The sequence below is a fragment of the Paraburkholderia sp. BL25I1N1 genome, assembly GCF_003002025.1.
In the GTDB taxonomy this organism is placed as follows: domain Bacteria; phylum Pseudomonadota; class Gammaproteobacteria; order Burkholderiales; family Burkholderiaceae; genus Paraburkholderia.
This window is the reverse complement of record NZ_PVZB01000009.1, coordinates 115344-230175: the sequence shown is the minus strand read 5'-3', so window position 1 is coordinate 230175 and position 114832 is coordinate 115344. Positions and strand designations below refer to the sequence as shown.

Below are 114832 nucleotides of genomic sequence, written 5' to 3'. Positions count from 1 at the left end.
CGCCGCCTTGAGCCGCGCCGCCGCGCGCCGTTCCGCATGCCATGGCGAAAGCGCCGCGCATCGGTCTGAGCGCACCAGTCAGCGACAGTTCTCCCGCGAATTCACGATGCAGCAAGGACTCGGCAGGAATCTGGCCGCTCGCCGCCAGAATGCCCAAAGCGATGGGCAGATCGAAGCGGCCGGATTCCTTCGGCAGATCGGCCGGCGCGAGATTGACGGTGATGCGTCGGACGGGGAAGTCGAAGTTGCAGTTTTGCAGCGCCGCGCGCACGCGCTCGCGGCTTTCGCGCACTTCCAGATCAGGCAGGCCGACGATCGACAAGGTGGGTCAGTAAAAGTACCTACACAGAGCGACAAACTTGTGTCCACGCTGGCGCACATTTAAGAAAACGGGTCGGACGTCGTAAACCTCAATGGACGCCTTGCCAGAAAAAAGACGAATTCGAGATTTCAAACACGCGAGAGATACGGACACTTTTAAACCGAACCGGGAGGTGCTGCGCGCCGTGTCCTACTGGACACGGTGTAGCCCGCTGTAATCTGATGGCCGTTCGGTTCGCTGATTGCAGGCTGAACGGCCGTTACTGCCGCGGCCATCCCAAGTGCCATTAGACCCAAGTGTCGCAAATTGCGACGCTTGGGACCTCGAGAGTCTGTACGGGTCATTGAAAACTAGAACCTGTGCGTGCTGTACCTGTTAAAAGGAGTGGTTGGATGTTGAAGTTGGTTGCCGGCACCGAGTTCAAAAGCGCCGACGGCGGTGGGAGCGGCGAGACCGAAATGGTTGCAGTGGCCCCTGCCGCCGAGCCGAAAAAGGCAAAGGTGAAACCGCCCGTGACGCTTTCCGCGGAGCAAAAGGACGAGGCTCGGAAGCTCATCTTGAACTTCGTGGTGTGTGATACGCACTCTGAACTCGAGTTCACGGTGCAGGGCTGGATTGAAGCGGTGAATCGGGCGCTGGAAACTGGCGATAGCGGCCTAACATCGCCCGTCACCTTGGTTATGGCAGGCATCAGGACCATGAACAACATGGGCGTTAAGCTCAGCACCGCAGGGAGTGAATTCGGCATGTCGACTTCCGCTTTTGCGACGGTGGTTGAGCCGAAAAAGCTTGCTCGCTACATACCCGAACTCAAGAAGGGCGCCGCGGATTTGCTCGGTTTGGCTCTCTACTGACCAACGTTCGCGACCGTGAAGTCGAAGGATGTGATGCGTCGTGTCCTAGTAGGACACGGCGAGATTCGCTCGCGCGGAAATCCCAGCTGGCCCATCGTGTCCTTAAAGGACACGGCGTCGGCCCGACACGGTTATCGGATAGCCGTTCGATTTGTTGATTGAAGGCTGTACAGAGTGGAGCGGGACACCCCGAAACGTCGCGCGATTTCGGCGACAGAAAGCTCCCTGTTTTTCATCATCACCAGCGCGGCACGTGTGTCTTTCGCGCCTAATAGTCGCGGTCGACCTCCTTTCCGACCCCGTGCACGGGCGGCGTCCAGACCGGCGACGGTTCGCTCCCTGACAAGTTCGCGCTCAAACTCGGCTAATGCGGCAAACAAATGGAAGACGAGTTTCCCTGCTGGGCCGGCTGTGTCGATGGACTCCTTTACCGATTTGAACTTGATGCCGCTTTGCTCCAAGTCGTTGACGATTCGAATCAGGTCTTGGAGGTTCCGCCCGAGTCGGTCCAACCGCCATACAACTAAAGTGTCGCCTTCGCGCAGCGCCTTCAAACAATGTGTCAGTTCTGGCCTATCGGCCGATTTGCCGCTCGCCGTGTCTTGATAGACGCAGGTAGCACCTGCTTCCTCTAGCGCGTCCCGCTGCATGTCGAGCGTCTGCTCAACGGTGCTGACCCGCGCGTATCCAATAACCGCCATGTATACCCCTTTGTTGAACGTTGAATGTTGGACGGAATGTCGAACACTCAAATGGGTATAGCCCGGCTAGTTGTCGTCACTTCGACGCGTGTCCGGGAAACCATCGTTTTTTGGACAGGTAATAGCGTTGCCCAGGTAGTACTGTTTCCGCTAGCTTCAAGGACACCATTCTCAAACCGAAAAAGACGCAACGGTCGAGCTTCTCATAAATGGTTAGTGATTGCCCGGCACGAAACCGGCGTATGCCGCCGTCCGGGAGGACGCCAGGCGCCTAGAGTTCGGACTACTGCTGCCCATCCTCGAACCGAAGTGATGTGTCCAACCTTGGACACTGCCTACGCCGCTGGTCGCGTCGGCCCAAGATGTGTCCAACCGCGGACACTCATCCGTTCGAGACCGAACGCGCACGGCCCCGCGCGCAGCGAGCCGATGCCGGGCCTTCATTCGGAAACGCCACCATTAACGTCGCAAAGTTGCCATTCTGGGCGGCCCCGCAGGCTCATTTTTCTGCGAAACGGCTTATCGAGGTAGCGAAATACATGGATTCGTCTTACGCGTCCGGTTCACAGAGGGCTGCCGTGCAACGATGTCGCAACGTTGCAAATGATATGTGAAACGTTGTTGCAACCATTCGAAGTCCGCTACACTGAATTCTCCATACGAAAACGGGGAGCGAGTATGACTGGACAAATCTTGACATCAATGGCCCTCGGCCATCATCTGGCTCGTCTCCGAGACCAGGTAGGCCTGAAGCAGGCGGAGCTCGCCCGTAAGGTCACGTGGAGTCCCGCGGTCCTCTCGAGAGTCGAAAGCGGCGAACGTGACCTGAGCGCCGAAGAACTCGAAGAAGTGCTGCGAGCCATTGGGTCGGAAGAAGCCCTCAAGCTTCGAGAGCGCATCCAACGGCAGTGGCAGGTGCTGCCGCAGCCACCTCTTGACCACCCGGAGCAGGAGCTTCTATGGGAAGCGGAACTCGCTGCTCAGCAGTTGCGAAATCTCGCGGCATCCGACGATGTATCGGGCTCGTTCCAACGACGGCTCGACGAATATCAGGAAGAGTTGCAGTATTTGGCGAGCCTGGTGCAGAAACGGGAGCATACGGTTGCGTTCATCGGCAGCATTGGCATTGGTAAATCGACGGCAATCTGCCGAATGACGGGGCTCGAAGTGCAGGAGGAGGGCGCCCCGGCGCAACCAGTGCTTGAGGCTGGTGCCGGCGGTATTACCGTGTGCGAAGTGCATCTTCAAACCGGTCCTCAGTACGGCATCACCGTGGAACCATGCTCCGATGAAGAAATTCGTCAGCATGTTGCCGACTTCGCTGACCATGTCAGTCATGCGGGCGCGCACGGCGCAGGTGACGATGTTGACGCCTCCGAGGCTGACGGCCAGGGTATTTCGCGCGAAATCGAGCGCGCTATCCGGAACATGGCTGGACTGAGGCTTCGGAAAGAAAAAATAGACGGAAAAACGGTTCGGCGTGACGACGCGAAGGAGATGGCTCAGCGTTACGAGTCGACGCGGGAGGTAGTGGTCGAAGTTCTCTCTCGCATGGAGCTACACCGTCGTGATACGAGACACATTTGGTACGACCCGTCTACGGGGAAGGCTCCGCTCACGTGGCTGAAGGAGACGTTTGAAGCTATCAACAACGGGCGGCTGGCCGAATTCACCCTGCCGAAGCGGATTGAAGTGGTCGTGCCAGTAAAGCTGCTCGAGACAACCGACCTCACTACCCGCCTTATCGATACCAAAGGCATCGACAGAACGGCCGCACGTGCCGACCTAGAGATGCACCTTCACGACCCTCATACTTTGGCGGTCCTTTGCTCCAGCTTCAATAACGCGCCCGGCGCCGAAGCCCGCCTACTGCTTACGCGCGCTCGCGAGGCAGGCATTCGAAACTTGGCGCTCAAGGCTGCGGTGGTCGCCCTGCCGCGCCCGGAAGAGGCTTTGGCGGTGAAAGACGATGGTGGCGAAAGGGTTGAGTCCGCAGAGGAGGGTTATGAACTGAAGGGCGACCAAGTCGCGACGGCGCTTGAGCCGCTGGGGCTGGCCGATTTGCCGGTCGGTTTCTTTAACGCCCGGGAGGACGCGCCTTCCACCCTTCAGGACTTTGTTGCCAAGCAACTCCGGCGAGTCCGAGATGAGTTCTCGCGGCGGCTTGAGCAGGCTACCGAGAATATCCGGGAAGTCATCCGAAACCAGGAACGTGAGCAAACGCAGGCCGTCATCCGGGAAGCCGCTGCCCAATTGAAGAATTGGTTGACGCAAAATGCTAAGTGCCCGCCCGTAAAACAACAATTGCAAGCAAGTTTGATGAGCGAACTGGTCAAGGCACATGCAAGTACGATTCATGCGGCAGTGCGGCGTGGTGGTGATTGGCCAAATCTGAACTACAGCAATGAGCTTGGGCACGGCGCCCGTGTACTGGCAGCCAATTCACTTGGTCGCAGCCTAAAGGCATTTCAAGCCGTCGCCGAAAATCTGCGGACGAACCCTGATTTCGCTATGGCGGTACCCTTGGTTTCTCAGGCGGAAAAGGTGATGTTCGCTGCTTTCGACGGTGTACTCGTCAAGATGCGACTGCTTGGTGAGACGCTGTTCGAAGAGGAAATGCGACGAGACGCCACCTTCTGGCGAAACTGCGAAAACGAATGGGGCAAGGGGCCTGGATACAGAGACCGCGTGGTGACCCAAAGCAAACAGTGGTTTGATGATGAGCGCAAGGACGAGCTTAATCGCGCGATTCAGACCTTGTTGTCTTCGGAATGGGCCGACAGCGTATCGCGAGTTTCCGCACTTCTGGACGAGTAATGCCGGGCGGCTTGTGCATGCTGTTCTCGAACGACTCAAGTTGATGAACGCGCCGTGTCCTAATAGGACACGGCGAGATTCGCTCAGGAGGTCTAGCAGGCTAGCGACGCGATGGTCCCTTAATGCAAGACGTTTAAGGTCGCTGCATCCCCCACCTCCGGAACGCGCCATCATCGGAGCGAGGCTTCGGCGAAGCATCAGGCGCTCGCAGCATCGTCGGCATAGCGATGCTTCCGCCGAAGACGATGGCGGTCTGTCGCGCAAGGCCGGCTATGCGCCTGACTTCCCTTCTGTCCGCCCACTCGCTTGCTGACTGGACTGCTGCGAGGTCTTTTTCTGACGTCAGCCGGAACGTGACCCAGTTATTGCACTGCGAAAGCACCGTAGGAGAAATTTCGGATGGCCGTTGCGTGCTGAGCCACAATGCCAAGCCGAATTTCCGTCCTTCCTTCGCCAGACGCTCGTAAGCCAGCGAGTTCTCGTTTGCGTCTTCGCCCGAGCCAATCGGACGCATATAGTGATGGGCTTCCTCCAAAACCAGCAGAGTTGGGACCGCCTGATGCTGGCCACGTCGGAAAAGCTCATATGCGTAGAGTTCCAAAAGTGAGCCGAGGACGAATGGCGTAAGGTCATGAGAGACGCGGCGCAGGTTGATGATATGCACGCGCCAGTCCACCTCCTGGCCGCCAAAGATGCGTTCCACCAGATTGGCCGACTCATCCGTCCACGAGAGTTGCGCGCCGTGGCCTGCGCCGCCATTGACGTCGACAACGTCTGTGAACATCGGGTCTTCTGCAAAGCGATGGATTCGAGTAACCAAGGGCGAGACATTCGAATAGTGGAAGCTCGAACGCTCGGGTCCATTTCTGCCAGGCTGTATTCCGTGGCTCTCCGCAACAAGCGCGGCCAGCGCAGCGATATGTGGCCACTGTGCAACCACGGGCGCCGTGCCGTTCCGAATGCGTTGCATCCGCGCTTCGGCGTCGGCGGCGCCGGCCTGCCGACAGTCGTCAAATAATGTTGCCGCCGCGTCAGCTGCCAGCCCAGCCCCGTTCGCTGCGGCAAACCATCTGACCTTGTTCAGGTGCTCCAGCGCAAATGAAAGCGCTGGACGTTGGGTTCTTTCACTGGGTATTAGCAATCGATGAAGCCCGAACCGACCAAGGGCGTAATACGGAATTTTGAAAGAGTTGGCCTCGTTGCCGCCAAGCGTCGTGACTTTCACCGCGCCAGCGGGAAGGTCAGCGAGCTGGAACGCATCCTCATACTCACCGTTGATGTCAAACACGACTATGCGAGCCCGGGGGAACCGAACTACCTGCTGGAGCACTGACGCCGTAAAGCAACTCTTGCCTTGGCCAGAGCTTCCCAACACCGCAACGTGTCGCGACAGAAAACTCTCAAGCCCCACTCGGAGCGTGCCACCGCCACGTAAATCCTCGCCAAGCGCAATCGGCAAGTCTTCGTCGTCAGCTCGGCCGAGAGATGCTTCCAACTCTTCGCGCGTCAGTGGAAAAGCTTCAGCCCCCAATGGTGGTGTTGGAAGTGAGTCGCTGATAAACCGGGTTGCGCCGCCGTCTCGGAAAAGTCGTCCGACGACCACGCCGGTTAGATTGCGCAGCGGCTCCGATTGGTGGGTGCTCGAGCCGACCCCTAAGCGATGCGCTTCTTTCGGCTCGGCGAAACTGAGCGTAAGGACCTTCATCACCAAGATACGGCTGCCAGCGTCCAGCGCCAGAAGGCTGCCCACTTCTGTGACGGTCGAAACCCCTTGCAGATGGGACGCGACCTGACCACGATGCATATCGAGCAAGTTAAGCGTGACTTCCGCTCCGTCAATCTGGACTACGTAGCCGACTGGCTGGCGACTTCTCATAGTCCCTCCGCCGGGTCGTACAAGTGAGCTTCTGGCACGAGGGGCTCGCGAAGGGCCTTTGCCAAACGGCGCATTTCGTCGTCGTACAGAAGAGGGTCAGGCAACTGCGCAGCCAGCTTGTCCAAGTACGCTTCGGCGCCGCCACCGACAACTGTAACCCTCGGGTTCTTCAGCGACAGCAACTTCCTTAGCGCTGCCGGCAGCGCCGGGTCCAGCACATTGCCTGAAAACTCCGGAGAGTAGACGACTAGCTGGAGTGTCGGGTTGAGCAGCGCAGAAGTAAGCAACCGGTTGATATGTTCATCGCCAAAGCCGTAGCCGCAAACCAGCAAGCTTGTCTGTGGACGTGACAGAAATTCGGAGAACCGCCTGAACAGTTCGCCGAGAACATAGCCGACGGTCTGCATGTATTTTGCCGCTCGCGGCATCACCATGAACCCGAGCTCAGTCTTGGTCAGGTCGTCCAAGAAAGATTGAATGCCGGCTCCTGCAAGGGCCGCCTGCATTTCATAAACCTGCCCGGCGTCTTCGCGCCAGGTCAGTGAACCGTGCAGCTTGGCGAGGTAAATGTTGTAGACGCCAAAACGTGCCTCACCTCGCGCTTGGGTGTTGCGGAATCCGAGGTCGAAGCTTTGAGGCGAAAAGCGTCGGCCATGGACGCCCAAGAATCCGTCGACCACCTGCAGGTCGATACTTTCTGCCGACCACTCCACCGCAAGGTCGTAGTTGGTCGTGAACACCCATGGTGCCGCCTGTCCAGGCTGGCGGGCTGCGACGAGCTTTTGCAGGACTGTGCGATGGTGCTGAAGCTGCACAGCATCCGATTCAGCACCGCCCGGGGATTGCCACCACGCAGGTTGCAATTGAGCTGCTCGAACCACGGCGCGGGTCAAATGCGCACGCGCTCGTTCAAGATGCGGCACGTCGGCACTTGCTTGCCGTCTCCACTCCACCAGCGCAATCTCCAGTGAATCGTTCAGCTGCTCCACGTTGGGAACAACTCTAGCATCTGGTGCCGCGAGCGCTTCTGGCTGAATGAACCCACTGCCTCTGAGCCACTGGGCTTCGTTGGGAGAGGTTGCAACGAAATCGGACCACAAACTCCACATTGTTTTACCGCCGACGGCAACCGATGCTCCGGCGCCCAACATCAAACCGACATTTTCCAAACGCAAAAGCGTTGCGAGCTGCGCCTGGAGTTCGACCTCGTCCGTCAGCGGGGTGGCCCCCCGTATTCCCACGATTGCCATCGCTGTCCCTCAGATTTATTTGGTGTGCCCCTCCCCGTGGACGAGCACTGTCTCGCTGGCCGGGTTTGAGCGCCAGTCGAGCGCTCGGAATGATATAGCCAAATTTTGATGCCACGGCTGTTGACGTCAGCAACGTATGCCAATAAATCTCTTCTGATAACAACCCACGCCGAATGAAAGTCATTGTTTTATACGAAACCGCCATGTGTGGAGCGCCGACCTTATTCCAAAACGCCACCATTCAACTGCCAACGCATGGCGTTTTATGCCGCAATCGGCTCGTCGGCGAACTTTACACGGCAGTCGAGGTATGGTTCATCACTGTGATGCGGGTAAAATTAGAAATATTTTTCTTAAGCAGACGATTGTTTGGGAAAATTGTTATCTTCGCTCCCGCGAAGGTGGCGGTTTGGAATAAAGATTGAGTCGAGACGGTGGCAGTTTCCCGCCCCGAGCTGCCATGGTCAGGTTGGAACGATGGCAGTTTCCCGCTCCGAGCTGCCATGCATTCCGAAACGTAGCATTGCCATATGCGGCGTCCTGGGAAGTGAGCGCACTCGCGAACCGAGGCAAGGTCACCGGAATTGTCCGGGCGAACTTGTCTGCGATGACAAGGTCACCAAAAATGTGCCTAGCGTTCTCTATCGAAGGAGCGAAAAAATAAAAATTTGTGCATGAGGCCGGTTTAACGCGATGCCTTATCGAAAATTCAGGCCCTGACGCCATCTGCGCCCGAATTCCGGACAATCTCGGTGACTTTGCTGTCTCGTTCATCTCAGTCGCGCTGGGAGGCGGAGATTTTTTGTGACCTTGCTGCCTCTCGTTTTCATACCGCTGGATAGTCGCACCACGAGCCTTCGTGACCAAATCTACCGGCGCTTCGGTTACAAGGTCACCGGAATTGTTCTTGAGTCTGTAGAGGCGACAAAATGCTACAGATTTCTTCAGTGCGTCCAGCACAACGCGTGGTATCGCGTCTTCGCAACAGTGAAAACTGCCTTCGTATAGCGTTAAATGAGCAATTTGCCAAGCAGTGCGAATTATTTGTTGACTGCAATCAGTCGAGCTTGCTAGTTTGTTTTTTCGTTTACGAACTGATGCCATCGCTGAGGGCTCGGCCGTTGACCTGTACTTGCCTGAAATCAGACGCGTATTCACATGTCAAAACGAGGAATCACAATGTTACGGCCCGCTCGTCAAACAGAGGAAACCACGGCGCTCGAAGACGCACGCGTGGACTATGCGATTGGACGCGCTGTGGCCGCTGCTATTCTGGTCGACCCGGCAGGTGTCGAGGCACTGCTGGACATTCCAGATGCGGAACTTGGGAGACTATTTAAAAACCGCTTATGGAAAATCATCGGCGTTGCTACGGTGTACAACCTCGACCTGCGCGCGATGCGCGAAGAAGACGAGCGCCTGCGCAAGCGCTCCAGCCACCTCTCGAAAGTTCGAGCATCGGAACTAGAGGGGAAGACTCAAGGTGCGTTGGCAGCGCGCTACGCCCTTGTGCAGGACGGAAAGCTGCTACGCGAGAAGGACTTTTGCCTCGCTGCACATATTACGGTGAAGAAGCTGGGAAAAGACCTCACTTCGGGACGAATCTTCAGCGCCAACGCTGGACGCGCAAGGTATTACCCTGCCTTCTTTCTTTCGCACATGATTGGCCGCAACGACCTCGCGAGGGTCATACGCCGCTTGCGCGATACACCGGGATGGAGCAAATGGGATTTTTTCACCACTGCGACGAAGGAGCTTGGTGGCTGGACGCCGCTTCAACTTCTTAAGAATGGAGAGGTCAAAACCGTACTGATGGCCGCCGCAGAATTCGCGAAAGGCCATGCTTCACAACTCCCAAAATCGTGAAGGACATTCTAAACCATCGTTCTTCAGAACCTGCCGCTTCTGTAGGTGCCGCCAGTCGGATTCCTTCTCAGCTTGCTCGTATTGCGCATCAAAAAAAGCTATGGGAAGACGGGGTCTTCCTCAGGCGCTCCCCCGTTTCTTTGAACGAGCACCAACCCTCTCTTATCCGAGGCCGAGACGCGACTTCCGAAAATCAAATTGACCTGGACACCGACCAGCAGGCGACATGCAAGCGGAGATAGATGCGCCCAAGAAAGACTGGGAGCGGTGTCGCGCGACGCACCGCACGAGGGATTGAAACCCTCCCTCTTCACAATTGACGCAAGGTGTATATCTACATGAACGCGGGTACAGATTCGCATATCCCGGACGATTACGTCGCGGTCAGCCGACTTCTCTCGAAGATTTTGCGCCATGCGCCCGAGATAGTTGGCATATCCCTCGACGACCAGGGCTGGGTATCAGTCGATGAATTGATTCGCGCAATCGAGCGTGCCGCTCGTGATGTGCGGGCGTCGAAGCGGCTGAGGACGCTGCCCATACTAACAAGAGACGTCATTCTGGCGGTCGTCGAGACGAGCGATAAAAAGCGCTTCTCACTTTCAACAGACGGCAGGCGAATACGCGCGGCGCAGGGCCACTCGATAGAAGTGAACCTGGGATATGCATCAATGGAGCCGCCAGCTGTTCTTTATCACGGCACGGCCCGGAGCAACTGGACGAGTATCTCGGGTGAAGGTTTGACGTCTCGAGCTAGGCACGCCGTTCATCTGAGCACCGACATTGACACGGCAACGCGAGTAGGTGCTCGTCACGGTCAACCATTGGTACTGGTCGTGGATGCCGCACAAATGCATGCCGACGGGTACGCTTTTACTCGCTCGGATAATGGTGTGTGGCTTACCGCGGTGGTGCCGCCGGCGTACCTATCCCAATTCGAACCCGACGGACGCAGGCGGTAGTCGTGAACGTTCGCTCAAACTAGCGCATCCGTTGATGCGAATAAGAACATGCGACGCTGCATTTAAAGCGGAAGCGGCACATGAACCTCAAGATGTTCCGGGTAAACTTTGCCATTTTGAGATAGCCGAATCGCAATACGTTTTTTTGTAGCGCGTTCGTTAAGTATCACGGTAAACGGAGGTAACGCGCGCTTATACTATATGCAGTCATGTGACTGCTTACAGAAACGTGACCCATGCAACAGCTCATGTCGCCCCATGCATTGGCAGCCTTCCTCGGCTTGTCGGTGCGGACCATCTATAACCGCCACTCCACCGGCGGAGACCTCCCCAAATCTATCAAATTGGGCAACCGGCTTCGCTTCCGGTCTGGAGACGTCGACGCTTGGCTTGATGCCAAACAACAGTCGCTCGCCACGCAGACCCTGATGCCAACGCCTGGTTGGCCGTTTCATCCGCATGAGCGTCGGCGGCCGTTTGTGAGAATACATGCCGTGGCCCAGCTTTCGCGGTAACTCGCAGTTCTTCGCACCCAAAGGAAACGCCCTGGCTGGAACCAAGGCGGGGTGCGCCCAAGGCGCGTCGCTACTCGCTGACAATCGAGTATAGGCGCGGAATCTCATCCGCCGCACTCAGCACGCGGAGGACAAATTTCGTAGCAGCGCAAAGGCAAACATAGTTAGTTGCTGGTGTGGCACACCCTCAATGGTGTGTCATGTCCTCGTCTTCCCTCCGAGACCTAATAGAAGAATATGCGCCGCACAAACCGTGGTGCGGCATCGAGAAAAACGCGGCAAAAGTCCGGCCATTGTCCGCAGCGCTGACTCTGCCGTACTTGCAAATGAGCAACCCGGCGCTCGCTTGCTGGCTCATCTTTGACATCGACCGTCCAGACGCAGCAAGCGCGTGGACCGACGCTGATTTGCCGCCACCGACCTATGTCGCAACGAATCCAGCAAACGGGCATGCGCACATCGGCTACGCACTTGCTGCACCTGTGTGTGTGACCGACGCAGCCAGAAAACATCCCCAGCGCTATCTGGCCGCGATTGAGCACGCTTACATGACACGCATGCGTGCCGACGCGGCCTTCAATGGCCCTCTTGCGAAAAACCCCCTGAATGAACGCTGGAAGCTGTGGGAGCCAGCAAACTGCCCGCAGTACGAACTAGGGCTGCTCGCCGATTATGTTGATTTGCCGTCGTCGCTGCCCCGCCGCCCGCAGCCGGAAGGTTTTAGCCGCAATTGCGACTTGTTCGAGGTGCTGTCGGCGTGGGCTGTCCGAGCCATCCGAGCTTACTGGGGGCCCGGTGGAGAGAATCGGTGGCGTGAAGCCTGCATCCAGCAGGCATTGTCGCTCAATACGTTCGGCGACCCCTTAGGGCTGAACGAAGTGGCGGGTATCGGCCGTAGTGTCAGTCGCTGGACATGGAAGAATACGACGCCCGCAGGTTTTCGAGCCGTTCAGGCAGAACGAGGTCGGCGTGGTGGCATTGCTTCGGGCCCAACGCGCCGTGCAGCGACGGAAGAACAGCGGTCCGCAGCCATTGTTCTCGCGTTGCAAGGACTGTCAAATCGCGCCATCGCCGTACAGCTTGGCGTGTCTCATCCGACAGTCGCAGCGTGGCTGCACGCGGGCGGCGAGTGAGGCACCGAGTGGTAAGTGAAGCCTTATCAGGTATCAGCGCCAATAGGTGCACATCTGCGAACCGTGGCGAAGGCGAACTGGTTAAGCCGCGTCGGCATTTGGCTTAGCCTCTATTCTGATATCCGGAGACCGATGACCGCTTCGCGATGAAACGCTATTATCGCAAGATTGCCCATTCCAAATGAAAGTCCAGCAATAACCGTGAGCGAGATGAAACAAATTACAAAAGCCGAGGCGTTCATTGAGCGCTGGCACGGAGTGACGGCAAGCGAGTTGGCAACCGCGCAGTCGTTCGTGATGGAGTTGTGTGAGCTACTTGAGGTCCCGAAGCCGCATCCGACCGCAGCGCAGGATTACATGTTTGAGCGTCCCGTGACCTTTATGCACGGAAATGGCTCCAGTAGCTCTGGGCGCATCGACTGCTATCGACGAGGTCACTTCGTACTCGAAGCTAAAAAGCTGAAGGCCGGTGCGCATACCAAGGGGTTTGACGACGGCCTCTTGCGGGCGCGTAGCCAAGGTGAAGCCTACGCCCGAGCGTTGCCAGTCGCCGACGGCCGACCGCCGTTCGTGCTGGTGGTCGACGTCGGTACGGTTATCGAGATGTACGCCGAGTTCAGCCGCACAGGCGGGACATACATTCCGTTCCCAGACCCCCGCAGCCATCGCATCGCACTCAGCGATTTGAAAGACCCGGCCAAGCTCGAGCGTCTGCGCTTGATTTGGACGAATCCGGACGCGCTTGACCCTGCGCGCATCAGCGCCAAGGTTACGCGCGAGGTATCGGAGCGATTGGCGACGCTGGCGCGTTCGCTGGAACAGGCTGGGCACGCATCGCACGACGTCGCAGCCTACCTCTCCCGTTGTTTGTTCAGCATGTTCGCCGAGGACGTCGGGCTGTTGCCCGAAGATTCCTTTCACGAAGTTCTGAAGCAGCATCGTGATGACCCGGCAACCCTCCAGCAAATGCTGCGCATCCTCTGGGCCGACATGGACAAGGGCGGCTTCTCGGCTGCCTTGGTCAAACAAGTGTTACGGTTCAACGGCAAGCTGTTCAAGGGAGCCAGCGCCGACACCTACAGTCTGCCCTTGACCAGCGAACAGATTGACCTGCTCATTCTCGCGGCGCGGGCCAACTGGCGTGAGGTGGAGCCCGCAATCTTCGGCACGCTTCTGGAGCGAGCACTGGACCCGACCGAGCGACATGCACTCGGGGCCCACTACACGCCGCGAGCGTATGTCGAAAGGCTAGTCGTGCCTACCGTGATTGGGCCGCTGCGCGCTGAATGGGCTGATGCGCAGGCTGCTGCTCTATTGCTAGCGCACGAGGCGGCGGAGTTGGAGGCGCACCCGCCCGAAGTGAAGACCAAAAAGGACTTCAGCGCGCTGAACAAGCACAACGCGACCGTGCGAGCCAAGTGGAACGACGCCCGGCAGCAGGTGAAAGATTTCCTGCACAGGTTGTGCACATTGCGCGTGCTGGACCCCGCTTGTGGTAGCGGCAACTTCCTTTACGTCACATTGGAGCACCTTAAGCGCCTGGAAGGCGAGGTCCTCATCCAGCTTGCTGCGCTTGGCGACACCCAAACCGCGCTCGACCTTGGCCGCGAGACCGTAACGCTACGGCAACTGCTGGGCATCGAACTGAACGAGCGTGCGGCGACTCTCGCCGAACTCGTGCTGTGGATTGGCTACTTGCAATGGCACATTCGCACAAACGGCAATAGCGCTGTCGCTGAACCTGTGGTGCACGATTACGGGAATATCGAACACCGTGACGCCGTCTTGGAGTACGACCGGCGCGAGCATGTTGTCGATGCCGCTGGGCAGGTGATGACACGCTGGAACGGCGTGACGATGAAGTCCCACCCCGTGACTGGGCAGGAAGTCCCGGACGAGTCAGCACAAGTCGTGCGGTGGCGTTACCTAAGCCCACGAAAAGCCTCGTGGCCTACCGCCGATTTCATTGTCGGCAACCCGCCTTTTATTGGCAACAAGCGTATGCGGACGATGCTCGGCGATGGCTATGTTGATGCGCTTCGCTCAGCCTGGCCAGAGGTGCCCGAAAGCGCTGATTTCGTCATGTTCTGGTGGCAGCAGGCAGCGGAAACCGTGCGCAAGGGCAACGCCGAGCGTTTTGGCCTTATCACGACCAACAGTCTGACCATGATTTTTAACCGCCGGGTTATCGAAGCTCACCAAATCGCCATGCCGCCGCTCAGTTTGGCCTTTGCCGTGCCCGACCATCCTTGGGTTGACGGCGCTAACGGTGCGGCGGTGCGCATTGCCATGTCAGTCGGTGTTTCTGGAACCGTTGAAGGTCAGCTTTCTACTGTTACAAGAGAGGTCGAGGCCGAGAACGACGAAGTCGCGGTACAGCTCGCATCCCGGCAAGGGGTCATTCGAGCGGACTTGACGGTTGGCGCCAATGTGGCCGGAGCAAAACGATTGATGGCAAATAGTCTGCTATCTAACCGGGGCGTAATTCCACACGGAGCTGGTTTCATCGTCACTCCGGTTGAGGCTGCGGCTTTGGGGTTGGGCTCGGTGCCGGGGCTCGAGCAACACATTCGTCCCTATCGCAACGGACGGGACCTGACCGGCTCTCCGAGAGGTGTATATGTCATCGATTTGTATGGACTGTCTGCCGACGAGGTACGCTCGCACTTTCCATCGGTCTACCAGCGTCTATTGGAAAGGGTGAAGCCGGAACGCGACCATAATCCCAGACCGAAGCGCCGTGATTTCTGGTGGCGATTTGCAGAGGACCAGCCTCGTATGCGGGCCTCGGTGGATAAGCTTCCGCGCTACATCGTGACAGGTCAGGTAGCGAAGCACCGGGTATTTCAGTTTGTGGATGCGAGCATCCTGCCCGACGACAAGCTCATTGTCATCGCCAGCGCAGATGCCTTGCATTTGGGCGTGCTGTCCAGCGCCGTGCACGTCCAATGGGCGCTTACCGCCGGAGGCCGACTTGGTGTAGGCAATGACCCTGTGTACAGCAAATCCATTTGCTTCGAAGCATTTCCGTTTCCAAGTATTGATACTGGGTTGTCCCCTGAACTAGCAGAGCATATTCGACATCTTGCTGTGCAGATTGACTCTCATCGCAAGGCGCAGCAAGCCGCAGATGCGAATGTCACGGTGACGGCGTCATATAACGTGCTCGAAAAGCTTCGCTTAAATGAGGCGTTAACCGCCAAAGAAAAGGTCATATACGAACGGGGTCTTGTCGGAGTTCTAAAAAGTCTGCATGACGAGCTGGATAGCGCTGTGCTGCAAGCGTACGGCTGGAGTGACCTGCACTTGCCCGCCAACACCGATATGCTTCTCGAACGTCTCGTGACGCTCAATAGCGCGCGCGTCGTAGAAGAAGCAGCTGGTACGGTTCGCTGGTTGCGACCAGAATTCCAGAGGAGCCAAGGTCAAGACGACCAGATAGCCATTGAAGTTGACACCGAGAAGGAGGTCGATGAAGAGATTGATGATGCTGTGCTCGTTAGCGCCAAAGCAGTTGTAACGCGCGCTTGGCCTGCCGGGGTGACCGAACAAATCAAGGCAGTCGCTGATGTACTGGCGCAATCGGGCGCAGGTCTCGACCGCGATGCCGTAGCAGCCCATTTCAGCGGTCGCGGTCGGTGGCGTGACCGCCTTCCGACGTTGCTAGAGACTTTGGCGGCGCTCGGGCGAGCTCGGGTAAGTCCTGACGGACGCTGGACAGATGCCGGTCATTGAATCTGACCGCTGACACGGCTAGGGCGATAAAGTCAGTCGCTCGCCGTGATTGAGTTTTTGAACATGATAAAGATACGGCAGGTCGTTATCGTATCCACGCCGTCGTGCTTCCTGAAATAGACTCCACGATTGTGCTCGAATGCCGTGAAATCCCGGTTGCCGCGCGATACGTATCAGCGTCTCAGACAGTGCTGCGTAACGTCGCTGACCAGCTTGAAGCGCAACGAGAGCATGCAAATTTGTCATTTCCTCCTTGGTGCGCCGCCAGGTCCAAACGGCCCGAGCACGCGCAGGATGGCGAACCAGTTCGTATCCCAACCACGTCAGGCGCGGTGAGTCGGATACCAGGCGCAGGGCCTCACCATCTAGGCCATTGCCGTCCGTCGCCAGCAGCAACCATTCGACGCTGTCGGTCATCTCCGGCCAGTACATCACGAAAACGGCATTTGCGATGCCTTTGCTCTTCCGCGTAAGCCGCTGGGAAGGGGTACAGCCGATACCGTATCGGGCGTGAAACTTCTGCGCCAGCGCTTTTGCTTTTGCGGCCGAAACGATGCCGCTGATGTAACGATGATATCCGCGCGGCACCATGTCGAGTACTCGTGACATTGCAGCTGTTTTGCTCTGGGCGATGGGAGTTGAGGCTGGCATGCGGGTTCGATGCGAAACGTGATGCTTCGTATAGCGCGAACCGCGCCGAATAAGTGTGATTGGGTTTGGCGGTGATGAGACGTAGTGATGTTCCGTGCGCAGCACGGCAAAACCGCTATACCCAAATAGGACATACGTGTTTGCAAGGGAAGCGTCCAGGTGAAAGCTTGGGTGAATCGCACGCACGGCGGCCTGCTCGATGAACCTTTGGCAGAGACAGAGGGTTCGGCGAGCAGACCGCCAGACTGCAAACACACACGCCCGAAAGGGCATGCCGGGGCGCCACCCCGGCAGGTTTCAGGTCGCCAACCTGGAACCGAGCAAACGCTGTAGCCGCATGCCTCTAATAGGGCTGGTGCGGCTGCGAAGGGCGCTGGAGGGTGTGACTCCCTCCTTCGACCCAATCCGGCCGACCACGACGTCGGCAGAGGTTGGGCGACGCGGAAACGGCGTCAGGCAGGCAATGGCCTGACGACCTGTTATCGGGTGAAAGCCGGTGCAAGACCGGCTCGGGGGACGTACCGCAAGGGCGTAACCCGTACCGCACACGACGGCTGATGAGCGTGCAGCGATGCACGAGGGCTGCAAGGGGAAACCTGGCGCAGCTGGCACCTCGGGAAACCGGGGGTCTTTGGATAGCTCAAGCGTGTAACGGCGCCTCTCGAAAGGCGCTGTGCGGAGCAACGTGGAGCCATAGGCATTAAGCCGTGGTTCGTAGTCGATGAAGCATGACCTGAGTACCTGAGCCGCTATGGAACATCGGGCTGGGGAAACCTGCGGGGAGCCGAAAGGCTAGGCGATTGTGGAGACAGTGGCGCTGCGTTGCGCAGTAGCTGGTAACTAACGTGGGAACCTCTCTCCGTACCGTGTCGGATGGCACCGCGCGGGTTGATGGCAGAGAGGGGGAGACTGACTGAGTAGGGATTGACTTATTGGGCGATACGACCGAAGCCCCAGAGGAGCCACGAGAGTGGCAACACGGCTGGCACCGTGTTCCGAAAGGTTGGAGCGTTTGCGGAAGTGCGTGGTTGGGCCTGGCGGCCTGTTGCAGTGAAGTGCCGTACATCCCGCTTGGCGGCGGGATGTACGACTTCCGACCTTGGCCGGTCGGATAGCGAGAAAGGGACAACGATAATAGGTACTTTTAACTTTCACGACCGGGCGTCAAGCTCGACGCCCGGTCTCTTCAAGCACAAAACTAAGCCGTCAGTCGCTCTGGCGGCCTCTCCGCCGCGGTTAAGTCAGGTAGAACGCCGTCCGGTCGAAGTATGTGGACGAACGTGTACGCAAGACCCTTAGCGAAAACCCGGATGAAACCTTCGTCTTGATGGACGACGATTTTATCCAGCGCACGTGCAAGTTCTTCCCTTAGCGCTGCATATTCGTTCGGGTTGTCATGAGCGTAAGCCATATCCGCAAGCTTCTTAAGTACAACCTCATCGTCGAATGACGCGTCCGCTAGTTCGGCGCGAGCGACTGACAGTTGACGCTCGTACTCGTGGAGTGTCGTGGTAGCCGTTTTCAGCTTCTCTACCAGTGTGACGAGTTCATCCGCCATTCCTATCGCTTCAGCGTACCTCTCCTGTGCCCTTTTGGTCGTCACGACTTGGCTCTCCAAAAGTTCGATACGAACTTTCAGCTCGTCAAGCGAAGCCGACCCGAACCGACTGGGAAAGTAGAAGCTGACGACATACAGGACGGACTCTTCCAATTCTTTCGCGCTGACGCCTGGACATTTCGAAGCGCCGCGAACACGCGCTGTACAGTAGTAGCGGGCATAGCCCGGCTGCGATTTCGATTGTTTGTTTTTGCGTACCAGCGAATGTCCGCACGAGCATTGCACGAGCCCCTGAAGCCAATTCCGCATGTTCACGTCCCGTCGGCCAGGAAATCTACCTCGGCGCTCAACTGTCGCTTGCGCTCGCAAGAACGTTGACTCATCGAGCACGGCGGGGTAATAGTTCTTGATGGGCTCTCCGAAAGTAACCCGTTTGGCTTCGTCTGTCGGGTGCAGCGAGCGAGGCTGATACTCGCCGAGCAACGCGCGGTTCTTCAGCAATCTCCCGACCGTGGAGGTATGCCATGTCGCACCCGCTGTCTTGCGTCGCTCGAAGTCGTCGGCGGATTCGCCTTGCTTGCGCACCGACATCTTGCCGGGAGCCGGCCAGCGTTCTTGGTTCGCCCTCTTGACAATCGCCACGATGCCAAATCCGTTGATGCGCATGTCGAACACTTTTCGAATGCTTTCTACGCGGTCTTGGAGTATCTCGAAGCCAGTTTTGCCCGCGTTTGCACGCAACCACCGCGGACATTCACTCGTGACGATGCGGGGAGCCGTGCCGTCCGCCGCGCGCAGCTTCTTTTGCTTCCAGACTGTCGAAAGGCGCAGCGCTTTCGCCTCGCTCTCGTTGTTTGCCCGGGCCATGTACATTACTGCGAGCATTAGATTGCTGGCGTCTTTGATTGACTCGCGGTCCCAGATTTTCCTGTCTACGAGCGTAACTACGTTTATGCCTGCTTCGACAATGTCCATCAGCAGTCGCAACGCTACGTTTGTATAGGCCCGGCTCAAACGGTCGAACTGCTCGACGATAAGGAAGCTGCCCTCAGCCACCTTGCCGTTCTTGACTGCGCCGATGAATGCCGCGAGCGCCCCTTTCTCGAAATTGCGGCGCTTAAAAGCGGATACACCCAAGTCTCGATAACTGACCGGTGCAAGCTGCAAGCCATGTTCGCGACAGTAATCTTCCGCGCTCTCGACTTGGCGGCGAAGGCTGTCTCCTAATTCCTGCTTGGCCGTACTGAAGCGGACGTAACTGTATGCCACCGGGACAGGTGGTTGCACGGTGCCGGGTGTGACGGACATTGGTCTGTTTACATAGTTGTAATATCGGGGCAATTGTAGCCCAACGTTTAACAAGGGTGTCACGCCACGAAACGGTTCCCGTCATCGCGGAGGTACGGACGCCCCTGAGCAGCGCCTCCTCCTTTGTGCGGATTCGCCGCCGTTTCTCGTAACTTCGTAGGCACCAACGCGAGTCATGCGTTCAAAATGGGTCGAGGACGTACCCCGCAGGATTGACGCCGGCGACTAGGCAAAGAATCCGATGACACGAGGTGACTGTGTCCTGCGATGTTTCGACTGCGGGCGAAAATATCGCATCGACATCCGCAGTCTCCACGCTCGCGTTATTGCCGCGGATGTGCGTGCTGTTAATGCTCGCTCGAAGGAATGCCCGCCACGCGTCGCAATTGCTGCATGCCCAGGACAGATACCATGCGCGACAGAATTGCGGTTTCTGCATGAGCGCGCTCGGTGTCCTCCCGGTCGTCCATGACGACTAGGATGCGACTCGCGTTTTCATCGTCCACAAGGTCCATCGCTTTGCGAAGAATGGAGCCAGTGCTGTTGGAGTTTGGCCTGATAGCATCAACGAGCTGGTGCCCATATTCGAAATCGAATGTGTGCAGGCGGCCCGACATACCTACGATTTGAGGGTGAGGTACAACGTTGCGGTCAGCGTGCCACGCTCGCAAGTAAAACTCGACCTCGGCGAGATACTGCTCCGCTTCGTCAGACATACCTCGTTGCTCGCGCTCGTAGTCGACCACTTTGAGAAGCGTTCCTACGTAGCGCCTGACCAAATCTGGCAATTCGGTCGACTGTGACCGCCCCGTGAGTTCGCCACTATCTTCGAGCTGTAAGCCATGCGCCTCAGCTAATTGTCGAAGGAAACGCCATTTCTTGCGGTCCGATATATCGAGCCCGACTGTCGACAGATGGAAGAGGGTGTCCGAGTTATCGCGAATCCGGACGGTGGAGTCAAAGTCGTCGAGGTAGAAGTGGATGACGTCGCCGTCCGCAAAGCAAAAAGGCGTGCTGACCGCCAGTGTTCCAGTAGGAAACCGGTGGCAGGCAAATCCCAGTGCTCCGAGAAGGTTGGCGCAATTCATGATTAAAACAAAGAACCCTCAGTTGGCGAACGATATTCCGCTCCAAAGCCAATATTAGCGTTTCGGAGGAAGAGGCGGAACCATTGCTCATGGTCAGCGCAACTTAAATGAGATGGCGGTTCGATTGGCTCGGCTCGGTCACCAAAGTGCTGATGTGGGCCAATGAGCAGCTTACCCGGTTCGCGATGGCTAATTCGGTCTGGACGAAAGACCTCAATTTGGTAGACGCGGCTCTTATTGGTTAGGCGGCGCATATAGAGGGTGAACGAGTACCTGCAATCCTCTGGGGTAACGCCCAAGCGGAACCCCATCTCACAGGACATGCCTGCGAGTGCTACACCCTCTTCGGAAAACACGGGGGCCCGCCACCACCGAAAGTTTGAATTATTCGGTTGATGGTCCCAACGGACGTCCTCAGCGACGAGCTTAGGCTGGTCGATGATTGCCGCAATTTGAGCGTCGGAAAGCGCGGGCGTCTGCGAATTGGCCACTTATCTTCATACACGAAGTGAAGTTGCGATGCTGACCTAAAAATTTGGCTTGCGCAACTCGGCTAGTGCATTCGGCCACCACCGAGGCAAAGAAAGCATATGTCCGCAGTAAATCCGGCAAATTAAGCGGCCCTGTCAGCTAGGGCGCCTTCCAGTGCTCGATGACTGGAGACCGTGACGCGGCATGCGCCAACGTCTGCGAGTACGAACCGGCCGGTTGGTTCACTAATCGCCCAACGATGGAAAAAGAGGGTAATCCGTTCGCGAGGTGGACCTCGACGGTTACTTCGGGCGCGCGGCCAGAGGCCGGCGCGCGACTGCGCACCACGGCAAGCGACATGTTTTCTCCCGTCGGACGGCGCGCCGAAGGCGCGCGCAAGTCCCCTAAAACGCTGATGACGTCACGGCTCGCTTGCCTGTGATGTGCAGCACTGCGCGGCGATCACGCCGCGAGCAAAGCGTTACGGCGTTTGCGTGACCGGCAGCTTCTGTTCGAGTTCGGCGACGCGGCGCTCCAATTCTTCAAGGCGAGCGCGCGTGCGCACCAGCACCTGGGTTTGCGTGTCGAATTCCTCGCGCGTCACCAGGTCGAGCTTCGAAAAGCCCTGCGACAGCATGGCCTTCACGTTCCGCTCGACATCCTTGGCCGGCGAGTTCTTGAAGAGCTCGCTCATGCGGGCCTGAAAGTCGTTAAAAACATCGTTCGGTTGTTTCATGGTGTTCCCCTTGGTGCACAAAAAATGTGCATGTTTCGTTACGCCTGTGCTTTGCAGCGGCAAATGGGCGGTGTTGGTGCATGCCCCATTGCGTGACGTTGCGGCATGAGCCCCTTTGGTGCGCGCCCTTGCGTTCCAGACCTGCGAACACTCTAGCAACGATCCATACGCTGCGCCAGCTTGCCCCGGTCAACGTTGGCCGTCCGGCCAGGGCGGCTTGCGCCCCTTTTGCGACGTCCACGGGGCGGAGTCTGACACAACATGGCATGCGAGTTGCTGTTACTGCCCCGCGCGCACTGCCGGCGCCTTTTTACCGGCAGCGGAACGAGACCACGCGAACGGTTTTAGGGATACGCAACGAGAGTTAGCAAACGGGTTACGCAAACGGGTTACGCAACTAAGCGAGGGATGTCATGAAACTCATTACCGCAATCATCAAGCCGTTCAAGCTCGATGAGGCGCGCGAAGCCTTGTCGGCCATCGGCGTCTCGGGCATCACGGTGACGGAAGTCAAAGGTTTCGGTCGCCAGAAAGGCCACACGGAACTGTATCGCGGCGCCGAATACGTCGTCGATTTCCTGCCGAAGGTGAAGATCGAGGCCGCTGTCTCGGACGACATCGTCGACCAGGCGATCGAGGCGCTCGAGCGTGCGGCTCGCACGGGCAAGATCGGCGACGGCAAGATTTTCGTCACGCCGATCGAACAGGTGATTCGGATCCGCACCGGGGAGACCGGCGCGGACGCTCTGTAATACCAAAAGATAGCGACACAGATAGCGACAAGAGGAAACGAAAGATGCGCAAATTAATGATGTCCTTGCTGATGGCCGGTTCGCTGCTCGCGGGCGGTATCGGCGCCGCCCTCGCGGACGACGCTTCCGCCCCCGCGGCCGCTTCGGCCGCTGCTCCCGATACGACGGCGAGCGCGCCGGCACCGGACGCTTCGGCCGCACCTGCTGCCGCCGCAGCTTCGGCACCGGCCGCTGACGCGTCCGCCGCACCGGCTGCCAGCGCGGCCGCCGCCGCACCCGCAGCATCGGACGCTGCGCCGGCTGCCCCGACCGCGCCGTTCTCGGTCGATTCGTCGAAGATCAATTCGGGCGACACCGCCTGGATGCTGACCTCCACCGCGCTCGTGCTGTTCATGACGATCCCGGGTCTGGCGCTGTTCTACGGCGGCATGGTCCGCAAGAAGAGCGTGCTCGCGATCCTGATGCAGAGCTTCGCGATCACCTGCCTCGTGTCGATTATCTGGGTCGTGGTGGGCTACAGCCTGGCCTTCACGCCGGGTGGATCGTTCATTGGCGGCTTCTCGCGCTTCTTCATGTCGGGCATGAACTACATCAAGGGCGACAAGGCCACGACGCTGACCGTCAGCCACCTCGCGCCGACGATCCCGGAAACGGTCTACGTCGTCTATCAGATGACGTTCGCGATCATTACCCCGGCGCTGATCACGGGTGCGTTTGCCGACCGTATGAAGTTCTCGGCGATGCTGGTGTTCATGACGCTGTGGTCGATCATCGTCTACTCGCCGATCGCGCACATGGTCTGGGAACCGACCGGCTGGCTGGCTAGCGCGGGCATCCTCGACTTCGCGGGCGGCACGGTGGTGCACATCAACGCTGGTATCGCGGCGCTGGTCTGCGCACTGGTGCTCGGCAAGCGTGTCGGCTACGGCAAGGAAGCGATGGCGCCGCACAACCTGACGCTCACGCTGATCGGTGGCGCCATGCTGTGGGTAGGCTGGTTCGGCTTCAATGCGGGTTCGGCGGTGGCAGCAGACGGCCGTGCCGGTTTCGCGATGTTCGCAACGCAAGTGGCGACCGCAGCAGCCGCACTCGCATGGATGTTCGCCGAATGGGCGACCAAGGGTAAGCCGTCGGTACTCGGTATCGTGTCGGGCGCCGTGGCGGGTCTGGTGGCGATTACGCCGGCTTCGGGCTTCGTCGGCATGGCGGGTTCGCTGGTGATCGGTATCGCAGCGGGCGTGATCTGCTTCTGGTCGGCAACGTGGCTCAAGCACAAGCTCGGTTACGACGACTCGCTCGACGCGTTCGGCGTGCACTGCATCGGCGGTATCGTGGGTGCGCTGCTGACCGGCGTGTTCGCGGTGAAGGACATCGGCGGCGCGGATGGCAGCGTGATCCTGCAAGCCAAGGGCGTGCTGACGACGCTGATCTACAGCGGCGTGGTGAGTTACATCCTGCTGAAGATCATCGACATGGTGATGGGCCTGCGCGTGACCGAAGAACAGGAACGCGAAGGTCTGGACGTGACGCTGCACGGCGAACACGTCGAATAAGCAACACACCGCGCGCCCGCGCTCCCGGGCTCGTGGGGATGACGGATAAGCGCAGCGATTTTGGCCCGCCTTCATGGCGGGCTTTTTTCTTGCGCGCTATCTTGTAAACGGTAGTTTTCCCCGCCTATGATGGCAATAGCGAGAATGCATTCGCGTCCGCTTGCGAATGGAGAAACCGTCCCCAAATGGACAAAGCATTTGCTCTACAATCTTTTTTCTCCAGTCTGCGAGTGATCAATGGTTCCGCACCTAGTTACGGCGTTAAACGGCCCGCTGCTCGATCTTGAGCGGAAGATCCTCGACGCTACTCCCGCCATCGAACGTTGGTTCCGGCTCGAATGGCAGGAGCACACGCCGCCGTTCTACTGTTCCGTCGATCTGCGCAACGCGGGCTTCAAGCTCGCGCCGGTCGACACCAATCTGTTTCCTGGCGCATTCAACAATCTGCCGCAGGAAGTGTTGCCGCTCGCCGTCCAGGCCGCGATGGCGTCGATCGAGAAGATCTGTCCGGACGCAAAGAATCTGCTGGTGATTCCGGAGCGCCACACGCGCAACGCGTTCTATCTCGAGAATGTCGCCCGTCTGGCCGCGATCATGCGCCAGGCCGGCCTGAACGTGCGTTTCGGCACGCTCGACGAAACCATCAATGGGCCCGTCACGATCGCGCTCTCCGACGGCCAGAAACTCGTGCTCGAACCGCTCGAGCGTTCGCAGCGGCGCCTCGGCCTGAAGAATTTCGACCCGTGCTCGATTCTGCTGAATAACGACCTGTCGGGCGGCATCCCGCCCGTGCTCGAAAATCTGCACGAGCAGTATTTACTGCCGCCGCTGCATGCCGGCTGGGCCGTGCGCCGCAAATCCACGCATTTTTCCTGTTACGACGACGTCGCGAAGAAATTCGCGAAGATGGTCGAGATCGACCCGTGGATGATCAACCCGTACTTCGCGCACGTTGAAGGCGTCGACTTCCAGGAACGCACCGGCGAGGAAGCGCTGACGGACGCGATCGACGGCGTGCTGAAGAAGATCGCCAAGAAGTATCGTGAGTACGGCATCTCCGAAAAACCGTATGTCGTCATCAAGTCGGACGCGGGCACGTACGGTATGGGCGTGATGACCGTGCACGACGCGTCGGAAGTCGCCGCGCTCACCAAGCGCGAACGCGCCAAGATGGCCGCGACCAAAGACGGCCTGGAAGTGCATGACGTGATCGTGCAGGAAGGCGTGTATACGTTCGAGCGCATCGGCGAAGAAGTGGCCGAGCCGGTGGTGTACATGATCGACCGCTACGTGGTGGGCGGCTTCTACCGCGTGCATGGCAGCCGCGAGCGCGATCAGAACCTGAACGCGCCCGGCATGCACTTCGTGCCGCTCGGCTTCGAGCATACGGCGCTGCCCGACGCGCACGCCAAACCGGGCGCGGCGCCGCCCAACCGCTTCTATATGTACGGCGTGGTGGCGCGGCTCGGGCTGCTGGCCGCATCGGTGGAACTGGAAAAGACCGATCCGGAAGCGATCCAGGTCTAAGCCACCTCGGGTGGCCGATGGCGGCATGCGTGCCGCCATCGCCATTTTCAACGACTATATTTACGATCAATGCCAAGCCCGTCAGGGCGCACCGGGACCTTCATGGACATTCTTTTCATCGCCGATCCGCTCACGCAATTCAAGATCTACAAAGACTCGACCTACGCGATGATGGCCGAAGCCGCGCGCCGCGGTCACGTGGTGTACACGTGCGAGCCGAAGCATCTGGCGTGGACGGGCGGCGACGTCGAGGCGAACGTGCAGCGCTTTGCGATTGTCGGCGACGTCACCGATCTGCATCGCGAGGTCTGGTACGACGCCGAAGCAGCCGCGCCGCGCTCGCTCAAGAGCTTCAGCGCGGTGGTAATGCGCAAAGACCCGCCGTTCGACATGGAATACGTCACGTCGACGTGGCTGCTCGAAATGGCCGAACGCGGCGGCGCGCGCATCTTCAACAAACCGCAGGCGATTCGCGATCATTCGGAAAAGCTCGCGATCGGCGAGTTCGCGCAGTTCGTCACGCCCACGCTGGTCACGCGCGACGCGACCCGCTTGCGCGCGTTCCACGAAGAACATGGCGACGTGATCCTGAAGCCGCTCGACGGCATGGGCGGCATGGGCGTGTTCCGCGTGAAGGCCGACGGCATGAACCTCGGATCGATCATCGAAATGCTGAGCCACGACGGCGCGCGTTCGGTGATGGCGCAGAAATTCATCCCCGAGATCAAAGAGGGCGACAAGCGTATTTTGCTGATCGGCGGTGAAGCGGTCCCGTATTCGCTCGCGCGTATTCCTCAGGGTAATGAAGTGCGCGGCAATCTCGCGGCCGGCGGGCTGGGCGTGGCACGCCCGCTGACCGACCACGACCGCAAGATCGCCGATACGCTGGCGCCCGTGCTTGCCGCGCGCGGTTTGCTGCTGGTCGGGCTGGATGCGATCGGCGACTGGCTGACCGAAGTGAACGTGACGAGCCCGACGTGTTTCCGCGAGATCATGGATCAAACCGGCTTCGACGTGGCCGCCATGTTCATCGACGCATTGGAGCGCGCGGCGGGGTGATGGCGCGGCCTGCTGGCGGCACTTGAATGCCCGCCATGCCCCCCAAACTGTGTAGTAAGTCCGCCTCACGCAGCACGCCGGAATTGGCGCGAAAATGAGCCTGATACAATGCCCGCTCTTCCGCGCCAAGGTGAATCGAGGGACCCCGACGGGTGTCACGGGCAGCGGACTGTAAGCGAGCAGTGTTTCGCCGGCGCAGGCACGACGCCATGCGCGGCAAGCCGCTCGTCAATCGATGCGTTCCGGCCCTCATGGCCCACGGCCGGCAGAGGGCGCTGACGAACCGGGCTTCGTCCCGGTTCACGGTTCGGGCCGTTCTTTTGCAGTAAGGCTGACATGGCAGGCATTCTGATCATTGCGCACGCTCCGTTCGCCACCGCGTTGCGCGATTGCATTTCGCACATTTATGGTGGCTTGCCGGCTCGTATCGGCGTGATCGACGTGTCGCCGGATTGCGATCCGGTACAGCAGGTTGCGTTTGCGAACTCGGAGATCGAGCGTCTCAAGGAAGAAAACGGCGCGCTCGTCCTCACGGATATGTTCGGCGCCACGCCGGCGAATATCGCCGGACGGCTCGCTTCGCTGCCGGACGTGCGCGTGCTGTGCGGCGTCAATTTGCCGATGCTGGTGCGCGCGGTCTGTTATCGCGCCACGCCGCTCGACACGCTGGTCGACAAGGCACTCGCCGGCGCCACCAAGGGCGTACATGCGATCGGACCGGCCACCCCGGCGGCCATTGCACCCACGGCGGAATCCGGCGACTGTTTGCCGGCTCTGCCGCCGGAGGCGGCATCGGCTGACTGTATCCCCGCGTTGCCCCCTGAGGCCGACCTGACACAGAAAGCCGATTCGGCCGGCCTATAAGTTGTTGCGCCGGCTCGCTGTGGGGGCCAGGCGCATTGCATTCGCTTTGCAGTTTCACCTTTCACAACAACACTTACCCGCGCTTCGGACCATCACATGCTGCAACAGGAAACGACTATTGTGAACAAGCTGGGGCTGCACGCGCGCGCGTCGGCCAAGTTGACCCAACTCGCGGGCAACTATCAGGCGGAAATCTGGATGAGCCGCAATGGCCGCCGTATCAATGCCAAGAGCATCATGGGCGTGATGATGCTGGCCGCGGGCATCGGCAGCACGGTGCTGATCGAAACGGAAGGCTCCGACGAAAAAGAAGCGATGGACGCATTGTTGAAACTGATTGCCGATAAATTCGGCGAGGGGCAGTGAACTGGCGCGTCCACGTTGCGATGAGCAAGAACGCCGCGGTTGTCCGCGGCGTTTTTTTTAGCGCATGACAATGGGCAGAAGAAACGCGCGTGAGGGCGCGCGCGTCGACATGCGGTTGCGAGACTTTCGTCGAGCGATGCGCGAAGCGCGAGGCCGATGAAGGCGCATTGCCACGGCTGCTTACGGTTTTTCGTGCTGCACTGCACACACCCCCGTCGCATCTACAGAGGGCGTGGAATTTATAATGACGGACAGTGTCTGAGAGCATTGCAGCGGTTTGCCGCGGCATCACACAACTAGAGGAGGTGCGCGTGTCCTTCACGCTGCATGGAATTCCCGTGTCACGCGGTATCGCCATCGGGCGGGCTTATCTGATCGCCCCGGCTGCACTTGACGTAGACCACTATCTGATCGAACCCGCCCAGATCGAGAGCGAGATCGAGCGCTTTCGCACGGCCCAGCAACACGTGCATTACGAGCTCGAAACGCTGCGTGCCGATCTTGCCGCGGACGCACCTAGCGAAATGGGCGCGTTCATCAACGTCCATTCAATGATCCTGAACGATGCGATGCTCGTGCAGGAAACCTTCGACCTGATCCGCACGCGCCGCTACAACGTGGAGTGGGCGCTGACTGAGCAGCTCGAGCGCCTCTCGCGCCATTTCGACGATATCGAAGACGAGTACCTGCGCGAGCGCAAAGCCGATATCGAACAGGTGGTGGAGCGCGTGCTGAAGGCGCTCGCCGGCGCGTCGGTGGCGCTGGGCGACGGCGTGCACGGTGCATGCGACGAAATGATCGTGGTCGCGCACGACATCGCACCGGCCGACATGATGCAGTTCAAGACCCAGACATTTCAGGGTTTCGTCACGGACCTGGGCGGCCGCACGTCGCACACGGCGATCGTCGCGCGCAGCCTGGGTATTCCGGCGGCGGTCGGCGTGCAGCACGCGAGCGCGCTGATTCGCCAGGACGACCTGATTATCGTCGACGGCGATCATGGCATTGTGATCGTCGATCCCGCGCCGATCGTGCTGGAAGAGTACTCGTATCGGCAGAGCGAGAAGGCGCTCGAGCAGCGCAAGCTGCAGCGGCTGAAGTTTTCGCCCACGCAAACGCTGTGCGGCACCCGCATCGAACTGTGCGCGAACATCGAGTTGCCGGACGACGCGCGCGCCGCGGTCGATGCGGGCGCGACCGGCGTCGGCCTGTTCCGCACCGAGTTCCTGTTCATGAATCACAAGGACCGCCTGCCGGAAGAGGAGGAGCAGTTCGGCGCGTATCGTCGTGCGGTCGAGTTGATGAACGGGCTGCCGGTCACGATCCGCACGATCGACGTGGGCGCCGACAAGCCGCTCGATTCGATGAGCGGGGGCGATGCTTACGAAACCGCCGCGAACCCGGCCTTGGGGCTGAGAGCGATTCGCTGGAGTCTTTCCGAGCCGCAGATGTTCCTCACGCAGTTGCGCGCTATTTTGCGCGCGTCGGCGTTCGGCTCGGTGAAGATTCTGATTCCGATGCTCGCGCACGCCCAGGAAATCGACCAGACGCTCGATCTGATTCGTGAAGCCAAGCGTCAGCTCGACGACGCGGGTATGGCCTACGATCCGAACGTGCAGGTCGGCGCAATGATCGAGATTCCGGCTGCCGCCATCGCTTTGCCACTGTTCCTCAAGCGGCTCGATTTTCTGTCGATCGGCACCAACGATCTGATCCAGTACACACTCGCAATCGATCGCGCGGACAACTCGGTCGCGCATCTGTATGACCCGCTGCATCCGGCGGTGCTGCATCTGATCGCGTTCACGCTGCGCGAAGCAAAGCGGGCGGGCGTGCCGGTCTCGGTGTGCGGTGAGATGGCGGGGGATCCGACGTTGACGCGCCTGTTGCTCGGCATGGGCCTCACCGAGTTTTCGATGCATCCGAGCCAGTTGCTGGTGGTCAAGCAGGAAGTGCTGCGCTCGCATCTGAAGACGCTGGAAAAGCCGGTGGCCGATGTGCTGGCTTCGTTCGAACCCGAAGAAGTGCAGGCTGCGCTTAAGCGCGTGATGCTGGCTTGAGTCGCCACGGTCACTTCGTACTCCGGTGAAGACGCCGCCCATTGGGCGGCGTTTCTGTTTCAGCGTGCGGTTGAGGAGGCTAGCTAGCGTCAGGCGAGGTGCGTCTGTCCGCACACCGGGCAATCCGGCTGGCGCGCGATGCGCATCGTGGTCCACTCCATCCGCAGTGAATCGAGCATCATCAGGCGGCCGAGCAAGGGCGTGCCGATTGCGCCGATCACCTTGAGCGCTTCGGCCGCCTGCATCGAACCGACAATGCCGACCGTCGGCGCGAACACACCCATGGTCGAACACGCGACTTCCTCGAACGGCTGGTCTTCGGGAAACACGCAGGCGTAGCAGGGCGACGCTTCGTCGCGGAAATCGAAGGTGCTGATCTGGCCGTCGAAGCGCAACGCCGCGCCCGACACCAGCGGCACGCCGTGCTTCACGCAGGCGCGGTTGATCGCATGGCGCGTGGCGAAGTTATCGGTGCAATCGAGCACGACGCTCGCATGCGGCACGTGCGCGTCGAGCCACGCGTCGTCGACGCGCTCGGCCACCGCGTCCACCACGACCTCGGGATTGATCCGCGCGATCGCGTCACGCCCGGACTCGACCTTCTTGCGTCCAACCGATGCGGTCACATGCAGGATTTGCCGCTGCAGATTGGTCAGGTCGACCGTGTCGGCATCGACCAAAGTCAAACGACCGACGCCCGCCGCAGCCAGATACATTGCCGCGGGCGAGCCCAGGCCGCCCGCGCCGACGATGATCGCGTGCGCATCGATAAAGCGCTGTTGCGCCTCGATGCCGATTTCATCGACGAGGATGTGGCGGGAATAGCGAAGGAGTTGATCGTCGTTCATGGCGGGGCGCGTGAATGTGTCGCGCGATGAGATGCAGGACCGACGGGCCTGCCGTGCGCGTTGTGGATATTTTAATCGCGCCGGGAGCGGGTGTTCTTGCTGATGCTGGGTATGGCAGCGTGTCTTCGCAGCACGTTTCGCTGCGAAGACACGTCAGACTGGCTGCTTAGTTGCTTTGCGAAGCAGGCGCGGGGGCCGCTGCACCCGGCACCGGTTGCGTCGGCTTCACCGCGACCGGCGCGGACGCCGACGCGGCCGGCTTGTTCTGCGCGAGACGGCGCTCGGTCAGCGACTTCGATTCCTGCACCGGCTTGCCTTCCAGCTTGTTCAGCGCCTGTTGCAGCATGAAGTCGTCGGCCGAACCGAATTCCACCGGCTTGCGCTCACGATCCTTCTGACGCTGTTCCGGCGTCTTCTTGTCGTTCTGCTCTTCAAGCTGGCGCAACTGGTCCATGCGTTCCTGTTCGCGCTGTTCCGCTTCCTTCTTCTCGTTCGGATCTTGCGTGTTCGCAAGGTGATTCGTGTAGTCGACTTCGCGGGTGACGAGTGCGTCGTCCGGATCGCCTTCCGCGTATTGATCGACCGCGACGTCAGGACGGATGCCCTTGTTCTGGATCGACCGGCCGCTCGGCGTGTAGTAGTACGCCGTGGTCAGACGCAGTGCGGTGTCAGCCGTCATGGGACGCACGGTCTGCACCGAACCCTTGCCGAAGGTCGTCTTGCCGACGATCAGCGCGCGATGCTGATCCTGCAGCGCGCCCGCGACGATTTCCGACGCCGACGCGGAGTACGCGTTGGTCAGCACGATCATCGGCACGGTCTTGAAGATCGGCGCTTCGTCCTTCAGCGGATCGCTGTCGAAGGATTGCAGGCGGTAGTTGTCGTAAGTGTCGCGATAGACCTGCTTCGAATCCGGAATCTGGCCGTTGGTGGACACCACAACCGAATTCGGCGGCAGGAACGCGCCGGCCACGCCGACCGCGCTTTGCAGCAGACCGCCGCCGTTATTGCGCAGGTCGAGCACGAGACCCTTCAGATTCGGCTGCTGACGCGCGATGTCTTGCAGCTTCGCGGCCAGGTCAGGCACGGTACGCTCCTGGAAGCTCGTGATCCGCACATAGGCGTAGCCGGGCGCAAGGATTTTCATCTTGACCGACTGGACCTTGATGATCGCGCGCGTGACCGTGAGCGGGAACGTGCGGTCGTCGGTCTTGCGGAAGATGGTGAGCGTAACCTTGGTGCCCGGGTCGCCGCGCATCTGCTTGACCGCCTGGTCGAGCGTCATGCCGCGCACGGGTTTGTCGTTGATACGCGTGATCAGGTCGCCCGGACGAATGCCGGCGCGGAACGCGGGCGTGTCTTCGATCGGCGAAATCACCTTGATCAGGCCGTCTTCCGACGAAATTTCGATGCCGAGGCCGGCGAAGCGACCTTTGGTCTGCTCCTGCAGCTCTTCGTAATCGGTCTTGTCGAGATAGGACGAGTGCGGGTCGAGGCTCGACACCATGCCCTTGATGGCGGCGGTGAGAAGCTTTTTATCGTCGACCGGTTCGACGTATTCGTGCTTGATTTGCCCGAATACTTCGGCAAAGAGCCTGAGCTGGTCCAGCGGCAGCGGTGCAACGGCGTTCGACGCTGCGCCGGCGGGTTGCTGGGCCGAAGCCGAGAGCTGCAGGGTGGCAAATACGCCGGTAGCAAGGCCCGCGGCAATCAGGCCGATATTTTTCAGGTTCTTTCGCATAGAGTCTGTTGCGGTCGGAAGCGCGTGGCAGCGTCGATAGAGATGGGGACGGACAAGTATAACTGCACACCCGCCAAGTCAGGGTGCGGCGCAGGCAATCGTGATTCGACAGCACGCGCCGGGCCTGGTTCGTTGGATTGCGCGCACAACGATGAAGTAATGTGCCGTAACGGATGGATGGCGGCCAGACCGGCGCGCTCGAATCAAGCGAGCCGCGCTGACTGGCTCGTCTTGCCCGTCGGCGCGACCCGTGAGCCGCCATTCACTGCGTTTCTGACGGCAACATGGCGGCAAGATGGCAGATCAGCCCGCCTTGCCTTGCTTGGCAACAGCGGCCTGTGCCTTGGCGATCGCTTCCTGGTCGCCCAGATAGTAGTGCTTGATGGGCTTCAGATCTTCGTCGAGTTCATAGACGAGCGGCACGCCGTTCGGAATATTCAGGCCGACGATGTCGTCGTCCGAAATGTTGTCGAGGTACTTCACCAGTGCGCGGATCGAGTTGCCGTGGGCGGCGATCACGACCTTGCGGCCCGACTTGATGGCCGGCGCAATCGACTCGTTCCACAGGGGCAGAACGCGCGCGACGGTGTCTTTCAGGCATTCGGTGAGCGGCAGTTGCTCGCGCGGCACTTTGGCGTAGCGCGGGTCGTTATAGGGCGCGCGTTCGTCCGTCGGCTCGAGCGCCGGCGGCGGCGTGTCGTAGCTGCGGCGCCAGACCAGCACCTGTTCGTCGCCGAACTTGGCAGCCGTTTCCGCCTTGTTCAGACCCGACAGCGCGCCGTAGTGGCGCTCATTCAGACGCCACGAATGCACCACCGGCAGGTACATCAGATCCATTTTGTCCTGCACGTGCCACAAGGTGCGGATCGCGCGCTTGAGCACCGACGTGTAGGCGATGTCGAACGTGTAGCCCGAGTCCTTCAGCAGCACGCCCGCCTGTTGCGCCTCATTGTTGCCCTGTTCGGTGAGGTCGACGTCGACCCAGCCCGTGAAGCGGTTTTCCTTGTTCCACGTCGATTCGCCGTGGCGGATGAGAACGAGTTTGTACATGAGATTGCCGGTCGGTAGTGAGGAAGCGGGAAAGCGCTGCGCGCGGTCCTCTGAAGGAGCGCCGCCATCGCGTCAGACGGTTATTTTATAATGGCTGGATTGCCCTTTTCGATTTCTCTCTTTTTCGGCGGATTTTCCGTGAAGTTTTTCACTGATTACACAAACCTTGTACTGATCGCGATCGTCCTCATCTCCGGTGGGTTGCTGCTGTGGCCGACGATCAGCCGGCGCGGGCGCGGCGGCCTGTCGGCCGCTGAAGCCACGCAACTGATCAACCGGCGCAATGCGGCGGTCATCGATCTGCGTCCGTCCGCCGACTACGCCAAAGGGCATTTGCCCGCGGCGCGGCACCTTGAATTTGCAGAGTTGCAGGCGAAGGTCGCGCAACTCGTGAAGAACAAGAGCAACCCGGTGCTGCTGGTATGCCAGACCGGCCAGCAGTCGAACAAGGCAGCGCGTATCGTGCAGGATGCAGGTTACGCGGAAGTCCATGTTCTCGAAGGCGGTGTCGACGCCTGGCAGAAAGCCGGTATGCCGGTTGTGAAACAAGGAGCAGCCAAGTGAACAAAGTGATCATGTACAGCACCCAGGTGTGCCCGTATTGCCAGATGGCCGAACGTCTTTTAAAGTCGCGCGGCGTCGAGCACGTTGAAAAGGTACTGATCGACAAAGACCCGGCCCGTCGTGAGGAAATGATGACCCGGACCGGTCGCCGCACGGTGCCGCAAGTGTTCATCGGCGAGACGCATGTGGGCGGGTACGATGACCTCTCCGCGCTCGATCGCGCGGGCGGTCTGATGCCGCTGCTCGAAGCAACCGCCTGACTTCGCGCGCCCGCGGGCGCGTGAGAAGGGCGGGTGAACACCAAGCCGGCGCGGCCTCGCCTCATCAGGGCGGGCGGCGCGCCGCAATGATCTGGCGGCCCATGCTTGCATGGGCCGCCACTATGCATATCTATCAGGGAATCACTTCATCATGTCCGACGAGAATAACCAGCCGTTCTTCAACATCCAGCGTATCTATCTGAAGGACATGTCGCTCGAGCAGCCGAATTCGCCGGGCATCTTCCTCGAACAGGAAATGCCCTCGGTCGAAGTCGAAGTCGACGTGAAGGCTGAGCGCCTCGCCGACACCGTGTTCGAAATCCTCGTCACGGGCACGGTCACGGCCAAGGTTGCGGACAAGGTGGCGTTCCTGATCGAAGCCAAGCAGGCCGGCATTTTCGACATCCGCAACATTCCGGCTGAGCAGATCGATCCGCTGGTCGGCATTGCCTGCCCGACCATCCTGTTCCCGTACCTGCGCTCGAACATCGCCGACGCGATCACCCGCGCCGGTTTCCCGCCGATCCACCTCGCCGAGATCAACTTCCAGGCGCTGTACGAGCAACGTCTCGCGCAGATGGGTGGCCAGGACGGCGCGGCGCAGAACGGCGTCACGCACTAAGGTGTCGCAGGCAGTGCCGGCTATGAAGGTTGCTGTCCTCGGCGCCGGCGCATGGGGCACAGCCCTCGCCGGCCATCTGGCCGTCAGGCACGACACGGTGTTGTGGGGGCGCGAGCCCGCGCTCATGGCCGAGCTCTCCGCTTCGCACGAAAACGCCCGCTATCTGGCGGGCGTTGCTTTGCCGCCTTCGCTTCGCTATGAAGCCGATCTGAACACAGCGCTCGACCACGCGCTCGCCGACGACGCGTTATGCGTCGTGGCGACGCCCGTGGCCGGACTGCGCGGTCTGTTTCAGGCGATGCGCGACGCGGGCAAGGTGCCGGCCCATCTCGTGTGGTTGTGCAAGGGCTTTGAAGCCGATTCGCAGCTGATGCCGCATCAGGTGGTCGCGGCCGAACTGCCGGAACACCAGAGCAACGGTGTGCTCTCCGGGCCGAGCTTCGCGCGCGAAGTCGGGCAGGGCTTGCCGGTCGCGCTGACCATCGCGAGCGGGTCGGCGGCGTGCCGCGAGCGCACGGTCGCCGCGTTTCATCACGGCGCCATGCGCATCTATACCGGCGACGACGTCGTCGGTGTGGAAGTGGGCGGTGCGGTGAAAAACGTGCTGGCCATTGCAACGGGCATCGCCGACGGCCTCGGCCTCGGTCTGAATGCGCGCGCGGCGCTGATCACGCGCGGTCTCGCCGAAATGTCGCGCCTCGGCGTGACGCTGGGCGGACGCGCGGAAACGTTCACCGGTTTGACCGGCCTGGGCGATCTGATCCTGACCGCAACCGGCGATCTGTCGCGCAATCGCACCGTTGGCGTGCAACTCGCCGCGGGCCGCACGCTCGAGGATATTCTCGGCGCCCTCGGTCACGTGGCCGAAGGCGTGCGTTGCGCGCAAGCGGTCCTCGCGATTGCTCGCGCGCACGGCATCGAGATGCCGATCACGCAGGCGGTCTGCGCCGTGCTGTTCGACGGCGTGGCGCCGCGCGACGCCGTCAGCGCCCTGCTGCGGCGCGACTCCAAAGCCGAATAAGCCTTGTCTTTCAGCCGTTTAGCGCGCCAAAGCGCTGAACGGCTGCCGGCCTCTCGCTGTCCACGTTTTATCGACGCTTCGGATCAGCGAGGTTCCCATGCTCAGATTCAATCGTTGCACGCTGGAGGCACGCGTGGCCGACATCACCACGCTCGCCGTGGATGCGATCGTCAACGCCGCGAATACGTCGTTATTGGGCGGAGGCGGCGTGGATGGCGCGATTCATCGCGCGGCCGGCAAAGAGTTGCTGCGCGAGTGCGAGGCGCTCGGCGGCTGCGCGACCGGTGACGCGAAGCTGACCGCCGGCTACCGCCTGCCCGCCAGACATGTGATTCACGCAGTCGGCCCGGTCTGGCGTGGCGGAACGCATGGCGAAGCCGACCTGCTGGCGTCCTGCTATCAGCGCTCGCTCGAGGTGGCACGCGAGGCGCAGTGCAAGAGCATTGCGTTTCCCGCGATCAGTTGCGGTATCTACCATTTCCCCGCTGATCAGGCGGTGCGGATCGCGCTCGGCACGGTGCTGGACACGTTGCCGCGCACGCCGCAAATCGAACAGGTGGTGTTCGCCTGTTTCGACGACGCCATGTTCGCGCGCTACGAAGCCGAATTGAAACGCCGTCAGGCGCCGCCTTCGAAGCCGGTCTGACGCCACGCTTCGAACACAACAATCGCAACAGTATTCGACAGATTCAGGCTGCGGTTGCCTGGCCGCATGGGCAGGCGCACGCGTTGCTCATTGGCGAACTGGTCGAGCACCGAGTCGGGCAGGCCGCGCGTTTCGGCGCCGAACACGAACCAGTCGCCGGATTGAAAGGCGTGCTCGTGAAAGCGGCCCGAGCCGCGCGTGGTGAAGGCGAACATGCGCGCCGGGTCCGGCGCTTCCCTGGCGATGAACGCCGCCCAATCCGCATGCACGTTCATTTGCGCGTACTCGTGATAGTCGAGGCCGGCGCGGCGCAACTTGGCGTCGTCGAGCGGAAAGCCGAGCGGTTCGATCAGATGCAGCCGAGCGCCGGTGTTGGCGCACAGGCGGATCACGTTGCCGGTGTTCGGCGGAATTTCCGGTTCTACGAGAACGACATTGAACATGGTGAACTCAGGTGGAGACTAGTTTTTCGGCGTGCGCAGCGCGACGAAGTTGGTGACCCGCCGAGCGCCGGCGGCCTTTAGCGTGCGCGCCAGCGCTTCGAGTGTGGCGCCGGTCGTCATCACATCGTCGACGATGCCGACATGCAGGCCTCGGACAGATCCAGCGACCTTGAAGGCGCGGCCTACATTCAGGCGGCGGGCGTCGAGGTCGAGCCTTGACTGCGGCGCGGTGTGGATCACGCGATCCAGCAAGGTGGCGTCGCTGCGTAACTTCAGCGCGCGGGCCAGCGGCCTGGCGATCTGCCAAGCCTGGTTATAACCGCGCTCGGTGAGCCGTTTTCTGGCAAGCGGCACGGGCGCGATCACGTCAGGCCATTCGGCGCAGTCCTGCCAGGAATCCTGCGCAAGACGCGCGAGCCGTTGTGCGAACTCGCCCGCCAGCATCAGCCGCGCGCGAAATTTCAGGCCGACCGCGAGCGTATCCAGCGGCGCCCGATAGTCGGCGAGGGCGAAGGTCGCGTCGAACGGTGGCGGCTCGCCGATGCAATCCGCGCAGCGATATTGCGCGTAAGCCGCCCATCGCGAACGGGATAACGGCACTGCGCAGACGGTGCAGCGCAAGCGGCTTTCGTTCCAGTAGGCGGCGTCGCAACCGGGACACAGCGTCGTCTGCGACAAATTGCCGCATAACGCGCAGAGGTTCGGCAACGCCGCGTGCATCACGCGCGGCCAGGCTGAACGAAAGCCATTCGCGAAACGCGTGAATCTGCCGCCGGAAAATGATGAAATGGGTCGGAATGACACGGTGGAACCGCCCGCGAAGGCCCTTCACGCTGAATGGAAAGAAGCGAGCGAGTATACTTCGTGCTCCACGCCAGCACGACACCCATGTCCCCAACTTCCGCTCAAACTGGCCGTCCGGCCTATGATTCCCGGCGCCTCCGGCGGATCTTCGACCGTCGCGCAGCGACTTTCAATGAGGTCGCGTTCCTGCCGCGCGAGATCGCGCAACGTATGCGCGAGCGCCTCGACTTCATCAAGGTGATGCCGGCGAGCGTGCTTGACGCCGGCTGCGGCGCGGGCGAAGACATTCCCGCTCTGCGCGAGCGATTTCCCGAAGCGCCGGTGTTCGGCTCCGACCTCTCGCACGGCATGCTCATGCGCGCGCTCCAGCACGATTCCGGCGACACGAGTTGGCGGCGTTTTTTGCCGGCATCGCTCGGCAAGGCGCTCGGCGCCCGCGGTCCGCGCTTCGCGCAAGCCGATTTTTCGGCGCTGCCGTTCGCGGCCGGCGCGTTCGAATTCATCTGGTCCAATCTGGCGCTCCACTGGCACTCGCGGCCCGATCTCGTGTTTCCCGAGTGGCAGCGCGTGCTGAAAGTCAACGGCCTGTTGATGTTCAGCACGCTCGGTCCCGACTCGCTCAAGGAATTGCGCGGCGCCTATGCCGAAGTCGAGGCGGCGCATGGCGTCCCCTCGCGCAAGCATGTGATCGACTTCGTCGACATGCACGATCTAGGCGACATGTTGGTCGAAAGCGGCTTCGAGATCCCAGTGATGGATCAGGAAGTCCTCACCATTACCTATAAGTCGCCGCAGTCGCTGCTCGCCGACGTGCGCCGCTGGGGCGCCTATCCGTTCGAGCGCGAAGCGTCGTCGAGCGCCGCGGTGCGCCGTGTGCACAAGGCTTTGCTCGCGGCCCTCGAAGCCCGCCGGCGCGCCGACGGCACGATCGCGCTGACCTTCGAAGTGATCTACGGACACGCATGGAAAGCCGTGCCGCGCACCACGGCCGAGGGTCACGGCATCGTGCGAATCGAGGACATTGGACGAGGTTCGTCGAGGAATCGTTGAAGAATTGCCGGGGCGGTAAAGACGACATCTGTTATGTCTGAAATTACCGCTTCAAAAGACGCGCAAAAGGTGCGTCAAAACGGCGCGGAGGCTTGTCGCGCATGGCTTGTGGGCCAATGGGGGCTTGCTTGTGGATGCTATGGATCGCGCCTATAATGCGTCAGTTTGTCGCCCGGAGTTCCCACATTTGGGGCGGCAGGCCCGAGGCACAGGGCAGCAAGATAAGATAGCGCGGCGGTGATCGAACGGCCGGAATAATGGCTGCGAAGATTGGCGCTGGCGGCGATTGGAGACAATCGGCGGGAGGCAGCGATGGAAGCATCAGATCTGCTGGCGGATTCAGAACAGGTTCTGAAAGACTGGACGATGAAACGCAACTGTTCGATATCACCGCGTCAGTTCGTGTATTTCTACGTGTCGCTAGCGTTGTTCTCGTTGGCAATTGCTTTCATGCTGGTTCTGGTCGGCGCCTGGCTGGTGTTGCCGTTCACCGGTATCGAATTGCTGGCGGTGGGCATCGCGTTTGCCATATATGCGCGTCATGCAGTGGATTACGAGCGCATCCGGTTGTTTCAGAACCGGCTCGTCATCGAGCAGGTCAACGCCGAGCAACTCACGCAGTTCGAGTTCAATCCGCGCTGGGTGCGGATCGAGGCGGGCGCAACACCGCGTGACCAGATCAAACTGGTCTCGCGCGGGCAGACGATCATGATCGGGCAACATCTCGCGCAGTATCGGCGCGCGCAGTTCGCAGGCGAACTGCGTATGTGGCTCACGCGTTGTTAATGCGATGAGTCGCGCGGCGTTCACGGGGAGCGCGAGGCAACCTGCCAGCGGGGTCGAGGGTTTGAATGGAAAATTTGGGTAAGGAAGCTATGAAAACAATCAAGCGAGCCCTCATGGGCGTGCTGGCGATGAGCGGACTGCTTTTCGCCGGTGCGGCCCTGGCAGTGGGCGATGTTCCGGGCGGCCCTGCCGTCAACGAGATCAATCTCCAGCCGCCTGCGACCAAGATCGCTGAGGAGCTCTTCAGCCTCCACATGTTCATGCTGGTTCTTTGCCTGGTCATCTTCGTCGGCGTGTTCGGCGTGATGTTCTATTCGATCTTTGCTCACCGCAAATCGAAAGGCCACAAAGCTTCCAACTTCCACGAAAGCACTACCGTCGAAATCATCTGGACGATCGTGCCGTTCATCATCGTCGTGCTGATGGCGCTGCCCGCCACCAAGACGGTGGTCGCGATGAAAGACACCACCAACGCCGACGTCACCATCAAGGTCACCGGCTACCAGTGGAAATGGAGCTACGACTACGTGAAGGGCCCGGGCGAAGGCATCAACTTTCTGTCCACGCTGGCTACGCCCCGTGCGCAAACCGATGGCCGCGAGCCGATTTCCACCACGTATCTGCAGGAAGTCGACAATCCGCTGGTCGTCCCGGTCGACAAGAAAATCCGCATCATCACCACCGCGAACGACGTGGTCCACTCCTGGTACGTGCCCGCTTTTGGCGTGAAGCAGGACGCGATCCCGGGCTTCGTGCGCGACACGTGGTTCAAGGCTGACAAGGTCGGCACGTTCCGCGGCTTCTGTACCGAGTTGTGCGGCAAGGAACACGCGTTCATGCCGGTGGTGGTTGAAGTGCTCTCCGCCGACGACTACGCGAAGTGGGTCGACACGCAGAAGAAGAAAATGGCCGCCGGCCAGGACGATCCGAACGAGACCTACACCATGGCCGAGTTGATGGAACGCGGCGGCAAGGTCTACACAGCGAACTGCGCGGTCTGCCACCAGCCGACCGGCAAGGGTGCAGGCGCATTCCCGGCGCTCGACGGCAGCAAGATCGCCAACGGCGCGATCGCCGAGCACGTCAGCCTGGTGCTGAAGGGCAAGAATGCGATGCCGTCGTGGGCGCCTACGCTGAACGACGTCGAGATCGCCTCGGTGGTCACGTACGAACGTAACTCGTGGGGCAACCACACCGGCGACATTCTCCAGCCGAAGCAGGTGGCCGACGCCCGCAACGGCAAGCTGCCGGAAGGCGGCAACCATCTGGCCGACGCGGCAGCGAGCGGCGCAGCGGCGGCATCCGGCGCCTCGGGCGCGGACGCGGCAACAGCGTCGGCACCGGCAGCGGCCGGTTCGGACAGCGCGGCAACACAAGCGGCACTGCCGGCCAGCATCTACTTCGACACCGGCAAGAGCACGCTGCCGGCCGACGCGAAAGCGGCAGTCGACGCAGCCGCAGCCTACGCAAAAGCGCATCCGGATGCGAAATTCACGCTGTCGGGCTTCACCGACGCCACCGGTTCCGCCGACCTCAACGCGAAGCTCGCGAAGAGCCGTGCCGAAGCCGTGCGCGACGCATTGAAAGCAGCCGGCATTGCCGAAGACCATATTATTTTGAAGAAGCCGGAAACGATCACGGGCGGCAGCGACGCGAAAGAAGCCCGGCGTGTTCAGATCAGCCCGGCTGCCTGACGTGTTCATGGTCAGCACCGCAGTATTCGCTTTAGGAGATTGTCATGTCTAGCATCGGACACGATGTAGTCGCAGGCCACGAACACGTGCACGGCGACCATGCCCACGAAACGCCGCATGGCTGGCGCCGTTGGCTGTTCGCAACCAATCACAAGGACATCGGTACGCTGTACCTGATCTTCTCGTTCACCATGTTCCTCTCCGGGGGCGTGATGGCGCTGATGATCCGTGCCGAACTGTTCGAGCCGGGCTTGCAGATCATGCGTCCCGAGTTCTTCAACCAGTTGACCACCATGCACGGCCTGATCATGGTGTTCGGCGCGATCATGCCGGCCTTCGTCGGCTTCGCGAACTGGATGGTGCCGCTGCAGATCGGCGCATCGGACATGGCATTCGCCCGCATGAACAACTTCAGCTTCTGGCTTCTGCCGGTGGCGGCTGTCCTGCTGGTCGGTTCGTTCTTCTCGCCCGGCGGCGCGACTGCTGCGGGCTGGACGCTCTACGCGCCGCTCTCCACGCAGATGGGCCCGGGCATGGACTTCGCGATTTTCGCGGTCCACTTGATGGGTGCTTCGTCGATCATGGGCGGGATCAACATCGTCGTGACGATCCTGAACATGCGCGCACCCGGCCTCACGCTGATGAAAATGCCGATGTTCGTCTGGACGTGGCTGATCACCGCCTACCTGCTGATCGCCGTGATGCCGGTGCTGGCGGGCGCGATCACCATGGTGCTGTTCGACCGCCACTTCGGCACGTCGTTCTTCAACGCGGCAGGCGGCGGCGACCCGGTCATGTACCAGCACATCTTCTGGTTCTTCGGGCACCCCGAGGTGTACATCATGATCTTGCCGGCGTTCGGGATCGTGTCGCAGGTGATTCCGGCGTTCTCGCGCAAGCCGCTGTTCGGCTATAGCTCGATGGTGTACGCAACGTCGTCGATCGCGATTCTGTCGTTCATGGTCTGGGCGCACCACATGTTCGCCACCGGCATGCCGGTGACGGGCCAGCTGTTCTTCATGTACGCCACCATGCTGATCGCCGTGCCGACTGGCGTGAAGGTGTTCAACTGGGTCGCGACGATGTGGCGCGGTTCGCTGAGCTTCGAAACGCCTATGCTGTTCGCGGTCGGCTTCCTGATCGTGTTCACGTTCGGTGGTCTGTCGGGTCTCATGCTGGCAATGGCGCCGCTCGACATCCAGTATCACGGTACTTATTTCGTGGTCGCGCACTTCCACTACGTGCTGGTGGCGGGCTCGCTCTTCGCGCTGTTCTCCGGCTGGTACTACTGGGCGCCGAAGTGGACCGGCTGGATGTACAACGAGACGCGCGGCAAGATCCACTTCTGGGCGTCGCTGTTCTTCTTCAACCTCGCGTTCCTGCCGATGCACTTCGTCGGTCTCGCGGGCATGCCGCGTCGTTATGCTGACTACCCGGCACAGTTCACCGACTGGAACCAGGTCATCTCGATCGGCGCGTTCGGCTTCGGTCTGGCGCAGGTCTACTTCCTGTTCGCGGTTGCACTGCCGGCCTACCGTGGCGGCGGCGAACTCGAAAAAGCTGGCGACAAGCCGTGGGACGGCGCAACGGGCCTCGAATGGACCGTGCCGAGCCCGGCCCCGTTCCACACGTTCGAAAACCCGCCGACCGTCGAGTAATCGGCGCACGGTGAGATTGCCGGCTCGGGTGGCGCAGCAGTTCGCTACCGGAGCTGGCGGTCAGGAAAGTCGTGGCGGCATCCGTAGTCACGAAAAGTATTCAAAAAGTCGAGCATGACGCGCAATCCTCAAGAAAGACGTACGCCCGAGCAGATTCGTGCGGGCAACCGGCGGATCGGTTTCGTGATGTTCGTGATCGCCGCGGTCTTTTTCGCGAGCGTCATCATTCATCAGAAGTGGTTCACCTGACCGGGTAGTTCGAGTCAGTTTGCAGGCTTGTTGAGGATTGAGATGTCGACGCAACCGCCGGCTCAGGCCGACCGCTCTTTTAACCGTTCGATGCTGATCAAGCTGTTCGTCGTCGCGTTGATGATGTTCGGTTTCGGTTTCGCGCTGGTGCCGATGTACCGGGCGATCTGCCAGATCACCGGCATCAACAACCTTGTGCAGCGTGATGCCACGGTGCGCGAGGCGAAGAATACGCAGGTCGACACGAGCCGTACGATTTCGATCGAATTCGATGCGAACGCGCGCGGCCCGCTGGGTTTCAAACCGGAGCAGCGCAGTCTCGACGTGCATCCGGGCGAAGTGACGACGGTGATGTACGAGGTGAGCAACGAACAGGCGCGCACGATTCAGGCGCAAGCTATTCCGAGCTACGCGCCGAAGCAGGCCACCGAGTACTTCAAGAAGATCGAGTGTTTTTGCTTTACGCAGCAAACTTTGACGGCGAATCAGACCAGGCGGATGCCGGTGGTATTCGTGGTCGATCCGAAGTTGCCGAAGGACGTGAAAACGATCACGTTGTCGTACACGTTCTTTGAATTGAATACGCCGGCAGCGGCGACGGCCGGTAGTGCGGCGCCCACAGCCAATACGGCAACAGGCGCGGATAAAAGCGCGGCAGCCACGGCAGCCAATCCCGCCTGACGGCTCGCGCCGCTGGCGAAGGAAAGAGAAACGAGATGAGCGATAACGGCGGCAGCCCGCGCAAAAGCAGTTTTGGCCAGTCGATGCGTGCGGTGTTCTGGTCGTTTTTCGGGGTGCGCAAGCGTCGCGATCTGGAGGCGGACGCCACGCAGCTGAACCCGCTGCACGTGATCGCGGCAGCATTGATCTGCGCGGCCATTTTTATCGTGGCGCTGATTCTGATCGTGCGCGCCGTAGTAGGTTGAAGCGCCCGGCGCACGCGTAGAATCGGGCGAAGCAGCGCCCAGAAATTAGAGCGAAGCGGTGCGGTATCGACGCGCCGCCGAAGATACAGCCGGAGCTTCCGGAACAACTGGACTGAAGTGGAGAATCAAGAATGAGCGGTCAAAACGAGAGCCCGTACTATTTCGTACCGCATCCGTCGCGGCATCCGATCAGCGCCGCTGCTGGGTTGCTGGTCATGCTCGGATCGCTTGCGGCCTGGATCAACGAACACGACTGGGCGCCGATCGGCGTTGTCGCCGGTTTGTTGTGGCTGCTCTTTACGCTGTGGCACTGGTTCGGCGACGCGATCGCCGAGTCGGAAGGCGGCATGTACGGCAAGAACGTCGACAAGTCCTACCGCTGGAGCATGAGCTGGTTCATTTTCTCTGAAGTGATGTTCTTCGGTGCGTTCTTCGGCGCGCTGTTCTATGCGCGTGAAATCGCGCTGCACCAACTGGGCAGCCTTGATTACAAGCTGATCTGGCCGGACTTCTCGGCGGTGTGGCCGAACAACGGTCCGGCAGCGCTAGTCTCGACCTTCAAGTCGATGCAACCGTGGCCGGTGCCGACCATCAACACGGCGTTGCTGCTTTCCTCGGGCGCGACGCTGACGGTCTCGCACCACGCGCTGCGCGAAGATCATCGCAAGAAGGCGATCATCTGGCTGGCCGCAACGCTCGTGCTTGGGGTCTGCTTCCTGTTCCTGCAAGGCTTCGAATATTTCCACGCGTACAACGAACTGAATCTGACGCTGAATTCGGGCGTGTATGGTTCGACGTTCTTCCTGCTGACCGGCTTCCATGGCTTCCACGTGTTCCTCGGCGGCACGATGCTGGCCGTTGTGCTGGCGCGTATGATTCGCGGGCACTTCACGGCGGAGCATCACTTCGCGTTCGAAGGCGCGGCCTGGTATTGGCACTTTGTGGACGTCGTGTGGCTCGGACTGTACGTCGTCGTGTACTGGCTGTAGCGCAGTCTGGTCTGCACCGGCCGAGAACCTCGGAACGTGTGCAGGCCGTTTGCGCCGAATTCTACGAGGCCGGCGTACGAGCAACAACGCAAGACAGCAGTACGTAAGACTTGAGCAGCGCCGCCCTCGACCCTGTCAGGGCGGCGTTTTGTTTGGCGGCGTGGAGATTTTTCCGCCGGGCTCAGCGCCCGTAAGGAATACCGGTCGACTGAATCCAACCCATCCAGTGAGCAAAGAGGATGAACAGGAACAGCGAGATCGACAGGCCCACCCGCGTGGCGAGCGACCAGACCATCCGCTTGGTTTTGCCCTTGTCATGCATCATGAAGTACAGCGCCGACACCATGCTGGCGATGATCAGGACGAAGGCGATGGGAACGAGAATGTGCATGGAACCAGCTGAAACCGGAAAGCGCAGAGGCAAGATGTTTATTATCGCACCGCGCGCCTGCGTTTGCCGGTTGTTCCCCGTTGCGCCGCACGCGGCTGACGAGCGTGCGCGATGAAGTTTCGCCTCGTTCCCGTGCTGCTGATTCTGCTGGTGATGGTGGTCACGGTGCGGCTGGGTTTCTGGCAGCGCGACCGCGCGCATCAAAAGGAAGCGCTCGAAGCGCAAATCACACAGTTCGAGAATGCGCCCGCGCAGCCGGTGAGCGGCGCGCCGGTTCAGTTGAAGGACATTGAGTTTCATCGCGTGAAGGCGCGTGGCAGTTTCGTCGCGGACAAGGTCGTCTACCTCGATAATCGTCCGTATAACGACCAGCCGGGCTTTTACGTTGTGATGCCTTTTAAACTGGCCGGCGGCGGTTACGTGCTGGTCAATCGTGGCTGGTTGCCGCGCAATATGAACAATCGCGAAACCATCGCGCCGTACATGACGCCGCAAGGCGAAATTGAAATCGAAGGCATTGCCCGTGCCGACGCTTCGCGCGCGTACGAGTTGGGGCACGGCGGCTCGGCTGAGCATCAACTGATCCGCCAGAATCTGGATGTCGCCGCGTACGCCGCGGAAACCGGCCTGCCGCTGCAATCGTTCGTGATTCAGCAGTTGAGCGACGATGGCGACAAGTTGGTGCGCGATTGGCCCGCGCCGACTGAAGGCGTCGAGCGCAACTACGGCTACATGTTCCAGTGGTGGGGCATGGCGGCCGCCGCGCTGGTCTTCGGCCTGTATGCCGCGCGCCGCGCCGCGAAGAAAGAGCACGCGCCGGGCGCGTAATGCAGCACATGCGGCTAGTGGCCCAGGTTCGAGCCGCAAGCCGCGCAATCATTGAAAGAGGTCCGTAGTGTCCACGCAATCTCCCCGTTCGCCGCAAGGCGGCAAACCCGCAGCACCCCGCGCCATGCCCGGCCAACCTAACGGCAAAGGCTCGTGGCAGCGTGGCCGCTGGATGCTGCTGCTGGTGGCGATCATCTGCGGCGCGCCGATAGCAGTGTCGTATTTCATGTACTACGTGATCAAGCCGACCGGCGGCACCTCGAGCTACGGCACGCTAGTCGAACCGCAACGCCCGATCCCCGATTCGCTGACGGTCACCGGCGAGGACGGCAAGCCCGTCAAGTTCGCCACGCTGCGCGGCCACTGGCTGATGATCTCGGTCGACAACAGTGCGTGCGACAAAGCGTGCGTCACCAAGCTCTACTTCATGCGACAAATCCGCGCAGCTCAGGGCCCGGAGCGCGAGCGCGTCGTGGAAGTGTGGCTGCGCACCGATGCAGGCAACGTGTCTGACGTGATACAAAAGGCGTATCCCGACACCGACATGATGATTGCCGATCCGGCGCAGGTGTCCGCATGGCTACCCACGGACAACGGCACCAAGGTCACCGAGCACATCTACCTGGTCGATCCGAACGGCAATCTGATGATGCGTTTCCCGAAAGATCCGAATCCCAGCAAGATCAAAGGCGACCTGACCAAGCTGCTCAAATGGTCACGCATCGGCTGATGCCGCAATATAGGTAAGAGAGATGTTCGTACTGCAACTGGCTTTGATCGGCTTGTGTATCGCGTTGTTGCCGCTGTCCTACGTATGGGTTAAGGCAGACGACAACAAATTCCGCAAGCTGGTCTGGCTCACCACCTTCCTCACGCTCGACCTGGTGATGTTCGGCGGCTTCACGCGGCTCACCGATTCCGGGCTCGGCTGTCCGGACTGGCCGGGCTGTTACGGCACCTCGTCGCCGTTTATCGCGCATGCGGCGATCACGGCCGCTCATCAGGCGATGCCCACCGGACCGGTCAGCATGACGAAGGCCTGGATCGAAATGATCCACCGTTACTTCGCAATGGCGATCGGCGTGCTGATCATCGCGCAGACCGTGATCGCGTGGACGGCGCGCGTCAAGCGGCGTCCACTGCATGTGTCACCGTGGTGGCCGACCTCGTTGCTGCTGCTGATTCTGGTGCAAGGCGCGTTCGGCGCCTGGACCGTGACGATGAAGCTGCAACCGATCATCGTGACCACGCACTTGCTGCTCGGCCTCGCGTTGCTGGGCACGCTCGGCTGGCTGGCCGCGCGGCAAACGCCGTTGCCTGCCTACGAGCCTGAAGCGGCGCGCTGGCGCGCGGCGGCGATCGCGGGTCTGGTGCTGCTGATCGCGCAAATCGCGTTGGGCGGCTGGGTCAGCACCAACTACGCGGTGCTCGCGTGCACGGATTTCCCGACCTGCAACGGCCAATGGGTCCCGCCGATGGACTTCACGCACGGCTTCCACCTGTGGCGCGCGCTCGGCATGACCGGCGACGGCGACATGATCACGCAGGATGCGCTGGTGGCGATTCATTGGACCCACCGCACATTCGCCATCGTCGTGGTCGCGTACCTGGTGTGGTTCGCGCTGAAACTGCGCCGTTTCGAGTCGCTGCGGCGCCCCGCCAACGGCGTGCTGCTGGTGGTGTTGATCCAGTTCATCACCGGGCTGTCGAACATCGTTCTGCAATGGCCGTTGCCCATTGCGGTCGCGCATAACGGCGGGGCTGCGATCCTGCTGCCTCTGCTCGTTATGTTAAACTTTCGAATCGCTTATAGCCGTCCCGGCCGCGCCGTGCTCCCTGCGCGCGATGCCGCGCCAGCGTGACTCCGCATGGACAGCACAACACTCTCCCAAACGCCCGGTAGCCGGGTCTCCCAGTACATCGCCCTGACGAAGCCGCGCGTCACGCAACTCGCCGTGTTCTGCGCCGTCATCGGCATGTTCCTGTCGACGCCAGGCATGGTGCCTTGGACTCCGCTGATCGGCGGCACCGTCGGCATCTGGTTGCTGGCCGGCGCGGCGTTCGCCATCAATTGCCTCGTCGAGCAGAAGATCGACGCCAAGATGCGCCGCACTTCGTGGCGGCCGTCCGCGCGCGGCGAAATTACCACCGCGCAGATTCTGCTGTTCTCGGCCGTGCTCGGCGGCCTCGGCATGTGGACGCTCTATACGTTCGCCAATCCGCTCACCATGTGGCTCACGCTGGCCACGTTCGTGGGCTATGCCGTCATCTACACGCTGCTGCTCAAGCCTGCCACGCCGCAGAATATCGTGATCGGCGGTGCCTCGGGCGCCATGCCGCCGGCGCTTGGCTGGGCCGCGGTCACCGGCCATGTGCCGGGCGACGCGTGGATCCTGGTGCTGATCATCTTCGTGTGGACGCCGCCGCATTTCTGGGCGCTCGCGCTGTATCGCCGCAAAGACTACGAAAACGCCGGCCTGCCGATGCTGCCGAACACGCACGGCGAGAAGTACACGCGCCTGCATATTCTGCTGTACACGGTGATCCTGTTCGCGGTCACCATGATGCCGTTCATCTCCGGCATGAGCGGCGTGGTGTATCTCGCGGCGGCCGTACTGCTGGGTGCCGTGTTCCTTGCCTATGCGTGGAAGATCTATCGCGAATACTCGGACGATCTGGCGCGCAAGACCTTCCGTTATTCGATCGTCTATCTCTCGCTGCTGTTCGCCGCGCTGCTGATCGACCACTATGCGCGCGTCCTGATCGGCGCGTAATACCATGCTCAATATCCGCTTCGCGCGCACGGCGCGTGCTGCTGTGATCGCTTGCGCGTTCGGTGCCGCGTTGCTGATAGCAGGCTGCGGCAAGCAGCCGCCGGCGTTCCAGAATCTCGACATCACCGGTAACACCCAGTTCGGCAGCGACTTCTCGCTACCCGATACGGCCGGCCATGTTCGCACTCTCGCGGACTACAAGGGCAAGGTGGTAGTGCTGTTCTTCGGCTACACACATTGCCCGGACGTTTGCCCGACCACCATGGCCGAACTCTCACAAGCGTTGCAGCAACTCGGCCCGGAAGACGCGAAGCGCGTGCAGGTATTGTTCGTCACCGTCGATCCGGACCGCGACACCCCGGCTCTGCTTGCGCAATACGTGCCCGCATTCAACCCGACGTTCGTCGGCTTGCGTCCGGCCGATCAGGCGCAGCTCACCAAGATCACGAAGGACTTCCGCGTCTACTACGCGAAGGTGCCGGGCAAGACGCCTGACAGCTACACGATGGACCACACGGCCGCGAGCTATGTGTTCGACACGGACGGCAAGCTGCGTCTGTTCGCGCGTGACGGCCAGGGCGCGACGCCGTGGGTGCACGACATCAAGCTGCTGCTCGACTGACGCAGGCAGCCGTAAGGGCGCGTGTCGTATCACGCGCCCGTTTTCAAATCTCCTCTCTTTCCAATGCTCAATCCGGAATCGGCAGATTCAATCCCGGCGCGAGCCGCGTCGCCTTGAATTCCGTCACCTCGTAGCGCGCGAGCTTCTGCTGCGCGAACGGGTCGCTAGCAAGAATCTCGTCCAGCTTCTCGCGCTCGACGCGCACCGCCAGAATGATGCCGCCGTTGCGCGGCACTTTCGGTCCGGCGGCGACGAACACGCCTGCCTCGAACTGTTGCGTCAGAAACGCGCGGTGCGCTTCCAGCGCGTCGTCGACGCGTTCGAGCGGTGCAGTGTAGATAAGGTCGATGACGTACATGGGCGTGGTTCTCTCAGCAAGGGAATGAGCCGCATCGCGCATGCGGCCGCAATCTCCAATTATCGTGCAGAGACCGATCCGATGCGCGCATTCAATCCGCACGCATGCCGCGCGTCGCGCCCGCCGGCTCCTCGCAGCGTCTCTCAAGTTGCCCGTTTGCCATGCCGTTATATCGATAGCAATCGTTTGCGCGCGATATGCAATCGCCCTCTTGCGACTGCGAACGGAACATGAATTACACGAGAGAGACCACAACAATGAGCAGGATGAGTTTGAATCGCAAACTGTGGCTGTCGCTCGCGCTCGTCTGGCTGGGGCTGCTGGGCGTCGGGCTGTGGAGCGCGGTCGAAACGCGCAGCACGATGCTGGCCGAGCGCAAGGCGGGCATGGTGAACCTGGTCGACGCCGCGCAAGGTATCGTGAACGGTTATTACGCGCTCGCGCAGAACGGCAAGCTGAGCGAGGCCGACGCACGGCGCGAAGCGCTCGCCCGTCTTGCGACCATGCGCTACGGCGAATCCGGCTACCTGTTCGTGATGGATTCGAAGCCCGTCGTGCTCATGCATCCCACGCTGCCGCAGATGACCGGCAAGCCGGTCGGCGACTTCAAGGATCCGGACGGCAAGCTCTTGTACGTGGCAATCGTCGACGCGGCCAAGGCAAGCGGCCGCGGTTTCGCGGAGTATCGCGGACGCTTGCCGCACAGCGAAACGGCGGTGCCGAAAATCAGCTACGTGGTGCGTTTCGCGCCGTGGGACTGGAACATCACGAGCGGCGTGTTCGTCAAGGACATCGATACGGTGTACTACGAGACGCTGCTCGGTCACCTGGCCGTGGTGCTGGTGATCGGCGCGATCATCTCGCTGGCGATGCTGCTGATCATCCGCAATGTGCGCGCGAGCCTCGGCGGCGAACCCGATCAGGCGGCGCGGCTCGCGGCGAGTATCGCGCAAGGCGACCTGACGCAGGTGGTCGCCGTTCGTCCACAGGACAGGACGAGCATGATGGCGGCCATGCATGACATGCAGAACCGCTTGCAGCAGACCATCGGCGAGATTCGTCGCTCGGCGGAATCCATTGCGTCGGCGACGCAGCAGATCGCGGCCGGCAACGGCGATCTGTCGCAGCGCACCGAGCAACAGGCGGCTTCGTTGCAGGAAACCGCGGCGAGCATGGAGGAACTCACCGCAACGGTCAAGCAGAACGCCGACAACGCGCGGCAAGCAAGCGGGCTCGCGCATAACGCGTCCGAAATCGCGACGCGCGGCAACGACGTGGTAAGCCGTGTGATCGGCACGATGAGCGAGATCAACGATAGCTCGCGGCAGATCGCGGACATCATCGGCGTGATCGAAGGTATCGCGTTTCAGACCAACATTCTTGCGTTGAACGCAGCCGTCGAAGCGGCGCGCGCCGGTGAGCAAGGCCGCGGTTTCGCGGTCGTCGCGGGCGAGGTGCGCAACCTCGCACAGCGCTCGGGGACGGCGGCCAAGGAGATCAAGCAGTTGATCGGCGCGTCGGTCGAACGCGTGCACAACGGCTCGACCCTGGTGCAGCAGGCCGGCGCGACGATGGGCGAGATTCTGCAAGCCGTGCGGCGTGTCACGGACATCATGGGCGAGATCGCGGCGGCATCCGAAGAGCAGAGCAGCGGCATTGCCCAGGTCGGCCGCGCCGTCACGCAAATGGACGAAGTGACGCAGCAGAACGCGGCGCTGGTCGAGCAGGCGGCGGCCGCGGCGGCTTCTTTGCAGGATCAGGCGGGGCGTTTGCGCGAGACAGTGAGCGCGTTTCGCGTGAATGGCGCAGAAGGGAGCGCGCCTGGTTCGGCGGTCGTCGCGGCGCGGAGAGTGACTGCGACGGTGGCGGCGGCAAGGGTCGCGGCGGCGCATGCAACCGCAACCGCAGCGCGCGAAATCGGCACGGTGTCGCACTCTGCGTCGGCATCGCCGCGTGCGGAGCCGAAATTGTCGGCACCCAACAGGACGTCCGCCACGTCGACCTCGACCCAAGCGTCGGCTTCCTCCGCGCATGTTACGAGCGCCAAGCCTGTCGCCGCGACCACGCCGCGCGCATCAACCGAGGCAGTAAAAGCCACCGCGCCAGACGACGACTGGACCACCTTCTGACTCCCCGCTGCATCGACCGCGCGCCTCTCACATGCACGCGGTCCCCACCGTCCAAGGCGCATAACCATATGCGATCGTGATATTTCCCATCTCGCCGGGACTATGAGACCATTTCAGGTCCAGTTGACGGCGCAGGGCCACACGCCATGTTGCCGCCGGCTTCCACCCGAATCTGACACCGATCAGAAATCGATGCGCCATTAATCGAGTCATCGATCAAGCCGTCGATTAGAAACAAGCGAGAATCACATGCAGCGCAGAAACATCCTCAAAGCCCTCTCGGCAGTCGTCGCCACTACGGCAATCTTCACCAGCTTCGGTGCGCACGCCGACGACAAAGTCATCAAGGTCGGCACCATCGGCGGCCCGGACGCGCAGATCTGGGAAGTCGTCACCAAGGTGGCGAAGCGCGAAGGCCTGAACGTGAAGGTCGTCGAATTCAACGACTACGTGCAGCCGAACGCCGCGCTCGACGCAGGCGACCTCGATGCGAACAGCTTCCAGCACCAGCCGTACCTCGATAGCCAGATCAAGCAGCGCGGCTACAAGATCGTCAACGCCGGCCTCACGTACATCTCGCCGCTCGGTATCTATTCGAAGAAGCTGAAGTCGCTGAAGGATCTACCGCAAGGCGCGAAGGTCGCGGTGCCGAACGATCCGTCGAACGAAAATCGCGCGCTGCTGTTGCTGCAAACGCAAGGCGTGATCAAGCTGAAGACCGGCGCGGGCACGAACGGCAATAACGCGACGCCGCTCGACGTCGCCGACAATCCGAAGAAGATCAAGCTGGTCGAACTCGACGCCGCGCAACTGCCGCGCTCGCTGTCGGACGTCGACGCCGCCGCGATCAACACGAACTTTGCGTTGGCCGCCGGCCTGCAACCGACCAAAGATGCGATCGCGCTCGAAGACGTGCATAGCCCGTACGCGAACCTGATCGCCGTGCGCACGCAAGATAAGGACAAGCCGTGGGTCAAGAAGCTGGTTGCCGCTTACCAGTCGGAAGACGTGCGCCAGTTCATCAAGACGCAGTTCAAAGGTTCGGTGGTGCCGTCGTTCTAAGCAGCGACGTTTGCTACAGGCCTAATTCCCATCGCTCGACCGTCAGGTCCTTGCCGAAACGGCGCTCAGCCACCGTGCCGGCAAGCCTGAACCCCGCGCGCTCGCACAGGCGGCGCGGTTGTTCGAGCGAGGCGGCCGTCGTCAGCGTGAGCTTCGTATAGCCCGCGCGCTTCGCAAAGCGCACGCATTCGTTCAGCAACTGCGTGCCGATCCCCAAACGCTGCACATCTGGCTCGACCCACAGGAGCCGCACGCCCGCCACCGTCGTCGATACGCCGACGATGCACACCGAGCCGACCACCATCCCGTCCTGATCGGCGACCCAGCACATCTCCCGCACCGGGTCGTTGCGTTGCGTGTAATCGGCGACGACCCGCGCGAGCAATCCCTCGAACGACGGATCCCAATCGTATTGCGCGGCGAACCATTGCGCCTGCCGATGCACGAGCCAGCCGCATTCGCCCGCACGCGGCTGACGGAGCACCACGAGTTCGTGACTGGGTTTGTCGCCGAGCAGCCGCTCGATGAGCTTCATCGCGGCGATCAACTGGTCCTGGGAGAGGGCCGTGAGGCCGGAAAGCACGATCGACACTTCTTCGATCGCCGCGCTGTCGAGCGGCGCATACGCGGCATGGCCGCTATCCGTGAGCGCGATCAGCGACTGGCGTGCATCCGTCTCGGACGGGCGGCGCGTGATCAGATCGCGTCGTTCGAAGCTCGTCAGCAAACGGCTGAGATAACCGCTGTCGAGACCGAGAGAACGCCCGAGCACCGAGGCCGTTTGCGCACATCCGCGGGACAGCTCGTGCAGTACGCGCACTTCGGTCAGTGAGAACGCGCTTTTTGCCAGATGCTCATGCAGCGCGCCAATGTGTCGGGTATAGAAGCGGTTGAAATGGCGGACGGCCTGAGCACGCCGCAGCGTCTCGGAATCTGTCAAATGCGGCTCCCAGGGGATTTTTATAGCTTGCTACTCAGCACTATATTGGAACGCACCCCTTTACAAAAGCCACGCCGACAAAGGCCTGACCGGCACTGGTATTAAAAAGGTATCGATCGTCTCGCGGATGTCAGCGCGCTGAAACCCTGTTTGAGCCGGTTAGCAGGCTTTCTGAAGCCCCATGCGGGTAAATCCTAGCTCCAAAAAACCCTCTCCGGCGCCTCCGCACGCCCCTCTAAGCCTTATTCAGCAAGGCTTTGCACCGGATCGTACCGGCATGGAACCAGTTGGTTGACTGGTATTATGTTGGTTATATAATGGGCTCTCATTTTTCGTAGGCCTACCTTTTCGCGAAGGCCGCCGGAGCCCCATGGAAACTCGCTGGTCCGCACTGATGCCTGACGCCCGCAACGTCACGCCGCTCTATTTGCAGCTCGCGCGCAATCTTGCAACCGCGATCCACTGCGGCGTGTGGTCGGCGGGTGAGGCGCTGCCCTCGGAGCGTACGCTCTCGGACGCGATCGGCGTGTCGCGCATCACGGCGCGCAAGGCGATCGAGTTGCTGGTCGAACAAGGTTTGATCCGGCGCGCTCGCGGCGCGGGCAGCTTCATCACACCGCGCGTCGAAGATCCGCTTTCGCGGCTCACGGGCTTCACGAAGAAGATGCAGCAACGCGGTTTCCGGCCGGATTCGGTGTGGCTCGAGCGCGATATCCGCGCCGCCAACCGTGACGAACTGGTGCACCTCGGGTTGTCGCCCGGCGCGGCGGTGACGAGTCTGCGGCGCCTGCGGCGCGCGGACGGCATCGTCATGGCGGTCGAGCATTCGGCGCTGCCGTCGGCGATCGTGCCCGATCCGCATGCCGTCGGCGATTCGCTTTACAGCTATCTCGAACAACGCGGTGCCGCCGTGGTGCGCGCGTTGCAGCACTTTCGCGCGGTCAATGCGTCGAGCGAGATCGCTTCGCTGATGGACATCGAACCGCGCTCGGCGCTGCTGGTCATTACCCGTATCGGCTATAGCGCCGATCAGCGCGCAATCGAGTTGACCGATACGTATTGCCGCGATGACTACTACGACTTCGTCGCTGAATTGCGCACCTGAGCTGACCGGCTGAGCCCGCGCGCGCAGCCTGCAACTTCGAGCGCGGCGCAGACAAAGCGCCATTCAGTCACACCCCGTATCACGCCTCACCAGAGAGACTCATGCTGACCGGAAACATACTCACCACCGATGGGTGGATTCACGGCACGCTCGAATACGAAAACGGCCGCATCACGGCGCTCACCGGCGAACGCGTCGATCCGTCGACCAACGACGCGCCGTACATCCTGCCCGGCTTCATCGATCTGCACGTGCATGGCGGCGGCGGCTCCGACGTAATGGAAGGCGGCAATGCGGTCGAAACCATCACGCGCACGCATGCGCGTTACGGCACGACGAGCCTGCTCGCCACCACCATGACCGCGCCGCGCGACGAGCTGATGGCCGTCGTCGCGGAACTGGGCAACAACGCGCGGATTCGCACGCCCGGCGGCGCGCGTGTGCTCGGCGTGCATCTGGAAGGGCCGTACATCAATCCCGGCAAGCTCGGCGCGCAACCGGACGCGGCGGTCTCGGCAGTCATGGACGAAGTGCTGAAGTATCTGTCCATCGCGCCGATTCGGGTGGTTACGCTGGCACCGGAAATTGCCGGCCATATGGAGATCATCTCCGAGATGGCGGCGCGCGGCGTGCGCGTGCAACTGGGCCACTCGCTCGGCACCTACGACGACGCCGTCGCCGCGCTCAAGCATGGCGCCTGCGGCTTCACGCATCTGTTCAACGCCATGTCACCGCTGCACCATCGCAATCCCGGCCTCGTCGGCGCGGCGCTCGCGCACGCCGAGTTCGCCGAAATCATTCCCGATCTGCTGCACGTCCATCCGGGGGCGATCCGCGCTGCGTTGCGCGCGATTCCGCGTCTCTATGTGGTCACGGACAGCACCTCGGCCACGGGCATGCCCGACGGTGAATACCGTCTCGGCAGCCAGCATGTGACGAAGTGCCTCGGCGGCGTGCGTCTCGCCGATGGCACGCTCGCCGGCAGCACCCTGACCATGGATCAGGCGCTGCGCAATCTTGTGTCGATCGGCTTGCCGATCGCCGATGTATCGAACCGTTTGTCGCGCTACGCCGCCGACTACCTGGGCATTGAAGACCGCGGCCGCATCGCGCGCGGTGCATGGGCCGATGTGGTCGTGTTCGACCGTGAACTGGCGTTGAGCGCGACTTACGTCGAAGGAGAAGCAATTGTCGAATATGCTTAAAGAGGCGCTGGCGTCCGCTGAAACGGTCGCCGCGCAACTCACGGATACCTCGCGCGTCGAGGCATTGGCGGCGAAGCTGGCACAGCAGCCGCGCCATGTCGCGCTGACAGTCGCGCGCGGCAGCTCGGATCACGCGGCGAGTTATTTCGCGAGCCTGACGATGAGCCGCCTGGGCGTGCCGGTGGCCTCGCTGCCGATGTCGGTCGCCACGCTGCAACAGGCGCCACTGCAAGTGCGCGACCAACTCGCGCTGGCGTTCTCGCAATCGGGCAAGAGCCCAGACCTCGTCGGCACGATGGAAGCGCTGCGCAAAGCCGGCGCGTTGACCGTCGCCGCCGTGAACGTGTCGGGCTCACCCCTGGCCGACGCGTGTGAATTCGAGTTGCCGCTCGTCGCCGGTCCGGAATTGAGCGTCGCGGCTACCAAGAGCTATATCGCGATGCTGTCGATCTCCGCGCAGCTCGTCGCGCATTGGCAGAAGGACGCCGAACTGCTGGCCGCGTTGAAGACGCTGCCCGAAGCGCTGCGTGCCGCGGGTGAACTCGACTGGTCGGCGGCCGTGGAGGAATTGCGCGGCGTCGAGCGCATGATCGTGATCGGCCGCGGACTGGGTCTTGCCATCGCGCAGGAAGCCGCGTTGAAGCTGAAGGAAACCTCCGGCATTCAGGCCGAGGCGTTTTCGAGCGCGGAAGTGCGTCACGGTCCGATGGAGCTGATCGATCGCGACTATCCGCTGCTGGTCTTCGCACCGCGTGGGCCCGAGCAGGCCGGCTTGCTGCAACTCGCGCGCGACATGAAGGCGCGCGGTGCGCGTGTGCTGCTCGCGGCGTCGGCCGACGTGCCCGAAGCCACGCTGCCGCTCGCCACCACCGCTCATGCGGCGCTCGATCCGATCGCCGCGATCCTGTCCTTTTACGTGATGGCCGCCGGCCTTGCCGCCGCGCGCGGACGCAATCCCGATGCGCCGCGCCATCTCAACAAAGTCACCGAAACTCACTGACGAGAAATCAGATGCGACGTGTCGAGGAGTCCCGCTTGATGAGCCATTCTGAAGGCCATATTGTTTTGCTCGCGCCCATGACCGGTCCGGTCGTGCCGCTCGCGAATGTGCCCGACCCTGTGTTTTCGGGCGGCATGTTCGGTGACGGGATCGGCGTCGATCCGCTCGAAGGCCGACTCGTCGCGCCGTGCGACGGTACGGTCACCCATCTGGCGCGCACCGGTCACGCTGTGACGCTGGCCACTGCCGAAGGCGCCGAGATTCTGCTGCATATCGGTATCGATACGGTCGAACTGAACGGCAAGGGTTTCGCGCCGATGGTCGCTCAAGGCGCTCAAGTGCGCGCCGGCGACGTGCTGATCGAGTTCGATCAGGATCAGGTCGCGCTGAATGCGCCGAGCCTCGTGTCGGTGATCGCGATTGCCAATTCGGATGCGTTCGAGATCGTCGAACGTGTGCAGGGCGGCTTGCTGAAGGCGGGTGAAACGCCGCTGCTGGTGCTGCGCGCGCGCGACGGCGCGGCGGCCGAAGCATCGCGTCAACTGAGTGCCACGAACGTGACGGAAGAAGCGCGTCAGCAAGTCACGCTGATCCACGCAGGCGGTCTGCATGCGCGTCCGGCGGCGCGTGCGCGTGAAGCGGCACGTGGATTCGATGCACGCGTCGAAGTGCGTTACGAAGGGCGTAAAGCGGCGATCGAAAGCGTGGTCGGTTTGCTTGGCCTCGGCGCTGGAGAAGGCGCGACCATCGAGTTGCTCGGCGTCGGTCCGCAAGCTGCGGCTGCTGTGGCTGCGATTGCAAACGAACTGACGCGCGAAGCGCACGGCGAAATCGAAGAAAAACCGGCGCGCCAAAGCTCGCCTGCGCCGCAAGCTGTTGCTCGACCGGCGGGCGAGACCCTTGCACCGAATACGCTCGCCGGCGTCTGCGCGGCGCCGGGCGTCGCGGTCGGCAAGCTGGTGCGTTGGGACGACGCGGACATCGATCCGCCCGAAAAGGCGACCGGCACGTCCGCAGCGGAAAGCCGTTTGCTCGACAAGGCGATTGCCACCGTCGATGCGGACCTCGACACGACGGTGCGTGACGCCTCGCAGCGCGGCGCGGTTGGCGAAGCGGGTATTTTCTCCGTGCATCGCGTGCTGCTCGAAGATCCCACGCTGCTCGACGCGGCGCGCGATCTGATCAGCCTCGGCAAAAGCGCTGGCTTTGCGTGGCGCGAAGCGATCCGCGCACAGATAGCGATCCTGACGAATATCGAAGACGCGTTGCTCGCGGAACGTGCCGCCGATCTGCGCGACATCGAGAAGCGCGTGCTGCGCGCGCTGGGTTACACGAACGCCGCGGCGCGCACGCTGCCGGAAGAAGCCGTGCTCGCGGCTGAAGAGTTCACGCCGTCCGATCTGTCGACGCTGGATCGTACGCGTGTCACCGCCTTGGTGATGGCACGCGGCGGCGCGACCTCGCATGCCGCGATTCTCGCGCGTCAGGCGGGCATTCCCGCGCTGGTCGCAGTCGGCGACGCGCTGCATGCGATTCCCGAAGGCACGCAAGTGGTGGTGAACGCCACGACTGGCCGCCTCGAATTCGCACCGACCGAACTCGATGTGGAACGCGCGCGTCTGGAGCGCACGCGTTTGGCCGATGTCCGCGAAACAAACCGCCGCACCTCGCAGCAAGCGGCAGTCACGGCCGATGGCCGCGCGATCGAAGTCGCCGCGAACATCGCCACGCTCGACGACGCGAAAACCGCCGTCGAAAACGGCGCCGATTCCGTTGGCCTGTTGCGCACTGAACTGCTGTTCATTCACCGCGCGGCCGCGCCGACCACGGACGAACATCGTCAGAGCTACCAGGCAATTGTCGATGCATTGAGCGGCCGCACCGCGATCATCCGTACGCTGGATGTCGGCGCGGACAAGGAAGTCGACTATCTGACGCTGCCGCCCGAACCGAATCCCGCGCTCGGCTTGCGCGGCATCCGCCTTGCGCAAGTGCGCCCGGATCTACTTGACGATCAATTGCGCGGCCTGCTGGCGGTGCAGCCGCTCGGCGCCGTGCGCATCCTGTTGCCGATGGTGACCGACGTCGGCGAATTGATCCGCATCCGCAAGCGTATCGATGAATTCGCGCGCGAGTTGGGCCGCACGGAACCGATCGAAGTCGGCGTGATGATCGAAGTGCCGTCGGCGGCGTTGCTGGCCGATCAACTGTCGCAACACGCGGATTTCCTCTCGATCGGCACCAACGATCTGACGCAATACACGCTCGCCATGGACCGTTGTCAGGCCGACCTCGCCGCCCAGGCGGACGGCTTGCATCCGGCCGTGCTGCGGTTGATCGCAGCCACCGTGCAAGGCGCGAACAAGCACGGCAAATGGGTCGGCGTGTGCGGCGCATTGGCGGGCGATCCGCTTGCCGCGCCGCTGCTCATCGGCCTCGGCGTGACCGAACTTTCGGTGGATCCGGTCTCGGTGCCGGGCATCAAGGCGCGGGTGCGCAACCTCGATTATCAGCTGTGCCGTCAACGCGCCCAGGATGCCCTGGCGCTCGAATCGGCGCAGGCGGTAAGAGCAGCAAGCCGCGAAACCTGGCCTTTGGACTGAACCCCACACGGTCCGCAGCCAGCTTCGCTCAATCATCACTCATAGCTACAAAACTCAAGACGCCGTTCAAGAACGGCGTTCAACAAAGAGACAAGGATTGGAGGTATCAATGGATGGGAATCCGTTTATGAAGATTCAGCGCCTGGGACGCGCGCTGATGCTGCCGATTGCGGTGCTGCCGGTTGCCGGCCTGCTGCTGCGCCTCGGCCAACCCGATGTGTTCAACATCAAGATGATCGCCGACGCCGGCGGCGCGATCTTCGACAACCTGCCGCTGCTGTTCGCAATCGGCGTGGCGGTCGGTTTCGCGAAAGACAACAACGGCGTGGCGGGCCTGGCGGGCGCGATCGGTTATCTGATCGAAGTCGCGGTGATGAAGGACATCAACGACAAGCTCAACATGGGCGTGTTGTCCGGGATCGTGGCGGGTATCGTCGCGGGCTTGCTGTACAACAGGTACAAAGACATCAAGCTGCCCGATTACCTCGCGTTCTTCGGAGGGAAACGCTTCGTGCCGATTGTCACGGGGGTGGTCTGTCTCGTGCTCGGCATAGCGTTCGGCTACGTGTGGCAACCGGTGCAAGCCGTGATCGATACGGCGGGCCACTGGCTGACTACCGCGGGCGCACTCGGCGCGTTCGTGTTCGGCGTGCTGAACCGCCTGCTGCTGGTCACGGGTTTGCATCACATCCTCAATTCGCTGACGTGGTTCGTGTTCGGCACGTTCACGCCGCCGGGCGGCGCCGCGGTGACGGGCGACCTGCATCGCTTCTTCGCGGGCGATCCGACTGCGGGCACCTTCATGACGGGCTTCTTCCCGGTCATGATGTTCGGCCTGCCGGCTGCGTGTCTCGCGATGTTCCATGAAGCACCGAAGGAGCGTCGCGCGGTTGTGGGCGGTTTGCTGTTCTCGATGGCACTGACCTCGTTCCTGACGGGCGTGACCGAACCGATCGAATTCAGCTTCATGTTCCTCGCACCGGTGCTGTACGTGATTCACGCGCTGTTGACGGGCCTCTCGCTCGCCATCTGTTCGGCGCTCGGCATTCACCTCGGCTTCACGTTCTCCGCCGGCGCAATCGACTACGTGTTGAACTACGGTCTGTCGACTCGCGGCTGGTGGGCGATTCCGATCGGCCTCGTCTACATGGTGGTGTATTACGGTCTGTTCCGTTTCTTCATCCGTAAGTTCAACATGGCGACGCCGGGCCGCGAACCCGCCGCTGCCGACGAACAGGTCGACTCGTTTGCCGCGGGTGGCTTCGTATCGCCGGTCGCCGGTGCGGCTGTGCCGCGTGCGCAGCGTTATATCGCTGCGTTGGGCGGCGCGTCGAATCTGTCGGTGGTGGATGCTTGCACGACGCGTCTGCGTCTGTCGGTGGTCGATTCGAACAAGGTCTCCGAAAGCGAGCTGAAGACGATCGGCGCGCGTGGCGTGCTCAAGCGCGGCTCGACCAACGTGCAGGTGATCATCGGACCGGAAGCGGACATCATCGCGGATGAAATCCGTACGGTGATCGCGCAGGGTGGTGGTGAGGCGGTTAAGCCGGTGGCTGCTACTGTGGCGCAAGCTGTGGCGGCTGCGCCGGTTGGGGCTTCGGGTGCGCAAGGCAGCGGCCCGCTCGATCCCGATCCGCTGCGCTGGCTCGCCGTGTTCGGCGGCGCGGGCAACGTGGTGTCACTGGATGCGGTCGCGGCGACGCGTTTGCGTATCGTCGTGCGCGATCCGTCGGCGGTCGATCGTCAACGTCTGGCGACGCTCGATACGGCATGGGTTTCTGCGGACACGTTCCATATCGTCGTCGGCGATGCGGCGCAACGCTACGCTGAAAAGCTTTCGGCTCGCACGACGCAAAGCGGCGGTGCAACGCCTTTGCCGGCATGACGCATTGCTAGACGAAGGAGCGGCTCGCGCCGCTTCGCATTCGCTTAAGCTGCGATAAAAAAAGCGGGACCTTGAATCATTCAAGGTCCCGCTTTCCCGTTTACCGGCCCATCTCAGCCGGCATATGCCGCCTTAGCGTCTCTTCTGCGCACTCGTTGCCGCCGACTGGCGCGACTCCAGCCACATCACGTTGATGACGCCGAACGCCAACGCCACGCCGATCCCGAGAATCCAACTGAAATACCACATCGCAAACTCCTGTTAAGCGTCTTGCCGGTCAATACATCGTATGGTGATTTTCTTCGAGCGCGGCGGCGGTCACCTTGCCGCGCATCACGCGATACACCCAGCTCGTGTAGATCAGGATGATCGGCAGGAAAATGATCACGGCGATCAGCATGATCTGCAGCGTCATGCGGCTCGAAGTCGAATCCCACACGGTGAGGCTGCTGCGGCCGTCGAGCGAGGAGGGCATGATGAACGGAAACATCGAGAAGCCCGCCGTCAGGATTACGCCGATGATCATCAGCGAGGTCGACAGAAAGGCGCTCTTCTCGAAGCGCGAGCGCGCGAGCAGCGTGGCCAGCACGCCGCCTGCGAGACCGGCCACCGGCGCGGCCACCATCCACGGATAGTTCGCGTAGTTGGTGAGCCACAGTCCGGGTGCGCCGATCACGTTCTTCGTCAACGGATTGGCGACCGTGTCGAGCGGCGGGGCGTCGATCACCTGGTAACCGCCGATCATCGTGGCGATCAGCGCACCGGCAATCAGGAACAGCACCACGGTCGCGAATGAGGCAATTCGAAGCGCCAGCGAAGCGCGCTCGGCGACAATGTCGTCCGCTTTCATCTTGACGAAGGCGGCGCCGTGCGCGGCCAGCATCGATACGCTGACGAGGCCGCACAACACCGCGAACGGGTTGAGCAATTCGAAGAAGCCGCCGTGATAGGTAACGCGCAAGTCGGTATCGAACGAGAACGGCACGCCTTGCAGCAGGTTGCCGAACGCGACGCCGAACACCAGTGCCGGTACGAAGCCGCCGACGAACAACGCCCAGTCCCACGCCGTACGCCAGCGCGGATCTTCACGTTTGCTGCGATAGTCGAAGCCGACCGGCCGGAAGAACAGCGCGAACAGCACCAGCAGCATGGCGAAATAGAAGCCGGAGAACGACGCCGCGTACACCAGCGGCCACGCGGCGAACATCGCGCCGCCCGCCGTGATGAGCCAGACCTGATTGCCTTCCCACGTCGCGCCCACCGTGTTCACGACGATGCGCCGCTCGGCGTCGGTCTTGCCGATGAATGGCAGCAAAATCGCCGCTCCCATGTCGAAGCCGTCGGTGAGCGCGAAGCCGATCAGCAACACGCCGATCAGCACCCACCAGATCAGTTTGAGGGTTGCGTAATCCATGATGATCTTTTCCCTTGAAACTCAGTGGCGGCGAATCAGGCGGCCGTGTTGGTCGGCAGCGGCTGATTCAGCGGCTGTTGTTCGTGGTGATAGCGGCCCGTATGCAGCGACGAAGGACCGAGCCGCGCGTACTTGAACATCAGCATGATTTCGATGATGAACAGCACCGTGTAGAACACCACGAAGCCCGCGATACTCAGATACAGGTCATTCGGCGTCAGGCTCGAGGCCGACAGGTTGGTCGGCAGAATGCCCGCGATGGTCCACGGCTGACGGCCCACTTCAGCGACGATCCAACCGAACTCCGCCGCGAGCCAGGGCAGCGGAATTGCCCATACGGCCCAGCGCAGGAACCAGCGGCGCTTCTCCAGCAACAGCGAGCGCTGCGCGCAGAACCAGAACGCCAGCACGAAGGTGGCGAGGAACAGAATGCCCAGGCCCACCATCAGCCGGAACGAGAAGAACACGGGTGCTACAGGCGGGATCGTTTTCTTCGCGGCCTGGGCGATCTGATCCGGCGTGGCGTCGGTGACGTTCGCGGTGAACTGTTTGAGCATCAGACCGTAGCCGAGATCCTGCTTGTGCGCGTCGAAGGCGGCTTTGGCTTCGTCGGTAACGTCGCCTTGTTTCAGCTTCTGCAGGGCGGCGTAGGCCAGCATGCCGTTCTTGATGCGCACCTCGTTGCGCGCCATCAAGTCCTTCAGGCCCACCACGGGTTCATCGAGCGAACGGGTAGCGATCAGGCCGAGCGCGTACGGAATCCTGATAGCGTAATCGGTGCGCTCTTCCTTCTGATTCGGAATCCCAATGATCGTGAAGGGAGCCGGTGCGGGTGCGGTTTCCCATTCGGATTCGATCGCGGCCAGTTTGACCTGTTGAACTTCGCCGGTGCGGTAGCCGGATTCGTCGCCGAGCACGATCACACATAACGTGGATGCCAAACCGAAGCCGGCGGCAATCGCGAACGAGCGCAACGCGAATTCGGTGTCGCGGCGCTTGAGCAGATACCACGACGACACGCCGAGCACGAACATCGAAGCGGTCACGTATCCCGCCGACACGGTATGCACGAACTTGACCTGTGCGACCGGGTTGAACAGCACGGAGAAGATGCTGTCGAGCTCCATGCGCATGGTCTGGTAGTTGAAGGTCGCGCCGACCGGATTGTTCATCCAGCCATTGGCCACCAGAATCCACAGCGCCGACAGGTTCGAGCCGAGCGCGACGAGAAACGTGACGAACACATGCTGGACCTTCGAGAGCCGCTTCCAGCCAAAGAAGAACAGCCCGACGAAGGTCGACTCGAGAAAGAACGCCATCAGGCCTTCGACCGCGAGCGGCACGCCGAAAATGTCGCCGACATAGTGCGAGTAGTACGACCAGTTGGTGCCGAACTGAAATTCCAGCGTGAGACCGGTGGTCACGCCCATCGCAAAGTTGATGCCGAACAGCTTGCCCCAGAACTGGGTCATGTCTTTGTAGATCTGCTTGCCGGTCATCACATAGACCGACTCCATGATGACAAGCAGCCAGGACAGGCCGAGCGTGAGCGGGACGAACAGAAAGTGGTAAAGCGCGGTGATGGCGAACTGGAGGCGCGACAGTTCTACGACTTCGCTAACGGGCATGTGGATCACCTTGGGACGGATGCGAGGCAGGCACGGACAGCAGCGCCTGCGCGACTTGCTCAGGCGGCAGCGACATGTGCTCCGCCTGCGGATGATTGAAGAACGTGTACTTGAGCGCCATCAGCAGTACGAATTTGATGGCGAGGACGATGGCGATATCCCGCGCCAACGTCGGACCGCGCACCCAGCCATGGAACCGTTGGCGCAGGCTCCGGCGGCGGGTGGTGCTGCGATTGAGGGCTGTGGTCATGATCGGTAGAAGGCAACTTCACACCGGCGAATCCGGCTGGCGCCAGACCGCGTCAGCGGTCGGGCGAGTGCATCCCGATTCTAGGAGTAGAACCTCGCGCGCAACAGTTCGGAACTGCGGCATTGGGTCGCGAGACTTGCCCCGTTCAACCAGTATTGCTATCTGGTTTGTGATACGTCAAGAAACGCGTGTCGCTTGTGGATGCTCTTGAGTGAAGGCGGGCGTGCGTGAATAAGCCGCGGCGTGGGCGAAAAAAAGCCCCGCCGTCTTGCGAGGGCGGGGCTTGACGGCTGTGCTGCCGCGCGCCGGACGAACCGGCATGCTGACAATCTTCAAACGTTAAGCGTATTCGGTGAGCGCGCCGCGCATCTTCTTCATAGCGCTCGCCTCGATCTGGCGAATACGTTCGGCGGACACGCCGAATTCGTCGGCCAGTTCGTGCAGCGTGGAGCCACCCGAACCGTCGTCTTCCACCTTCAGCCAGCGTGCCTCGATGATGCGGCGGCTGCGGGCGTCAAGGGCGTCCAGCGCGCTCGCGATACCGTCGCTTTGCAGCTTGTCGCGCTGACGCGAAGCCAGCACGGCGGTCGGTTCGCTATGCGAGTCGGCCAGATAGGCGATCGGCGCGTACGCTTCTTCACCGTCTTCGACCTGACCTTCCAGCGCGATGTCGCCACCGGACAGACGCGTTTCCATTTCGGAGACTTCTTCGCGCTTCACGTTCAACTCTTTGGCCAGATCGTCGATCTGGTCCGGCGTGAACGCGCCCAGCCCTTGCTTGTGGCTGCGCAGATTGAAGAACAGCTTGCGCTGCGCCTTGGTGGTGGCGACCTTCACCATCCGCCAGTTGCGCAGAATGTATTCGTGGATCTCAGCCTTGATCCAGTGCATGGCGTACGACACGAGGCGCACGTTCTGCTCCGGATCGAAGCGCTTCACGGCCTTCATCAGGCCGATATTGCCTTCCTGGATCAGGTCGGCGTGCGGCAGTCCATAACCCAGATAGTTGCGCGCGATCGACACGACCAGCCGCAAGTGCGACAGGACGAGACGGCGCGCGGACTCGAGGTTGTCCTGCTCGCGAAATTCGGTGGCGAACTGGCGTTCTTCCGCCGGCGTCAGCATCGGAATCCGATTTACGGCCTGGATGTAGGCGTCGATATTGCCCAGTTGACCGGGCAGCAGCGAGGAATGCGAGAGCGCCAGTGCACCTGCCGAAGCGGCCTTAGCCGACGACGGGCTCAAAGTACTCGGAAGGGTCATTGCATGGCTCACGTAAGAAACTCCTTTGGAATCAGACAAAAGCTTATTCAGGTAACGACTCCAGCGTTGGATGTTAGCACTCTGAATTGCCGAGTGCTAATACTTAGAGGGCGTAGGGGCATCCAAGTTCCGAAAATTCCTATTGAAATTCACGAATCAATAGCCATGGTACACCGCTTCGGCCGGCTCCGTGCTGGACGTAGAATTTACCTAACAGATTGCCTACATCGTTATAAATACCTGATTTTTGCCAAATTTGAAGTGACTTATTGCGGAAAGTCAGCTTTCTTCATACGATCCGCCAAATTGAGATTCACCTTAGAATACGCAAAACAGTTGCAGATAGTTCAGCGTTCCACGGAACCCGGGTGTTAGATGAACAACAAAAAGAATGCTTTGCGTGGTCTGACTCTAAAAATCTTCGCCCGATCGTTGATTTTAGGGGCTTCAGGTTTGGCCTCGGCCGATCAGTGGGGCGTGCAGGTTGCAGGCGGTCTTGGCGACCATCACGTCCGGAAGCTCGACCTTGGGGTGGTGTGGGACCCCAATCTGACCTGGTGGCAAATTGGCGACTGGCACTTCGCGCTGATCGGCGAAGCGCACGTGGCCTGGTGGCATACCGATGAAAGTGACGAGCACCGCGATATCGGCGAATTCGGCATAACGCCGTTTATCCGCTTCATTCGCGGCACGGGCTCGATCCGTCCCTTCGTGGAAGCGGGTGTCGGCGCGCGCCTTCTTACGCATGCCCGCATCTCTTCTGACTACACCTATGCCACGGCGTTCCAATTTACGCCAACAGCCGGCGTGGGCGTGCAGTTCGGCAGCCACCAGCAGTACCAGGCGGGCTACCGCTTCCAGCATGTTTCCAATGGCGGTATCAAAGAGCCGAATCCTGGTATAAATTTCCACCAGCTATATCTGCAATACAACTTCTGACAACCGTGGCCACGTTGGCTCACCGGTGCAAGGGGCTGAGCGATGGCGGCAAAGATTATCGAAGCGGTTCGCGAGCTCGAGCGAGAGCGCTTTCGGGCGATGGTCGACGGCGACGGGCCATCGCTCGATGCCCTGCTTGCGGACAACGTGAGCTACGTTCACACGAACGGCAAGCGGGAAACCAAACGGCAGTTCATCGACGGGATTACCACGGGCCGCCGCCGCTATCGGCAGATCGAGATTCAGTCGCAAGAGGTGCTGCCGGTCGGGCGCGAGATCTGCGTGGTAACCGGTCGCGCGCTGATCGAAATGGAGGCGAACAACGGGGCGCTGCTGTTTCCGATCGCCTACACGGCGATTCATACGCAGGAAGACGGCCGTTGGCGCCTGATTGCCTGGCAGGCCACGCGTTGCGCAATCGAGTGAGCCTTGTGAGCTCATTCTGTCGAGCCGGCCGCGCCTTGTGAGCGGGCCGCTCCGGTTGACGCGAGCGCGCGGGTAGCGCGCTCGCGCATCGTGTTTGCGTCGGTTTGCCTCACGTCGGCCTGATTCTCAGGCGGCGACGCTCTCCTGATCCACACCGCTCCATTCGCGACGATCCGGCGCGCCGGTTTCTGCCACTTTGAGCGCTTGCGCCGCGACGCCTTGTCGCTCCGCGTTCTTCGCCCGCATCACCGCTTCGCCTGCATACGGATGGCGTGGATGCACCGGCAACTGATTGCAGCGCTCCGCCACGAGCCGGACCGCCTCCATATCGGGGAAATCGAGCCCCGTATCGACGCCTTGCGCATCCAGATTCATCGCCAGCGCAACGAGATCGACGTTGCCGGTGCGCTCGCCGCTGCCGAACAGGCAGCCTTCGACGCGCTCCGCGCCCGCCAGCAGCGCCAGTTCCGCGGCGGCCACCGCGGTGCCGCGATCGTTATGCGGATGCACCGACAGCACGATGCTGTCGCGATAGCCGAGATTGCGATGCATCCATTCGATCTGATCGGCGAACACGTTCGGCGTCGCCGCCTCCACGCTCGCGGGCAGGTTGACGATCATTTTGTGATCGCGCGTGGGCCGCCACGTCTGCGCGACCGCGTCGCATACCTCGCGTGCAAACGGCAATTCGGTCGTATTGAACGTTTCCGGCGAGTACTGGAAGGTCCAGTGCGTGCCGGGACGCGCCTGCGCATGGTCCTTGATGAGTTGCGCGCCCTGCACTGCCAGCGCCTTGATCTCGGTCTTCGACTGATTGAACACGATCCGCCGAAACGACGGGCAAATCGCGTTGTACAAGTGCACGATGGCGCGCGGCGCGCCTTCCAGCGCCTCGAACGTGCGCGCAATCAGTTCCGCTCGCGACGGCATGAAGACCTCGATGGTCACGTCGTCGGGAATGCGCTTTTCCTCGATCAGCTTGCGGACGAAATCGAAGTCCGTTTGCGACGCCGACGGGTAGCCGACCTCGATCTCCTTGAAACCGATCGCGACCAGCATCTCGAAGAACTCGATCTTTTGCGCGGCGTTCATCGGCTCGATCAGCGCCTGATTGCCGTCGCGCAGATCGGTGCTCATCCAGATCGGCGCCCGGTCGATCGTGCGGCTCGGCCATTTGCGGCCGGTCAGACGTACGGGCGGGAAAGGGCGGTATTTTTCAGCGGGGTTTTGCAACATGGTGAGCCTCGTTCGTTGGATCGTCTGCGAAAGGGTGTGGCCGGGAGCGGTTGGCGGACTGCCACGGATGCGCGGTCCGCCAGCCGGTGGCTAGCGGCAACAACGAACGGGCGCGAACGAACGGCGTCATCGTGACGGCGAAAACGGACGTGGATAAAGCCCATGCGGCGTGCATTTGATCCTCGCGCTTCGTCCGCGCGGTAAACGGACGAATGCAAACGACTACAGGTTGTGAAGAACTACGCTTTGGGGGTGCAACAGGAACAACAGAACTGCTGGAGAGCCCGCGCTTTGAGCAACCTGAGTTGCCAACGCGCGGCGCTACGCCTGATTTACGCTAGGCGTAGCGATAGGGGCCGCGCTAGGCGGCCGGAGGTAATTCGGAGGGTGTTCGGAAGGGAACGCATGGGTCTAATGTATGACGTCGCGTTGCGGCGTGTCAACCCGCGTGGGTCGCGGCCGGCGACGGCAAGCGCGCCGTAGCGCTTACGGCGCGGCCATTACACGGGCTTTCTGGCGACGTCCACGATCAGTTCCACCTGCCGTTCAATCGCGCTCGGCACGGGTGCTTCGCCGCGCAAGACGGCGCTGATCCAGGCGGCCGTCGTCGGCGCGTCCTTGGCCTCGGGCAAGTCCACTTCCGGCGCGTCGGGCGACGAGCGTTCGTGCGGCACGCGCGTTTCGCACACACCGTCGTGCAACCAGTCGACCTGCACCTGACGACGCGTATCGGCCACCGCTTCGCCTTCGGTGCCGCGCGCAAGCAGCGCGCCGCCGGCGGCCGCGTCCGGATGCGTGTTGAACAGTTGCGTAAGGCTGTCGCGATACGGCGGGTGCGTGTAGTTCACGAGGCGCAGACCCGCGGGCGCGAACGGCTGAAGGATTTTCACGAGCGTGTGCGTCGAGTTGCGCACGCCCATGCGCCGGCGCAGCGCAAGCAGGCGTGCGAGTTTCGGCGCGAGCACCTCGATTGGAGCAAACGCAACGCGGTGCTCGGCAAGACCATCTTCGATATCGGCGTGCGATCGTGCGTGCTGAATCTGCAGATGCGTGAAGATTTCGGCACTCGTCACCCGGCCCGGATCTTCGGTGACGCCATGCACCAGCACCGGCACACCTTCGCGCGCCAGCAGCAGGGCGAGCAGCGGCACCAGATTCGGCTGCTTGCGCGCGCCGTTGTAGCTGGGTATCGATACGGGCCGGAACGTGCCGTGCGGCAAATGAACCGGCTCGAAAGAAGCATGTGCGCCGGCCAGCATCGCGGCGAGTTCGTCGGCGGTTTCGCCCTTCACGCGGTACGCGAGCAGCACCGCGCCGAGTTCGAGCTCGGCCACGCGACCGTCGAGCATGGCGGTGTAGAGCGCGCGTGTATCGTCTGCGGTCAGCGCGCGGGCGCCGTTCGGGCCGCGGCCGATTTCCTTGATGAAGCGGGCGCAGGGGAAGGGATTGACGGTGTCGGCGGAGTCGGTCATCGGGCGCAGGGGACGTGTTGGCGTACCGCTTCAAAGCGGTTTGCCACGGTATTCAAGGGACGCTGCTGAGTGTGAGTATCGCATCTATGGCGATCCGGCGAGGCCCCGCGCCCATGCCGCCGGCCTTGCCAGTCCATGCCGGACTGGTGCGCGCGACGCTTTGTCGCGCGTTACACTCGATGTTTTTATCGCCGCACAGGCGGCGCACATCAAGTAACGGAGAACGGGATGAGTTACGTATTTGCACCCGCACCGGTGGTCGCGGTGCCGGTTGTGGGGTCCAGCGAGCAGTTCGCGGTGCGTCGCATCTACTGTGTGGGCCGCAATTACGAGGCGCACGCGCGCGAGATGGGACATGATCCCGACCGCGAACCGCCGTTCTTCTTCGCCAAGCCGGCCGATGCCGTGCTGTACGTCGCGCCCGGTGCTACCGGCGAGTTTCCCTATCCGTCGCTGTCGAAAAACGTCCACTTCGAGATGGAAATGGTGGCGGCGATCGGCAAGGGCGGCAAGAACATTCCAGTCGAGAGCGCGCTGGATCACGTGTACGGTTACGCGCTCGGTCTCGATATGACGCGCCGCGATCTGCAGGCCGAAGCCAAGAAGCTGGGCCGTCCGTGGGATACCGCGAAGGGCTTCGATCACTCGGCGCCGCTCGGCCCGATTCATCCGGCGGCGACGGTCGGCCATGTCGACAAGGGCGCGATCTGGTTGTCGGTGAACGGCGAAGAAAAGCAGAACTCCGACGTGTCGCAACTGATCTGGTCGGTGGCCGAGACGATCGCTTATCTGTCGACGCTGTTCGAACTGCAACCCGGCGATCTGATCTTCACCGGCACGCCGGAAGGCGTCGGCGCAGTGGTGCAGGGCGATCTGATGAAGGGTGGCGTGGACGGGCTCGGCGAGCTCAGCGTGCGCGTCGTCTGATGGCCGGTTGGGGGAGACAGACAACATGAAGCTCTACAGCTATTTCCGCAGCTCGGCGTCTTATCGCGTGCGCATTGCGCTGAACGTGAAGAATCTGCCGTACGACTACGTGCCGGTGCATCTCGTGCGCGACGGCGGTGAGCAGTTGAAGCCCGAATACCGCAAGGTGAACGCGGACGGGATCGTGCCGACCTTTGTCGACGGCAATGAAGTGATGCCGCAGTCGCTCGCGATCATCGAGTATCTGGAAGAGATGCACCCGGAGCCGCCGCTGTTGCCCAAGGCGCCGGCAGATCGTGCGTATGTGCGCGCGCTGGCGTTGCAGGTGGCGTGCGAGATTCATCCGCTGAACAACCTGCGCGTGCTGAAGTATCTGAAGCACACGTTGGGCGTCGACGATTACGCCAAGGACGCCTGGTACCGGCATTGGGTGGAAGCCGGCTTCGCGACGTTGGAAACACATCTGGCGGCAGATTCACGCACCGGCAAGCTGTGTTTCGGCGATACGCCGACCATTGCCGACACCTGTCTGATTCCGCAGGTGTTCAACGCGCAGCGCTTCAAGGTCGACACAGCGAAGTTTCCGACGATCCAGCGCATCTACGATCAGGCGATGCAACTGGACGCGTTTGCCCGCGCGGCGCCGGGCGTGCAGCCGGACGCTGAGTAATTCGTGATCGTCGGGCAGCCGGGATGAAAAAAGGGCACTCCTCGGAGTGCCCTTTTTGCTGCCTAAGCCCAAGGCTTAGCCCGCGAGCGCCGTGGCGCTCAGCCGCCCAGCAACGCGTCGGAAAACTCTTCCGCGCTGAAAGGTTGCAAATCCTCGACCTTTTCGCCGACGCCGATAAAGTACACCGGAATCGGACGCTGCCGCGCGATCGCGGCCAGAATGCCGCCCTTCGCCGTGCCGTCGAGTTTGGTGACGATCAGGCCGGTGAGGCCGAGCGCGTCGTCGAAAGCCTTCACTTGCGCGAGCGCGTTCTGGCCGGTGTTGGCGTCGATCACCAGCAGCACCTCGTGTGGCGCACCGTCTTGCGCCTTGCCGATCACGCGCTTCACCTTGCGCAGCTCTTCCATCAGATGCAGTTGGGTCGGCAGGCGGCCGGCCGTGTCCGCCATCATCACGTCGATTTTGCGCGCACGCGCGGCGCCGACCGCGTCGAAGATCACCGCAGCCGGGTCGCCGCTTTCCTGCGAGACCACGGTTACGTTGTTGCGCTGACCCCAAATGGCCAATTGCTCGCGCGCGGCGGCGCGGAACGTGTCGCCCGCGGCCAGCAGCACGGATTGATCGAAACTCTGCAGATGCTTGGCGAGCTTGCCGATGCTGGTGGTCTTGCCCGCGCCGTTGACGCCGGCGATCATCATCACGAGCGGCTGCGCGCGGCCGAGCATGAGCGATTTTTCCAGCGGCTTGAGCAGGTCGACTAGCAACGTGCGCAGCGCGATTTTGACCTGCTGGGGATCGGCGAGGCGCTCGGCGCGCACTTTTTCGCGCAGCGCTTCGAGCAGGAATTCGGTGGCGTCGACGCCGGCGTCCGACATCAGCAGCGCCGTTTCGAGCTCTTCATACAGGTCTTCGTCGATCTTCGTGCCGACGAAAATGCCGGTCAGATTCGAGCTCGTCTTCGACAAGCCGGTCTTCAGACGCGTCAGCCACGAACGCTTGGCGCCCGCGTCCGGCAGTGGCGGCGGGACGACTTCGACAGTTTCTTCGAGCGCGAATGCGTCAGGCTCGGGATCGATTGCGGACGGAGCGGCCACTGGCGGCGTCTCGACGCGAACCGGAGCCGCGGCCGGCTGCGGCGTGGCCGGCGCGACGGGCGCCTCCACGGCGCCTGTGGGCGTCGAGCCTTCCGGCGCGGTTTGCGACTCTTCTGGCGCGTTATCGGACTCTTTCGAACCCTTGAATCGTTTGAAAAAGCTGAACATGATCTGGCGTGGTGAGAGCGCGCGCCGATGCGCGCAGCCGGCACAAGACCGGCGGGAGCGGCAGGCAGCGTTGCGATGCGGGATGCAAGGCGCTGGAAGCCGCACATTTTATCAGGCGCGCCGCCGGCCGTCGTATCGGCCGAACGGCTAGGCTGGACGCGGGGCGTCGCTGTGGTAACGTTGGCGCTCCGGCCCGCATATTTCGTCGTCGCGGGCGCTTCAATAAGGTAATCGAAACCGCATGCCCCGTTCCGCACCTTCACGCGCCCATGGCGCTCCGTCCAAAGGCGGCAAGCCGCACGCCATCCGTATCATCGGCGGCGACTGGAAGCGCACGCCTTTGCCCGTGCTCGATCTCGACGGCCTGCGCCCCACGCCGGATCGCGTGCGCGAGACGCTGTTCAACTGGCTCGGGCAGAGTCTGGACGGCCAGCGCTGCCTCGATCTGTTTGCCGGCAGCGGCGCGCTGGGCTTCGAGGCGGCGTCGCGTGGCGCGGCACGGGTCTTGATGGTGGAGCGCAATGCGCGCGCTGCCAGCCAGTTGCGCGCGAACCAGGAACGCCTGGCAGCGCGCACAATCGAAATCGCTGAAGCAGACGGTTTGCGTCTTGCCGCGAGCCTCCCGCCCGGTTCGTTCGACGTCGTGTTTCTCGATCCGCCGTTCGGCGGCGACCTGCTCGGCAAAGCGCTCGCGCTGGCGGCGCCGCTCGTGAGCGCAGACGGATTTCTATATGTGGAAGCAGGCGAGGCGCTCGAACTCGACGGGAACGAGACGCTCGCGGGGTGGGACATCGTGCGGCAAGGTAAGGCAGGCGCTGTCCACTTTCATTTGCTGCAGCGCGAAAATAAGGAATAATGCGCGTTCCAAAACAAGCGCCGGACGGTTCGCCGTCACGGGCGCGGTCGGTGCCAAATGCGTCGCGTGGACGCTTTGACGTGCCCCTTTGTCTGAAGAGAGGAGAAGTCTCATGGTAGTCGCCGTGTACCCGGGCACGTTCGACCCGCTGACGCGCGGTCACGAAGACCTCGTTCGGCGCGCGTCGAGCATTTTCGACACGCTGGTGGTCGGCGTTGCCGACAGCCGCAACAAGAAGCCATTTTTCACGCTCGAAGAGCGCCTCGACATCGCTCACGAAGTGCTCGGGCACTACCCGAACGTTCAGGTGATGAGCTTCAAAGGGCTGTTGAAGGATTTCGTGCGTACCAATAACGCGCGCGTGATCGTGCGCGGTCTGCGGGCTGTGTCGGACTTCGAATATGAGTTCCAGATGGCCGGCATGAATCGCTATTTGCTGCCCGACGTCGAAACCATGTTCATGACGCCGTCCGATCAGTACCAGTTCATCTCGGGCACGATCGTGCGTGAAATCGCCCAGCTCGGCGGCGACGTCAGCAAGTTCGTGTTCCCATCGGTCGAGAAATGGTTGACGGAAAAGGTCGCCGCGATGGATCCGGCTAGCGGCGCTTCGGCGGGACAACCGTAACCGGCGTAAACTGTCGGTTTGACGGATCAAAGCCGGCTGCGGGCGGCGTGAAGTGAGAGAAGTATGGCCTTGATGATTACCGACGAGTGCATCAATTGCGACGTGTGCGAGCCCGAGTGCCCGAACGACGCCATTTCGATGGGTCCGGAAATCTACGTGATCGACCCGAAGAAATGTACCGAGTGCGTCGGGCATTTCGACGAGCCGCAGTGCATTCAGGTGTGCCCGGTCGAATGTATTCCGCGCGACCCGGACCATCTGGAGACGCCTGATGGCTTGATGGCCAAGTACCACGCGCTGCAGATCGCGAAGGGCGCCTGAGGTACGAAGCCTAAAAAAAACGGCGAGGCTATTCGGCCTCGCCGTTTTCCTTTGGCGGTGATGCTTTTGCGCAGTCCTATCCCACGTAAGCGCTGAAGATCTCGCGCAACGCGTCCAGCAGAATGTCGCATTCGGCGTCGGTGCCGACTGAGATTCGCAGATGCTGGTCGACGCGCGCCGCCTTGAAATGGCGCACGAAGATATCCTTTTCCCTCAGTCGCAGCACGAGCGTCGCGGCGTCGTAGCCCTCATGGCGAGCGAACAGCAGATTCGCCGCCGACGGCACCACCTCGAAGCCCAATGCCGTCAGTCCCGCGGCCAGTCGCTCGCGGCTTGCCACAACTTTGGCGCAGGTGTCGCGAAACCACGCGTCGTCTTCGTATGCCGCCACGGCGGCGACTTGCGCGAGACGGTCCAGCGGATACGAGTTGAAGCTGTCCTTCACGCGGTTCAGCGCGCCGATCAACTCCGGGTTGCCGAACGCAAAGCCGACGCGCATTCCTGCCAGCGAACGCGACTTCGACACGGTCTGGACGACCAGCAGATTCGGATAACGGTCGATCAGACAGATGGCCGATTCGGCGCCGAAATCCACATAGGCTTCGTCGATCACCACGACGGAATCGGGATTGCTCGCCACCAGGCGCTCGATATCGTCGAGCGGCAGCGGACGGCCGGTCGGCGCGTTCGGATTCGGGAACAGGATGCCGCCATTCGGCGACTTGTAGTCGTCGACGTTGATCGCGAAGCTGTCGTCCAGCGGGATTGTCCGGTAGTTGACTTCGAAAAGTCGCGCATACGTGGGATAGAAGCTGTACGTGATGTCCGGAAACAGCAGGGGCATGTCGTGCTTGAGCAAGGCCTGGAACGTGAGTGCCAGCACTTCGTCAGAGCCGTTGCCGGCAAACACCTGTTCCGCGCGGATGCCGTGGTACGCGGCAACCGTTTCGCGGAGCTTGTGCGCCGTTGGATCGGGGTAGCGCCGCAGCGATTCGGCCGCGTCGCCCAGTTCCCGCCGGATCGCTTCGAGCACTCGCGGCGACGGCGGATACGGATTCTCGTTGGTATTCAGCTTGACCGGATGCGCGACCACGGGCTGTTCGCCCGGCACATACGGTGTCAGACGGTGAACGATGTCACTCCAATAGCGGCTCAAGCGGTTCTCCTCCCAAACAAGATCGTTGCTGTCGACTGCGTTACGGCAAGCTGGCTTCCAGCGAAACAGTCTACGGGTTGCGATGCAGTTGCATCATCGCGCGTTCCAGTTCGCCCTTGATGATTTGCGGCATGACGGCGAGCCCGCGCTCGATCGACGCATCGATCACGTCCTGCTCTTCCCGGCGCGGCGGTTTCAGCACGTAGTTGGCGACGTCGGGCTTGGCACCGGCGCGCGCGCTCTCAGGAATCAGGTCGCGCGGATGGCCGATGCCGATCCGCAGCCGCCAATACTGCTGCGACGAAAGATGCGCGGTAATGTCCTTCAGCCCGTTGTGGCCGCCGCTGCCGCCGCCGAGCTTCAGCTTGATGCTGCCGGGCGGCATGTCGAGTTCGTCGTGCGCGACCAGGATTTCGTCGGGGAGAATCTTGAAGAACTGCGCAACCGCCACGACCGATTGGCCGGAACGGTTCATATACGTCTGCGGTTCCAGCAGATGCACTTCCTCGCCGTGAAGCCGTGCCTTGGCATAGAAGCCGTGGAAACGCCGTTCGTCACGCAGCGTCGCGCCTGCTTCGCGCGCCAGTTGATCGACCAGCCAGAAGCCGGCGTTGTGGCGCGTCGCGGTATATTCGGCGCCCGGATTGCCGAGGCCGACGATCAGCTTGATCATGATTGCGTAGGTCCGTCTGGCCCGAAAGCTGAACGCAGCCGGGCCGAAAAAAACCGAAAAAAAACCCGCCGGGGCGAACCTCGGCGGGTCACGTCGACCGTTTCATTCAAACGGATCGAGAGGATTTCTTGCTCTTTGCCTGAGGCGCCCTTAAGCAGCCGGCTTTTCGCCTTCGCCTTCAGCAGCAGCGGCGTCGCCTTCAGCGATTGCGCCAGCCGGGATCGTTGCAGCTGCGACCACCGGATTTTCTGCTTCGACGTGAGCAACCAGCGACACACCTGCCGGCAGCTTGATGTCTTTGGCGTGAACCGAGTGACCTGCTTCGATCGTCGCCAGATCAACTTCGAGGAATTCCGGCAGTGCCGACGGCAGGCACTCGATTTCGATTTCGTTGATGACGTGCGAGATCACCGCGCTCGACAGCTTCACTGCCGGGTTCGATTCCTGGTTCATGAAGTGCAGCGGCACCTTGGTGTGCAGCTTCTTCTTCGCGTCGACACGTTGGAAGTCCACGTGCAGCACGAGCTGACGGAACGGGTGGTATTGCACGTCGCGCAGCAGAACCTGTTGCGACTTGCCTGCCACTTCCAGATCGAGGATCGACGAGTGGAAAACTTCTTTCTTCAGCGCGTGCCACAGCGCGTTGTGGTCCAGTTCGACCAATTGCGTTTCAGCACCAGCGCCATATACGATGCCCGGGGTCTTGCCCGAGTTACGCAGGCGGCGGCTCGCACCCGTACCTTGCAAAGAACGCTCGAAAGCGACTACTTTCATTTTGAATCTCCAATGCACTGCCCGCGACCAGGCAGTAAAAACGGGGCCTCCAAGCCAGATGGCTGAGGCCCCAGAGCTGCGGCACGAACCTTCGTTCGTTCATGCCGATTGTGCAAAAGCGCAGCTTGCCGCCAGAAGCGGCGCACTGCGCCTTCGCAAATACTTAACTTTCAGCGAACAGCGACATGACCGAATCGCCGCGGCGAATCCGCGAGAACGTTTCGGCAAGCAGGCCGGCGCTGGTCAACGAACGGATCTTTGCGCACGAGCGGGCTTCTTCGCCTAGCGGGATCGTGTCCGTGACAACGAGTTCGTCGAGTGCGGAAGCCGCGATACGCTCGCCCGCGCCGCCCGACAGAACCGGGTGCGTAGCGTAAGCGAACACCTGCTTTGCGCCGCGTTCCTTCAAAACTTGTGCTGCCTTGCAGAGCGTGCCGGCGGTGTCGACCATGTCGTCCATGATCACGCAGGTACGGCCTTCGACTTCACCGATGATGTTCATCACTTCGGCAACGTTCGCCTTCGGGCGGCGTTTGTCGATGATCGCGAGATCGCAATTCAGTTGCTTGGCCAATGCCCGGGCACGCACCACGCCGCCGACGTCCGGCGAAACGACCAGCAGGTTCTCGTAGTTCTGCTTGCGCAGATCGCCGAGCAGCACGGGCGTAGCGTAGATGTTGTCGACCGGAATGTCGAAGAAGCCTTGAATCTGGTCGGCGTGCAGATCCATCGTAATGATCCGCTCGACGCCGGCGATTTCCAGCATGTTCGCCACGATCTTCGCCGAGATGGCGACGCGCGCGGAACGCGGGCGACGATCTTGACGAGCATAACCGAAGTAGGGGATGGCTGCGGTGATCCGGCCGGCGGATGCGCGCTTGAGCGCATCGACCATGATCATCAGTTCCATCAGGTTGTCGTTCGCCGGCGCGCACGTGGACTGCAGGACGAAGACATCCTTGCCACGCACGTTTTCCTGAATCTCGACCTGGATTTCACCGTCCGAGAAACGGCTAACCATTGCTTTGCCGAGGGGAATACCGAGGATTTTGACGACTTCCTGTGCAAGCGCGGGATTTGCGTTGCCAGTAAAAACCATCAGGCCGTCATGGCTGCTCATCGTGCACCTGCTTCAGGCTGGGGGCGAGGGAAATGCGAGAATTTTGGCAGGGGAGGAAGGAGTCGAACCTTCGAATGCCGGAATCAAAATCCGGTGCCTTAACCAACTTGGCGACTCCCCTACACTAACTTTGAGCTTCACCGAACGAGGAGCGTTCGACGAGGCAAAACTTATGACGCGAAAGTAAAGAGTGGATGCTGATCGAGACCTGCGGTCACTGCGCTATTCCATTCGGCTGGCAGTTTGGCTTGCACCGCTTCTGCTTCAGCTTTACTTCGGAACGCGGCAAAAACACTCGCACCTGATCCAGACATCCGCGCTGGCGCGACGTTTTCAAACCATCGCAACACATGCGCTACTTCCGCGTATTTTCCTACGACAACCTGCTGCATGTCATTGCGGCCGAAACTTTCTGGCCATTCAGTGTTGCAGCTAAGTTCTGCAGGAAAGTCCGTAATTGTGAGGGGTTTTGAATCTCTTGTCAACGCTTTTTCAGAGAAAATCGCTGCAGTCGGAACATGAACCCTCGGCGTCACTACTAGGAAATGGCGCGGCGGCAATTGTACAACGTCTAAAGCTTCTCCGACACCCTGGGCGAACGCATTTTTTCCGAAAACAAAAAACGGCACATCGGCGCCAAGTTTCAATGCCAGCGCCTGCAACTCCAGCCGAGGCAGATTGAGCTTCCACAAACGGTTCAGCGCGAGCAGCGTCGTCGCCGCATCAGAGCTGCCGCCGCCGAGACCGGCACCCATCGGCAGACGCTTGTCGATTTCAATATCGACGCCTTCGGGCGAGCCCGTATGCGTTTTGAGCAGCGTCGCCGCGCGTACAGTCAGGTCGTGTTCCGGCGGCACGTCGGCGATTTCGGTGCTGCGCGTGATGAGTCCGTCGTCACGTCGCGTGAAGTGCAGCGTGTCGCCCCAGTCGAGCAACTGGAAGACCGTTTGCAGCGTGTGATAGCCATCCGGCCGGCGGCCTGTGATGTGCAGGAAGAGGTTGAGTTTCGCTGGCGCGAGGCAATCGCGCAGCGAATCGGTCGTTTCAATCATGAGTCGAGGCTACATGCGCCAGATGGCGCCGAAGAAGCGGCAAGGTCGCGCGAGACGGCGCGAGGTTACTGATCCAGCACGAGCTTGATGTCGAGCGGCGGTTCCGAACGGCTCAGGTTGATGCGCTTCACACCGGTTGCGGGCGCGTCGGCATAAGCCAGATAGTCGATTGTCCAGCCGTCCTGTGTGATTTGCTTGAGCCGCGACGGTTGCTCGGGATCCTTCTCGGTCCTGGCGCGCGAAGTGGGCGCCGGCGACGGTTGCAGCCAATAGCGCAGCCCTTCGACCGGCAACGCGAAGCCGAGCGCATTCTGCATCAGCGTAGAGACGTTATCCGCGGTGAGCGGCTGGCGATTCGGTAGCTCCAGCGTTGCCGAAGCCGGCGACGACGTCACCACCGCCAGCGTCTGGCCGAGCGGGTTGCGCAACTGCAGGGTCACGGTGTCGCCGGTTTCCTGCCACGTGAAGTTGCCGTAAGCGTTGCGCTGCTGGCCGTTCTGATCGTTGTACTGAACCGCGAAACGGCCCTGGTAAGCACGGCTCGTCTGCGCGGTGACGGAGGTCGCGGCATTCGACGTAGACGGCCCTTGCGGTTTGACCGATGCACAACCGGCCAGTGCGACCACCGCTGCCGCAGCGAGAGCGAACGCGGCGCTGCGCGGCGCCTGAGGAAAGTAAATCAAACGGGAAAGACGCATCAAAGATCGTTCACCTGAAGACGTTGGAGCGTTTTGACAAGCGTGTCGTTGTCCGGTTCGAGCTTGCGCGCATCGCGGAAAGCGGCGCGTGCCTGATCCTGATTGCCGGATTTCCATAGCACTTCGCCGAGGTGCGCGCCGATTTCGGCGTTCGGTTGCATGTCGTAAGCTTTGCGCAGCAGCTTGATTGCGTCCGAGGTGTTGCCCATCCGGTATTTGACCCAGCCGACGCTGTCCATGATGAACGCGTCGTTCGGCGCCAATGAGGATGCCTTCTCGACCAACTTATCCGCTTCGGCGAGGCGCTGATTGCGATCGGCCAGCGAGTAGCCGAGCGCGTTGTACGCTTGCGGATTGTCGGGCTGCGTCTGGATCAGCTTGCGCAACTGCGCTTCCATGACGTCGTAATGGCCGGTTTTCTCGGCGGACATCGCGTAGTCGTAGGTCAGATCGGGGTCGTCGGGAAATTGCGCCGTGGCTCGCTGCAAACGTGATTCCGCCTCCGGGTAGCGCTTCGCGTCGAACAGGATCGCCGCATCGGTGCGGGAGATCAGCGCCTGGTCGCGCGGGTCCGGCGCCGGCAGGTTAGCCAGCAGCTTGCGTGCGTCGTCGGTCTTGCCCTGCTTGGCGAGCAATTGCGCGCGCGTGATCTGCGCCGGCACATATTGCTGGCTCGACGGCGAGATCTTGTTCAGCCAGTCGCTCGCGGCCGCTTCATTCTTCTGCTCGAGCGACAGTTGCGCAAGGTAGATGTACGCCTGGCCCGGATCGGCGCCCTGCGTTTTTTCGGCTTGCTGGGCGTACTGCGTCAGGTAGGTTTGCGCGTCGGTGAAATTCTTCTGCTGGATCTTGATCAGCGCGAGCGCCATGAGCGGCGTCAGCTCGTTCGCGTTGTTCTTGTGCATGATCTCGAACTGCTTCTGCGCGTCGTCCAGACGGTCGCTCGCGAGATACATCTGCGCGAGCGCGAGACGCGCGTCATGCGATTTCGGATTCTGCTGCACGTACTTTTCGAGCGAAGCGATGCCTTCCTTGCGCTCTTCCGGGCCCATTTGCGACAGCGTCAGCGCTGCCGGTAAATAGTCGGGCTTGAGCGCGAGCGCCTGTTCGAGCGACTTGCGCGCGCCAGGTGCGTCGTCCGATACGAGCTGCTGGCGTGCGATCGCCAGTTGCGCTTCCGGCCGGTTCATGTCGTTCTTGAGCAGATCCTGCAACACGTGCAGGCCGCCGATCCGGTTCGGGCCGCGCGAGAGCAGCAACTGCAGCGCGAGGATCGCGCTGCCGCGATTGTCGGCGGGTACGCGTGCGAGTTCGCGGGCGAGGATGGGCGCCGCGTCGTCAGGTTTGCCGGACAACACGAGCAGCGATGCGTCGAGTTGCGCGGCGCGTTCCGAGTTCGGCGCATACTGCTGCCACAATTGCGCGGCGGCCAACGCGTCCGACGGACTCTGCGCGGCCAGCGCGATCTCGGTGGCGCGCTGCGCCATGCGCGGATCGTGCGTGTCGCGCGCGAGCGCGAGGTAAGTCTGATAGGCGGGCGCCGGTTGGTCGCGCTGCAGCGCGACCTCGGCAGCGAGCACCTGGAATACGATCTGGCTCGTTAGCGGCACGCCGGGCAGGGACTTCTGGTCTTCCGCCGATGCCGGGCCGAGCGGATCCGGCAAGGTGACCGAGGTGTCGTCCGAGTCCGGCGAGGGGTCCTGCGCGTAAGCGGGCACGGCCGCCAGTGCCCAGACTGCGAGCGCTGCCGCACCGAGCATCCGGCGAGCGGACACGGCGTGCGGTACGCGGAATGCGCTAGCCGGGCGCTTCAAAAACAGCTTCACGAAGGACAAGTTCATGGAAATCCGTTCAATGTTTCGGACGATTGTAACGCGCTCGCTACAATACGCGCACAACCACTCACGCAAGTTGCACACCAGTTAGACATGCCAGAGTTGCCAGAAGTTGAGGTTACCCGACGGGGAATCGAACCGTATGTGTCCGGGCGCAAGGTTGAGCGCGTGGATGTGCGCACGCCCGCATTGCGCTGGCCAATTCCGGCCGATCTTGCGAAAACCTTGCGCGGCCATGTGGTGCGCAAGGTCGAGCGGCGCGGCAAGTACCTGCTGTTCGAGATCGACGCGGGCTGGTTCATCGTGCATCTTGGCATGACTGGGACGCTGCGGGTGCTGCGTCACGTGCCGCATCCGCCGGCCGCGGCGAAGCACGATCACATCGACTGGATCTTCGACGAGTTCATTTTGCGCTATCGGGATCCGCGGCGCTTCGGCGCCGTGCTGTGGCATCCGCGCGAAGCCGGCGACGTGCTCGAGCATCCGTTGCTCGCGAGCCTCGGCGTCGAACCGTTTTCGCCCGCGTTCTCCGGCGCGCTGATGCACCGGCTCACGCGGGGCCGCAAAGTCTCGGTGAAGCAGGCGCTGCTGGCGGGCGAAATCGTGGTCGGCGTGGGCAATATCTACGCGTCGGAGAGCCTGTTTCGCGCCGGCATCCGGCCGACCACCGCGGCGGGGCGCGTCTCGCTCGTGCGCTACGAGTTGCTGGCGGACGCCGTGCGCGTGACGCTCGCCGCCGCCATCGAGAAGGGCGGCAGCACGTTGCGCGACTTCGTTGGCAGCAACGGCGAAAGCGGTTACTTCCAGCTCGATTATTTCGTCTATGATCGCGCCGGACTGCCATGCCGCGTGTGTGGAACGCCGATCAAACAGATCGTGCAAGGGCAGCGTTCAACGTATTTCTGTCCCACCTGCCAGCGCTAATTCGTCGATGCCTTCTCGCTTAACTCCGCGTTCCACTTCGTCCGCCGCGCCGCAAGCGCCTGCTGTTCCAGTCATGTCTGATTTTTCCGCGCGTCTGATCGCGTGGCAGCGTCAGCATGGCCGGCATGATTTGCCGTGGCAGAACACGCGCGATCCGTATCGCATCTGGTTGTCGGAAATCATGCTGCAGCAGACGCAGGTGTCGACGGTGATTCCGTACTACGCGAAATTTCTCGCGCGTTTTCCGACCGTCGCCGCGCTCGCCACCGCGCCGTCTGACGACGTGATGGCGTTGTGGGCCGGCCTGGGCTATTACACACGTGCGCGCAACCTGCATCGCTGCGCGCAAGTCGTGGTCGAGCAACATGGCGGTGCGTTTCCGGCATCGGTCGAGGAACTGGCGGAATTGCCGGGCATCGGCCGCTCGACGGCTGCGGCGATCGCGTCCTTCGCATTCGGCGCGCGCGCGACGATTCTCGACGGCAACGTGAAGCGCGTGCTGGCGCGCGTGTTCGGCGTCGAAGGTTTTCCCGGCGAAAAGAAAGTCGAAAACGCGATGTGGACGCTGGCGGAGTCACTGCTTCCGTCGAACGCATCGGATGCGGACGTCAGCGCGTACACGCAAGGCTTGATGGATCTCGGCGCGACCCTGTGCGTGCGCGGCAAGCCGGACTGCCTGCGCTGCCCGTTCGCCGCCGACTGCGTCGCCAACCTGACCGGACGTCAGCGCGTACTGCCCACGGCGCGTCCGAAAAAGACCGTGCCGACGCGTCGCACATGGATGCTGGTGCTGCGCGACGGCAACGCGGTGATGCTGGAGAAGCGCCCGCCGTCCGGTATCTGGGGCGGCTTGTGGAGCCTGCCCGAAGCCGCCGACGAAGCCGCGCTCGCCGAACGTGCGCGCGCTTTCGGTGGCGACGGTGCGGTCTCTCCGCTTGCGCCGCTCACGCATGTGTTCACGCATTTCAAACTGGATATCGAGCCGCGCCTCGCGGAACTGGATCGCGGAGTCGGCGTTTTGGCCGCGCTGGGCGATGCCGACACCGCGTGGGTCGCGCTCAGCGATCTCGATTCGTTCGGTGTTCCGGCGCCCGTGCGCAAGCTGCTGGACGGGTTGCAGGGCTCGCTGATCTGATCAATCCGCCAGGAGCGCGGCGGCCGCCTTCAAAGTAATTGATGCTGCTGCATATAGTGATGAACCACGTCGATCCGCGCGCCGGCGTCCTGCAATTCCATCAGTTTCTGGCGAGCACGCAGCGCGATCGGCAGCACTTCGGCTAGACGGTTGGACACCCATGACGGATCTTCGAGTCTGAACGGTTCCGCGAACGGCAGGCTGTCCGGATCGCGTTCGCGGATCGTCGCGATGATCCGTTCGAGCACTTCCGCGCATGCGCCGAATTTGGCCAATTGCTCGTTGCCTTCGAGCGGCATGTCCTCGCCGAGCGGCTCAGCCATGCCGACCAGCAAACCGCTCGATTCGACGCGATGCGACAGCAGACGAAAACGCCGCGTGCCGCGCGCGCGAATCAGCAGCATGCCGAAGGCTTCGACATCGCACTCGTCGATCTCAGCGAGACAGCCGATTGCTTCGGGCACCGAAGGCTCCTCCGCACGCGCCACTTCCGCGCCGCTTTTCAGCAGACATACACCGAACGGCGTTTTTTCACGCAGACAGTCGCGCGCCATGTCGAGATAGCGCGCTTCGAAAATCTTCAGCGGCAGCAGTCCGTCGGGAAACAGCACCGTATGCAGCGGAAACAGCGGCACATCGGCAAGCACAGTAGAAGTAGAAGACATGGCGCAACGCTTCGAGTTGAGGCCGCGCGATGCGGCCGGTTAAGCCACTAACTTCGATGATTCGCCGGCTTCGACCGGCGCATCGCGGTGCCGCACAATGACGTTCGCCGACGCTGCGAGACGCGCGGCGAGCGTCTCCGCAATGAATACCGAGCGGTGCTGGCCGCCCGTGCAACCGATCGCGACGGTCAGATAACTGCGGTTGTCGTCGCGGAAATGCGGGAGCCACTTGGCGAGAAATTTTTCGATGTCGTCGATCATTTCGTGCACGACCGGCAGCGCATCGAGAAAATCGATCACCGGTTTGTCGAGGCCGGTGAGCGGCCTCAGTTCATGATCGTAGTACGGGTTCGGCAAGGTGCGGACGTCGAACACGAAATCCGCGTCGAGCGGCACGCCGCGTTTGAAACCGAACGACTCGAACATCAGCACGAGCCCTGAATCTTTCTGTTCGATGAAGCGCTTGACCCACGCACGCAGCACGTTCGCGCGCAGATTGCTGGTGTCGATCTGATGGCCGAACTCCGCCAGACCCGCCACGAGTTCGCGTTCGCGCTCGATTGCTTCGGCGAGCGAGGTGAGCAGGCCGACGTCGGCGTCGTGCGAAGTGGAACCGGACAGCGGATGGCGGCGGCGCGTTTCGGAGAAGCGTTGAATCAGCGACTGCGTGCTTGCGTTGAGGAACAGCACGCGTACGTCGTGGGCACGGGACAGGTCGCGGATCATGGCGGGCATTTCGTCGAGCGAGGCGCTCGAGCGCGCGTCGATCGCGACCGCGAGGCGGTCTTGCCCGTCCTCGGCGAGATAGGAGGCCAGTTGCGGCAGGAAGCGCGGCGGCAAGTTGTCGACGCAGTAATAGCCTGCGTCTTCAAGCGCGTTCAGGGCAACTGATTTGCCGGAGCCGGATATACCGGTGATCAGAATTATGCGCATGGAGTCGTCAAAACCGTACATTTCATCATAGCATCTGGTCCTCCCGCGCGTACCCGCGGCCTGCCGTTGACTGCGGATACGGCCGAGTCTTGCGGACTCAGATCAGTTTGCCGGGAAACTGGCTGTCGGGATCTTGCATGGCGAGGCGCTGGCGATCCATGAAGTCGCGCAGCGTGTCGATGCCGCGCAGTTGCAGGATCGTGTTGCGCACGGCGGCTTCGACCAGTACGGCGAGGTTGCGGCCGGCCGCCACTTGAATCGTGACCTTGCTGATCGGCAGGCCTAGCACGTCGACGGTCTGGCTTTCCAGCGGCAGCCGCTGGAATTCGCCATCGGGACGGCGGACCAGTTGCACGATCAGCTTGAGCTTCATTTTCCGGCGCACCGCGGTTTCACCGAAAATCGTCTTGATGTCGAGCAGGCCGAGGCCGCGCACTTCCAGCAGGTTTTGCAGCAACGGCGGGCAGCGGCCTTCGACGAAATCGGGACCGAGGCGCACGAAATCGACCGCGTCGTCGGCAACGAGGCCGTGGCCGCGGCTGATCAATTCCAGCCCGAGTTCGCTCTTGCCGAGGCCCGAGTCGCCAGTGAGCAGCACGCCCATGCCGAGAATGTCGAGAAACACGCCGTGCAACGTGGCACGCGGCGCGAGAATGCGCGACATGTAGAGGCGCAGGCTGTCGATCACCGCGGCGGCGGACATCGGCGTGGTGAACAGCGGCGTGGACGAGCGCGTGCAGCGCAGGACCAGTTCCGGCGGTGCGGCGACGCCGCCCGCCACCACCAGAAACGGCGGTTCCAACGCAATCAGCTCGGCCATGTGGCGCGAGCGGTCTTCGTCGGTTTGGCGCTTGTAGTAGTCGATTTCGGCGTCGCCGAGCACCTGGATCCGGTTCGGGTGGATCAGGTTCAAGTGGCCGACGAGGTCGGCGCTCGACGTGGCATTGGCGACCGATTCCGAAGAAAAGCCGCGCTCCCAGCCTTCATGCCCCGTCAGCCAGCTGAGCTTCAGCATGGCCGCGTTATCGTCGAAAATGCTTTGGGCGTTGATGCTGGACGTATCCATGAGTCAGTGACTCCAGTGTGGGCCGCTTGCCGGACAAAGCAACGGCCGCGCTAGCGCGGGCCGATTGCGTTGTCGGACTGTATCCGCACCTGCGCGGATCACCGGCGTGCGGATAACCGCCGATGCATCAAGGTTGCCACTGAGTGAGCAGGCGATGCAATGATTCGCGGTCTTCTTCCGTATGCAGGCGCTCGCGGGCTTCGCGATCGGACAGCAACTGCGCGATTTCCGAAAGGATTTCGAGGTGCTGTTGGGTGGCCTGTTCGGGCACGAGCAGGAAGATGAGCAACGAGACCGGCTGACCGTCGGGCGATTCGAAGGGGATGGCTTCGGCAAGACGGACGAACGCGGCGAGCGGCTGCTTCAAGCCTTTGATCCGGCCATGCGGAATCGCCACGCCTTCACCAAGGCCAGTCGATCCGAGGCGCTCGCGCGCGAACAGATTGTCAGTGACCGTGCTACGGGCGATGCCGTTCTGGTTCTCGAAGATCAGGCCCGCTTGCTCGAACACACGTTTCTTGCTGGTGACCGATAGTCCGACGACGACGTTCTCGAGGGGAAGAAATTTGGCTAAACGATTCATGTTGACAGGCGAAAACGTGGCCTGGGTTCTCCTCGCTGGGGCGTTTGAGTGGCGTTCCATTCGTTCGATGCTCACGGCGACATGCGTTGGAATCCGAAAGCGCAGGACTCCGGCCGACCGACTTTCGCTTGAGCTTACCTGACCCCGATGGTAACCGGAACATTATAGAACAGGGTAGCCACGGATGGTGCGGCGCGCCATCAATGCGTATTGAGTTCTTTTGAAGCGAGGGCAGAGGGTGCGACGCCGCGCGAAAAGCAGCGTCCGGAAACAAAAAACCGCCCGGGTCCGGGCGGTTTCGCTGGTTAAGGGAAGACGAAGAGCTAATGAAGAAACGAAAAGCGCCTTCTGGTTTCCCTTATTGCGGCGGCACGTCGAGTTGCGGCGCCGGTTGATACTTGATCGCCTCATGCGCATGGCCTTGCAGACGATCCTTATGGCGGATGACTTGCCGGTCAAGCTTGTCGATCATCAGATCGATCGCAGCGTACAGGTCGCTGTCACAGCTCTCGACAAAGATGTCCTTGCCCTTGAGATGCAGGTTGATTTCAACCTTTTGACGCTTTTCCTTTTCCTTGTGGTTGTCGACCGAGAGGACCACACTGCCGTCGATGACCTGATCAAAATGTCTTAGCACCCTATCCAGTTTGGTGATCACGTATTCGCGCAACGCAGGCGTTACTTCGAGGTGGTGTCCACTGATCTGCAGATTCATAGTGCTTCTCCAAGCTAATGGCCGCTTGGTCCGCACGATGACGAAGGTCCGGTCGATCTGTCGGCTTGCCTGAGTCGCCCCCCGGTGGCTGACTGCTGGCAGGTCGCATCGGCCGGCCTGTCCGCCAACTGCGGAGCGGCCGGTAAATGCCCGCCGCGGAACGCGACGGGCTCAAGACAAACGCCGGGCCGCCCCAAGTTGTCTTGCCCCCTCGGGGGGGCTGGCGCGAAGCGACAGCTTGGGGGCGCGCTACAGAGACTTGCGCAGGTTGACTGCCGGGATCTTGAGCGCTTCACGGTACTTCGCAACGGTACGCCGTGCGACCACGAAGCCCTGTTCCGCCAGCAGTTCGGCTATGCGACTGTCCGAAAGAGGAGATTTCGGGTTTTCCGCTCCTATCAGTTGCTTGATAAGCGCGCGGATCGCCGTTGAAGACGCCGCGCCGCCCGTGTCAGTCGAAACGTGTGATCCGAAGAAGTACTTAAATTCAAGCGTCCCGAATGGGGTCAGCATGTATTTACCGGTTGTCACACGCGAGACAGTTGACTCGTGTAGGCCCAGCGTATCAGCAATTTCCCGCAAAACCAAGGGGCGCATGGCAATTTCGCCGTGGACAAAAAAGCTCTTCTGACGTTCCACAATTGCCTGCGCCACGCGCAGAATCGTCTCAAAACGCTGCTGGATATTTTTGATCAGCCAACGCGCTTCCTGCAGTTGCTGGCGCAACGAACCACTGCCCGGATCGCCCCGGTTATTGCGCAGAATATTCGCGTACAGATGATTAATTCGCAGCTTCGGCACGACCTCCGGGTTCAGCTCGGCCTGCCAGCCCTGTGCCGTTTTGCGCACCATGATGTCCGGAACGACATAGTCCGCTTCGGCCTTGCCATAGGCCGCGCCCGGAAACGGTTCGAGCGAGCGGATCAGCACGTGCGCATCGCGCAGATCGTCGTCGTTGGCCTTCAGATGCTTGCGCAGTCGCGTGAAATCGCGCGCCGCAAGCAGTTCGAGATGGTGAGCGACGATGTCGAGCGCGAGCGTGCGTGTAGGCGAGCCATCGAGCCGCAACAATTGCAGCTTGAGACATTCCGACGCGGAGCGCGCACCGACCCCGGCCGGGTCGAAGCTATGCAGCAGCGCGAGCGCGGCGTTCATTTCGTCGAGGTCGACTTCGAGCTCTGCGGGCAGATCGGCCAGCACTTCTTCGAGCGTGGCGGCCAGGTAGCCGTCGTCGTCGAGCGATTCGATCAGGAAGGTGATCAGCGCCCGGTCGCGCTGGCTTGCCTGGGTGACGCGCAATTGCGCCATCAGGTGATCGCGCAGCGAGGTGCTCGATTCGTGGATTTGCAGCGGCGGCAGGTCGTCGTCGTCAGAGGCGTTGCCGGAGCGGCCGTAGTCGTCGAGATTCCATTGCGACGCGTCGCCGTTGCCGTCGCCCGCGAGGCCGTTGTATTCGTCGACGCCCTGAGGCTCACCGTTCTCTGCGCGCTCGCTGCTGGACGAGGACGACGTATTGCCGCCCATCTGGTCGGGCGGCGGGGAAGAGTTGGGCGCCTGCGCGATCAGCGAGCCGTCGGCTGCTACGCGCAACGGGCTCGCGATCCAGTCGTCCTCGTTTTCGAGGAGCGGATTCTGCGAGATCGCCATTGCAACTTCTTGCTGCAATTCGAGCGTAGACAACTGCAGCAGCCGGATGGACTGCTGCAGCTGCGGCGTCAGCGCAAGATGCTGCGATAGGCGGAGTTGGAGGCTGGCTTTCATGGCAAGTTGAGATTCATTGTAGAGAGTTTGCCACGACCGCGATACCTTGCGACATTCGCAATTACGCATGCGCCAGTTTTGGGCGGCGACGGGCGCAAGACGGCCCGGCTCAAAAATGCGGATGTGCGGTTGCCGCATGGAGGGGCCCGGCCGGTGCGCGCTCGCACGGCCGGTAATCCCTCATGCGCTTACATGCGGAAGTGCTCGCCCAGATAGACGCGCCGCACGCTTTCGTTTTCGATGATGTCGCTCGGCGCGCCGGCGGCCAGCACGCTGCCGTCGCTGATGATGTAGGCGTGATCGCAGATGCCGAGCGTTTCACGCACGTTGTGGTCGGTGATCAGCACGCCGATATTGCGCTGCTTCAGAAATTTAACGATCTTCTGAATTTCCAGCACGGCGATCGGGTCGACGCCCGCAAACGGTTCGTCGAGCAGAATAAAGCTCGGATTGGTAGCCAGCGCCCGGGCGATCTCGACCCGGCGACGCTCGCCGCCCGACAGCGAGAGCGCCGGATTTTCGCGCAAGTGCGCAATCTGCAACTCGTCGAGCAGGGCTTCCGTGCGGCTCGTAATGGCGTCCTTGCTGAGCCGCGAGCCGTTGTCTTCGTGCTGCAATTCCAGCACTGCGCGAATGTTTTCTTCGACGCTCAGCTTGCGGAACACCGAAGCTTCCTGCGGCAGATACGACAAACCCAGCGAAGCGCGTTTATGGATCGGCAGCAGGCTGATCGACTTGCCGTCCAGATCGATCTCACCCGCGTCGAGCGGCACGAGGCCGACGATCATATAGAACGAAGTGGTCTTGCCCGCGCCGTTGGGGCCAAGCAGACCGACCACTTCGCCGCTTTTCACGTCGAGCGACACGTCTTTGACGACCGTGCGCGAGCCGTAACGCTTCTTCAGGTTGCGCACCACCAGCGAACTGCTGGTGCCGGCCGGCTTGCGATTGGGGAGGGACGCTGAGGTGCTCACTGGTTCGGGGCTCCCTGGATCGTCGTGGACGGCGCAAGCGTGGCCGACGCGCCGTTCAGCGGCGCTGCGCCGCCATTGCGCGGCGACAGCATGGCGCGCACGCGGCCAGTCGGGTTGCCGGGGCCGGCGACGTCCTTGCCCGCCTTCGCCGTGTAGAAGTCGTTCTGGCCGTCGTACGTGACGACGCTGCCGTGTACCTGGTCCATCACCGTGGAGAGGCCTTGCAGGCGCTTCACGGTAGCGTTGGTGGTAAGCGTGGTCAGATCCTGCTTGCCGTCGTAGTCGATACGAACAGCCGTGCCTTCAATGTACTCGTCGAGGCCTTCGCGCTTCTGGCGGAAGTACGACAGATTGCCGCCGCTCGAAGTGCCGGTGGCGTACTGATAGCCCTGCGGATCTTGCGTCACTTCGACACGGTCGGCCTTGATGACGATCGTGCCTTTGGTGGCGACCACATGGCCTGTGAAGATGTTGACCTGCTTCAGGTCGTCGTAAGTCATGTTGTCCGCTTCGATGTTCAGCGGCTTGTCCTTGTCGGCACGGTCGGCGTGCGCGAGCGGCGCGAAGCCGGCAAGCGGCAACGCGACGATTAGCGCAGCGAGTCCGGCGCGCCACGCGGACAGGGTGCGTGGGCGGCCGGTATCAAAACGGGGGAACGATTCGTTCATGCAGTCACGCCTGGAATAGATTACCCGGGTTGCTTGGGCGAGCTGCCGCCTGCTTCGGACGGGGCGATGTTGCCTTTCACGTTGCCGAACAGCTGCATCACCCGGGTGACGTTGTTGTAGTTCATGCCGCTGGCAGTCATCACCGACATGCCGCGCTGAAGTTTAACCGGCTTTTCAGTCTCGATCACATCGTCGTTGACCAGCACCCTAAAATGCTGCGAATCCGCTTGCATCTGCGGATCTCCGTAGCCGGGCGCCCGCACGATGCGCGCGTTGTCATACAGATCGACGATCGACGCGTCGCCGTTCACCTTGCCGGTGTCGCCGGTTGCCGTGACGATCGGCTTGCCGGGCTGGAACGCGCGCATGGCCGGCTTGACCAGGTCGCTCAGCTCGTCGTCTTCGTAATGGATCAGCGACTGGGCGGTCAGCCGGTATTGCGTCGAGCCCGACTGATCGAGTTCGGAAACCGAGAAGTTGTCGGCGAAGTAGTCCGGCGTGTGCTCCTTGGGGCGCACCACGCCTTCGTTCTGCCGGGGCAGGGTGGCTTGCAGCAGCCACCACGTGATACCGGCGAGCGCAGCCATGGCGACCAGCGGAATCAGCGACGTCAGGCGAAACTGGTTCATCCGACGAGGCCCCGCTGTTCGCCGCTACAGGCGGCCGCGAGCAGCGCTTCGTATTTGTGCTGCGCGCGCAGCAGCGTATCCACGACTTCACGCGCCGCGCCGTGGCCGCCGCGTGCCTCGCTGACCCAATGGGCCCGCGCGATCACCTCGGGATGCGAGTTGGCCGGCGCGGCCGCGAAGCCGACCTTCAGCATCACGGCGAGATCGACCCAGTCGTCGCCCATGTAGCCGCATTCTTCGGCGCTCAGGCCGGTTTGCTGCAACAGGTCCGCGAACGCCTGAGGTTTGTCCTGCACGCCCTGATAGACGTGCGTGACGTTCATTTCCTTCGCCCGTACCGCGACGATGCCCGACTTGCGCCCCGTGATGATCGCCGTCTCGATGCCGGCCTCGCGCAGCAGCTTCATGCCGTGGCCGTCCATCGAATGGAAGCCCTTCATCGTGTCGCCTTCCGCCGTGAACAGCAGGCCGCCGTCGGTCAGCACGCCGTCGACGTCGAAAATCATCAGCTTGACGCGGCTTGCGCGTTCGGTCGCGGTGGGCGGAGCAATGGCCATCAGATCACCTTCTTCGAGAACAGGTCGTGCATGTTGAGTGCGCCGATCAGCTTGCCTGCTTCGTCGACGACCAGCATCTGATTGATCCGGTGGCGCTCCATCAGTTCCACGGCTTCCACCGCGAGTTGATCCGGACCGATGGTGCGCGGGCCGGCGGTCATGACCGAGGCGATCGACAGTTCGCGGAAATCGCCGTCGCGTTCGAGCACGCGGCGCAGGTCGCCGTCGGTAAAGATGCCGGCGACGCGCTCATCCTGATCGACGATCGCGGTCATGCCCATACGCTTGGCGGTCAACTGAAACAGCGCGTCGCGCACGGTTGCGTCGGGCGTGACCTTCGGCACCTGGTCGCCGGTACGCATGACGTCGCGGACATAAGTGAGCAGGCGCCGGCCGAGTGCGCCGCCCGGATGCGAGCGCGCGAAGTCGTCGCGGCCGAAGCCGCGCGCGTCGAGCACCGCGACCGCAAGCGCATCGCCGAGCGCGAGCGCGGCGGTGGTGCTGGCGGTGGGCGCAAGATTCATCGGGCAGGCTTCTTTCGCTACGCCGGAATTCAGGTGCACGTCGGCCAGTTGTGCGAGACTCGATGACGGACGGCCCGTCATGGCAATCAGCTTCGCGCCGAGCCGCTTGATGAGCGGCAGAATCGCCACGAGTTCTTCGGTTTCACCGGAATTGGACAGTGCGAGGAACACGTCCTCGGCGGTGACCATGCCGAGGTCGCCGTGGCTGGCTTCAGCGGGATGCACGAAGAATGCCGGCGTGCCGGTGCTGGCGAGCGTGGCCGCGAGCTTGCGGGCCACGTGGCCGGATTTGCCGATGCCGGAAACGACCACGCGCCCGCGACAACCCAGGATGAAGTCGACCGCCCCGACGAAACCATCGTCGAGTTGATCGCGAAGCGCGCGCACGGCGTCCGCTTCGATGTCGAGCACGTCGCGAGCGAGCGCGAGTGCCCGGTCGCCATTGATTTTCGCTATCATTCGCGAAGTATAGCAAAGGCGCCTGTTCGCCGCGCCGGGCCTGCTGTGCCGAGCCGCTGTCTTTATCGCTGCCTTTAACGGCCCCTCAACCTTGTCGCACGGCGTTTCTCGTGCGCGGTTCCGCTGACGAACGAGGACGCTTTACCGATGCGTTTTTGCCGATGATTTCCCCCCTCGAAATGACGCTGTTCCTGCTGCTGGCATCGGTGGCGGGCGTGGTGGTGTTTCGCTTTCTGAATCTTCCGCCGATGCTCGGCTATCTCACGGTGGGCATCGTCGTCGGTCCGCATGCGTTCGGTCTGATTCCCGACTCGGCGGGCGCGCAGAACCTGGCCGAGTTCGGCGTGGTGTTCCTGATGTTTTCGATCGGGCTGGAGTTCTCACTCGCCAAGCTGCGTTCGATGCGCCGCCTCGTGTTCGGCCTCGGCCTGTTGCAGGTGATCGGCACGATCGCGGTGGCGGTCTCGCTCGGCTTCGTGCTGGAGCGCTGGGTGCACATCACGTGGCAGGCGAGCGTGGCGCTGGGCGGCGCGCTCGCCATGTCGTCGACGGCGATCGTCAGCAAGATGCTGGCGGAGCGGCTCGAGATCGAGACCGAGCACGGCCGCAATATCTTCGGCGTGTTGCTGTTCCAGGATCTGGCGGTGGTGCCGCTGCTCATCGTCATCGCTGCGCTGGGCGGCAACTCGGAAGATCTCGTCAGCTCGCTCGGCGTCGCGGCCATCAAGATCGTCGTGGCGTTGTCGCTACTCTTGATCGTGGGCCAGCGCTTCATGACGCGCTGGTTCAACGTGGTGGCGCGGCGCCGCTCGCAGGAACTGTTCATTCTCAATCTGTTGCTGGTGACGCTGGGTTGCGCGTTCATCACGGACAAGTTCGGTTTGTCGCTCGCGCTCGGCGCGTTCATCGCCGGCATGCTGATCGCCGAGACGCCGTACCGGCATCAAGTGGAAGAAGACATCAAGCCGTTTCGCGACGTGCTGCTCGGGCTGTTCTTCATTACCACCGGCATGCTGCTCAATCCGCGCGTGATCTGGGAGCATCCGCTGATCGTGCTCGGCTTTCTGGTTGGCCCGATTCTGCTGAAAGCGATCATGGTGACGGGCCTGTCGCGCCTGTTCGGCGCGTCGCCGGGCGTCGCGATGCGCACCGGCATCGGCCTCGCGCAAGCGGGCGAGTTCGGCTTCGTGCTGCTGAATCTGATTCTCGACAAGCATCTCGTCGACGCCACCCTGCTGCAGGCGATTCTCGCAGCCATGCTGCTGTCGATGCTGGCCGCGCCGTTCATGATCCAGAACGCGGACCGGATCGTGCTGCGGTTGTCGTCGACTGAATGGATGATGCAGTCGTTGCAAATGACGCGCATCGCCACGCAGAGTCTCAAACAAAGCGGTCACGTGATCATTTGCGGCTACGGCCGTGCCGGGCAGAATCTGGCGCGCATGCTGGAACATGAAGGATTGTCGTACGTCGCGCTCGACCTCGATCCCGATCGTGTCGCGGCAGCGGCGGCTGCGGGTGAATCGGTCGTATTCGGCGATGCCGGACGGCGCGAGTCGCTGCTTGCAGCCGGTATCCATCGGGCGGCAACGGTTGCGATCACCTATGCGAATACGCCGTCGGCATTGCGCGTGCTGCACAACATCCACGAACTGGAGCCGACGCTGCCGGTGATCGTTCGCACCGTCGACGACGCCGATCTGGAAAAACTGCTGGCAGCGGGCGCGACCGAGGTGATTCCGGAAATCGTCGAGGGCAGTCTGATGCTCGCCTCGCACACGCTCGTGGTGATGGGCGTGCCGATGCGGCGCGTGGTGCGTCGCGTGGAAGAGATGCGCGATGAACGCTACGCGCTGCTGCGCGGCTATTTCCACGGCGCCGACGACGTGGACGACGACGACGGCCACGAACAGGTGCGGCTACAATCGGTGCCGGTCGACGAAAACGCGGACGCGGTAGGCCGGACGCTCGCGGACCTGGGCCTGTTCGAGATCGGTGTCGAAGTGACGGCGATTCGCCGGCACGGCATTCGCGGCGTCGAGCCGGATCCGTCCACCAAGCTGCGCGCGAGCGACATCGTGGTGTTGCGCGGTTTGCCCGAGCAGTTGGCGGAGGCCGAGGAACGGCTCTCGAAGCACCGGCGCGCAGGCGCCGCCGCGGCCTGAAACTTGCGCTCCGTCCCGGGCAAGTGAGCCTGCCGGCCGCTGCCGGTTTAGTTTTTCATCGGACCTGTTGAGGTCCATCCGGAGACATCATGTCCAACGCGCTCGCGAGCGCGCCGCTCGATGCGGCCGACTACATCAAAAGCCACATTCGCACGGTGCCCGACTGGCCGCAGCCGGGCGTGCAGTTTCGCGATATCACGCCGCTCCTGCAGGAGCCAAAGTCGCTGCGCGTGCTGATCGATCTGTTCGTGCAGCGTTATATCGACGCCGAGCTGGACTACATTGCCGGGCTGGACGCGCGCGGTTTCATCATCGGGCCGATTCTCGCGTATGAACTGAACCTCGGCTTCATTCCGATCCGCAAGGCGGGCAAACTGCCCTACAAGCGCGTCGCGCAATCATATGAGCTCGAATACGGCACGGCGACCGTCGAGATTCATGAGGACGCCTGCAAGCCGGGCGACCGCGTGGTGATCATCGACGATCTGATCGCGACCGGCGGCACGATGATGGCCGGCAAGATGCTGCTCGAGCGCCTCGGCGCGGTTGTCGTGGAAGGCGCAGCGATCATCGATCTGCCCGAGCTCGGCGGTTCGAAGCTGCTCAGCGAGGGCGGCCTCGCGCTTTATACGGTGACCCGATTCGACGGTCATTGATCGCACGCGGCCCTAGCCGCGGTGAACTTCTTCTCGTCCATAAGAAGGTAAGAACGATGCCCAACTTCCTGCTGTTTCTCGCCACATCGATCGCCATTACCATGGCGCCCGGCCCCGACAATCTGCAAGTGCTCGCACGCGGCATCTCGCAGGGCCGCGCGGCGGGACTCGTCGCGGCGCTCGGCTTTGCGGCCGGCATCACGTTTCACACGACGCTCGCCGCGCTCGGCGTGGCCGCGTTGCTGCGCTCGTCGCCGGTGGCCTTTGAAGTCATCAAACTGGCCGGCGCCGCGTATCTGATCTGGATCGGCATCAAGGCGCTGCGCAGCCAGGGTCTGGCGACCGCGCACGAGCGCGCGCCGCAGCCGTTGATGGCGGTGTTTCGCCAGAGTGTGCTCGGCAATCTCCTGAACCCGAAGGTGACGTTGTTCTTCGTGGTGTTCCTGCCGCAGTTCGTGCAGCCGCACGGCACGCAAAGCGTCACGCTGCAGATGCTCGAACTCGGCGTGTTGTTCATGCTGCAGACCGTGGTGGTGTTTTCGCTGTTCGGCGTGTGCGCGGGGATGATCGGCGGTTGGCTGAAACGCCGTCCGCGTGTCGGTGTGTGGCTCGATCGCCTGGCCGGCGCCACGTTCATCGCAATCGGGATTCGCGTCGCGTTGCGTGATTGACGGGATTGCGCGGACATTAGTTTGGAGCGTTAAATGACTTTGCCATGCATTACCGCCGCGCGCCGCTTCGACGTGCAGGCGCATGTGCCGTTCTGTATCGACGCCGAACAGGTCGGCTGGATCCGCACGGGCGATGTGCCATTGCTTGCGCGCTGGCCCGATGTGTTCGATATCGACAGTGGCCGTGTGACTCTGGCGCCCGCATTCAATACGGTGGATTTGCGCAGCGCCGCGCTCGGTTCCGTGATCGGCGCGCTCGCCGCTGAAGACCGCATTCCGGGCTGGCGCAACGAGACCTACGCGATCCGCAATGCGTTCGATGCGCCGCCGCTCGCGTATATCGAGCGCGCGGCGTCGCGCTTCTTCGGAACGATGACCTACGCGGTGCATCTGAACGGCGTCGTAGAATACGCGGATAGCGGGGCGCCCCGTGGCGCGCCGCAATTGTGGATCGCGCGCCGCAGCGACACCAAGGCGACCGACCCGGGCATGCTCGACAATGTCGTGGCGGGCGGGATCGGCTGGGGCTTCGGCGTCGCGGAAACGATCGTCAAGGAATGCTGGGAAGAAGCCGGCATTCCCGAGGAGATCGCCACTCGCGCCGTGGCGGGGCGCACTGCGCATGTGCTGCAAACGTTGCCGGAAGGCACGCAGGCCGAACAGATTTTTATCTACGACCTCGCGCTACCGGCCGATTTCGCGCCGCGCAATCAGGATGGCGAAGTGGGTGAACACCGGCTCGCGCGTATCGACGAAGCGGCGCGCTGGATCGAGGAGGGCGCCATGACCGTCGACGCGAGCCTGGCCACGTTGGATTGCCTGTTGCGCCGCCGCTGGATCGATGAAGACGCGTGTGCCGGCATCGAGGCGTTGTTCGTGCCGCCGGTATTCGCCTGAGCGCCGCATCGGTGCGCGTGCGACGACCATGCCGAAGCGCGCCGCGTCGAACCAGACACACCGAACAAACCACGCATTGAAGAAGGGAGTCACCCAGGTCATGTCGACCGATCACAGCTTTATCCTCAAACTGTCGTGCGCCGACCGGCCCGGCATCGTTCACGCCGTATCGGGCTTTCTGTTCGAGCGTGGCAGCAATATTCTCGACTCCGCGCAGTTCGGCGACAGCCGCACCGGCGAGTTCTTCATGCGCGTGCATTTCCAGCAGGTGGGCGGCGATCCGGGTCTGGGGGCGCTACGCGAGTCGTTCGCGACGCTCGCCGGGCAGTTCGGTATGCGCTGGGAGTTGCACGACGCGTCGGTCAAGCCGCGCGTGGTGATCATGGTGTCGAAGATCGGCCATTGCCTGAACGATCTGCTGTTCCGCTACCGCACCGGCCAGTTGGGTATCGAGATTCCGGCGATCATCTCGAACCACAAGGAGTTCTATCAGCTCGCCGCCAGCTACGACATTCCGTTCCATCATTTCCCGCTGCTGGGCGCCACGCCCGACGCGAAGGCCGCGCAGGAAGCGCGCGTGCTCGAAGTGATCGACGAGCATCAAGCCGACCTGGTGGTGCTTGCGCGTTATATGCAGATTCTGTCGCCGAAGCTGTGCGAAGCGTTGGCCGGCCGCGCGATCAACATTCATCACTCGTTCCTGCCGAGCTTCAAGGGCGCGAAACCGTACTACCAGGCGTTCGATCGCGGCGTGAAACTGATCGGCGCGACCGCTCATTACGTGACGACGGATCTCGACGAAGGTCCGATCATCGAACAGGAAGTGGAGCGGGTCGACCACAGCATGACCCCGGAGCAACTTACGGCGATCGGCCGCGACGTGGAGTGCGTGACGCTGGCGCGTGCGGTGAAGTGGCACGTGGAGCATCGCGTCGTGTTGAACGGCAGCAAGTCGGTGGTGTTTCGCTAAGCGAAAAGCTGTTGCTGGCGGGCTCGGTAAGGAAGGCGGCGTCCGGATGATTCCGGCGCCGCCTTTTTGTTTGCCCGCATTTCAGGAGCGCGCCGCGGACCGGCCCGCTTCACGCGCGAGACTGGCGTTCTGCGCCGAACGGCGGCGCGCGCTCAGCTTCTTCAGCCAGATTAGCAGTCCCGTCGCGCTCAACACGGCGACCGCGATGCCGACAGCGCTAATCAGAATCCGTCCGCCGAGACCGAGGATGCGTCCCGAATGCAGAGGGAATTGCACCTGCACGAAAATATCGCCCGCCGTGCCCCTGCCGGGTATCTGCGCGCCGAGTTGCTTGCCGGTGGCCGCGTCCCAATACATCCACGGAACGCCGAGGCCGAAGTCGCCGTGCTCGTTGCCGGTCGCGTAGAAACCGACGCCGTATGCATGCATGAATTCCGCGTAGTAGATGCCGCCCGGCGCGACGCCGAGGTTCTGCGCGCGGCCTGCCTGCTCGGCCAGTTGCACGATACGTTCGCGGCTCAACACCTTGTCGCCGGGTTGCGGGGCGCGCAGAATTTCCGGGTTGTTGATCGGGTCCGGCGTGAGCTTCGAGAACAACGACACGATGGGGCGCACCACCGGCGCGGAGAGATTCATCGATACCGATGTCAGCGCAACGATCACCAGCAGGCCCCAGATCCACACGCCGCCCGAGCGGTGCAGATCGAAAGTGAACGTATAGCCGCCGCGCCCGAGGCGAAACGCGAACGACTTGCGCCATGCCTTGACGCTCGGAAACGACAGCCACAACGCGATCATGCTGTCGAACAGCCAGATGATGCCGACGATCCCCATCAACCACGTGCCGATGTCCACGCCGCCCGTAAACGGCAGTTGCAGCGTGTAGTGCAGCTTGTAAATGAACGGGATCAGATTGAGCCGCGCGAGCGAGACGGCGCCCCATTCGCGGCGTCCCTGGATCTCGCCGGTGGCCGGGTCGACGGCAATCTGATTGAAGTCGAGCGGGTAGGGCTTTCGGGTGCGCGGGTCGGTTCTCGGCAGCACCATCATTTGCAGCGTATGGCCTGGCTCGGCGGCCAGCGGCAGATACGTCACCTGAAGACGCGAGTCGGCCGCTTCCACACGACGCGCCAACTCCAGGCCCGACAGCGCCGGACCGGCGCTGCGGGCTTTGAAGAAGGCTGGGTTCAGCGCCGCGTCGAGCTCATGGTCCCACGCGATGATCGCGCCAGTCAGGCCGGCGACGAACAGAAACAGCGCTGTGGCGACACCGAACCAGCGGTGCAGACGGACGAGCTGACGCCTCATAGGCGAGCCGTCGCGATGGAGCAGGGCTTGGAAAGGGGTGTCACGGCACACGCTTCGTAAATGGGAATTGTTCGCATCTTATGGGAGTGTTGCCGTGCGCCGCAAGTTTTCCGTAAACGTGCGGCCAATGAAAAACGGCGCCGAAGCGCCGCTGTTTCCGTTCTGGTGGCGCGCTTCCCGCCGCCTCAAACCAACCGCAAGTAGATCAGTTCCCGCTTGATGTACGCATAGAAAATTGGTGCCGCGACCACGCCGGGAAGACCGAACGCGGCTTCCATGATGAGCATGGCGATCAGCAATTCCCACGCGCGCGCCTCGATCTGTCCGCCCACGATGCGCGCGTTCAGGAAGTACTCGAGCTTGTGAATCAGGATCAGGAACACAAGCGACATGACCGCTGCGGGAAAGCTCACCGAGAGCGCCACCGCGACGATGATCGTGTTCGAGATCAGATTGCCGATCACCGGCAGCAAGCCGACGATGAACGTGACCAGCACCAGCGTCTTCGACAACGGCAGCGTGTCGTGGAAGATCGGCAGGATTACCAGCAGGAAGATGCCCGTGAAGGCCGCGTTGATCGCCGAGATCTTTACCTGGGCGAACACGATGCGGCGAAACGCGTCGGCGAAACGTGTCACGCGTGTGACGAACGCCGTGGATAGCGGCAGACGCTGCATATGCTTCTGCGCGCCGACCGCGATGATCGCGCCGATAATCATGCCGATCAGAATATGCGTGAACGCGCGCGCCGCGGTCTTGCCGCTTTGCTGCAACATGTTGGCGTGCGTCTGCATCAGCTCCGCCGCCTTGGTTTTCATCTGTTCGGTATCGACCGGCAGATAGTTGGCGACGAATTGCGGAATCCGGCCGCGCGCCTGGTCGATCAGCTGCATGGCCTGGTCGAGCAGCTTCTGCACGCTCGGCACGTCGTTCTCGAAATGCTCGATGATGCCGAGCGTGAGCCCCGTCAACGCGCCCACGATCACCGTGGCCAGGAACACCACCGCGAGCCAGCGTGCCCGCTTGCTCGACATGTGGCGCTCGATGCGCGGCGCGATGGTGTGAACCAGTTGGAACACCAGCAGCCCGGCGAGCAACGCGCCGAGCAACCGGAGTTCGATGACCGCCCACATGCCGAACAGCATCACGATATAACTGCCGATCTCAACCGCCGACAGCTTCGGCAGGCTCATGTCGCTCGTCAGCCTGACCGGGCGTGGGCGTAGATCCTGCACTTGCCCGTCGTCGCGCGCCTGATTCCGCTTGGCCATGGCTTATTCCGTCTCCAACCGAGTTGTGCCGCGTTACTTACTTTTACTGGCCGCGCGTTTCAGCAGAGGCGCCAGGTACTTGCCGGTAAAACTTGCCTTTGACTTCGCAACTTGTTCCGGCGTGCCTTGGGCGATGATCTGCCCGCCGCCTGCTCCGCCTTCCGGACCGAGATCGATGACCCAGTCCGCAGTCTTTATTACATCGAGATTATGCTCGATGATCACGACGGTATTACCCTGGTCGCGTAATCGATGAATCACTTCGAGCAACAAGGCGATGTCATGGAAGTGCAAGCCGGTGGTCGGCTCATCAAGTATGTATAGCGTGCGACCCGTATCACGCTTGCTCAGTTCCAAAGATAGTTTGACCCGCTGCGCCTCGCCGCCCGACAGCGTGGTCGCCGACTGGCCCAGCCGGATATAACCCAGACCCACGTCCAGCAAGGTTTTCAGCTTGCGCGCAACGACCGGCACCGGCTTGAAGAACTCATAGGCGTTCTCCACCGTCATGTCGAGCACTTCGCTGATGTTCTTGCCTTTGTACTGCACGTCCAGCGTTTCGCGGTTGTAGCGCTTGCCGTGACAGACGTCGCACGGCACGTACACGTCGGGCAGGAAGTGCATCTCGACTTTCAGCACGCCGTCGCCCTGGCAGGACTCGCAGCGGCCGCCCTTCACGTTGAACGAGAAGCGGCCGGCTTCATAGCCGCGTTCCTTCGCCGCGGGCACGCCCGCGAACAGTTCGCGGATCGGCGTGAAGAGGCCCGTGTAGGTGGCCGGGTTCGAGCGCGGCGTGCGGCCGATCGGCGACTGGTCGACGTTGATGACCTTGTCGAAGTGCTCGAGGCCTTCAATCGATTCATACGGCGCCGGCTCCGTGGCCGAGCCGTACAGGTGATGCGCGACCGCGTGGTACAGCGTGTCGTTGATGAGCGTCGATTTGCCCGAACCGGACACGCCGGTCACGCAGGTGAGCAGGCCGACCGGCAGATCCAGCGACACGTGCTGCAGATTGTTGCCGTACGCCTCGACGATTCGCAGGCGCTTATCGTCGGGCTCCTTGCGTTCGTCGGGGAATTCGATGTTGCGCGCGCCGGACATGTACTGCCCGGTCATCGACGCCGCGTTCGCCTGCACCTGTTTGGGCGTGCCCTCGGCGATCACCATGCCGCCGTGTTCGCCCGCGCCCGGCCCCATGTCGACCACGTAGTCGGCCATGCGGATCATGTCCTCGTCGTGCTCGACGACGATCACCGAATTGCCGAGGTCGCGCAGATGCTTGAGCGTGGCGATCAGCCGGTCGTTATCGCGCTGATGCAGGCCGATGGACGGCTCGTCCAGCACGTACATCACCCCGGTCAGCCCCGAGCCGATCTGCGACGCGAGGCGAATGCGCTGCGCCTCGCCGCCCGACAGCGTTTCCGCGCTCCGTTCGAGCGACAGATAATCGAGCCCGACGTTGTTCAGGAACATCAGCCGCGCGACGATTTCCTTGACCACCTTGTCGGCGATTTCGCGCTTCGAGCCTTCCAGACGCAGCGTCTGGAAATAGCCGAGCGCGTCGCGCAGCGGCCAGCCGCTGATTTCGAAGATGCCGCGCGCGTCGCCGTCCGTGCCGATCCGCACGAAGCGGGCTTCGCGCCGCAGCCGCGTGCCGGCGCAGGCCGGGCAGGGCTGATTGTTCTGATACTTGGCGAGTTCTTCGCGCACCGCGACCGAATCGGTCTCGCGGTAACGCCGCTCCAGATTCGGGATGATCCCTTCGAATACATGCTCGCGCACCGAAGTACGGCCGCGTTCATTGATGTACGAGAACGGGATCTCCTGCTTGCCCGAACCGAACAGCAGGATCTTGCGGACTTTCTCCGGCAAGTCTTCGACAGCCGTGTCGATGTCGAACTCGTAGAACGCCGCGAGACTTTGCAGCATCTGGAAGTAGAACTGATTGCGCCGGTCCCAGCCCTTCACGGCGCCCGCTGCGAGCGACAGCGACGGATGCGCGACCACCCGCTTCGGATCAAAGAAGGTGATCTGGCCGAGGCCGTCGCATTCCGGGCATGCGCCCATCGGATTGTTGAACGAGAAGAGGCGCGGCTCCAGCTCCTGCAGCGAGTACGAGCAGATCGGGCAGGCGAACTTCGAGCTGAACAGGTGCTCCTTGTCCGTATCCATTTCGAGCGCGATCGCGCGGCCGTCGGCGAGACGCAGTGCCGTTTCGAACGATTCGGCGAGACGCTGCTTCATGTCGGGGCGCACTTTCAGGCGGTCCACGACCACGTCGATGGTGTGCTTGTCGTTCTTCTTCAGCTTGGGCAGCGAGTCGACTTCATAGATCTTCGCGACGCCTTCATTGGCGGTGCCGCCACCGGAGCGCACGCGGAAGCGGATAAAGCCTTGCGCCTGCATTTCCTCGAACAGTTCGACGTGCTCGCCTTTGCGATTCGCCACCACGGGCGCGAGGATCATCAGCTTCGTTTCTTCCGGCAACGCGAGCGCGGCGTCGACCATCTGCGAGACGCTTTGCGCTTCCAGCGGAATTTCGTGGTCCGGACAGTAAGGCGTGCCGACCCGCGCGAACAACAGGCGCAGATAGTCGTGAATCTCGGTGACGGTGCCGACCGTGGAACGCGGATTGTGCGAGGTCGCCTTCTGTTCGATCGAGATCGCCGGCGACAGGCCTTCGATCAGATCGACGTCCGGTTTCTCCATCAGTTGCAGGAACTGGCGTGCGTAGGCGGAGAGACTTTCGACGTAGCGCCGTTGTCCTTCCGCGTAAAGCGTGTCGAACGCCAGCGACGATTTGCCCGAGCCTGAAAGGCCCGTGATGACAACGAGCTTGTGACGGGGTAAATCGAGGTTGACGTTCTTCAGGTTGTGGGTGCGAGCCCCACGAATACGGATTTGTTCCACGGATTTATTCCATGAACTGGCGGAAAGAGGAAGAGGCTAAACCTGCTACTATAACGACTTTTCAAGACCGCCGTTACGGCTTCCTGACAGCCTGAAGAGGCGTCGAGGCGTGCTGTAAGGCAGCGGTCCAGCGCCGCGGGGAAGACGTCTAACTTGGGGCCATTTTCCGCGAGTACAAGGCAACACGAGGCACCGCGAGGCGCCAGCGGGAATGCAGGAAGGCTGTCGGCTCGAACGCCGCGGCGCTGCCGGCCCGCCGTCTTGCGGCAAGCCTCGCGGGCGTGGCCGCTCCGCCGCTGTGCCTGTCCGCGGTGTGCCGCCCAGCTCAATCTACGAACGCTCCCGATGTCCAATCCGTCCGCCATTTCCTCACGCATGAGCGCGCCTGAACTGCGCGCGACCGTGTCGCTTGCCGCCATCTTTGCGCTGCGCATGCTCGGTCTCTTCATGATCATGCCGGTGTTCTCGATCTACGCGAAGACCATCCCCGGCGGCGACAACGTGCTGCTGGTGGGTATCGCGCTCGGCGCGTACGGCGTGACGCAGTCCATGCTGTACATCTTTTACGGTTGGGTTTCCGACAAGGTCGGCCGCAAACCGGTCATTGCGACCGGTTTGCTGATTTTCGCGCTCGGCAGCTTCGTCGCGGCGGGCGCGCACGACATGACGTGGATCATCGTCGGACGGGTGATTCAGGGCATGGGCGCGGTGTCGTCGGCGGTGATCGCGTTTATCGCCGACCTGACCTCCGAGGAACATCGCACCAAGGCCATGGCGATGGTGGGCGGCAGCATCGGCGTGTCGTTCGCGGTGGCGATCGTCGGTGCGCCGATCGTGTTCCAGTGGGTCGGCATGAGCGGGCTGTTTACGCTGGTCGGCATCTTCTCGATTCTGGCGATCGGCGTGGTGCTGTGGATCGTGCCCGATGCGCCGAAGCCGGTGCACGTGCGCGCGCCGTTCGCCGAAGTGCTGCACAACGTCGAGCTGCTGCGTCTGAACTTCGGCGTGCTGGTCCTGCATGCCACGCAAACCGCACTGTTCCTCGTCGTACCGCGCATTCTCGAAGCGGGCGGCCTGCCGGTCGCGTCACATTGGAAAGTGTATTTGCCGGTCATGGGCCTTTCGTTCGTGATGATGGTGCCCGCGATCATCGCCGCTGAAAAGCGCGGCAAGATGAAAATCGTGCTGCTTTCCGCGATCGGTCTTATCCTGATCGGACAGTTGTTATTGGGCGTCGCTGCGCATACGATTCTGAGTGTGGCGGCGATCCTTTTTGTGTACTTTTTGGGCTTCAATATTCTTGAGGCTTCGCAGCCTTCGCTGGTGTCGAAACTGGCGCCGGGAACCCGCAAGGGCGCGGCGGCCGGCGTGTACAACACCACACAGTCGATCGGTCTTGCGCTGGGCGGTGTGGTCGGCGGTTGGCTGCTGAAAGTGGATGGTCAGAGCGCTGTCTTTTTTACGTGTTCGGGGCTCGTCTTGTGCTGGCTTATAATCGCCGCAAAGATGAAACAGCCGCCGCGCAAAGCGTAATACGGCGCATCCCGAACTCACCCAGAACTCACCCGGCGGCGGGCAGAGGCGCAGTTCCGGTCTCGGGCCTGCCGGCCCTGAAACGCGAAACCGTGTATTGCCGCGCCGTCCGTAACGGAATCAACAGGAGAAACTCATGGCATCCGTGAACAAGGTCATTCTCGTCGGCAATCTCGGAGCCGATCCGGAAGTCCGTTATCTGCCGAGCGGCGACGCAGTGGCGAACATCCGCCTTGCAACGACGGATCGGTACAAGGACAAGGCGTCCGGCGAAATGAAGGAAGCGACCGAATGGCACCGCGTGTCGTTCTTCGGCCGCCTCGCGGAAATCGTCTCCGAATATCTGAAGAAGGGTTCGTCGGTGTACCTGGAAGGGCGCATCCGCACCCGTAAGTGGCAGGCGCAAGACGGCACCGACCGTTACTCGACGGAAATCGTCGCCGAACAGATGCAAATGCTGGGCGGCCGCGGCGGTTCGATGGGCGGCGGTGGCGACGAAGGCGGCTATAGCCGTGGCGAACCGTCGGAACGCAGCGGTGGCGGCGGTGGCGGCCGCGCTGTGTCGGGCGGCGGTGCGCGTGGCGGTAGCGGTGGTGGCGGTGGCGGCGCAAGCCGTCCGAGCGCGCCGGCTGGCGGCGGGTTTGATGAGATGGATGACGATATTCCGTTCTGATTCATCCGCACTCGCGCAGAACTGATGCAATGAACCCCGCTCAAGCAGCGGGGTTTTTTATTTGCACGTCGCTTGGTCAACTCTGACGTAGACCCGTCGCCTCCGTCCCTGACCACTTGCCAGGGATAAACCTGGTCACGAGCACTGGCGTGCCTCAGCGGCTCATTTACGCCCATTGCGCGTCGTCTCCACGAATACCGCCTTGACATTCCCCCCTCCGACGACAATACTCAAACCACACTTTGTACGGACAAAGTAACAAAGATGGATAAGTTACTCGAAACAGGAGACAGGCATGGAGTCCGACGTCGCAGTCAAAAACCGCATTCGCGCCAGCTACGGCCGCTACCTCGAAGATTTTCAGGTGGGCGACATCTACGAACACCGCCCCGGGCGCACTATTACCGAAGCCGACAACATCCACTTCTCGCTGCTGACGATGAACTTCCATCCGATGCACTGCGACGCCGCCTACGCCGCCAAAAGCGAGTTCGGCCGCCTGCTCGTCAATAGCGGTCTGACGGTTGCCGTCGTGCTGGGTCTGTCGGTGAACGACGTGAGCGGCAAGGCGATCGCCAACCTCGGCTGGAAAGAGATTCGTCTGACCGGCCCGGTGTTTTGCGGCGACACGATCTATGCGGAATCCGAAGTGCTCGAAAAGCGCGAGTCGAAGTCGCGTCCGGGGCAGGGCATCGTCACCGTGCAGACCCGCGCGTTCAAGCAGGACGGCACGCCGATCATGGATTTCGTGCGCAGCGCCCTGGTGCCGGCGCGCGGGCACGGAGTGGGCGATTGATTGACGCGTCATCCGGCGTGAACCGCCCCATGTTTGGGCCGAGGGCCCGCCCTGTCTGAGAACGACCAGCAGCAAAACAGCGCACATCTGCCAGCAAGAGCAGTCAGTGCGTGGATTCCGGCGACGTCCGAACAGGCGTCACGATGCGGCGAGCGCCAACGCAGTCGCACGCACACCAAGGAGACAAAGGTGGCTATCGGTATCGTCAACTCGGGCGCGCGACTCGATCGCCTGCCCATCGCGTCCTTTCACTGGAAGGTCCTCGGGCTCATCAGCGCGGGCGCCTTTCTCGACGCCTTCGACATCTATCTCGCGGCCGGTGCGCTCGGCGCGATGGTGAAAGCGGGCTTCTCGGATCTGAAGCTGAACGCGCTTTTCATCTCGGTGACCTTTCTCGGCATGCTGATCGGCGCGGGTTTTGCCGGCTATCTCGGCGACCGCTTCGGCCGCCGCTCGTCATATCAGACAAACCTGTTGATCTTCGGCATTGCATCGATCGCCGCGTGCTTCGTGCCGAATATGATGTGGCTGATCGTGCTGCGGCTGATCATGGGCGTCGGCCTCGGCGCCGAACTGGTGGTCGCGGCAGGCACTCTATGTGAATTCATCCCGCCCGCATCGCGCGGACGCTGGACCGCCTTGCTCGCGCTCATCATCAATTCCGGGTTGCTGGTGTCGACGGCGGTCGGTTACGTCGTGATTCCGCATCTCGGCTGGCGCTATATGTTCGCAATTGCCGGAGTCGGCGCGATCATCGTGTGGGTGCTGCGGCATCGGATGCCGGAGTCGCCGCGCTGGCTCGAATCGGTTGGACGCAGTGAGGAAGCCGAGGCGACCGTCTCCGCTATCGAGCACGAGGTGCAGCGTCAGCGAGGTCCGTTGCCGCCCGTCGAACGCACCGAAAGTCTCGAAGTGCCGAAAGCGCCGTTCTCCGCGTTGTTCTCACACGCCATGCTCGGCCGCACGCTGGTTGCGATTCTCACTGCAGTCGCCGTGAATATTTCGGTGTACGGTTTTGTTGCATGGCTGCCGACCTTCTTCGTCAAGGAAGGCCTCACCATTGTGCAATCGCTAGGCTTCACGACGCTGATGGCGTTCGGCGCGCCGGGCGGCGCACTGGTCGGCTTCTTCTGCGCGGACCGCATCGGACGGGCGCGTGGCCTCGTGATCTTCGCGATCGCCACGATCGTGGTCGGCTTCATCTATCCGAACATGCATGCGGGCTGGGCGATCAGCAGCGTCGGCTTCGTGTTGATCACCTGCATCTATACGGTCACCACGCTGGGCTTGTTCGCCTACATCCCGGAACTGTTTCCGACTGAACTGCGCCTGCGCGGCACCGGTACGGCGGGCGTATGCGGCCGCGCCGCCTCCATGAGCACGCCGTATCTGGCGGTGCTGCTCTACAACTCGTTCGGCGTGTCCGGCGTGCTGGCCATGGTGAGCGGCGTGCTCGCGTTGCTGGTGTTCGGGATTCTGCTGCTGCGTGTGGAAACCAACCAGCATGCGCTCGAACGGATCTCGCCGAGCCTCGAAACCGACTCTGATTCGCTACCCGCTACCCAGCAAGGTTAAAGCTCATGACTTCACTCGCTTCCTCCGTCACGCTGTCCGATCAATACGCGCGCTTCGGCCTGGGCTTGCAATTGAGCGACGTACCGCGCGCCGTGCAAACCCGCGCGAAGCATCTGATTCTCGACGCCGTCGGCATTGCATTCGCGTCGCGCGGTTATCCGTATGCGGATGTTTCGCTTACTGCGTTCTCGGAGCTTGGCAGCGGCGCTTCACCGGTCATCGGCTATGGCCGGCGGCTCGCCTTGCGCGATTCCGCGATGATGAACGGCGTGCTGATTCACGGTCTCGACTTCGACGACACGCATTCACGCGGCGTCATTCACTCGACCGCCAGCGCATTGCCCTGCGTGCTGGCGCTCGCCGACCGCGAATGCGTGAGCGGCGCGGACCTGCTGGCCGCGTACATCGTCGCCATGGAAGTGTCGACGCGTGTGGCATCGGCGGCGAAGGGCGGATTCCACGACGCGGGGTTTCATCCGACGGGTCTGGTCGGCGCATTCGGCTGCGCGGTCGCCGCATCCAGATTGCTGCAACTCGACGAGGCCCGCGTGGCGCACGCACAAGGCATCGTTCTTTCGATGGCCGCCGGCAGCCTCGAATTCCTCGAAGACGGCGCGTGGACCAAACGCGCTCATCCTGGTTTCGCGGCCGCCTCGGCCATCACCGCCGCGACGCTCGCGAAGCACGGCTTCACCGGTCCGCGCCTGGCCTACGAGGGACGCTTCGGTCTCTACGCCAGCCACCTCGGCAAACCGCTCGACGCGGCCGATCGCGAACTCGCCACAGAAGGGCTCGGCAGCACCTGGCAGATCGACGAAGTGGCGATCAAACCGCTGCCCGCATGCCACTTCACGCATGCAGTCGCCGACGCGGCGATCGCGCTAAATCGCGAGCATCGCTTCTCGGCGGAAAAGCTCGACTCGATCAAACGCGTGATCGCCAAAGTGCCGCGCGGCACGGTGGAGATCGTGTGCGAACCGGTCGACGCAAAGCGCAAACCGGTCACCGCCTACGACGCGCAATTCAGCGTGCCGTACATCGTCGCCACCGCATTGCTCAAAGGCCGCTTCACGCTCGACGAACTCGAACCGGCCGCGCTCGCCGACCCCGCGGTGCTCGCACTTGCCGCAAAAGTCGACTATGAAATCGACCCCGACACAACTTTCCCGCGCCACTACACGGGCGAAGTCGTGGTGGAACGCAGCGACGGCTCGCGCGTTGCGCATCGCGAGGCAATCAATCGCGGCTGCGCGGACCGGCCCGTCAGCAACGACGACATCGTCGCCAAGTTCTACGCGAACGCGCAGCGCAGCGTCTCGCGCAGCGCCGCCGAACAGATCGCCCAAGCCGTATTGCAACTCGACGAACAGCCGACCCGCGCGCTCGCCGATACGTTTGCCGGACACGCCGCATCCTAAGGACGTCATCATGACCGCAACAGAACTCGACACGCTGGAAAACGATCAACTGATTCTCGACATGCTGGACCGCTTTCTCGAAACCGAGGTGCGTCCTTACGTTCACCAACTCGATCACGACGATATCTATCCAGCGGAGATCGTCGAGAAGATGAAGGAGATGGGTCTGTTCGGCTGCATCATCGATCCCGAGTATGGCGGGCTGGGTCTGTCGACTCGGACCTATGCGCAGATCGTCGCGCGCATCTCGCGGGTGTGGATGTCGGTGAGCGGCATCATCAATTCGCATCTGATTCTCGCCATGCTGGTGCAACGCAACGGCACGCCCGAGCAGAAGAGCAAATATCTGCCGAAGTTCGCCACTGGCGAATGGCGCGGCGGCATCGGCCTCACCGAGCCCGATTGCGGTACCGATCTGCAAGCCATTCGCACGACCGCCAAACGCGTCGGCGACGAATACATCGTGAACGGCAACAAGACCTGGATCACCAACAGCAAGCACGGCAACACGCTGGCGCTGCTGGTGAAGACGGATACGACGGCGCAGCCGCGTCATCGAGGGATGAGTTTGTTGCTGGTGCAGAAAGGACCGGGATTCGAGGTCAGCCGTCAACTCGAAAAGCTCGGCTACAAAGGTATTGATACCTGCGAGTTGTCGTTCAACGATTACCACGTGTCCACGGATGCATTGATTGGCGGCGTGGAAGGAAAGGGCCTGCAGCAGATACTCGGCGGCCTCGAACTCGGCCGTATCAACGTCGCGGCGCGCGGCGTCGGCGTCGCGCAAGCCGCGCTCGATGAATCGGTCAGCTATTCGCAGCAGCGCAAAACCTTCGGCAAACCGATCTGCGAACATCAGGCGATCCAGCTGAAGCTCGGCGAAATGGCCACGCGCGTCGAAGCCGGCCGCTTACTGGTGGACGCCGCCGCGAAGAAGTACGACCGCGGCGAGCGCTGCGACATGGAAGCGGGCATGGCGAAATACTTCGCGACCGAAGCCGCGCTGGAAAACAGCATCGAGGCCATGCGCATTCACGGCGCGTATGGCTATTCGAAGGAATACAACGTCGAGCGCCTGTATCGCGACGCGCCGCTCCTCACGATCGGTGAAGGCACCAACGAGATGCAACGCATCATCATCGCCAAGCAATTGATCGAACGGAGCCCGGTATGAGTCTGCCTCTCTCAGGCGTGCGCGTGCTCGCCATCGAACAATATGGCGCCGGGCCTTTCGCCACTCAACATCTCGCGGACCTTGGCGCGGAGATCATCAAGATCGAGCATCCGAGCAATGGCGGCGACGTCGGCCGCGCGGTGGGCCCGTATTTCTTCGGCGAGGGCGATAGCCACTTCTTCGAGGCGTTCAATCGCAACAAGTGCAGTCTCACGCTCGACTTGAAGAAGCCCGAAGCGCGCGCGGTGCTGCTGGACCTCGTCGCGAAGAGCGACGCCGTGTTCAACAATCTGCGCGGCGATCTGCCGGCGAAACTCGGGCTCACTTACGCGCAACTTTGCGAGGCGAATCCGAAGATCGTGTGCGGGCATCTGTCCGCTTATGGACGAACCGGCAGCCGCGCGGCATGGCCGGGCTACGACTATCTGATGCAAGCCGAGGCGGGCTATCTGTCAGTCACCGGCGAACCCGATAGTCCGCCGGCGCGCTTCGGCCTGTCGATCATCGATCTGATGACCGGCACGACGGCGGCGATGGCACTGCTCGCCGGCCTCGTCGATGCGAAGACGTCGGGCAAGGGGCGCGACATCGACGTGAGTCTTTTCGACGTCGCGCTGCATAACCTCGCCTATGTCGCGACCTGGTATCTGAACGGCGGCGTGGTGACGGGGCGCGAGAACCGCTCGTCGCATCCGTCGCTCACGCCGAGCCAGTTGTACAAGACGCAGGACGGCTGGATCTTCCTGATGTGCAACAAGGAGAAGTTCTGGGGCGTGCTCGCCGAAGTGATCGACAAGCCGTCGTGGGTGACCGATCCGCGCTTTTGCAACTTCCAGGCGCGTCTCGCGAATCGCGATCTGGTGCAGACCGAACTCGACGCGGTGCTTTCGACGGCGACCACGGCGCAATGGCTCGAACGCTTCGGCGGCCGCGTGCCGGCCGCGCCGGTGTTCAATGTCAAGGAGGCGCTGGAGAATCCCTTTGTCGCCGAACGCGAATGCGTGGTGGATGCCGAGCATCCGCGCTTCGGCAAGGTGCGCGGCGTGGCCGCGCCGGTGCGGGTCGACGAGCCGCTGCCGACACGTGCGGCGCCGGATCTTGGGCAAGACACGCAGCGTCTGCTCGACGAACTGGGCTACGGCGCGGAAAGGATCGCTTTGCTGAGGGAGGCGGGTGTGGTGCAATAAGGCCGGGCGGGCAACCGTCCGCCCTCTCACTTTTTTGCACATCCAGATGGCCACGACAGTCCTTGGGCAACAGCCGCGTTACATGCAGCTGGCACAGACGCTCCTGAACGAGATTCAGGGCGGGCAGTTTCCCATCGGCACGTTGCTGCCGACCGAGTTCGAACTGTGCGAGCAGTTCGGCGCGAGCCGCTTCACCGTGCGGCAGGCGATCAAGCAATTGGAGCAGCGCGGTCTGGTGGACCGGCGGCCCGGCATCGGCACGCGCGTGAAAGCCACGCAGAGCGAGACCGCGTACCGTCAGGTGATGGAGCGCCTGAGCGATCTGCACCGTTATACGACCGACACGGAATTGGAGATCGCGTCGACGCAGACAGTGGAGATCGACGACCCGGATCTGATCGAGCGGCTCGGCGCGAAGCCGGGCGAAACCTGGCTGCTGGCCGAGGGCATTCGTCTGTCGCCGGAGAGTGTTGAGCCGATCTGCCACACCGAGGTGTATATCCACCCGGCGTTTCGCTCGTTGACGGGCCTGAGCGGCCGGACGCATGTGCCGATCTACACGATGATCGAAAAGCAGTTCGGTGAGCAGATCACCGAAGTACAGCAGGAAATCCGCGCGGTCGCGCTGCCGGCGAAGCTGGCGCAGCGTTTGAACGCGAAGCCGCGTTCGCCGGCTCTGTGGTTATGCCGGCGCTATCTGAACCGGCGCGCGCAGGTGGTCGAGCTGACGATCAGCGTTCATCCGGCGGATCGCTTCAGTTATTCCGAAACGTTTCAACGCGACTGGCACGCAAACTAGCAACCTTGCGACGCGTGCCGTTCAGGAGCAGAACATGGACGCACGCAGTTATCTGTTCGTGCCGGGCGACCGCCCCGAGCGGTTCAGCAAGGCACTCGACACGGGCGCCGACGCGGTGGTGATCGATCTGGAAGACGCGGTCGTACCGGCGGCCAAGCAGGCCGCGCGAGAAGGCCTGCAACGCTGGCTATCGACGGCAGACCTTACGCGGCTGATCGTCCGCGTGAATGCGGTGGGCACGCCGTGGCATGTGGAGGACGTGGACATGGTGCGCGCGTCCGGCATTTCCACGATGATGCTGCCGAAGTCGGACAGCGCGCAGCAACTCGCCGATGTCGCCGCTCGGCTGCCATCGCAGA

106 protein-coding genes, 1 tRNA gene and 2 pseudogenes (2 of these 109 only partly in view) are annotated in these 114832 nt (G+C 61.9%); 63 read left to right on the top strand and 46 right to left on the bottom strand.

Features of this window, described 5'->3' with window-relative positions; genetic code table 11:
• Positions 1–328: pseudogene (locus B0G73_RS15760) on the bottom strand (YifB family Mg chelatase-like AAA ATPase); its annotated part reaches 1187 nt to the left of the window's first position; the annotation flags it as partial.
• A 386-nt stretch (positions 329–714) separates the two neighbouring features.
• Between B0G73_RS15760 and B0G73_RS15755 the strand changes: the two are divergent.
• Positions 715–1176: a hypothetical protein gene (locus B0G73_RS15755; protein WP_106282240.1), complete on the top strand. Its 462-nt coding sequence runs from the start codon at positions 715–717 to the stop codon at positions 1174–1176.
• Positions 1177–1307: 131 nt separating this feature from the next.
• Here the strand turns inward: B0G73_RS15755 and B0G73_RS15750 are convergent, their stop codons facing one another.
• Entirely contained in the window at positions 1308–1877 is a 570-nt protein-coding gene (locus B0G73_RS15750) for a recombinase family protein (RefSeq protein WP_106282238.1), read from the bottom strand.
• Positions 1878–2555: 678 nt separating this feature from the next.
• Between B0G73_RS15750 and B0G73_RS15745 the strand changes: the two genes are divergently transcribed.
• On the top strand, positions 2556–4694 hold the full coding sequence (locus B0G73_RS15745; protein WP_106282236.1) for a helix-turn-helix domain-containing protein: 2139 nt from the start codon (positions 2556–2558) through the stop codon (positions 4692–4694).
• A 133-nt stretch (positions 4695–4827) separates the two neighbouring features.
• Here the strand turns inward: B0G73_RS15745 and herA are convergent, their stop codons facing one another.
• Together herA and B0G73_RS15735 are read right to left on the bottom strand one after the other, a co-directional pair.
• Positions 4828–6570 carry an anti-phage-associated helicase HerA gene (gene herA, locus B0G73_RS15740; protein ID WP_106282234.1) on the bottom strand — a complete coding sequence of 581 codons (1743 nt, stop codon included), beginning with the start codon at positions 6568–6570 and terminating at the stop codon, positions 4828–4830.
• Positions 6567–7820 (bottom strand): SIR2 family anti-phage-associated protein, encoded by a 1254-nt coding sequence (locus B0G73_RS15735; protein WP_106282232.1) that lies wholly within the window; start codon positions 7818–7820, stop codon positions 6567–6569. The genes herA and B0G73_RS15735 overlap by 4 nt, the downstream gene beginning before the upstream one ends.
• Before the next feature lie 173 nt (positions 7821–7993).
• Between B0G73_RS15735 and B0G73_RS15730 the strand changes: the two genes are divergently transcribed.
• The 6 genes from B0G73_RS15730 to B0G73_RS15705 all read left to right on the top strand — a co-directional run bounded on the left by B0G73_RS15730 (position 7994) and on the right by B0G73_RS15705 (position 16031).
• Positions 7994–8245: a hypothetical protein gene (locus tag B0G73_RS15730; RefSeq protein ID WP_146144186.1), complete on the top strand. Its 252-nt coding sequence runs from the start codon at positions 7994–7996 to the stop codon at positions 8243–8245.
• Positions 8246–8999: 754 nt separating this feature from the next.
• On the top strand, positions 9000–9686 hold the full coding sequence (locus B0G73_RS15725; protein ID WP_106282228.1) for a hypothetical protein: 687 nt from the start codon (positions 9000–9002) through the stop codon (positions 9684–9686).
• Between the two features lie 338 nt (positions 9687–10024).
• A complete protein-coding gene (locus B0G73_RS15720) occupies positions 10025–10648 on the top strand; it encodes an RNA 2'-phosphotransferase (protein WP_106282309.1) in 624 nt (207 codons plus the stop codon).
• A 236-nt stretch (positions 10649–10884) separates the two neighbouring features.
• Entirely contained in the window at positions 10885–11163 is a 279-nt protein-coding gene (locus B0G73_RS15715; protein WP_106282226.1) for an AlpA family transcriptional regulator, read from the top strand.
• A gap of 200 nt (positions 11164–11363) precedes the next feature.
• The gene (locus B0G73_RS15710) at positions 11364–12296 is read left to right on the top strand and encodes a replication initiation protein (protein ID WP_106282224.1); all 933 of its coding nucleotides are present in this window, start codon (positions 11364–11366) and stop codon (positions 12294–12296) included.
• Positions 12297–12506: 210 nt separating this feature from the next.
• Complete coding sequence (locus tag B0G73_RS15705; RefSeq protein ID WP_106282222.1) at positions 12507–16031, top strand: DNA methyltransferase; 3525 nt, start codon at positions 12507–12509, stop codon at positions 16029–16031.
• An 18-nt stretch (positions 16032–16049) separates the two neighbouring features.
• On the opposite strand, the gene B0G73_RS15700 is transcribed toward B0G73_RS15705, so the two are convergent.
• From B0G73_RS15700 to B0G73_RS15680, 4 genes are all read right to left on the bottom strand, one after another.
• Entirely contained in the window at positions 16050–16868 is an 819-nt protein-coding gene (locus tag B0G73_RS15700) for a hypothetical protein (protein ID WP_258193326.1), read from the bottom strand.
• A gap of 1012 nt (positions 16869–17880) precedes the next feature.
• On the bottom strand, positions 17881–19548 hold the full coding sequence (locus tag B0G73_RS15695) for a recombinase family protein (RefSeq protein ID WP_106282220.1): 1668 nt from the start codon (positions 19546–19548) through the stop codon (positions 17881–17883).
• 347 nt (positions 19549–19895) lie between these two features.
• Entirely contained in the window at positions 19896–20636 is a 741-nt protein-coding gene (locus tag B0G73_RS15690; RefSeq protein ID WP_106282218.1) for a DUF1828 domain-containing protein, read from the bottom strand.
• A gap of 952 nt (positions 20637–21588) precedes the next feature.
• On the bottom strand, positions 21589–21843 hold the full coding sequence (locus B0G73_RS15680) for an accessory factor UbiK family protein (RefSeq protein WP_012431591.1): 255 nt from the start codon (positions 21841–21843) through the stop codon (positions 21589–21591).
• 413 nt (positions 21844–22256) lie between these two features.
• On the opposite strand from B0G73_RS15680, the gene B0G73_RS15675 reads away from it, so the two are divergent.
• The 7 genes from B0G73_RS15675 to ptsP (B0G73_RS15645) all read left to right on the top strand — a co-directional run bounded on the left by B0G73_RS15675 (position 22257) and on the right by ptsP (B0G73_RS15645) (position 30024).
• On the top strand, positions 22257–22595 hold the full coding sequence (locus tag B0G73_RS15675; RefSeq protein ID WP_006048089.1) for a P-II family nitrogen regulator: 339 nt from the start codon (positions 22257–22259) through the stop codon (positions 22593–22595).
• 44 nt (positions 22596–22639) lie between these two features.
• Entirely contained in the window at positions 22640–24148 is a 1509-nt protein-coding gene (locus B0G73_RS15670) for an ammonium transporter (protein WP_106282216.1), read from the top strand.
• A 237-nt stretch (positions 24149–24385) separates the two neighbouring features.
• Positions 24386–25675: a glutamate--cysteine ligase gene (gene gshA / locus B0G73_RS15665; protein ID WP_012431593.1), complete on the top strand. Its 1290-nt coding sequence runs from the start codon at positions 24386–24388 to the stop codon at positions 25673–25675.
• Positions 25676–25777: 102 nt separating this feature from the next.
• Positions 25778–26734: a glutathione synthase gene (gene gshB, locus B0G73_RS15660; RefSeq protein ID WP_106282214.1), complete on the top strand. Its 957-nt coding sequence runs from the start codon at positions 25778–25780 to the stop codon at positions 26732–26734.
• Between the two features lie 336 nt (positions 26735–27070).
• Positions 27071–27598 (top strand): PTS sugar transporter subunit IIA, encoded by a 528-nt coding sequence (locus B0G73_RS15655; RefSeq protein ID WP_106282212.1) that lies wholly within the window; start codon positions 27071–27073, stop codon positions 27596–27598.
• Between the two features lie 96 nt (positions 27599–27694).
• Complete coding sequence (locus B0G73_RS15650) at positions 27695–27964, top strand: HPr family phosphocarrier protein (protein WP_012431596.1); 270 nt, start codon at positions 27695–27697, stop codon at positions 27962–27964.
• A 311-nt stretch (positions 27965–28275) separates the two neighbouring features.
• Positions 28276–30024: a phosphoenolpyruvate--protein phosphotransferase gene (gene ptsP / locus B0G73_RS15645; RefSeq protein WP_106282210.1), complete on the top strand. Its 1749-nt coding sequence runs from the start codon at positions 28276–28278 to the stop codon at positions 30022–30024.
• Positions 30025–30113: 89 nt separating this feature from the next.
• Here ptsP (B0G73_RS15645) and B0G73_RS15640 read toward each other — a convergent pair whose 3' ends face one another.
• The 3 genes from B0G73_RS15640 to gpmA all read right to left on the bottom strand — a co-directional run bounded on the left by B0G73_RS15640 (position 30114) and on the right by gpmA (position 33663).
• A complete protein-coding gene (locus tag B0G73_RS15640; RefSeq protein WP_106282209.1) occupies positions 30114–30872 on the bottom strand; it encodes a molybdopterin-synthase adenylyltransferase MoeB in 759 nt (252 codons plus the stop codon).
• A gap of 166 nt (positions 30873–31038) precedes the next feature.
• Entirely contained in the window at positions 31039–32613 is a 1575-nt protein-coding gene (locus B0G73_RS15635; RefSeq protein ID WP_106282207.1) for a S41 family peptidase, read from the bottom strand.
• A 303-nt stretch (positions 32614–32916) separates the two neighbouring features.
• Positions 32917–33663, bottom strand: coding sequence for a 2,3-diphosphoglycerate-dependent phosphoglycerate mutase (gene gpmA / locus B0G73_RS15630; RefSeq protein ID WP_106282205.1), 747 nt, complete (start codon positions 33661–33663; stop codon positions 32917–32919).
• Between the two features lie 138 nt (positions 33664–33801).
• Here gpmA and B0G73_RS15625 point away from each other — a divergent pair, with 138 nt between their 5' ends.
• The 5 genes from B0G73_RS15625 to B0G73_RS15605 all read left to right on the top strand — a co-directional run bounded on the left by B0G73_RS15625 (position 33802) and on the right by B0G73_RS15605 (position 36776).
• The gene (locus tag B0G73_RS15625) at positions 33802–34227 is read left to right on the top strand and encodes a rhodanese-like domain-containing protein (protein WP_012431601.1); all 426 of its coding nucleotides are present in this window, start codon (positions 33802–33804) and stop codon (positions 34225–34227) included.
• Positions 34224–34487 carry a glutaredoxin 3 gene (gene grxC / locus B0G73_RS15620; protein WP_007179466.1) on the top strand — a complete coding sequence of 88 codons (264 nt, stop codon included), beginning with the start codon at positions 34224–34226 and terminating at the stop codon, positions 34485–34487. Before B0G73_RS15625 ends, grxC begins: the two co-directional genes overlap by 4 nt.
• A 151-nt stretch (positions 34488–34638) precedes the next feature.
• Positions 34639–35109, top strand: coding sequence for a protein-export chaperone SecB (secB, locus tag B0G73_RS15615; RefSeq protein WP_106282308.1), 471 nt, complete (start codon positions 34639–34641; stop codon positions 35107–35109).
• A 22-nt stretch (positions 35110–35131) separates the two neighbouring features.
• On the top strand, positions 35132–36130 hold the full coding sequence (locus B0G73_RS15610; RefSeq protein ID WP_106282203.1) for an NAD(P)H-dependent glycerol-3-phosphate dehydrogenase: 999 nt from the start codon (positions 35132–35134) through the stop codon (positions 36128–36130).
• Between the two features lie 97 nt (positions 36131–36227).
• Positions 36228–36776 (top strand): O-acetyl-ADP-ribose deacetylase, encoded by a 549-nt coding sequence (locus tag B0G73_RS15605; protein ID WP_106282201.1) that lies wholly within the window; start codon positions 36228–36230, stop codon positions 36774–36776.
• Here B0G73_RS15605 and trmL read toward each other — a convergent pair.
• Positions 36749–37219 (bottom strand): tRNA (uridine(34)/cytosine(34)/5-carboxymethylaminomethyluridine(34)-2'-O)-methyltransferase TrmL, encoded by a 471-nt coding sequence (trmL, locus tag B0G73_RS15600; protein WP_106282199.1) that lies wholly within the window; start codon positions 37217–37219, stop codon positions 36749–36751. The two genes, B0G73_RS15605 and trmL, sit on opposite strands and share 28 nt — an antisense overlap.
• Positions 37220–37237: 18 nt before the next feature.
• A complete protein-coding gene (locus tag B0G73_RS15595; protein ID WP_106282197.1) occupies positions 37238–38023 on the bottom strand; it encodes a ComF family protein in 786 nt (261 codons plus the stop codon).
• Positions 38024–38107: 84 nt separating this feature from the next.
• Here B0G73_RS15595 and B0G73_RS15590 point away from each other — a divergent pair, with 84 nt between their 5' ends.
• The 8 genes from B0G73_RS15590 (at position 38108) to B0G73_RS15560 (ending at position 45375) form a co-directional block, all read left to right on the top strand.
• On the top strand, positions 38108–39073 hold the full coding sequence (locus B0G73_RS15590) for a methyltransferase domain-containing protein (RefSeq protein ID WP_106282195.1): 966 nt from the start codon (positions 38108–38110) through the stop codon (positions 39071–39073).
• 312 nt (positions 39074–39385) lie between these two features.
• On the top strand, positions 39386–39859 hold the full coding sequence (locus tag B0G73_RS15585; RefSeq protein WP_106282193.1) for a DUF2244 domain-containing protein: 474 nt from the start codon (positions 39386–39388) through the stop codon (positions 39857–39859).
• A gap of 65 nt (positions 39860–39924) precedes the next feature.
• On the top strand, positions 39925–41553 hold the full coding sequence (gene coxB / locus B0G73_RS15580; protein WP_106282191.1) for a cytochrome c oxidase subunit II: 1629 nt from the start codon (positions 39925–39927) through the stop codon (positions 41551–41553).
• 44 nt (positions 41554–41597) lie between these two features.
• A complete protein-coding gene (gene ctaD / locus B0G73_RS15575; protein WP_106282189.1) occupies positions 41598–43211 on the top strand; it encodes a cytochrome c oxidase subunit I in 1614 nt (537 codons plus the stop codon).
• Between the two features lie 114 nt (positions 43212–43325).
• The gene (locus B0G73_RS40920; RefSeq protein ID WP_097391202.1) at positions 43326–43460 is read left to right on the top strand and encodes a cytochrome oxidase small assembly protein; all 135 of its coding nucleotides are present in this window, start codon (positions 43326–43328) and stop codon (positions 43458–43460) included.
• A 42-nt stretch (positions 43461–43502) separates the two neighbouring features.
• Positions 43503–44141, top strand: coding sequence for a cytochrome c oxidase assembly protein (locus tag B0G73_RS15570; RefSeq protein WP_106282187.1), 639 nt, complete (start codon positions 43503–43505; stop codon positions 44139–44141).
• Positions 44142–44176: 35 nt separating this feature from the next.
• Positions 44177–44386 (top strand): DUF2970 domain-containing protein, encoded by a 210-nt coding sequence (locus B0G73_RS15565; RefSeq protein WP_091796857.1) that lies wholly within the window; start codon positions 44177–44179, stop codon positions 44384–44386.
• 131 nt (positions 44387–44517) lie between these two features.
• Positions 44518–45375, top strand: coding sequence for a cytochrome c oxidase subunit 3 (locus B0G73_RS15560; protein ID WP_106282185.1), 858 nt, complete (start codon positions 44518–44520; stop codon positions 45373–45375).
• 181 nt (positions 45376–45556) lie between these two features.
• On the opposite strand, the gene B0G73_RS15555 is transcribed toward B0G73_RS15560, so the two are convergent.
• Entirely contained in the window at positions 45557–45766 is a 210-nt protein-coding gene (locus B0G73_RS15555) for a twin transmembrane helix small protein (protein ID WP_007179452.1), read from the bottom strand.
• A gap of 111 nt (positions 45767–45877) precedes the next feature.
• Here B0G73_RS15555 and B0G73_RS15550 point away from each other — a divergent pair, with 111 nt between their 5' ends.
• The 5 genes from B0G73_RS15550 (at position 45878) to B0G73_RS15530 (ending at position 49990) form a co-directional block, all read left to right on the top strand.
• Positions 45878–46594: an SURF1 family protein gene (locus B0G73_RS15550; RefSeq protein ID WP_106282183.1), complete on the top strand. Its 717-nt coding sequence runs from the start codon at positions 45878–45880 to the stop codon at positions 46592–46594.
• A gap of 67 nt (positions 46595–46661) precedes the next feature.
• Positions 46662–47324, top strand: a complete 663-nt coding sequence (locus tag B0G73_RS15545; protein WP_106282181.1) for a cytochrome C oxidase subunit I — start codon at positions 46662–46664, stop codon at positions 47322–47324.
• 22 nt (positions 47325–47346) lie between these two features.
• Complete coding sequence (locus B0G73_RS15540; protein WP_106282179.1) at positions 47347–48456, top strand: heme A synthase; 1110 nt, start codon at positions 47347–47349, stop codon at positions 48454–48456.
• 6 nt (positions 48457–48462) lie between these two features.
• Positions 48463–49368, top strand: a complete 906-nt coding sequence (gene cyoE / locus B0G73_RS15535) for a heme o synthase (protein ID WP_007179448.1) — start codon at positions 48463–48465, stop codon at positions 49366–49368.
• A gap of 4 nt (positions 49369–49372) precedes the next feature.
• Positions 49373–49990 (top strand): SCO family protein, encoded by a 618-nt coding sequence (locus B0G73_RS15530; protein WP_106282178.1) that lies wholly within the window; start codon positions 49373–49375, stop codon positions 49988–49990.
• Positions 49991–50057: 67 nt separating this feature from the next.
• On the opposite strand, the gene B0G73_RS15525 is transcribed toward B0G73_RS15530, so the two are convergent.
• Entirely contained in the window at positions 50058–50348 is a 291-nt protein-coding gene (locus B0G73_RS15525; RefSeq protein ID WP_106282176.1) for a YciI family protein, read from the bottom strand.
• A 266-nt stretch (positions 50349–50614) separates the two neighbouring features.
• On the opposite strand from B0G73_RS15525, the gene B0G73_RS15520 reads away from it, so the two are divergent.
• Positions 50615–52477, top strand: coding sequence for a methyl-accepting chemotaxis protein (locus B0G73_RS15520; RefSeq protein ID WP_374957010.1), 1863 nt, complete (start codon positions 50615–50617; stop codon positions 52475–52477).
• Between the two features lie 249 nt (positions 52478–52726).
• A complete protein-coding gene (locus B0G73_RS15515) occupies positions 52727–53539 on the top strand; it encodes a MetQ/NlpA family ABC transporter substrate-binding protein (protein WP_106282172.1) in 813 nt (270 codons plus the stop codon).
• A 13-nt stretch (positions 53540–53552) separates the two neighbouring features.
• Here the strand turns inward: B0G73_RS15515 and B0G73_RS15510 are convergent, their stop codons facing one another.
• Positions 53553–54479 (bottom strand): helix-turn-helix domain-containing GNAT family N-acetyltransferase, encoded by a 927-nt coding sequence (locus B0G73_RS15510; protein ID WP_106282170.1) that lies wholly within the window; start codon positions 54477–54479, stop codon positions 53553–53555.
• 370 nt (positions 54480–54849) lie between these two features.
• On the opposite strand from B0G73_RS15510, the gene B0G73_RS15505 reads away from it, so the two are divergent.
• From B0G73_RS15505 to nagE, 5 genes are all read left to right on the top strand, one after another.
• Positions 54850–55584, top strand: a complete 735-nt coding sequence (locus B0G73_RS15505; RefSeq protein ID WP_106282168.1) for a GntR family transcriptional regulator — start codon at positions 54850–54852, stop codon at positions 55582–55584.
• A gap of 101 nt (positions 55585–55685) precedes the next feature.
• Positions 55686–56789, top strand: coding sequence for an N-acetylglucosamine-6-phosphate deacetylase (nagA, locus tag B0G73_RS15500; protein WP_106282166.1), 1104 nt, complete (start codon positions 55686–55688; stop codon positions 56787–56789).
• Positions 56782–57789, top strand: coding sequence for an SIS domain-containing protein (locus B0G73_RS15495; RefSeq protein ID WP_106282164.1), 1008 nt, complete (start codon positions 56782–56784; stop codon positions 57787–57789). Before nagA ends, B0G73_RS15495 begins: the two co-directional genes overlap by 8 nt.
• A gap of 38 nt (positions 57790–57827) precedes the next feature.
• Entirely contained in the window at positions 57828–60392 is a 2565-nt protein-coding gene (gene ptsP / locus B0G73_RS15490) for a phosphoenolpyruvate--protein phosphotransferase (RefSeq protein ID WP_181196558.1), read from the top strand.
• Positions 60393–60501: 109 nt separating this feature from the next.
• Positions 60502–62277: an N-acetylglucosamine-specific PTS transporter subunit IIBC gene (nagE, locus tag B0G73_RS15485; protein WP_106282159.1), complete on the top strand. Its 1776-nt coding sequence runs from the start codon at positions 60502–60504 to the stop codon at positions 62275–62277.
• Between the two features lie 132 nt (positions 62278–62409).
• Here the strand turns inward: nagE and cydX are convergent, their stop codons facing one another.
• From cydX to rpoH, 5 genes are all read right to left on the bottom strand, one after another.
• Entirely contained in the window at positions 62410–62526 is a 117-nt protein-coding gene (gene cydX, locus B0G73_RS15480; protein WP_106282157.1) for a cytochrome bd-I oxidase subunit CydX, read from the bottom strand.
• A 28-nt stretch (positions 62527–62554) separates the two neighbouring features.
• Complete coding sequence (cydB, locus tag B0G73_RS15475) at positions 62555–63691, bottom strand: cytochrome d ubiquinol oxidase subunit II (protein ID WP_106282155.1); 1137 nt, start codon at positions 63689–63691, stop codon at positions 62555–62557.
• Positions 63692–63726: 35 nt separating this feature from the next.
• Entirely contained in the window at positions 63727–65319 is a 1593-nt protein-coding gene (locus B0G73_RS15470; protein ID WP_106282153.1) for a cytochrome ubiquinol oxidase subunit I, read from the bottom strand.
• Complete coding sequence (gene cydP, locus B0G73_RS15465; protein WP_106282151.1) at positions 65309–65569, bottom strand: cytochrome oxidase putative small subunit CydP; 261 nt, start codon at positions 65567–65569, stop codon at positions 65309–65311. The genes B0G73_RS15470 and cydP overlap by 11 nt, the downstream gene beginning before the upstream one ends.
• Positions 65570–65908: 339 nt before the next feature.
• Positions 65909–66844 (bottom strand): RNA polymerase sigma factor RpoH, encoded by a 936-nt coding sequence (gene rpoH, locus B0G73_RS15460; RefSeq protein WP_106282149.1) that lies wholly within the window; start codon positions 66842–66844, stop codon positions 65909–65911.
• A gap of 363 nt (positions 66845–67207) precedes the next feature.
• On the opposite strand from rpoH, the gene B0G73_RS15455 reads away from it, so the two are divergent.
• Positions 67208–67771, top strand: a complete 564-nt coding sequence (locus B0G73_RS15455; RefSeq protein WP_106282147.1) for an acyloxyacyl hydrolase — start codon at positions 67208–67210, stop codon at positions 67769–67771.
• 42 nt (positions 67772–67813) lie between these two features.
• Positions 67814–68197, top strand: a complete 384-nt coding sequence (locus B0G73_RS15450; protein WP_106282145.1) for a nuclear transport factor 2 family protein — start codon at positions 67814–67816, stop codon at positions 68195–68197.
• A gap of 204 nt (positions 68198–68401) precedes the next feature.
• On the opposite strand, the pseudogene B0G73_RS15445 reads toward B0G73_RS15450, so the two are convergent.
• Positions 68402–69433, bottom strand: a pseudogene (locus tag B0G73_RS15445) (2-isopropylmalate synthase); the annotation flags it as partial.
• 500 nt (positions 69434–69933) lie between these two features.
• Entirely contained in the window at positions 69934–70905 is a 972-nt protein-coding gene (gene ybiB, locus B0G73_RS15440) for a DNA-binding protein YbiB (RefSeq protein ID WP_106282141.1), read from the bottom strand.
• Positions 70906–71133: 228 nt separating this feature from the next.
• Between ybiB and B0G73_RS15435 the strand changes: the two genes are divergently transcribed.
• Both B0G73_RS15435 and maiA read left to right on the top strand, forming a co-directional pair.
• Positions 71134–71832 (top strand): fumarylacetoacetate hydrolase family protein, encoded by a 699-nt coding sequence (locus tag B0G73_RS15435; RefSeq protein ID WP_106282139.1) that lies wholly within the window; start codon positions 71134–71136, stop codon positions 71830–71832.
• 25 nt (positions 71833–71857) lie between these two features.
• Positions 71858–72502: a maleylacetoacetate isomerase gene (gene maiA, locus B0G73_RS15430; protein WP_106282137.1), complete on the top strand. Its 645-nt coding sequence runs from the start codon at positions 71858–71860 to the stop codon at positions 72500–72502.
• Between the two features lie 98 nt (positions 72503–72600).
• On the opposite strand, the gene ftsY is transcribed toward maiA, so the two are convergent.
• Positions 72601–73764 carry a signal recognition particle-docking protein FtsY gene (ftsY, locus tag B0G73_RS15425; RefSeq protein ID WP_106282135.1) on the bottom strand — a complete coding sequence of 388 codons (1164 nt, stop codon included), beginning with the start codon at positions 73762–73764 and terminating at the stop codon, positions 72601–72603.
• A gap of 241 nt (positions 73765–74005) precedes the next feature.
• Here ftsY and rsmD point away from each other — a divergent pair, with 241 nt between their 5' ends.
• The 3 genes from rsmD to B0G73_RS15410 all read left to right on the top strand — a co-directional run bounded on the left by rsmD (position 74006) and on the right by B0G73_RS15410 (position 75569).
• Positions 74006–74620, top strand: coding sequence for a 16S rRNA (guanine(966)-N(2))-methyltransferase RsmD (gene rsmD, locus B0G73_RS15420; protein ID WP_106282133.1), 615 nt, complete (start codon positions 74006–74008; stop codon positions 74618–74620).
• A 112-nt stretch (positions 74621–74732) separates the two neighbouring features.
• Positions 74733–75248, top strand: a complete 516-nt coding sequence (gene coaD, locus B0G73_RS15415) for a pantetheine-phosphate adenylyltransferase (RefSeq protein ID WP_012431643.1) — start codon at positions 74733–74735, stop codon at positions 75246–75248.
• A gap of 63 nt (positions 75249–75311) precedes the next feature.
• Positions 75312–75569, top strand: a complete 258-nt coding sequence (locus B0G73_RS15410) for a YfhL family 4Fe-4S dicluster ferredoxin (RefSeq protein WP_106282131.1) — start codon at positions 75312–75314, stop codon at positions 75567–75569.
• A 76-nt stretch (positions 75570–75645) separates the two neighbouring features.
• Here the strand turns inward: B0G73_RS15410 and hisC are convergent, their stop codons facing one another.
• From hisC to B0G73_RS15370, 8 genes are all read right to left on the bottom strand, one after another.
• Positions 75646–76725, bottom strand: coding sequence for a histidinol-phosphate transaminase (gene hisC, locus B0G73_RS15405; protein ID WP_106282129.1), 1080 nt, complete (start codon positions 76723–76725; stop codon positions 75646–75648).
• Positions 76726–76795: 70 nt separating this feature from the next.
• Positions 76796–77398 (bottom strand): aminoacyl-tRNA hydrolase, encoded by a 603-nt coding sequence (pth, locus tag B0G73_RS15400; protein WP_106282127.1) that lies wholly within the window; start codon positions 77396–77398, stop codon positions 76796–76798.
• Between the two features lie 150 nt (positions 77399–77548).
• Positions 77549–78172: a 50S ribosomal protein L25/general stress protein Ctc gene (locus B0G73_RS15395; RefSeq protein ID WP_106282125.1), complete on the bottom strand. Its 624-nt coding sequence runs from the start codon at positions 78170–78172 to the stop codon at positions 77549–77551.
• A gap of 163 nt (positions 78173–78335) precedes the next feature.
• Positions 78336–79292 (bottom strand): ribose-phosphate pyrophosphokinase, encoded by a 957-nt coding sequence (locus B0G73_RS15390; RefSeq protein WP_006048037.1) that lies wholly within the window; start codon positions 79290–79292, stop codon positions 78336–78338.
• 44 nt (positions 79293–79336) lie between these two features.
• Positions 79337–79413: transfer RNA gene (locus tag B0G73_RS15385), tRNA-Gln, on the bottom strand.
• Between the two features lie 49 nt (positions 79414–79462).
• On the bottom strand, positions 79463–80344 hold the full coding sequence (ispE, locus tag B0G73_RS15380) for a 4-(cytidine 5'-diphospho)-2-C-methyl-D-erythritol kinase (protein WP_106282123.1): 882 nt from the start codon (positions 80342–80344) through the stop codon (positions 79463–79465).
• A 65-nt stretch (positions 80345–80409) separates the two neighbouring features.
• Positions 80410–81042 (bottom strand): lipoprotein insertase outer membrane protein LolB, encoded by a 633-nt coding sequence (gene lolB / locus B0G73_RS15375; RefSeq protein ID WP_106282121.1) that lies wholly within the window; start codon positions 81040–81042, stop codon positions 80410–80412.
• On the bottom strand, positions 81042–82883 hold the full coding sequence (locus B0G73_RS15370; RefSeq protein WP_106282119.1) for a tetratricopeptide repeat protein: 1842 nt from the start codon (positions 82881–82883) through the stop codon (positions 81042–81044). The genes lolB and B0G73_RS15370 overlap by 1 nt, the downstream gene beginning before the upstream one ends.
• Before the next feature lie 87 nt (positions 82884–82970).
• Here B0G73_RS15370 and mutM point away from each other — a divergent pair, with 87 nt between their 5' ends.
• Both mutM and mutY read left to right on the top strand, forming a co-directional pair.
• Positions 82971–83801 (top strand): bifunctional DNA-formamidopyrimidine glycosylase/DNA-(apurinic or apyrimidinic site) lyase, encoded by an 831-nt coding sequence (mutM, locus tag B0G73_RS15365; RefSeq protein WP_012431652.1) that lies wholly within the window; start codon positions 82971–82973, stop codon positions 83799–83801.
• A gap of 7 nt (positions 83802–83808) precedes the next feature.
• Positions 83809–84936, top strand: coding sequence for an A/G-specific adenine glycosylase (mutY, locus tag B0G73_RS15360; protein ID WP_181196557.1), 1128 nt, complete (start codon positions 83809–83811; stop codon positions 84934–84936).
• 29 nt (positions 84937–84965) lie between these two features.
• On the opposite strand, the gene B0G73_RS15355 is transcribed toward mutY, so the two are convergent.
• The 11 genes from B0G73_RS15355 to kdsD all read right to left on the bottom strand — a co-directional run bounded on the left by B0G73_RS15355 (position 84966) and on the right by kdsD (position 94470).
• Positions 84966–85601, bottom strand: coding sequence for an LON peptidase substrate-binding domain-containing protein (locus B0G73_RS15355; protein WP_012431654.1), 636 nt, complete (start codon positions 85599–85601; stop codon positions 84966–84968).
• Between the two features lie 39 nt (positions 85602–85640).
• Positions 85641–86534 (bottom strand): RNase adapter RapZ, encoded by an 894-nt coding sequence (rapZ, locus tag B0G73_RS15350; protein WP_106282307.1) that lies wholly within the window; start codon positions 86532–86534, stop codon positions 85641–85643.
• 97 nt (positions 86535–86631) lie between these two features.
• The gene (gene hprK / locus B0G73_RS15345) at positions 86632–87600 is read right to left on the bottom strand and encodes an HPr(Ser) kinase/phosphatase (protein ID WP_012431656.1); all 969 of its coding nucleotides are present in this window, start codon (positions 87598–87600) and stop codon (positions 86632–86634) included.
• 127 nt (positions 87601–87727) lie between these two features.
• Positions 87728–88243 (bottom strand): PTS sugar transporter subunit IIA, encoded by a 516-nt coding sequence (locus B0G73_RS15340; protein ID WP_106282115.1) that lies wholly within the window; start codon positions 88241–88243, stop codon positions 87728–87730.
• Between the two features lie 298 nt (positions 88244–88541).
• Positions 88542–88898 (bottom strand): ribosome hibernation-promoting factor, HPF/YfiA family, encoded by a 357-nt coding sequence (hpf, locus tag B0G73_RS15335; protein ID WP_106282113.1) that lies wholly within the window; start codon positions 88896–88898, stop codon positions 88542–88544.
• 249 nt (positions 88899–89147) lie between these two features.
• A complete protein-coding gene (locus tag B0G73_RS15330) occupies positions 89148–90659 on the bottom strand; it encodes an RNA polymerase factor sigma-54 (RefSeq protein WP_106282111.1) in 1512 nt (503 codons plus the stop codon).
• 188 nt (positions 90660–90847) lie between these two features.
• Positions 90848–91633 carry an LPS export ABC transporter ATP-binding protein gene (gene lptB / locus B0G73_RS15325; protein ID WP_106282109.1) on the bottom strand — a complete coding sequence of 262 codons (786 nt, stop codon included), beginning with the start codon at positions 91631–91633 and terminating at the stop codon, positions 90848–90850.
• Positions 91630–92301 carry a lipopolysaccharide transport periplasmic protein LptA gene (lptA, locus tag B0G73_RS15320; protein ID WP_106282107.1) on the bottom strand — a complete coding sequence of 224 codons (672 nt, stop codon included), beginning with the start codon at positions 92299–92301 and terminating at the stop codon, positions 91630–91632. The genes lptB and lptA overlap by 4 nt, the downstream gene beginning before the upstream one ends.
• 20 nt (positions 92302–92321) lie before the next feature.
• Positions 92322–92930 carry an LPS export ABC transporter periplasmic protein LptC gene (gene lptC, locus B0G73_RS15315; protein ID WP_012431662.1) on the bottom strand — a complete coding sequence of 203 codons (609 nt, stop codon included), beginning with the start codon at positions 92928–92930 and terminating at the stop codon, positions 92322–92324.
• The gene (locus B0G73_RS15310) at positions 92927–93487 is read right to left on the bottom strand and encodes an HAD family hydrolase (RefSeq protein WP_106282105.1); all 561 of its coding nucleotides are present in this window, start codon (positions 93485–93487) and stop codon (positions 92927–92929) included. The genes lptC and B0G73_RS15310 overlap by 4 nt, the downstream gene beginning before the upstream one ends.
• Complete coding sequence (gene kdsD / locus B0G73_RS15305) at positions 93487–94470, bottom strand: arabinose 5-phosphate isomerase KdsD (protein WP_106282103.1); 984 nt, start codon at positions 94468–94470, stop codon at positions 93487–93489. The genes B0G73_RS15310 and kdsD overlap by 1 nt, the downstream gene beginning before the upstream one ends.
• A gap of 161 nt (positions 94471–94631) precedes the next feature.
• Between kdsD and B0G73_RS15300 the strand changes: the two genes are divergently transcribed.
• The 5 genes from B0G73_RS15300 to purU all read left to right on the top strand — a co-directional run bounded on the left by B0G73_RS15300 (position 94632) and on the right by purU (position 99829).
• A complete protein-coding gene (locus B0G73_RS15300; RefSeq protein WP_106282102.1) occupies positions 94632–96635 on the top strand; it encodes a cation:proton antiporter in 2004 nt (667 codons plus the stop codon).
• Positions 96636–96724: 89 nt separating this feature from the next.
• Positions 96725–97291 carry an adenine phosphoribosyltransferase gene (locus B0G73_RS15295; protein ID WP_106282100.1) on the top strand — a complete coding sequence of 189 codons (567 nt, stop codon included), beginning with the start codon at positions 96725–96727 and terminating at the stop codon, positions 97289–97291.
• Between the two features lie 56 nt (positions 97292–97347).
• Positions 97348–97962: a LysE family translocator gene (locus tag B0G73_RS15290; RefSeq protein WP_106282098.1), complete on the top strand. Its 615-nt coding sequence runs from the start codon at positions 97348–97350 to the stop codon at positions 97960–97962.
• Positions 97963–97995: 33 nt separating this feature from the next.
• A complete protein-coding gene (locus B0G73_RS15285) occupies positions 97996–98859 on the top strand; it encodes a DUF4743 domain-containing protein (RefSeq protein WP_106282096.1) in 864 nt (287 codons plus the stop codon).
• A gap of 100 nt (positions 98860–98959) precedes the next feature.
• A complete protein-coding gene (gene purU / locus B0G73_RS15280) occupies positions 98960–99829 on the top strand; it encodes a formyltetrahydrofolate deformylase (protein WP_106282094.1) in 870 nt (289 codons plus the stop codon).
• Between the two features lie 81 nt (positions 99830–99910).
• Here the strand turns inward: purU and B0G73_RS15275 are convergent, their stop codons facing one another.
• The 3 genes from B0G73_RS15275 to uvrA all read right to left on the bottom strand — a co-directional run bounded on the left by B0G73_RS15275 (position 99911) and on the right by uvrA (position 105318).
• Entirely contained in the window at positions 99911–101137 is a 1227-nt protein-coding gene (locus B0G73_RS15275) for a PepSY domain-containing protein (protein WP_106282092.1), read from the bottom strand.
• A gap of 185 nt (positions 101138–101322) precedes the next feature.
• Positions 101323–102408, bottom strand: coding sequence for an AI-2E family transporter (locus B0G73_RS15270; protein ID WP_106282090.1), 1086 nt, complete (start codon positions 102406–102408; stop codon positions 101323–101325).
• A 33-nt stretch (positions 102409–102441) separates the two neighbouring features.
• Entirely contained in the window at positions 102442–105318 is a 2877-nt protein-coding gene (gene uvrA / locus B0G73_RS15265) for an excinuclease ABC subunit UvrA (protein WP_106282088.1), read from the bottom strand.
• Between the two features lie 345 nt (positions 105319–105663).
• On the opposite strand from uvrA, the gene B0G73_RS15260 reads away from it, so the two are divergent.
• The 9 genes from B0G73_RS15260 to B0G73_RS15220 all read left to right on the top strand — a co-directional run.
• Positions 105664–106851 carry an MFS transporter gene (locus B0G73_RS15260; protein ID WP_166679064.1) on the top strand — a complete coding sequence of 396 codons (1188 nt, stop codon included), beginning with the start codon at positions 105664–105666 and terminating at the stop codon, positions 106849–106851.
• 136 nt (positions 106852–106987) lie between these two features.
• The gene (locus B0G73_RS15255; RefSeq protein WP_106282086.1) at positions 106988–107524 is read left to right on the top strand and encodes a single-stranded DNA-binding protein; all 537 of its coding nucleotides are present in this window, start codon (positions 106988–106990) and stop codon (positions 107522–107524) included.
• Positions 107525–107819: 295 nt separating this feature from the next.
• Entirely contained in the window at positions 107820–108320 is a 501-nt protein-coding gene (locus B0G73_RS15250) for a MaoC family dehydratase (RefSeq protein WP_012431675.1), read from the top strand.
• Between the two features lie 189 nt (positions 108321–108509).
• Entirely contained in the window at positions 108510–109895 is a 1386-nt protein-coding gene (locus B0G73_RS15245; protein WP_106282084.1) for an MFS transporter, read from the top strand.
• Between the two features lie 5 nt (positions 109896–109900).
• Positions 109901–111313 carry an MmgE/PrpD family protein gene (locus tag B0G73_RS15240; protein WP_106282082.1) on the top strand — a complete coding sequence of 471 codons (1413 nt, stop codon included), beginning with the start codon at positions 109901–109903 and terminating at the stop codon, positions 111311–111313.
• 10 nt (positions 111314–111323) lie between these two features.
• Positions 111324–112487: an acyl-CoA dehydrogenase family protein gene (locus B0G73_RS15235; RefSeq protein ID WP_106282080.1), complete on the top strand. Its 1164-nt coding sequence runs from the start codon at positions 111324–111326 to the stop codon at positions 112485–112487.
• Entirely contained in the window at positions 112484–113674 is a 1191-nt protein-coding gene (locus B0G73_RS15230) for a CaiB/BaiF CoA-transferase family protein (protein WP_106282078.1), read from the top strand. Before B0G73_RS15235 ends, B0G73_RS15230 begins: the two co-directional genes overlap by 4 nt.
• 46 nt (positions 113675–113720) lie before the next feature.
• The gene (locus B0G73_RS15225) at positions 113721–114473 is read left to right on the top strand and encodes a GntR family transcriptional regulator (protein ID WP_106282076.1); all 753 of its coding nucleotides are present in this window, start codon (positions 113721–113723) and stop codon (positions 114471–114473) included.
• Between the two features lie 34 nt (positions 114474–114507).
• Positions 114508–114832, top strand: the start of a protein-coding gene (locus B0G73_RS15220) for a CoA ester lyase (RefSeq protein ID WP_106282074.1). The gene runs 488 nt beyond the window's last position; 325 of the gene's 813 nt are visible here — the first part of the coding sequence; it begins with the start codon at positions 114508–114510; the stop codon falls past the right edge of the window.

Coding starts and splice junctions, on each gene's coding strand:
- B0G73_RS15755 (WP_106282240.1), top strand. CDS start 715: ATGTTGAAGTTGGTTGCCGGCACCGAGTTCAAAAGCGCCGACGGCGGT.
- B0G73_RS15750 (WP_106282238.1), bottom strand. CDS start 1,877: ATGGCGGTTATTGGATACGCGCGGGTCAGCACCGTTGAGCAGACGCTC.
- B0G73_RS15745 (WP_106282236.1), top strand. CDS start 2,556: ATGACTGGACAAATCTTGACATCAATGGCCCTCGGCCATCATCTGGCT.
- herA (WP_106282234.1), bottom strand. CDS start 6,570: ATGAGAAGTCGCCAGCCAGTCGGCTACGTAGTCCAGATTGACGGAGCG.
- B0G73_RS15735 (WP_106282232.1), bottom strand. CDS start 7,820: ATGGCAATCGTGGGAATACGGGGGGCCACCCCGCTGACGGACGAGGTC.
- B0G73_RS15730 (WP_146144186.1), top strand. CDS start 7,994: ATGAAAGTCATTGTTTTATACGAAACCGCCATGTGTGGAGCGCCGACC.
- B0G73_RS15725 (WP_106282228.1), top strand. CDS start 9,000: ATGTTACGGCCCGCTCGTCAAACAGAGGAAACCACGGCGCTCGAAGAC.
- B0G73_RS15720 (WP_106282309.1), top strand. CDS start 10,025: ATGAACGCGGGTACAGATTCGCATATCCCGGACGATTACGTCGCGGTC.
- B0G73_RS15715 (WP_106282226.1), top strand. CDS start 10,885: ATGCAACAGCTCATGTCGCCCCATGCATTGGCAGCCTTCCTCGGCTTG.
- B0G73_RS15710 (WP_106282224.1), top strand. CDS start 11,364: ATGTCCTCGTCTTCCCTCCGAGACCTAATAGAAGAATATGCGCCGCAC.
- B0G73_RS15705 (WP_106282222.1), top strand. CDS start 12,507: ATGAAACAAATTACAAAAGCCGAGGCGTTCATTGAGCGCTGGCACGGA.
- B0G73_RS15695 (WP_106282220.1), bottom strand. CDS start 19,548: ATGTCCGTCACACCCGGCACCGTGCAACCACCTGTCCCGGTGGCATAC.
- B0G73_RS15690 (WP_106282218.1), bottom strand. CDS start 20,636: ATGAATTGCGCCAACCTTCTCGGAGCACTGGGATTTGCCTGCCACCGG.
- B0G73_RS15680 (WP_012431591.1), bottom strand. CDS start 21,843: ATGAAACAACCGAACGATGTTTTTAACGACTTTCAGGCCCGCATGAGC.
- B0G73_RS15675 (WP_006048089.1), top strand. CDS start 22,257: ATGAAACTCATTACCGCAATCATCAAGCCGTTCAAGCTCGATGAGGCG.
- B0G73_RS15670 (WP_106282216.1), top strand. CDS start 22,640: ATGCGCAAATTAATGATGTCCTTGCTGATGGCCGGTTCGCTGCTCGCG.
- gshA (WP_012431593.1), top strand. CDS start 24,386: ATGGTTCCGCACCTAGTTACGGCGTTAAACGGCCCGCTGCTCGATCTT.
- gshB (WP_106282214.1), top strand. CDS start 25,778: ATGGACATTCTTTTCATCGCCGATCCGCTCACGCAATTCAAGATCTAC.
- B0G73_RS15655 (WP_106282212.1), top strand. CDS start 27,071: ATGGCAGGCATTCTGATCATTGCGCACGCTCCGTTCGCCACCGCGTTG.
- B0G73_RS15650 (WP_012431596.1), top strand. CDS start 27,695: ATGCTGCAACAGGAAACGACTATTGTGAACAAGCTGGGGCTGCACGCG.
- B0G73_RS15640 (WP_106282209.1), bottom strand. CDS start 30,872: ATGAACGACGATCAACTCCTTCGCTATTCCCGCCACATCCTCGTCGAT.
- B0G73_RS15635 (WP_106282207.1), bottom strand. CDS start 32,613: ATGCGAAAGAACCTGAAAAATATCGGCCTGATTGCCGCGGGCCTTGCT.
- gpmA (WP_106282205.1), bottom strand. CDS start 33,663: ATGTACAAACTCGTTCTCATCCGCCACGGCGAATCGACGTGGAACAAG.
- secB (WP_106282308.1), top strand. CDS start 34,639: ATGTCCGACGAGAATAACCAGCCGTTCTTCAACATCCAGCGTATCTAT.
- B0G73_RS15610 (WP_106282203.1), top strand. CDS start 35,132: ATGAAGGTTGCTGTCCTCGGCGCCGGCGCATGGGGCACAGCCCTCGCC.
- B0G73_RS15605 (WP_106282201.1), top strand. CDS start 36,228: ATGCTCAGATTCAATCGTTGCACGCTGGAGGCACGCGTGGCCGACATC.
- trmL (WP_106282199.1), bottom strand. CDS start 37,219: ATGTTCAATGTCGTTCTCGTAGAACCGGAAATTCCGCCGAACACCGGC.
- B0G73_RS15590 (WP_106282195.1), top strand. CDS start 38,108: ATGTCCCCAACTTCCGCTCAAACTGGCCGTCCGGCCTATGATTCCCGG.
- B0G73_RS15585 (WP_106282193.1), top strand. CDS start 39,386: ATGGAAGCATCAGATCTGCTGGCGGATTCAGAACAGGTTCTGAAAGAC.
- coxB (WP_106282191.1), top strand. CDS start 39,925: ATGGAAAATTTGGGTAAGGAAGCTATGAAAACAATCAAGCGAGCCCTC.
- ctaD (WP_106282189.1), top strand. CDS start 41,598: ATGTCTAGCATCGGACACGATGTAGTCGCAGGCCACGAACACGTGCAC.
- B0G73_RS40920 (WP_097391202.1), top strand. CDS start 43,326: ATGACGCGCAATCCTCAAGAAAGACGTACGCCCGAGCAGATTCGTGCG.
- B0G73_RS15570 (WP_106282187.1), top strand. CDS start 43,503: ATGTCGACGCAACCGCCGGCTCAGGCCGACCGCTCTTTTAACCGTTCG.
- B0G73_RS15565 (WP_091796857.1), top strand. CDS start 44,177: ATGAGCGATAACGGCGGCAGCCCGCGCAAAAGCAGTTTTGGCCAGTCG.
- B0G73_RS15560 (WP_106282185.1), top strand. CDS start 44,518: ATGAGCGGTCAAAACGAGAGCCCGTACTATTTCGTACCGCATCCGTCG.
- B0G73_RS15555 (WP_007179452.1), bottom strand. CDS start 45,766: ATGCACATTCTCGTTCCCATCGCCTTCGTCCTGATCATCGCCAGCATG.
- B0G73_RS15550 (WP_106282183.1), top strand. CDS start 45,878: ATGAAGTTTCGCCTCGTTCCCGTGCTGCTGATTCTGCTGGTGATGGTG.
- B0G73_RS15540 (WP_106282179.1), top strand. CDS start 47,347: ATGTTCGTACTGCAACTGGCTTTGATCGGCTTGTGTATCGCGTTGTTG.
- cyoE (WP_007179448.1), top strand. CDS start 48,463: ATGGACAGCACAACACTCTCCCAAACGCCCGGTAGCCGGGTCTCCCAG.
- B0G73_RS15530 (WP_106282178.1), top strand. CDS start 49,373: ATGCTCAATATCCGCTTCGCGCGCACGGCGCGTGCTGCTGTGATCGCT.
- B0G73_RS15525 (WP_106282176.1), bottom strand. CDS start 50,348: ATGTACGTCATCGACCTTATCTACACTGCACCGCTCGAACGCGTCGAC.
- B0G73_RS15520 (WP_374957010.1), top strand. CDS start 50,615: ATGAGTTTGAATCGCAAACTGTGGCTGTCGCTCGCGCTCGTCTGGCTG.
- B0G73_RS15515 (WP_106282172.1), top strand. CDS start 52,727: ATGCAGCGCAGAAACATCCTCAAAGCCCTCTCGGCAGTCGTCGCCACT.
- B0G73_RS15505 (WP_106282168.1), top strand. CDS start 54,850: ATGGAAACTCGCTGGTCCGCACTGATGCCTGACGCCCGCAACGTCACG.
- nagA (WP_106282166.1), top strand. CDS start 55,686: ATGCTGACCGGAAACATACTCACCACCGATGGGTGGATTCACGGCACG.
- B0G73_RS15495 (WP_106282164.1), top strand. CDS start 56,782: ATGCTTAAAGAGGCGCTGGCGTCCGCTGAAACGGTCGCCGCGCAACTC.
- ptsP (WP_181196558.1), top strand. CDS start 57,828: ATGAGCCATTCTGAAGGCCATATTGTTTTGCTCGCGCCCATGACCGGT.
- nagE (WP_106282159.1), top strand. CDS start 60,502: ATGGATGGGAATCCGTTTATGAAGATTCAGCGCCTGGGACGCGCGCTG.
- cydX (WP_106282157.1), bottom strand. CDS start 62,526: ATGTGGTATTTCAGTTGGATTCTCGGGATCGGCGTGGCGTTGGCGTTC.
- cydB (WP_106282155.1), bottom strand. CDS start 63,691: ATGGATTACGCAACCCTCAAACTGATCTGGTGGGTGCTGATCGGCGTG.
- B0G73_RS15470 (WP_106282153.1), bottom strand. CDS start 65,319: ATGCCCGTTAGCGAAGTCGTAGAACTGTCGCGCCTCCAGTTCGCCATC.
- cydP (WP_106282151.1), bottom strand. CDS start 65,569: ATGACCACAGCCCTCAATCGCAGCACCACCCGCCGCCGGAGCCTGCGC.
- B0G73_RS15455 (WP_106282147.1), top strand. CDS start 67,208: ATGAACAACAAAAAGAATGCTTTGCGTGGTCTGACTCTAAAAATCTTC.
- B0G73_RS15450 (WP_106282145.1), top strand. CDS start 67,814: ATGGCGGCAAAGATTATCGAAGCGGTTCGCGAGCTCGAGCGAGAGCGC.
- ybiB (WP_106282141.1), bottom strand. CDS start 70,905: ATGACCGACTCCGCCGACACCGTCAATCCCTTCCCCTGCGCCCGCTTC.
- B0G73_RS15435 (WP_106282139.1), top strand. CDS start 71,134: ATGAGTTACGTATTTGCACCCGCACCGGTGGTCGCGGTGCCGGTTGTG.
- maiA (WP_106282137.1), top strand. CDS start 71,858: ATGAAGCTCTACAGCTATTTCCGCAGCTCGGCGTCTTATCGCGTGCGC.
- ftsY (WP_106282135.1), bottom strand. CDS start 73,764: ATGTTCAGCTTTTTCAAACGATTCAAGGGTTCGAAAGAGTCCGATAAC.
- rsmD (WP_106282133.1), top strand. CDS start 74,006: ATGCCCCGTTCCGCACCTTCACGCGCCCATGGCGCTCCGTCCAAAGGC.
- coaD (WP_012431643.1), top strand. CDS start 74,733: ATGGTAGTCGCCGTGTACCCGGGCACGTTCGACCCGCTGACGCGCGGT.
- B0G73_RS15410 (WP_106282131.1), top strand. CDS start 75,312: ATGGCCTTGATGATTACCGACGAGTGCATCAATTGCGACGTGTGCGAG.
- pth (WP_106282127.1), bottom strand. CDS start 77,398: ATGATCAAGCTGATCGTCGGCCTCGGCAATCCGGGCGCCGAATATACC.
- B0G73_RS15395 (WP_106282125.1), bottom strand. CDS start 78,172: ATGAAAGTAGTCGCTTTCGAGCGTTCTTTGCAAGGTACGGGTGCGAGC.
- B0G73_RS15390 (WP_006048037.1), bottom strand. CDS start 79,292: ATGAGCAGCCATGACGGCCTGATGGTTTTTACTGGCAACGCAAATCCC.
- ispE (WP_106282123.1), bottom strand. CDS start 80,344: ATGATTGAAACGACCGATTCGCTGCGCGATTGCCTCGCGCCAGCGAAA.
- lolB (WP_106282121.1), bottom strand. CDS start 81,042: ATGCGTCTTTCCCGTTTGATTTACTTTCCTCAGGCGCCGCGCAGCGCC.
- B0G73_RS15370 (WP_106282119.1), bottom strand. CDS start 82,883: ATGAACTTGTCCTTCGTGAAGCTGTTTTTGAAGCGCCCGGCTAGCGCA.
- mutM (WP_012431652.1), top strand. CDS start 82,971: ATGCCAGAGTTGCCAGAAGTTGAGGTTACCCGACGGGGAATCGAACCG.
- mutY (WP_181196557.1), top strand. CDS start 83,809: ATGCCTTCTCGCTTAACTCCGCGTTCCACTTCGTCCGCCGCGCCGCAA.
- B0G73_RS15355 (WP_012431654.1), bottom strand. CDS start 85,601: ATGTCTTCTACTTCTACTGTGCTTGCCGATGTGCCGCTGTTTCCGCTG.
- rapZ (WP_106282307.1), bottom strand. CDS start 86,534: ATGCGCATAATTCTGATCACCGGTATATCCGGCTCCGGCAAATCAGTT.
- hprK (WP_012431656.1), bottom strand. CDS start 87,600: ATGGATACGTCCAGCATCAACGCCCAAAGCATTTTCGACGATAACGCG.
- B0G73_RS15340 (WP_106282115.1), bottom strand. CDS start 88,243: ATGGAACGCCACTCAAACGCCCCAGCGAGGAGAACCCAGGCCACGTTT.
- hpf (WP_106282113.1), bottom strand. CDS start 88,898: ATGAATCTGCAGATCAGTGGACACCACCTCGAAGTAACGCCTGCGTTG.
- B0G73_RS15330 (WP_106282111.1), bottom strand. CDS start 90,659: ATGAAAGCCAGCCTCCAACTCCGCCTATCGCAGCATCTTGCGCTGACG.
- lptA (WP_106282107.1), bottom strand. CDS start 92,301: ATGAACGAATCGTTCCCCCGTTTTGATACCGGCCGCCCACGCACCCTG.
- lptC (WP_012431662.1), bottom strand. CDS start 92,930: ATGAACCAGTTTCGCCTGACGTCGCTGATTCCGCTGGTCGCCATGGCT.
- B0G73_RS15310 (WP_106282105.1), bottom strand. CDS start 93,487: ATGGCCATTGCTCCGCCCACCGCGACCGAACGCGCAAGCCGCGTCAAG.
- kdsD (WP_106282103.1), bottom strand. CDS start 94,470: ATGATAGCGAAAATCAATGGCGACCGGGCACTCGCGCTCGCTCGCGAC.
- B0G73_RS15300 (WP_106282102.1), top strand. CDS start 94,632: ATGATTTCCCCCCTCGAAATGACGCTGTTCCTGCTGCTGGCATCGGTG.
- B0G73_RS15295 (WP_106282100.1), top strand. CDS start 96,725: ATGTCCAACGCGCTCGCGAGCGCGCCGCTCGATGCGGCCGACTACATC.
- B0G73_RS15290 (WP_106282098.1), top strand. CDS start 97,348: ATGCCCAACTTCCTGCTGTTTCTCGCCACATCGATCGCCATTACCATG.
- B0G73_RS15285 (WP_106282096.1), top strand. CDS start 97,996: ATGACTTTGCCATGCATTACCGCCGCGCGCCGCTTCGACGTGCAGGCG.
- purU (WP_106282094.1), top strand. CDS start 98,960: ATGTCGACCGATCACAGCTTTATCCTCAAACTGTCGTGCGCCGACCGG.
- B0G73_RS15275 (WP_106282092.1), bottom strand. CDS start 101,137: ATGAGGCGTCAGCTCGTCCGTCTGCACCGCTGGTTCGGTGTCGCCACA.
- B0G73_RS15270 (WP_106282090.1), bottom strand. CDS start 102,408: ATGGCCAAGCGGAATCAGGCGCGCGACGACGGGCAAGTGCAGGATCTA.
- B0G73_RS15260 (WP_166679064.1), top strand. CDS start 105,664: ATGTCCAATCCGTCCGCCATTTCCTCACGCATGAGCGCGCCTGAACTG.
- B0G73_RS15255 (WP_106282086.1), top strand. CDS start 106,988: ATGGCATCCGTGAACAAGGTCATTCTCGTCGGCAATCTCGGAGCCGAT.
- B0G73_RS15250 (WP_012431675.1), top strand. CDS start 107,820: ATGGAGTCCGACGTCGCAGTCAAAAACCGCATTCGCGCCAGCTACGGC.
- B0G73_RS15240 (WP_106282082.1), top strand. CDS start 109,901: ATGACTTCACTCGCTTCCTCCGTCACGCTGTCCGATCAATACGCGCGC.
- B0G73_RS15235 (WP_106282080.1), top strand. CDS start 111,324: ATGACCGCAACAGAACTCGACACGCTGGAAAACGATCAACTGATTCTC.
- B0G73_RS15230 (WP_106282078.1), top strand. CDS start 112,484: ATGAGTCTGCCTCTCTCAGGCGTGCGCGTGCTCGCCATCGAACAATAT.
- B0G73_RS15225 (WP_106282076.1), top strand. CDS start 113,721: ATGGCCACGACAGTCCTTGGGCAACAGCCGCGTTACATGCAGCTGGCA.